We start from the raw sequence: 84581 nt of genomic DNA on the forward strand, positions 1-84581 counted from the left end.
ATAGCCGACGATACGGTGTTGCGCAGATGATCTGTTCAGAATATAGTCTGTACTACAACGTAATTTCTTGAAGGGCAGGACAGATGGTTATCGGCGCACAAGGTCATATGGCATCTCGGGGCACGATCGGCATCCTAGGTGCCGGCCGTGTGGGAACCGCCATTGCCCGCTTGGCGATTGCCGCAGGGTATCGCGTGAAAATCGCGACCTCCAAGCCGGCCGCCGACAATGCCTTGATCATCGAGATCGTGACCCCGGGCGCCGAGGCCGTCGATGTAGCAGAGGCCGCCGACTCGGACCTGGTGCTTCTCGCGGTGCCGCTGCACAAATACAAAACGGTCAACGCCGAGGCGCTGGCAGGAGCAGTTGTCATGGACGCCATGAACTACTGGTCGGTCACCGATGGGGATATCGCCGACTTCGAGATCGACGATCGTTCCTCCTCGGAGGTCGTTGCGGCCCACTTGAACGAATCGCGCGTCGTGAAATCCTTCAACCACATCGGCTACCACGAGATGGAGCCCGATGCCTCGACGCCGGGTTCCACTGGCCGTAGGGCGTTGGCGATTGCCTCGGATGACACTGAAGCGAAAGCGCGGGTCGCAGCCTTCATCGATGCCTTGGGCTTTGACCCGGTGGACGCCGGCGACCTTGCAGCAGGAAGAGCCTTTGAACCGGGAACTGACATTTTCAACGGCCGCTTCAGCGCCGATGAGCTGTCGCTGAAACTGCACGCCAGCCTCGTCACCGCCTAAACCACCCACCAGACCAGCACGAAAGAGCGGGACCCCCATGGAACTTGGCATGTATAGCTTTGGAGACACCCAGCGTAATACCGATGGATCTCTACGCTCCACTGCTGAAGCCATCCAGAACCTGTTCGAGGCGATCAAGCACGCCGATGCCTCCGGTCTTGACTACTTCGGTGTCGGCGAGCACCACACCGCCACGATGCCAGCGTCCTCACCCGGGGCCATGATTGCCGCCGCGGCAGCAGCAACCACACAGATCAAGCTGGGCAGCGCCGCGAGCATCATCGGCACCGACGATCCGGTGCGCATCTTTCAGCAATTCGCCACGGCGGACGCCATCTCCGGTGGAGGCCGCGTGGAAATCACCGCAGGACGTGGTTCTTCGGTGGAGACGTTCCCACTCTTTGGGTACAGCCTCGAGGAATACGACGACCTGTACGCGCAGAAGCTTGACCTGCTCATGGCGATCAACAACGCCGATACCGAGCTTGTCACCTGGTCGGGCACCGTGCGCCCCGCACTTGATGATCTAGCCGTCGTGCCGCGTCCAGCCTCGGGCAAGCTGCCGATCTGGCTGGCCACCGGCGGCAACGCAAGTTCCTCGGCTCGTGCGGGTCAGCTGGGCCTGCCGGTGTCCTACGGCATCATCGGCGGTGCACCGCATCGTTTTGCACCCTTGGCCGAGCTGTACCGTCGTTCCGGCGCCGCCGCCGGACATGCACCGGAATCACTGAGGATCGCGGTGGGAGCTCTAGGGTTTGTGGCTCCGACCAAGAAGGAAGCGCTGGACCGGTTCTACCCGGGATGGCACAACCTCAACGTGGAAATGGGGCGCCTGCGTGGATGGCCCGCTCCTGACAAGCGCGCTTACTTGGAACAAGCCGATGCGCCGGGCGCCTACTACGTGGGATCCCCGGACGAGGTCGCCGAACGCATCGTGCACCTGCATGGATATCTGGGGCACATGCGCCACTTCCTGCAAATGGACCTGGGTGGCACCCCGCAAGACCAGCTGCTGGAATCGATCACTTTGCTCGCCACCGAGGTCAAGCCGCGGGTGCAGCGTCTGATGGCACAAAAGTAGCCACGGGGCTCGTCGTTTTTCGCATCTGCGAAAAGGGACCCGGCTGGGTGCCCCCGACAGGGTTGGCCCAGATGAGTGTAGCTGCAAGATCCCGTCTTTGATTGAATAGAGGTTGTGGTTGCAAGTCTGTGTAGCAACGCAGCCCAACTGTGGACGCGTGATACTTGGGGGAGAGCCGAGTCCATCATGGAACTTGGCTCGCCACGGGCCATCGAACGGGCTGCGGATGCCCCCGGACCTTGCGACCACCGGTGGAATGTCGTCAATGGCGTACGGGACACTGACGGGGCGGGAGCACTGGGTCACTTGGGGGTGGCCGGCGCCCGCCCCACACCATTTTCCGCCACCATCCGTGGGTGTGCTCTTCGGTTTATTAGGCTGCGCGCATCTTGGCCAGATGGGCCTCGGTGGCCTGCTCGATGGACAATCCGTCCCCATGGTCCACAAGGGCCAGAAGTAGCGCCAGCGCAGCGGTGCCCAGCAGAGACGTCTTGTTCTCGTCGTCAATCAGGGGCTCGTTCAGGTCGGAGAGTAGGCGTAGGCCGAGGCCTTCGGCCATCGCTTGCAGCAGGATGTTGAAATCTTCGGCGTTCATACCGGGTCTGAATTTAAAGCCGTAGTGATCCAGGACCCGGGTATAGAGGGACAGCCACACCCGAGAGAGATTCTTGTACATGCGCTTGACTGCCAGTGCCGAAGCCGTATCGGCCTGCGATGTAGCGATCGCCAACAGCTGGAACCTGTAAGCAGGCAGCTCCAAGATGAGTTTGAGATCCTCGTAGGCGACGCGGTGGACGGCACTGGAAAAGTCGTTGTCGCCGGAGATTAGCTTTTCGGCATGCTGGGAGAACGCGGCTTGCAGGCTCCAATGTTTGTCAGCGAGTGCGTAGGCGACGAAGTCCGCCAGAAAATCTCCATGGCTGTTCCAGCGATGGCGCATCATGTTCTCGCTGAGCGGGAAATCTGGGCCGCAGTTGTCCCTTGCCTTCGCTAGGACCTTGCGTCTGGAGAGATAGGACATGACCGGCCGTGCGTCGTCTTCGTCGCTATCCAGCAGGTGCTCGGAAAGTGAGGGAGTGAATAGTTCAGAGGTAAGGTCCAGCGCTGCATCTAGGAACGCACGGGTCTCGCGGCCGTTGGCCAGACGCCTGCGAGTCAGCGCGGTTCGCCCTGAAACGTTGGTGATGACCTTTGCTTCATATAGATCCTCTGTTGGTTCCGATTTCAGACCGAAATTCGAGCTCAGAGGGTCCTTTGGTCGTGCTTTCATCTGCGCCTCCCCAAATAGCGTGGTTGCCTCCCCCAGAAGGCATAAAGTTCAGACTTACGTCTACTCTCAACGTACAACACCGGGAGTGGAATCCTCAGGCGTCGACTTCCGAACGTTACCTCGAAGCATCAGGTGTCCGCGGCAGTGTTCGTCCGCAACCGGCTCACGCCCTCGGTGCTCTGGAGGTGCCGTTGATTACCCACAGGGCCTCGAGGCCAGACGGAACGGGGTCGCTAGATAGCTGCCGACTCAAACAAACGACTGCACCGAGTCGCCCCATCTAATAAACGCCGAGATCGTCGGCGGTTTCGCCGCATTGACGGGGAAGACCGTTCGCGGAGCTTCCGGGTGTGCTGTGGTCCAACGTCGGAGGGGGCCGCGTCCTCGTGGACGCGGCCCCCTCCGGGTCATGCTTGGAAAAGTCTTAGTTCTGCGGTGCGAGGACGAAAGCCGAGTCGATGTTGATGGTGACCTTGTCGCCAACCAGTACGCCACCGGCTTCAAGCGCGGCGTTCCAGGTGATGCCGAATTCCTTGCGGGAGATCTGAGTGGAGGCAGAGAAGCCTGCGCGGGTGGCGCCGAACGGATCAACTGCAACGCCGCCGAATTCGACCTTCAGGGTCACCGGCTTGGTGGTTTCCTTGATGGTCAGGTTGCCCTCGAGCTTGAATTCCTCGGGGGAGCCTGCAACGCCGGTGGATACGAAGGTCATTTCCGGGAATTCCTCGACGTTGAAGAAGTCGGCGCTCTTGACGTGTGCGTCGCGGTTGTCATCGTTCGAGTCAAAGGACCCGGTCTTGACGACGGCCTCGACCTTGGAGGAATCAATCGAATCGCCTACGGTCAGGGTGCCGGTGACGTCAGTGAACGCGCCGCGAACCTTGGAGATGCCAGCGTGGCGAACGGTGAAGCCAACTTCGCTGTGCGAGGTGTCGAGGGTCCAGGTGCCGGGAATGATTTCAACGCTCATGGGGGAAACTCCTTGTTTTGGGAAGCCGGCGGGTCCAGCCGGTTTGCATGCTTATGTATGTAACTATGACACAGATTGATTGACGCGTCAATCATAAGTTTTTGATGCTGTCACATTTCTCAATCTTTCACCCCCAAGCCAAGTGCTCTCCGACTGCGGATGAATAGGCGGTGAATTGAGTCCGGAAAACCGGCCGCTCGATGCTCGGCACTCAACATCTGCCAGGTTGCTCCGCAGACCGATCGAGGGTGTCGAAGTTGAGTTCTCTGCTGACTTTTCAATGTGGGCCCCGGGCCATCTTTAGCGGCGCCCCTCGGGCTCTTCAGTTACATCGGGTTCGGGCAGGTAAATGGGGCGATTATCCGTCGCCGCAGGGTGGACGCTAGGGTGTTGGTAGGATTCAAGTGGTGATTGCCGTCACGAATTGGCGTCACGGTAAGTGCAGTGGAAGGCGGAGTATGAACGATATTATCTCGGAAGCCTTGAACATTCTGGGCACAACCGACGCTGATGATTCGGGGCCAGAAGCCCGCGGACGCCGCGCACATGCGCGAGTCCTGGTGATGGTCGAGCTTGCGCGAGAGGCCGCACGCAGCCGACATGAACAGCGCATCGCCAACCTGCTGTTGTTGGCCCAGCTCAATAAAAAAGACTCGCCCGAAGCCCTTAAAGAAGCACGACGGCTCATGTCTCTCAGTGATGAATTCGCAGACAGAGCATTGCGGGCCGTCTAACCGCACCCTGGTAGGAATCAGCTTTCTGCGTTGTTTTCGGCAAAGGTTCCAAACCGTGGAATCCAGCGGAACTATTGCCGAATGACTTCCTGATGGTTGCCACCGTTCGGGCTTGGCTTCACAAAGACTTGAACACAGCCCCAGAGCAATAGGCTGACACCAAAACCTACAGAATTCGTAGTGAGAAAAGAGAGATCACATGACGCAGATCGTTCCAATTCGCCACCTTTTCGGTCCCGGCCCGTGCAACCCGTACCCGGAAGCCACTGCGGCACTCGCCCTGCCGTTGTTAGGCCATTTGGATCCGGCATTCATCGCCCGCATGGACCGTACCGCTGCTGGACTACGCACGTTGTGGGGGACGGAGAATTCCAGAACCTTGCCGTTGAGCGCCACCGGATCGGCCGGCATGGAAGCGGCCTTCGTCAACACCGTGAAGGCCGGAGACGTTGCGGTCATTGCCGTCAACGGCCTCTTTGGCGAGCGTATGTGCGAGGTTGCCTCACGCGCCGGTGCCGAGGTAGTGCGTGTGGACCACGAGTATGGCACCCCGGTTGATGCCCAGCGCGTGGCCGACGCGCACCCGAACCCGACGGTGATTGCCGCAGTCCACGCGGAAACCAGCACCGGAGTGCTCTCCGATATGGCGGCACTGGGCGCCATTAAGGGCGATGCACTGCTGATTATGGATGCCGTCACCTCCATCGGCGGTATGCCGGTGCTCGCCGACGAATGGGGGGTGGATGTCGCCTACGCCGGTACGCAGAAATGCCTGGGTGTCGCACCGGGCCTGGCGCCCTTCACGATCTCGGACCGCGCCTTCGAGCGCCGCGTGCAGAAGCCGCAGTCCTGGTATTTGGACCTCGGTCTGCTCGGTGGATACACCACCGGCGGATCGGGCGGTGGACGCACCTACCACCACACCGCGCCGGTAGGCATGGTGGCCTCGCTCGAGGCCGGCATCAACCGGATCCTGGCCGAGGGCCTAGACAACGTCACGGCCAGGCACCAAGCTGCGGGCCAGGCGCTGCAAGACGGGCTGGTGGAGATGGGCCTGACGCTCTTCGCCGAAGAAGGATACCGCCTGCCGCAGTTGACCACCGTGAATGTTCCCGAGGGCGTGGACTCGGCCAAGGTTCGTGCCTACCTGCTGGAGCGCTTCAACATCGAAATCGGGGGAGGCGTGGGCAAAAACGCCAACACCGTGTGGCGCATCGGACTGATGGGCCCCAACGCCAACCCGAACTCGGTTGCCCTGATCCTGGCTGGCCTGAAGGAAGCAATCGCCAAGGCCTAGCGCTCCGCATCCACTAACGACACAACACCAGGGTCAATGGCCCACCCCGAGAACTGGGGTGGGCCATTGACCCTGGTCGCCTGTGGAGAAGCGAAACCCCTGGTCCTTGGGCGTGATGCGAGACGGCATCGGATGCAGCTGTGGGGGTTGGTTTTTACGAAGCCAGCCGTGCGGCGGCATGGTCGCCCGGCTCCATCAGGCGCGACAGCGTGAACCCGATGAGAATGCCCCAGAACGCGGCGTGGATATTAAACAGATTCATGTCCGAGATGGTCACGACGAAGGTCACCAGCGATCCGATCGTGAAGCTCGTGGAGAAAGCCGTGACAAAAGCCTGCTGCAGGGCTTTGAACATCGCCAAGCCTCCCAACGCCAAGATAAAAGCCTCGGGTGTGGCCAGCATGTATCGGGTCAAGGTGGGAGCCAGCAGCGCACAGACCAGCGACAATAAGCCGTAGACCACTGCGGCGGTGTATTGGCGATGCTTGGCACCGGAGGACGTCAGTAGCGCGTTGGTCGGGCCTGTGACACAGGCGGAGACCGCACCGAACCCGGCATTGAGCACGGAAAATGCGCCAGAAGCAATGGCAAAGACGTTAACCGGAGGCTTGTGGCCGGCAGCGCGCAGCACCACCACACCCTGACCGTTCTGCACGATCAGCACCGTGATGGCCAACGGCACCACCAGCTCCAACTGCGAGGCCCAAGTGAATTCGGGTGAGGTGAATACGGGGGTGGCGAAGATAGGCCCGGCCCCCGCCTCCAATGAGAACTGCCCGCTGGCAGCCACGGCAATGACACCGACTACCAAAGTGCCCAACACCGGTGGCATGTACCTGCCCAAGAAGGGCACAGCGGTCAGGATGACAAACGCCAGCCCCATGGGGCCGGCGATGATGGGGTTCGCCTGGGAAGAGGCAACGATGTCGGTTCCGAAGCGCAGGAACACCGCAGCGACCATGGCCATGACAATGGGCATGGGGATGGCCGCCATGATCCGCCGTACCAACCCGGTGGATCCCAGAGCCAAGATGAGCAGCCCAGAAACGAAGAAGGTCCCCACTACTTCAGGAAACGACAGGTGCTGCAGGGACGGGCCCAACAGCACCGTGCCGGGAATGGACCACGCGAAACCCAGCGGCTGGCGGTAGAGCAAGGACATCACCACTGTTGCCAGCCCTGCAGAAAGAAAAATTGCGAAAACCCATGAGGCCAACTCGGCCTGGCTCAGCCCACCTGCGGCTCCGACGGCCAAGGTCACCGCGATCGGCCCGGAGGCGGAGAAAATCAGCCCGATCACCCCGTTGCTGACGTATTGCGGGGCAATGTCTCTTAACAGGTCGCGAACCCCGGCCGGACGGCTCTGGGGGCGCTCGAGCATGGGATCGCGCGAGGGCACTTCGATGCCCTGCAGCTCCCGGGTGGACTGCTCAGAGGATTGGCTAGGCATACGTGCTCCTGCTCGCAAAGGAAAAGTGACTATGACCAGTCCACCACTGGAACGGGCGTCACAAGACCACGGGCGGTGCCCAGTTGATCCGGGGTACCGGATACCCCGGATCGGCTGGGCACCGTTGATGCCACCGAAGCAGCACAGAAACTGATGGACTTGACGCATGGCAAAAACAAACGAATCCACCACGTTCCCCCGCGACTTGCGAGCAGTAGTGACCGGTGCGAGCACAGGCATCGGTGCTGCCACGGCCCGCCATCTGGTGGCTGCCGGGTGGTATGTCCTGGCTATCGCGCGCCGCGCCGACCGCCTTGAGGCACTGGCCGCCGAGATCGGCTGCGACCTGCTGGCCGCGGACATCACCTCGGAGGCCGACGTGGCCCGAATCGTTGAGGCCGCGGGCGAAGTCCATGCGCTGATCAACAATGCCGGAGGCGCCCGCGGGACCGAGACCGTCGCCGATGCTGACCTAGAAAAATGGTCCTGGATGTACGACGTCAATGTGCTGGGCACGGTCCGGCTGACCAAGGCACTGCTGCCGTCCCTGCGGACTTCGGGACGCGGGGACATCGTGGTGGTCTCTTCGGTGGCAGGCCAACGCACCTATGCGGGCGGTGGCGGTTACACCGCGGCCAAGCACGCCGAGCGTGTGGTCGCCGAGACCCTGCGTCTGGAACTGAACGGCGAACCAATCCGCGTAATCGAGATTGTCCCGGGACTGGTGCATACCGAGGAGTTCTCCCTGCGCCGACTCGGCGGGGACCAAGCCAGCGCCGATGCCGTATACGCCGGAGTGCCCAACCCGCTGGCGGCCGACGACATCGCCGAGGCCATCAGCTGGACGCTGTCCCGCCCGCACCACGTGAACATCGACCAACTGGTGATCAAGCCGTTGGCTCAGGCCGCGATCCACAAGATGCACCGCACCTCATGAGACAAACGATCAGTAAGGTGGGATCAAGTCCCGTGCTGGAAGGAGCGTCGGAAATGAATCCCGGAACCGAACTCGGTGAGTTCCTCAAGGCCCGCCGTGCCCTGATCCAACCGGCCGGAGACGGCGGTCCCCGCCGGCGCGTGCCGGGCATGCGGCGCGAAGAGGTTGCCGCCCTGGCCCAGGTGAGCACCGACTACTACACCCGGCTGGAGCAAGGCCGGCATAAGCGTCCCTCCGAGACCGTGTTGGGCGCCTTGGCCGAAGCCCTGCAACTGGACGAGCTGGCCACCCGTCATCTGTTTGACCTCGCCCGTGCCGTGGCGGCCCCGCGCAGAGGCGGGCCGGTCAGTCAGATCCAGCACGTGCGCCCGTCACTTTTCCACTTGCTCGCCTCCTTTACCGAGCATCCCGCGTTCGTGCGGGGTCGACGCACCGAGGTGCTGGCCATGAACCCGCTGGCCGCGTTCCTGCTCGCGGACTTTCCTGCCAAACCGGTGCGCGAACGCAGCCTGATCAGCTGGACTTTCCTGGAGGAAGAAGCCCGCCAACGCTACGTGGATTGGGAAAAGACCGCCTCGTCGATGGTCGGTACGCTGCGCCTGGACGCCGGCCGCCACCCCGATGACCCGCTGCTGGCCCAACTCATCGGAGAGCTCTCGGTCCACAGCAAAGAGTTCCGCAGCTGGTGGGCGGACCACCGTGTGGTGGAGCGCCGCGACGGGATCAAACGGCTCGACCATCCGTTGGTGGGCCGCCTCGACATTCGTTACGAGGCACTTGCCGTCACCGGGGAGGCAGACCAGACGCTCTTTATCTACACCACCGAGCCCGGCTCGGAATCCGAGTCCAAGCTGCGCACCCTGGCCGCATGGATCAACGACGAAGCCCCAGACCGGGAACAGCCCGGGGTCAGTGCCGGGACCCCGGTTCCGCCTCCATCCACGCCCAACCCAGATCCGTCGGGACGCTGACCGAGCTTCGCCTCAAAGCGCTGCCCGAGGGCAGATTCGCCAGCGATGAGGTGCCCTGCCAGTCCTAGATCCGGGCCGCGGTGGCGTACAAGAATCGGTGGAAGGACACCGTTTCGTGGCTGCTCGATTCCAATCCATCCCTGCGCTGGCAGGTCATGCGCGACCTGCTCGATGCCCCCGGCGCAGAGGTCGACCAGGAACGGGCACGCGTCGCGGTCGAGGGCCACGGCGCACAGCTGCTCGCCCTTCAAGACGAGCGCGGATATTGGAACAACGAAGAATACGGCGAGGACCACGACCGCCGCTCAGTGTTCTGGTCGCTCGCCGCGCTGCGCCGCTTCGGCGCCGATCCCACAGATCCTCGGGTGCGCGCCGCCGTGGAGCGGGTCCAAGAAGCGGTCAGCTGGAAGTACTGGGACGATCTTCCCTACTTCCACGGAGAGGTGGAGCCTTGCATCAACGGCGGGGTACTGTCCCACGGCGCCTACTTCGGGGTGCAGCGGGAGTGCAGCGCTCGGATCATCGACAGGTTGCTTGCCGAACAGGTGGCCGACGGCGGGTGGAACTGCGAGGCCCCCGAAAATTCGAAGGTCTCCTCCTTCGACACCACACTGTGCGTGCTGGAAGGCCTGCTCGAACACGAACGGGCCATGGGTCAGGTTCCGGTTGCGCTCGCCGAAGCCCGGACGCGCGGCGAGGAATACCTGCTGCAACGCTCGGGATTCAAGCGGCTGAGCACCGGGGAGGTAGCCGACGGACGGTACCTGAACTTTTCCTTCCCGCCCTATTGGTTCTATGACGTGCTGCGCGCCCTGGACTATTTCCGGGAAGCCGGCGACGCTTTCGACGCTCGCCTGGAACCGGCACTTGAGATGATTCTTTCTCAGCGTGGGACGGACGGTCGGTGGGCTGCCGGGGTCACCTGGCCCGGTGCTGTCTACCTAGATGTTGATTCGCCGGAGGGAGAACCGAGCCGCTGGAATACGCTGCGCGCCTTGCGGGTGCTGCGCTGGGCCGGGGTGGATGTCGCACCCCCGTACTAAGCAACCAAACTGTCGCTGCTCCTTGAGATGGTTGATTCGATTCGCCGTCCCGGCCGACAACCGAAAAGGAGCATCTGATGTGGGGAACGCTTGGAGAAGTCATCGAGATCGACGCCGAGGAACTTGCCCCGGAGCTGCTCGACGAGTGGCTTGACCCCGAGCCGGCTTCACGCTTGATGGAGCATCTGTGGTTGACCTATCGGGACGGTCGTGAGCCCTTCGACGACGAATCCGGGAGCGTGGAAGATGCGCTGCGATTCCTTGCCATCGCCAAGTTTGTCGGGGGAGCTTTGGCAGTCGCTTGCGGTCAAGAACCCTTGGATCCCTGGGAATGGGCCGAGATCCCGGAGACACTGATCCACCCATTCGCGCTGGGATACCAGCTGGCCAACCGTGGGATCGGGTCCGACTATGAACTCGGCTTTAACGGGAACCTCAACGCTCTGATCGGGGACTTCGAAGATGAAGTGGTTCGTGAGCTTGGTCGAAGGATGCCGTTCTCCGATTTCTTCGTCTGTGTGTTGGGTGCCAGACGAGGCGTCGAACAGTTCCCAGTCAGCGCTGCGGATATGGAAGAGCACGACATCGAATTGGCCGTGATGAATCCCGAACAAGGCATGCTGCTGGACTACATCACCGAATCTTGGCCCCGAGAGCCAGCCAAAGAACGACTCCGCTGACATCAGGTTAACTCGAGGGGGCGCCGCGGCGATAACGGGCGACGACATAGTCCAAGGACCGCGGCCGGAAACGTGTTCCCTGGTCACGATCGCCGGCGTATCGGAACTCGCGGCGAAAAGGGACCCTAAGATTTGCTTCGTTTTCTTGGGCCAACCAAGTCGGGAGATCACCTTCACGGATGGGCCCTATCCGTGCTGTGGAAGCTGTTGCCAATAGGGCTTTGTAATGCCACGGTGGAGATACCCGCTCGTTTCCGGGAGGCACCACATGGGTAATAACCACCATGAAGATGAACGCTACAAGAAGTACTACGACCGTCCTCCTCACGGGGAAGTGCCGCAAGATCAGCGTGTCAAGGAAGCCAAAGAAGGTGGAGCAGAGCCAACCGTGGAACAATCCGGCGCCCTTCGCCCGCCGGATTCTTCAACGTCCTGAACCGAGCTTCGGCAGCAAGGCGCCCCAAACAGATCGTCCCGGCCCCCACTGAGGGGAGCCGGGACGATCCATTTATCGGAGCAGGAGATTACTTAGTATGAGTGCTTGCGCTACGGTGGCGCCGCCAGAGCAGCAACCCTCCGGCAGCCGCTAACAGTGCGCCTACGCCGGCGATTACGCCAACGGTTGCACCGGTGTTAGCCAGCGAGCCGTTCGGCTGGGGTGCCGCGGCCTCCGGCTCATTGCCGCCGTCGTTGCCCTGTGGTGCCACAGGTGTCTCGGACGGTTCCGGGTCCTGCGGCGCGGGGCTCTGGCTTGGTGCCGGCTCCTCGGACGGTGCCGGGGTTTCGCCCGGGCCGGTGTCGGCGGCCGAAGCAACCTCGACCTGAACGGAGATGTCCTCGTGGCCCGTGGCCGAGACCAGCAGCGTGTGTGCGCCGGTCTCGAAGTCGACAGGGATACCGATCTCGAAGGACGTTTCACCCTCGGCATTGGCTGCGGGGATGTCGCTTGCGGTCACAGGATCCGAGTGTAGGACCGCGGCGATCAATGCGCCCTCCCCGAGTCCGGAGACCTTCGCCTTCAAGGTTTCACCCTGCTTGACGGTGCTGGCCTCGAGATCGACCTTGGCCCAGTCGGTGCCTGACACCACGGCGCGGCCCAGCGGGGCCGGCTCGACGAGGGCGTGCGCCTCGAAGTACTCGACGGCCGCGACCAGATCGATCTGGCCGCTGTCGGCGACGTTGGTGCCGTGCCCGAAGGTGGTGAAGTTGTCCCCGCCCTCGGCCAGGAAGGAGTTTGCCGCGACGCGCAGAACCTGGTCCGCGCTCACTTCCTCGCCCTTGAACAACACGGAAGTGATGTGTTCACCGCGTGCGGCTTCAGGAACGTAGGTGTAGGACAGTTCCGCGGAGATGCCTAGGTGCAGCTTGGGACGCGAAGAGCCCTCCGGCTGCCACTGTTCCTCCAGGATGTCCTTGAGCTGTGCACCGGTCAGGTCCTTGGTGATCAGCGTGTTGCCGAAAGGCTGGACGCTTGCCGCATCCTGGTAGCTGATGGTGCCGTCCTTGCCGAACAGCAGGTCGGCGCGCAGACCGCCGGGGTTCATGATGCCGATGTCGGCCTTTTGACCGCCAAAGGAATCATTGGAGGTTGACCACAGGTGCATGTCCGCCACCAGGTTCCCGAGGCTCGATTCAACGCCCCGGTCCGAGCCTTCGGTGCCGCCGCGGGTGATATCGGCGCCGATCTTTCCGACCTCGACCGCGCCCGCTACTTCCGCCTGCTTCGTGGCTGCCTCAACGATTTTGCTCACGGAGGGAAGTACTGGATAGTTGGCGGTGGTTTCCTCTGCCTCGTTGGTGGTGATCAGCGGGAGCAGCTCTGCTTCCAAGGACACGATGACCTTGGTTTCCGGATCAAGTTTCAGATCCAGTGCCCCGAAGGTGGTGCCGTACTGGTGGGACTGGATGACCGGGCGTTCAAGTCCGGCTGCCCAACCTTCGACGGGGAAGGAGCAATCGTAGGCTTGGTGGGTGTGGCCCGAGATGATCGCGTTGATCTTGGCTGAAGCCTCGCGCACCAGTTTGCCGTAGATGGTCTTCTCGGTGGCGATGGCCTCACACTTATCGACAGCCGACCCGTCGTGGGTCAGCAGCACGATGGCGTCGGCCTCACCGTTTTTCTCGTTGCCGTCGCTCAGCGCGGCCGCCACACGGTTGGCGGCCTCAAGCTGGTCGCCGAACTCGATGTCTTTGATGCCGGTAGGGGAGACCATGGCCGCGGTGGATTCGGTGACGGTGCCGATGAAGCCGACTTTCACCCCGTCGATCTCACGGATTGCGTATTCCTTGAGCGCCGGGGTCTTGGTGCCCTTCTGGTACACGTTGGCCCCCAGAGCCAGCTCGGCCCCGTCGACGCCGGTGGACTTCGCATAGCGCGGGATGACCCGTTCGGTGAGGTCCTTGAAGCCTGCATCAAACTCGTGGTTGCCGACTACCGAGACCTCGACGCCGGAAGCGCCCAGCGCGTCGATGGTCGGCTTGTCCTGCTGGGAGAAGGAAGTGAAGGTGGAAGCGCCGATGTTATCGCCCGCCGAGACCAAGAGCGTATTGGGGTTTTCTTCCTTCAGTTCCTTCACCGCACCGCCGAGCACTGCGGCTCCGGCTTCGGCCCCGTTGGCTTCGATGCGGCCGTGGAAGTCGTTGATCCCCAGGATACGGATGTCGGTGGTGGGGGAGGCATCGGGTGATGTAGCAGGCACCCTGTCTCCGGAAATTGCGAACAAGGTGGTGGTTCCCGAGACCTCGTTGCCGACGGCCAGCATCGGGGCGCCGGTGGGCGATCCTTCCGCCGGGATGAACGTCAGGCCCTCGGGACCCAAATCCCCGGCGGCGGCGGGGTTGCCGCCGCCCTCGACGGATTGGGCGAAGTCGCGGTTGTTCACGTAGGTGACGAACGTGGAGGCGGTGGGCTGGGTGATGTCATAAACCATGACACCGCCCACGCGCTCGAGTCCGATGAAAGCGTAAGTGGACTTGCCAATCGTCCCGATGGCCAGGTTCTCGGGCTCGGGGCCCTTGTCATCACTGCGTCCCTCAAGGTTCGACTCGGAGTGGTTCGAGTTGAAGAATGCCGGGTTGGCCGCTGCGGTGATCGTTTCGAAATCGTCCCCGGAATCGAAGACCTGCTTGCCATCGGTGCCCCAGATGGAGAAGGAACGCGATCCGAAGGCGACAAGCTCCTCATAGCATTCACCGGCCTCGTTGAGTCCCGAGGCGGTGCTGATATTTAGCCGGCCCAGGTCAGAATCCTTGGCGAGGCCCGCGGCGAGGCTGTCCTCGCAGATCGGCGCGAGGCCGTCGGAGACCAGGTCCTTGACGCGGGCGCCCTCCTCGTAGTCTCCGAACTCGCGGGCATCGCCCTCGTTGGCGGTGACCAGGTAGGTGGTGGAGCCGGAGGTGTAGGCGTTGATGCCATCGGGCATGTAGGTGCCCTTGAGCCCCTCAAAGGTGCGGATATCGATCTTGCCGTCCTTATCGGAGGCATCCAGGCCGTTGCCGGCCTGCGAGTGGTCCTTGAATCCCAAAGAGCGGATGGCGGTGACGGTTGCGCTGGGCAGATCGATCTCGGCAACAGCGTTGGCTTCCTGCAGGGCAGCATAGGCGGTGGTGCCGTCGATGGCCACGTATTCGGGTTCCAGGTTCCGTGAGACCGGCTTGTCATCCCCGTGCGGGGTGGGACCGAAGACGCGTACCTCGGCCGGCAGCTTCTTGGAACCGCCCTCCTCGAACTCGTGGAACGTGGCGGTCTTGACCGCCGACTGTGCCGGGGCGGCAAGCGCGGCGGGCAGCGTGACGATGCTGATCGAACCCTCGGGGTCGATCTTGAAGTCGGCCGAGGGTTCTCCCTCGTTGGCCACCACGGCGTAGCTGCCGTCTGCGGAGATCGAGACCATGTCCGGCAGGGCACCAACGGTGAGCGATCCAAGAGGCGTGGCGGTCTCAGAGGTGGCGTCGAAAAAGAGCAGTGATCCCGCATCGGTTTTGGTGGATGATTCCAGGGCGATCGTGCCCAGGCCATCCGCGCGCACCGCCACGGAGTTGGCGATGCCCTTTCCAGAAATCGTGTAGAGCCTAACGGGCTTGGTCGGGTCGGCAATATCCAGGACGTCGACGGCCCCGGCCTGCGCGTTGACCACAAACAGGCGCTGGCTTGCCGCGTGGTAGGTGACGATCTCAGCGGCCGACTCATCGAAGGTGCCGGTCTCGTAGGAGCCGACGGCGGCCAGTTCGAGCCCCGCCCCCTTGGCCGAGTAGGTGATTGGATCGGGCACGATTGACGCCGCTGCGCTCGAGGCATAGAACGCGGAACCTGCAACGGCGAGCGCGGCAATGGCTGCCGATGCCCTGGTCAAGCGGCGCACGGGGCGCCTGGATGTAGACATGGTATTCCCAACAGATAGCGAGTGAGCAGGATGATGTAATTCCAAAAGCTATCGCTGAAAGACATCCGGCAGGTGAACGGAATGCAACCAGTGGGTGCGGGATCCGCCGGCGGATGAACGGAATACGGCAAGGAGAAGCAATGCAGCTATTAACGACGGAACGGGCCGCCGCAGTGGATGGAACGTGGTGTTCACCGCTGCGGCGGCCCGTGGAGGCCGCCCGTTGTGGGTCGGTTGGCTGATCGCCACCCAGCGAGTTTCCTCGCCTCCGCTGGCTACGACTCGTTGATGATCGCTGCTGCCGCGCGTTCGGCGATCATGATCGCCGGTGCGTTGGTGTTGCCCGTGGGAACCAGCGGCATGATCGAGGCATCGGCAATGCGCAGCCCGGCCAAGCCATGGACCCTGAAGGTCGTCGGGTCGACGACCGCCAGCTTGTCTACGCCCATCTTGCAGGTGCCGACCTGGTGGTGGTAGGTCACCACCGAATCACGCACGTATTGTTCGAGGTCTTCATCGGCAACCTCCGGGCCGGGGTAGATCTCGGTGGGTTCCCAGCCGGCCAACGCCTGACTTCTGCCGATTTCGCGGCACTGGCGCACCGAAGCCACCAAGGCGTCGGCGTCCGCCTGTTCCCGCAGTGCACCGAGGTCGATGCGGATCGGGTCACTGTCTGCTGCTCCCGAGAGCGTGATCTGCCCGCGGCTTTGCGGACGTACAAGCCCGCCGAGCAGGGAGAAAGCGTTGTTCGGCCCGGTCATCTCACCCGGGGCGTAGTCCTGGGAATACATGGGTACCGAGAAGAACAACGGCTGGGTGTCGGCCACCGGCAGTTCCGGGCGGCTCTTGGCAAAGAAGTGCACCTCCGCCGGGGCCACCTCGCCCATGGGCACATCCTTGGCACCGGTGGTGAAGATCACCGGGGAGAGCAAGTGGTCCTGCAGGTTCTTGCCGACCCCCGGCAGATCATGCACGGGGGTGATTCCTGCCTCCTGGAGCTCGGCCGCCGGGCCGATGCCCGAACGCAGCAACAGTTCCGGGGAGTTGATGGCGCCGGCGGCCAACACCGTTTCGGTAGCGCGCAGGGAAGTTCGTTCGCCGTTGAGGTCGAATTCAACGCCGGCCACCCGCCCATTTTCGATGATGAGTCGGCGAACGAGCGCACCAGTCAGCAACGTCAGGTTCGGGTTCTCCGCCACGGGCGACAGGTACGCATGCCAGGTGTTGAAGCGTTTGGAATCACGCACGGTCAGTTGCATGCGTGAGACGCCTTCCACGTTCCCGGAGTTGTAGTCAGCATTAAACGGGATGCCGGTTTCCACGGCACCGGCAAGCATGTCCTCCTGGATCGGGTTGCGGGCAAAGCCCTCGACGACATCCAGCAACCCGGTGTCCCCGCGGGTCTCCGAGCCCCCGAGATCGAAGTTTTCGATGCTCTTGTAGACGGGCAAAACGTCATCCCAGCCCCAGCCAGCGCAACCCTCCTTTTCCCAAGTCTCGTAATCCCATTTGTCCCCGCGCACCCAGATGGTGGCGTTCAGGGCGTGGGAGCCGCCCATGACCTTGCCGCGCGGCAGGTGGATGCGACGGTTTGAGGCGCCGGCCTGTTCGGTGCTGTAGTAATCCCAGTCCTGCTCGCTGTGCCACAGCGCGCCGAGGGTATAGAGGTGGGTGATATCGGGGTTGGTGTCGTAGTCCCCTGCCTCCAGGATGGCAACACGCTTCCCTGCATCCAGCAGACGGCGGGCGATGACGTTGCCGGCCGACCCTGCACCGACGATGATGTAGTCGAATTCCATGTCGAGTTCTTCCCGTTCCTTAGTAGCTGATGACCTGGGGCTGGCCCAGGTGCTTGAGGCCGGCGACACCGAACTCCAGCCCGTAGCCGGACTGCTTGGCCCCGCCGAACGGCACACGAGGGTCCACGGCCCCGTGCTTGTTGATCCACACCGTGCCGGCCTGGATGCGAGCGGCGACCTCGCGGGCCGCCTCAAGGTCGCTTGACCAGACCGAAGCACCCAAACCAACCTCCAGGCCGTTGGCCATGGCCACTGCCTCATCAACGCTTGAATACTTGATGATCGGCAACGCCGGGCCGAACTGTTCCTGGGCGACCAGTGGGTTGTCGTTTTCGATGTCGGCGATCAGGGTGGTCGGGTAGAAGAAGCCTGGCTGTCCGGCAACGGGGTTGGCTCCGGTGAGCACCCGTGCGCCGGAATCCGTGGCGGCCTGCACCAGCTCGGCGACGATGTCGTACTGCGCCTTGTTCTGCAGCGGGCCCAGCACGTTGGCCTCATCCAAGCCCACGCCCATGGGCATCTTGGAGGCGACATCGGTCAGCGCCGCGCACACCTCTTCATAGATGTCCTCGTGCACGTAGAGACGCTTCAGTGCAGCGCAAGTCTGGCCGGTGTTGATGAACGCGCCCCAGAACAGGTCTTCGGCGATTGACTGGGCATCGGCGTCGGGCAGCACGATGCCGGCGTCGTTGCCGCCGAGCTCCATGGTCAGACGCTTCACGGTGTCGGCCGAGGAACGGATGATGGCCTTGCCGGTCGCGGTGGATCCGGTGAACATGATCTTGTCGATGTCGGCGTGGCCGGAAAGCGCCTCGCCCACATCGCGTCCGCCCGAGAGTACGTGCAGCACATTTTCTGGGAGTGCGGAGTTGATGACCTTCACCAGCGCCAGGACCGACAGCGGGGTGTATTCCGAGGGCTTGAGCACCACGGTGTTTCCCATGCGCAGGGCCGGGGCCAGCTGCCACACGGAAATCATCATGGGCCAGTTCCACGGGCCGATGGCACCCACCACGCCCAGCGGGCGGTAGTGCATCTCGGCCTTTCCTCCCTCGTCGTCCACCAGGATCTCGGGTTCGAGCTCGAACCCGGCGGTGGTGCGCAGCCAAGCGGAGCAGGCGCCGACCTCGAAGCGGGCGTTTGGCCCATTCAACGGTTTGCCCTGTTCGCGGGAGAGCAACACGGCCAGGGCCTCGGCATTGGCATCGACCGCATCGGCGGCGGCGTTCAGTGCTGCGCTGCGCTCGGCATGGGAGAGCGAGGCCCACCCCGGCTGGGCTTCGCGGGCAGCGATCACCGCCGCCTCAAGATCCGCGGTGGTGTGTTCCGGGGCCCGGCCCACGAGCTCGCCGGTCGCGGGGTCAAAGATTTCCCTGCCACCGGTGGCAGGTGCGATTGCCGTCAGCAATTCGGTATCTGTGGCAAAGGTGGTGGCAGCGTTGCTCATGGTGGGCTCCTGGTGTGTAGGGGATCAACTCTCCCCACCAGTGTGGCCCGGAACACAGGGGCAATGCTTGTCTTTGCCCGTATGATTCTTGTTCCCTAGCGCATCAGGGCCCCGGGGTCCTGCCGGTAATTGCTGGGTGAAGCCCCAAAGGCGGCGCGGAAGATCCGGCTGAAGTGGGCTGCGTCGATGAGTCCCCAGCGCACTCCGATCTGTCCGATCCCCACATGCGCGCAGAGCGGGTCTGCCAGGTCCCGGCGGCAAGCCTCGAGCCGTCGTTCGCGGATCCAGCCGGCAACGGTCAGCGAGGAGGCGGAAAAGATCTTGTGCAGCGTACGCGTGGCCATGTGGTGTGCGGCGGCAATGGCATCGGGGCCCAGCAGCGGGTCGGCCAAGTTCGCCTCGATGTGGTGCTGGACCCGGCGCAGCATCCTGGCGTGGTTATCGGTGCCTGAACCAGGGCGTGAATAAATCTCGTCGGCCAACAGTGTGGAGAGCAGGTCAACGATGTTCATGGCCAACCGGTGTCCAATGGGGCTTTTGAGCTCGGGCAGCTGCCCGGCGATGGAGGCAATGAACGGGGCGGATCGCCCCGGCCCAGCCGGTTCCCCTGGCCCATGGATACGGCGGTGAGCTCGGAGACGTCCTCGGAAGACAGCCCGAGCAGATGTTGCGGGAACATCAGCACCAGAGATTCGAAGGATGAGTCGAAGTTCAGCGTGTAGGGCCGCTGGGTGTCGTAGATGGCCACGTCGCCGGGGGAGAGCACCGCTTCGCGGCCGTCTTGCAGCAGTAGCCCGTGGCCCGCCAATTGCAGGCTCAGTTTGTAGTGGCCGGTGCCGCCGCGGGCGATCAGTGCGGGGGAACGCCGGACCGTCTGCGCATCGGCGTCAAGGCGCATGATCCCGACATCTTGCAGGATGCGTCCACCGATGCGACCGATAAACGGGCCGGAGCGCACCTGTTCGGTCTCGAGCGGCACGAAAGTCGAGGAAATCATGTCCCGCCACTGGGAGAAGGAGTTCGCTTCCTCGATCTGGTACATCCCCGAGTCCCCTTTGGTCTTTGCTCTTGCCCCGTTTCGATGTAGCTTACGCCACGGTGCCTGGCCTTGGACCCGGGCAGAAGACCACAGGACTCCCATGCTCCGGCGTCAGAGGCGCACACGCTTCCCGGCCCGCGCCGCGAATTCATCCAAGGCGGCGATCACTTGGGGTGACACCCACACTTGGTGGCCCTTGATGTGGCTGCTCGGACGAAGCGACCCGTTCGATTCCAATACCTCCAGATTTCGGTAGGCGGAGCTGGGGGACTGGCCCGTGGTTTCGGACAGCATGCGGGCAGTGATGGCAGGCTCGCGCACCATGAGTTCAATGGTTCGTTGCAAGCTGTCACTGGGATTGCGCGGCAGTGTGGCGTAGATTCCGGTCCGGATATCTTTAATGTCTTCAGCAAGTTTGCGCCCGTTGTCGGTGGCAGCGAACGTCGACTCGGCGAACATCTCAGTGATTGGACTGGGATCGCCGCTCTGATACGACCCCAATGCTTCGAAATAGGACTTTGTGTTCGCCAGCAGACCGGCTGAGACCGGGATGGTCACCTTTTCGGTGACCCCCTTGTTTCGGAGCAACGCACCAACCAGAGCGCGTCCGGTTCTGCCGTTTCCGTCGGGGAACGGGTGGATCGTCTCAAATTGGGCGTGGGCAATGGAGACTTGCAGCAGAGCAGGGATATCGTCCCGCTGCATGAATGCAACCAGATCTCCCAAGGCCTCCTCAACTGCTTCATGGCGAGGCGGCACAAAAATTGCGGAGTGCGGCGAACTTCCACCAATCCACACCGCGTCGTTTCGCAACTTGCCTGCGATTTCCGGATGGGAGCCCTGTAAAAGTGTTTGGTGCATGGCCAAGATGTTGTAGAGGTTGACTTCATCGGACAGGTCGAGGGCTGCTCTCATGGCGGCGACGTTTGAGGCGATCAGCGAAGCGTTGGCGCTGGAGCGGTCACCAAGCTGTGCCAAGGCAATACGTTTGGCTCCGGCTGTGAGGTTCTCGATTTCGGAGCTCGCAGCCGACTCACTGCGAAGTAAAAGTGCAGCAAAGGGCGCAGCGTCGTCGCCCAGATCGCGATCGAAGCGGACCATGTCGATCGTGGCTTCCTCAACCAGTGCGGATATACGGCCATCAACCTGCGGAATGGCATCTGCAATCGGTGGGACAACTGCGGCCAGATACGGGCCGCGCGCGCGGAGTCGCTGCCGGCGAGACTGAATGACATCTGGCTCGGCGGTCCAGGCAATTTCCTCGTAGCTGATGCTCGGCCAAACGTTGCCAGGCAATGGCCTTCCTGACCCTGGGCCGAGAACGGAGGCCAGCCGACCACTTTCAGAAGGCCCATCGGTCTTGCGCGGCTTAGCCATCGTGCCTCCTTGGGAATGCGTCTCTTCTATATTCCCAAGATTAGCAGTTTCCGGTGATAGAGCCTCGATAAATCCCGCCGAATTCGTGATTCCGGAGATCCGGCCAACTCCCATCCTCACTATTGCTGCGAATTGGAGGTCGAATCGTCAAGGATTCCGATCTTCGACGAGCCGTCCCGTTCCTCGACGGGCGGGGTGCCTTCGGTTGTTCCTGCCCTGGCAACGCATGATCGATGGTTTTCTCGGTGTAGACAGCCAATGACTCGACCGTGGCTGCTTGTGGCTACCGGCCCACGCCGCTGCCGTAGCCAGGTCCTGCCGCTATTTGTTCGGCGAATGTCCGTCTATTGGGAGAAGGAATGCGCTTCCTCGATCTGGTACATCCCCGAGCCCCCTTGGTCCTTGCCCTTGCCCCGTTTCGATGTAGCTTACGCCACGGCGCTGGTCGATCGGTGGGTGCCGGGAAGCAGGCAGCAACGAGGTCTCAGGAACGGTAACTACCCCAGAAATGGGATTGGGCCAGATCCCGGGCCGCTAAGCTGGCGCCGATCAGTGGCGCATCCTCGCCCAACGCGCTGGCCAACACGTCGAGGTCGGCGTTGAGCAGCAGCGGTTGCAAGGCTTGGTTGAACAGCTGGGTAAAGGCAGGGCTGCGGGCGATCGGTCCACTGAGCACCAGTGCCTGGGGATCGGTGATGGCTGCCATGTTGGCGATTTGCCGGGCCACGGCCTGAACAAAAAGCCGGGCGTTATCCGGTGCCGGGGTGGTGGCAAAAAGCGACAAGCATGCCGAAACGTCCAGCCGGTCGCTGCCGGGGGCAGCCGATCCGTATTCCAGCAGTTGATCGATCAGGCTTCGTCCGCCCGAGCGCAGGTAACTCAGCTCGCCGGCGGCGCCGTGCCGCCCGCGCTGGACGGTGCCGGACATGACCAGTCCGGCGCCGATGCCCGGACCCAGATAAACCAGAATGAGCTCGTCGATTCCGCGGGCGACACCGATGCGCTGTTCGGCCAGGGTCGCCCAGTTGACGTCGTTGTCCAGACGTACCGGGCCGTGGCAGACCTCGCGCAAGAGCGCGCCGATGTCTCCGCGTCCTTCCGGGAAGGCCGAGGCTGGCAAGACCACCGGACGCTGGGAGTGAGGATCCACCGGGTTTCCCTGTGAGGCAGTGGCTGCCAGACAGGGGGAGCCGGTGTCGTGGACCGCGGTGGTGACCAGATCCCGTAGCGTTCGCTCCAATTTGGCCGGCGTCGTGGAATCGGTCAGGTGAAGGGCGGTGTCATGCAGTACGGCGCCGCGCAGGTCGTGGGTTTGCACCTGGGCCTTGCCGGCTGCCGCGGTGAGCGACAGGGTGTGTCCGTACGCGGGATCCAGATCGTAGATCTCCGGGATCCGGCCCCGTTTCTTGACCGGGGGCGTATCGATGGTTCGCAACAATCCGGTTTCCGACAACCGGGTGGCGGCTTCCGATGCGGTGGGGCGCGAAAGTCCGGTGGAGGCCGCGATGGCGGTGCGTGAACTTGGACCATGGGTGAGCAGGTGGGCCAGGAAGAGCCGGTCGGTGGCTGCTGCCAAGGTCTGTGGCAGCGGCCTGGTCGAGGGCCCGGCGGGGGCACCTGTGATCATGGAGACGGTCCTTTGGTTAGGCTGTTTTTCAAATCTTATCGCAGTGCCTTATGCTGGAAATCACTATCTTTAGGCTCCTTTACTAATTGAGTCTTACCCATGAAGTCGAGGAGACCTCCAACGTGAATCAAAGCCGTGGGCTGTCGTATGCTCTGCAGGATGTTCCGGGTGTTTGCGTGACCGGGCTTTCCCCACGAAACCTGATGCCCTGTGCCTAAGGACAGGGAGGTTGCTGCCCCGATCGAGTCAGACGGACGGGTAACGCCCCGGCTGGTGGCCATGGCATCGACTGCCGCACTGGGTGGTTTCCTCTTCGGATTCGACAGCGCGATCATCAACGGGACCGTTGATGCGGTGCGTGAACAGTTCTCCTTGGGCTCCGGCCTGCTGGGGTTCACCGTTTCCTGTGCCCTGCTCGGCGCGGCCTTGGGGGCCTGGTTCGCCGGGGTGTGCTCGCAACGCTTTGGCCGGGTGCGCACGATGCTCATTGCCAGCGTGCTGCTCACCATCAGCGCGTTGGGCTGCGGATTAGCCTTTGGCGTGTGGGACCTGATCTTGTGGCGCTTTATCGGCGGCATCGGCGTGGGCTTTGCCTCGGTGATCGCCCCGGCCTATATTGCCGAGATCGCACCGGCGAAGCAGCGTGGCCGTCTGGGCACGTTGCAGCAGCTTGCGCTGGTCAGCGGCATCTTCTTGGCCTTCCTGCTCTCGGCCATGATCGCGTGGTTGGCTGGGGGCGCATCCGAGATCACCTGGTTCGGGTTGGAAGCCTGGCGCTGGATGTTCCTCACCGGGATAGTGCCATCACTGGTCTACGGGATCCTAGCCTCACGGTTGCCCGAGTCTCCGCGCTACTTGGTGGAGAAGAACGATGACGAAGGCGCCCGGAAGGTGCTGATCGACGTGGTGGGGATGTCGGCAGGAGAAGCAACCGACCAGAAAATCGCCGAGATCAAATCGACGGTGAACCTTGAACGCCGGCAACGCTTCGCCGACCTCTTTGGCGGCAAATTCGGGTTCAAGACCTTGATCTGGGTCGGCATTCTGCTCTCGATCTTCCAGCAGCTCGTGGGCATCAACGTGATCTTCTACTACTCGACCACGATGTGGAAGTCGGTCGGGTTCCAAGAGTCCGACTCGTTCATGATCTCCGTGATCACCTCGGTCACCAACATTGTGGCCACCATTGTGGCGATCTCGTTGGTGGACAAGGTGGGACGTAAGCTGCTGCTCCTGGTCGGTTCCGGGATGATGACCCTGTCACTGGGAACCATGGCCGTGGCCTTCGCCCAAGCCGTGACCGTCAACGGAGAGCTCAGTCTCCCGGGTCACTGGGGCATCGTTGCGCTGGTGGCAGCCAACCTGTTCGTCGTCGGCTTCGGCGCCAGCTGGGGACCTGTGGTGTGGGTGCTGCTGGGGGAAATGTTCCCCAACAACATCCGGGCACTGGCCCTTGGCCTGGGTGCGGCCGCGCAATGGATCGCGAACTTCGTGGTCAGCACGACCTTCCCGGCGCTCGCGGACCTGGGCCTGCAGGTGGCCTATGGCCTCTACGCAGGGTTCGCGTTGCTCTCCTTCCTCTTTGTCTGGCGCATGGTCCGTGAGACCAACGGGCGTCAACTCGAAGATATGACGCTCTGACCTAATAGACACCCCGCGGGGGACTAAAAGTCACCGGATCATCGCTCCGTGCATGTTTGTCCTTTCGAGGGCGGGCAGGCACGGAGCGATTTTTGTTGTCCCGGCGGAATGTTCCGGCCGTGCAGCACTACCCGTGCAGCGCCCGATACGCGGCGGCCGCCGCGGGGTGCAGCGGGATGTCGGCGGTGTTGATCAGCGAATCAGCACTGAGAAACTGCACCCCGACGCTGGAGTGTGGAATCAGTTCGTCGCCGTGCCCCACCAGCAGCTTGACGGTGGCCCCTGCCGTCTCGTCGTCCAGGTCCATGCGGCACAGCAGCAGGTTGGCGACCCCGACGGTCCACACCGCCTCGATGCCCGCGTAGCTTCCCGCCGGGATGAGCACCTTGTCGTAAAAGGCCCCGTACTTCTGGCGCAGCCCGGGCAACAGCTCGGAGAGATCAAGCAGCGCGAAACCGGTTTCCTCGTGGGCCTTCGCGATGGCCGCGGTGGGAACCCCGCCGGACCAGAACAGGGCATCGACCTCCCCGGCAGCCAGTGCCGCGATCCCGTCGTTGAGTCCCAGATCGCGCACCGTGGTCTTGGACCCGCGCTTCGAGGTTCCTTCGATGCGCGTGCGCAGTCCGGCGACCTCGAAAAGTCGCGGGGTGATCAGCGAGGTGCCCGAGCCCGGCATGCCTACCGCCACGGTGCGCCCGGCCAGGTCCGCCAGCGAGGTGATGGAACTGTCCCTGCGCACCACCGCATGGACGTAGTTCTCATAGACCTTGCCCAGGGCCGCGATCTGTCCGGGGTTCTTGCTGCCCGGTCCGCCCTCCAGCGAGGCGGCATCGGCCAGCGCAACGGCCAGGGTCGCCTCGCCGCGCAGCAACGTGCCCACATTCTCCAGGCTGCCACCGGTGGAGAGGATCGAGGTGGTGTCGGCGAGGCGGTGGCGTTGCAGCGAGTCGGCCAGCAACGTCGCGAATTCCAGATAGAAGCCGCCCGGTTCCCCGCCGGCGACCACGATGTCCTTGCGGTCGGTCCCGGTGGTGCACGAGGTCATGGCAGGGGCGAGAATGCCGGTGAGACCTGCGGCCAATCCGGCGCGCAGCAGCGTGCGCCGGGAGAAGGGGGTGTGGATTCCCCAGGACGTGTTCATCGGCGGTGCCCCATTTCCTGGGCCGGGTGGCCGGCGTCGAAGACGATCCGCGCGCGCAACCCCGTGGGTTTGTTGGAACCCAGGACCAAGTGGGCGCCGTTGGCCGTGGCCAGCTTGTCCACGATGGTCATGCCCATCCCGGTGCCGCGGATCGAGGAATGGTCCGGGGAGCGCCAGAAGCGGGTGGTGGCAGCCGCAAGCTGTGCCGGTTCCAACCCGGGGCCGGAATCGGCGATTTCGATGATGATCCGCGGCCCGACCCGCAGCAGCGTCGCGGTGACCTCGGTGCCGGGGGCATATTTCAGGGCGTTGTTCAGCAGCTCGCCGAGCATTTGGGCCAGTTCGACCCTGTTGCAGTCGATCTCCAGGCCCGGATCCGCTTCGGCGCGAAGGATCAGGGTGTTTCCGGAAAGCAGTGCTGCGGGTCTGGCCCGGTCCACTTCCTCGCCGAGCACCAGCAGGGGGTTCACCCCGCCGGCGAGCAGGGCGCGGTGCCCTCCGGGGGCCGAGTCCTCGATCACCCGGTGCTCGGCGACGGCCAGGCGCAGCACCGAATCCAGGATCTCTTCGACGCGCTCGAGCTCGGCCAGCACCCCGGCCCCGGCTTCTGCCTCGTCCTGGTTCTTGAGCTTGAGCAGCAGCAAGTCCACGCGCAGGCGCAACGCGCCGACGGGGTTGCGCAGATGATGGGAGGTGTCGGCGATGAGCTGGCGCTGGGACTCGATGACCTCGCCCAGGGTGGCGGCCATGGCGGTGAAGGAGCGGGAGAGCTCGCGCAGTTCAGGTGGGCCTGCCTCCGGGAGGCTGGAGGTCCGGCCGGTGTCCTTGAGCTCGCGCACCGCGGTGCCCAGATGCTGCACCGGGCGCAGTACCCAGCTGGTGACCCGTCCGGCGCCCAGCAGCAGCAACGCGGCCAGCGCGAGCGTCGCAACCCCGGTGACCAGCCAACGGGTGCGCAGCGTGGCCCGCGCCGCGTCGGGGTTCACTTCCATGATGGCTTCGCCCATCACCTGGCTGGCGGATCCGAAGGATCGGGAGATCAGCTCCCTGCCGGTCCCGAAGGGGGTGACCGGGTCCAGCCCGGTGTCCGAGAGGTTCAGCGAGGCCCGCGCCAAGGCGTCGCGCACGTCCGCGCGTTCGGGATCCAACCCGCCGGAGACCAGGGTGCCGGTCTGCAGGCGTACCACCAGCCCCTCGTCGTAGAGATCTGAATAGGTGTCCATATCTCGTTGCAGCACCGTGGTGTCTGAATCGGTGGCGGCGTCGAAGGCCACCTGCGCGATCCTGTCCAGCGAGGCTGCCCGGTTGATCTGCAGCGTCGAGGTCAGGTCCCGGCCGGCGGAGGAGAGGATGACGTAGGAAAAGATGAGTACCAGCAGCAGCACCAGCACGCTGAGTACACCCAGGACGCGGAGCTTCACCGGGGGTCGGCTTCGATCCGGTATCCGACCCCGCGGACATTGACGATGAATCCGGGCAGCGAGAGCTTGGCGCGCAACCCGGTCAGGTGCACGTCCAATGCGCGGGAGGAAGCCAGGAAGGCATCGCCCCACAGGGCGTCGAGGATCTGTTCCCGAGTCACCACCGACCCGGCATTTTTGGCCAGCAGGGCCAGCAGGTCGAACTCGGTGGGGGTCAAGGATAGTTCCCGGCCCGCGGCTTGCGCCACGCGCCGGTCCAGGTCGATGGACAGTTCCCCGATGCCCAGGTGGGTTCCCTTGCGGCCGCCGGCAATCATCGCCCGCCGGGTGACGGCCTCGATCCGGGCGAGCAGTTCCGCGAGCTTGACCGGTTTGATCAGGTAGTCGTCGGCACCCGAACGCAACCCCAGAACCACGGAGCGTTCGTCGTCGCGTGCGGTGAGGATCAGGATGGGGGCGTCGGTGACCTGGCGCAGTTTGCGCAGCACCTCGAGCCCGTCCATGTCGGGCAGCCCCAGATCCAACAGGATCACATCGGATTCGCGGTGCCGCAGCAGCGCATCGGTACCTCGGGAGACTCGGGTGGCGTGGTGTCCGGTGGAAGACACCGCCGCGGTGAGCGCCGCGGCCATGGAATCATCGTCTTCAACGATGAGTACGTCCATGGCGGTGGTCCTTGAATGTTGGGTGTGGGTCGGGTGAGTCGACGGGAGAGACCGGGGGCGGAGTGCGGAAATGAGCAGGGAACAGACAGCCCACGGGCGCGCCTGGGGGCGTCTTGGACATTATCATTTTTGCGCCGCCGGCGTATGCGGGGCATGATGGAACAGATACATTGCCACGCCATATGCAGACCTTCAGGAAGTAAAAGAAATCGACTCCCGCGCTGGTCGGAGCCCCGATGCACTAGGACGAACGCGCCCATGGTCAATGCTGCCGTGGAGAACATGAAGAAGATGCCGCGACCCGGCGCCCGCACCGAGGCCGCCGGGTCGGCAGAAACCGCCGCGCCGGGAGCAACAGGCGGGGGCTCGGCATTAAACCTCGTGGAGTGGTTCGATCTGCAAGAACGAAGTCGAGAGCGCCCGCCGGTTCGGGGAATCGCGAGTTGGTGAGTGAGCGCTGAGACTTCGGCGACTGATGGTTTGGCATATACCGCCGGACAGTGCCCGCGCTGGGGCCGCCGACGGTTCCGTAATGGTGGGAACGTGACCGGAAGTGCCTGCCCGGCAAGAAACGTTGAACACGTTCGTGGTGGTGTTACGGCGCAGGATACTGCCGGGGTCCCTAGGGAAAGCTGGCCAGACAAATCGGTTCGATGGTGGGATGGACAATTGCCCGCGGGGGAACGTGGTCGTGTTCGCGGTCGGATTCCGTCAACTCGGCCCCGAAGGCCGCTGATACCTTTTCCATGGCCTGATGGTACGTGTTCCGCACCGCTTCGTCGAAGACGCCGCGACGCAGCAGAGCGGGGGACGAACACAGGGTGCCTTCCCCGGGTTCGGGTGCCGTCCTCGGGGTGCGGAAGTTGTCCACAGTCCTGGGCGCGGTCCATGACGGTCGGCCTACACCTGGGGAAAATGGAAGTATGGAATCCGGCAGGAGAAATTACCGTTTCCGAGTGTATCCCACGCCCGGACAGGCCGCTGCCCTGGAGCGCCAGGGGCACGCTGCCCGTGCACTGTGGAACCTACTGCATGCTGCTTGGGAGGCCAACGGCTTCCGCGTGGGATTAGACTGGTACACGCAAGAAATCAAGAACATCCGCAAGGATGCGGAGTATATCTGGTTCGCCGACCTCCCCGCCCAAGCTGCCCAGGCCGTGTGGAAAGACTATTTTCAGGCGTGGAGGAACTGCTGGAACCCCGAACACCCCGCGAAGGCCCCCGTGTTCAAGAAGCGCCATACGCGCATGGGCGTAGACATCCCCCAAGCCAGCCACTTCAAGCCCACCAGGATCAATGACAAGTACATCACCGTCAACGTTCCTTTGGCCGGGAAGATCAGGGTTCGACTGCACCGCAAGGTGGATTTCACCCAGGTCACCGGGGCCCACCTGAACCGTGACGGACTCGGCTGGCACATCACCCTTCGCACCAAGACAGGGCCCATCATCAAGCCCACCGCCCACAAACGCGCGGCGATCGGCATCGACCGTGGGGTCACCGTCCCCCTGGCATTGTCCGACGGAACCAATTTCTGGCACCCGGACTTCACCACCGCCACCGAGCGGACCACCCTGCTACGCCTGGAGCGCCGGCTGGCCCGGCAGGAGACCCGGCGCAAGAAAACCAACGCCCGGACTAGCAACCGGCAACGCCGAACCCGCGAGGCAATCTCCGCCATCAACAGCCGCCAGACCCGCCGGCGCAAGGACTTCCTAGACACGGCCTCCCGCAAGATCACCACCGATTACGCACTGGTTGTCCTAGAAGAGCTGGACATCGGAAATTTGACGGCCAGGGCGAAACCCAAGCCCGATCCTAAAAAGCCCGGCGTCTGGCTGCCCAACAATGCTGCCGCCAAGACCGGGCTCAACAGGTCCATCCTCAACGAGGGCTGGGGTGGATTCCGTCGCATGATCACCTACAAGGCCGCGGAACACGGTGGGCAAATCGTCACCGTTGATGCGCGTTACACGAGCCAGACCTGTGCCAATTGCCGCACCAGGGGAATCCGCGAGAGCCAAGCGAAATTCCGCTGCACCACCAGCACCTGCCACATGTTTGGGATCACGGTGAATGCAGACACCAACGCAGCAGAAGAAATCGAAACCCGGGGCACGGAATTGGCCTCGTCAGACACCACTGTGGCCACCGCCCCACCAGCGCCCACCACCGTGTCGATCCCACCAGCGAAGGTGCCAATTGAATCCCCACCTTCAGTGATTGGTAATTCACACTTACACCAACTTCATCTTGAAGTTCATGAACGATACCTCCGGCATTGACAAGACCCAGACCTCGGTCATCAACTTCTGGGCGCTGTTCATCTTCATGCTGCTGCAGCCGGTCTACGGCATCATCTCCGACAAGGTCGGCCGCAAGCCGCTGCTGCTCTGGTTCGGGATCACCGGTGTGCTGTTCACTTGGCCGCTGCTGTCGCTGCTGGCCAAGACCCAGAACCCGGTGTTGGCCTTCGTGCTGATGATGGGTGGGCTTCTCATCGTCGGTGGCTATACCTCGATCAACGCCCTGGTGAAGTCGGAACTGTTCCCGGCATCCATCCGCGCCCTGGGCGTGGGACTGGGCTATGCGATCGCGAACTCGCTCTTCAGCGGCACCGTCCCGCTGATCGGCGCCGCCTTGCAGAAGGCCGACCGCATCGACCTGTTCTTCACCTATGTCACGGTGGCCATCGGCATCTCGCTGCTGGTATACATCTTCGCGCTGAAGAACAAGACGACCTCGCACCTGGACAAGGAGCAGGGCCATGCCTGGACCGGCAAACCCGCCGAAAGTGCCGGTCAAGACGCCAAGGATTCGGATGACGATAAGAATGACCTCGTCGACGCCTAGTCCCGCCGGTGCGGTTCCTCGCAAACGCCAGGGAACCCCCGGATAAAGCCATCCGCCAATGCGCGTCCCAACGTGTTGACGGATGGCTTTTTCGTGCCCGGGTGTTTCAGCAAAGATCCTGGCGGCGGCCCGTTGGGCAGATCCGGTTGCCCGGCGTGGACGTCGAAGAGTTCCGTGGGGTGGGCGTGGAGCTGTGCCAGGGTCATGCGGCGGGTGAAGGACCGATCCCCGTGGGTCGGGAAGGGCATGGGATGATCCTGCGCGGCAGGGGATTCGGACTCGAGCTTCCGGCCCAGCCCCGACAGCACCCGATGGAGTTTTTGGTCATCTAGGGCGGCAGCCGCGGCGGCGATCGGTGAGGCGGCTACTGGGGCGCGCACCACCCCAGTAGGCGAAGACTCCGTGGAAGAGCAGTTTCTCGGTGCGGGCGTCGCCGGCCACGATGCCGGCCCGCTCCCGGTCCACGGTTGCCTCCTGGTGTTCTCCGTCGCTGCGTGCCGGGGTGCGGCGCGCGGCGCGGATGGTCCGGCGCAGGTCCTCGAGGGCCGGCTGGCCGGCGATCCCGGCTGCCGTTGGATAGACCTGGCAGGCCACGGCAGGTGCCGGCTCGGAGGCAAAGAGGTCGGCGCCTGTTAAGAGACCTTGATGACTGGCGAGACGACTGGGACAACGACATGTGCAGTGCATATATCGGGTCATCCGAAGAAGCCGAAGGCCTCAGTTGTAGTCTCCAATTGTTGAATGCAAAGTTCATTGCAGATCGAACGAAGACCAGTGTTTCTGCCCTAATGGAAGTGGCGTCCCCGATGTACAAAGGTGCACCGCCGGACTCCATCAAACAGAGTGTTGCTGAGGTGCTTACGGACTCGATTCGAATTGGTACGGCGCACGACGAATACTCTGAAATGGACTGCCCCATTGATGATCAGTGCGCATCCTACGTCATGGCATTGCTGCTATTGATTGGCCGTATGACTGACAAGCTTTCAACCGGGGAAGCTTACAACCATTAGTCCGGGTCGCTGGGGCCTTTCGAAGTCTTGGAAGCACTTAGCGTGATCGACATCCATCCGTCTGTATGGCGCGTGGTTTCCCATAAACGTCGTTTGCGACTCTCGTGTCCTCCACTATTTGCCAGCGAACTGTCCATCGTGGGTGATGCCGAGCGAACAACAGTGGCTCAGCAGTGTCCAGTCTCCAAGGTGGGTCTAGGTTGAACATCGCCCGACATGTGTAACGCAGCATTGATACAACTAGAACGCGCGAGAACAAATCAATGACTTCCGATGTCTCTGTGTGTTGCGCCGGTGACGCACGATGACATCTCCCGCGCCATGGAAAGGCCTTTGGATGCCCTCGATGACGCCTCATGACTGTGCACTTCGCTGTGTGAATCGGCAGGTGCACAAGCCCCTCAGAGATTCCTAGGATCAACTCATTGATTCGAAACGAACTCTCGAAGGAGCCACCTCATGAGCACCATCACCCTTGACGCCCGCTCACTGCCACGCACCCCCTGGCACGGACACGCAGAAGAATCCGAACTTGGCCATTGGTCGGCCGTCGCCCGTACCGTAGCCGAGGCCCTGGCCGTCGACGCACTGGCCCGAGACAAAGCCAATGCGGAGCCGTTCTCCGAAGTCGGCTTGCTGCGCGACTCCGGGCTGCTGAATCTGTTGGTGCCGACCGAATTTGGTGGCGGCGGCGGACATTGGGAATCGGCATTCGCCGCAGTGCGCATCATTGCCACGGCCGACGGGTCGATCGCCCAGCTGTTGGCCTACCACTACGCCAACCAGGCAAGCATTGCCTTCTATGCCGACCCTGCCAACCAAGGCGCGTGGTTTGCCCGCAGCGCCGCGGACGGCTGGCTGTGGGGAGACTCGGTCAATCCCGTGGACCCGGACCTGCACTTAGTGGCAGAAGGCGACGGCTACCGACTCAACGGACTCAAGCGCTTCTCTACTGGATCCAGCGTGGGCGACGTGATCGTGATCAACGCAGCGGTTACCGGCGGGAAGAACGACGGCAAGGTGCTGGCTTTCGTGCTGGAACGCACCCGTGAAGGCCTCGAATTGCTCGGCGACTGGGATCACCTGGGCCAGCGTTTATCTGCCTCGGGCTCGGTGAAATACCACGACGTTTTCGTGGCCCCGCAGGACGTACTCGGTGAGGTCACCGCCGAACCCATCGCCACACTGCTGACTCCCGGGTTGCAGCTGGCCTTCGGCAACTTCTACCTCGGCATCGCCGAAGGTGCGCTGAGCGCGGGTCGTGCAATCCTGCTCGAACGAAAGAATTCTTGGTTCCTCTCCTCCGCGGACACCTACGCCCAGGATCCGGTGTTTCAGCGGATTCTCGGGGAGTTGAAGGCTCGCACCGCGGCCGTCGGGGCCCTGGCCGAGAAGCTCAACCGCCGCTTCGATACCGAAGTGGGCCGCGCCGGTGACCTAGATGAGGCCCAGCGCGGAGATATTGCGGTGGCGATTGCCGAGCTCAAGGTCGTCGCCACCGAGGCTGCGCTCGAGGTCGCCAACCGGATCTACGAAGTCACAGGTTCCAGCTCCACCAAGAACGACGTGGGCCTTGACCTGTTCTGGCGCAATGTCCGCACTCACTCGCTGCACGATCCCGTCGATTACAAGAAGATCGAGGTCGGCACCTACTTCTTGCACGGAACCAACGCGCCGCTCTCGCTTTACACCTAAAAATCGGCACCTTTCCCCGAATCCGAGATCCTCCAGGAGGCCCCGTATGAGCACCACCACCTTGAACCAATCCCGACTCACACGTCTGTCCGCCCGCTTCGCACCGGTGTTTGCCACCATCGCCGCCGGGGCAGCTGCCCGCGATGCCGACCGTTCCCTGCCGTACCAAGAAATTCGTGAACTTGCTGCCTCCGGCTTTGGCGCGCTGCGCGTCCCCGAATCCCACGGCGGGGCAGGGGCCACCCTGTCCGAACTTTTCTCCCTGCTCACCGATCTGGCAGCTGCCGATCCAAATCTCACCCAGGCGCTGCGCGCCCACTTTGCCTTCGTCGAGGATCGATTGGTCGCCGCCGAGGGCCCCGAGCGTGAGCGCTGGCTGGAACGCTTTGCCGCAGGAGAACTGGTGGGCAACTCCTGGACCGAGATCGGCACCGTGGCCCTGGGCGAGGTGAACACCAAGGTCAATCCCGATTCTCAGGGCGGATTCACCGTCACCGGAACCAAGTACTACTCCACCGGAAGCATCTTCGCCGATTGGATCGATACCTATGCCGAACGAAGCGACAGCGGCAAACGGGTCATCGCGGTCGTGAACGCCCACCAGCCCGGCGTGCAGCTGGGCGACGACTGGGACGGATTCGGCCAACGCACTACAGGAACCGGCACCTCCACGTTCACGGCCGCGGTGGTGGAAGAAACGAACATCATCGACTTCGATACCCGCTTCCGCTACCAGACTGCGTTCTACCAAGTGGTGTTGCTCGTCGTGCTGGCCGGCAGTGCGCAGGGCGGGGCGCAGGACTTCGCCGCGGAACTCGCCGCCCGCAAGCGGACCTTCAGCCACGGAGCCGCAGCGGTCGCCTCCGAGGATCCGCAATTGCTGCAAGTTATCGGTGAAGTGTCCGCCGCAGCCTTCGTTGCTAAGTCCACGGTGATCGCCGCGGCCCAGGGGCTGGAAGCTGCCTACCAATCCGCACTGGGGCTGCGTCGCGGTGAGATCGATCTTGAGGCGGACATTGCAGCCAACGATGCCGCCGAGCTCGCCTCCGCTCAAGGGCAGGTGGCGTTGACGCCGTTGGTGACCACCGCGCTGTCTCGGGCCTTCGATGCGTTGGCGGCCTCGGCCACCATCACCTCCAAGAACCTTGACCGGCATTGGCGCAATGCCCGCACCGCGGGAAACCACAACCCGTGGGTGTTCAAGGCCCGGCTGGTGGGCGAGCACGCGGTGCACGGACGGGAACTGCCGCGCGTCTGGGCTATTGGCGCTTCCGGCGGAAAATAACGCAGGTACCCCCGCGGCCGCTCAGCCCGAGGCCCCCGCATACCCGGGGTCGATGTCCTTGGGGTCCGCATAGTGGACCGGCTCGCCCGCGCGTTCAATGAATTCGAAGGCGATGATCTTCTGCAGGGCCGGAGGCACCGTGTAGTTCGTACCGATCTCCACGATGCCTTCGGCGGCCAAGGTGTTCAGTGCAGCTAAGGTGTGCACCATGCCCATGTCCTGCGGGGACGGGTCCTCGGGTATCCATGCGGCTAGGTCGGCGACGGGGAACCCGTCCCCGAGGCACGCATGCACCAGGATGTCGGCAGTGATCTCCTCGGCACCGGACAAACGGGCGTTCCCTCCCGCGTATTCGGGGTTGGTGAAGCGGCGGATCATGGCCAGTGCCACGTCCCGCAGCAGGATGACCAGGGCTTGCGCGTCGTCGGGGTTGGTGAAGTAGGACAGCGCGTTTCCACTGGCGGAGGCCTTGGAACCGTGGATCTCGATGGCGCCGATCTCGAGCAGCGACTCCCAGTACAAATCCGCAAGCGGGATATCTTGGGCGCGCATGGCTCGCTGCGCCGCCGTCAGTTCCCGGGAAGATTCGATGGGACTTCCCTCGACGTCGAGGGCCGCAACATCCAGTGCCGCGGCCGCCGCCTCGATGTCCTGGCTCGTCAGCCTTCCGGATTCCGTGACGTCGCGTTGGCTGCCGAACCAGTGCAGGAAGCCATGGGTCCGCCGTGCCAGGGGCATCGCCACCAGGACGGAGAGCAGCTCTTCGCGGGGGATCGCCGGGACCTCGAAGGGGGCTTCGTCTCCAACCGTTTCGGGGCCGACGTTCAACAGTGCCAGCAGCAGCTGCTGGACGGAATCTGATTGCAGCTCGGTGCCGCCCCAATGGTGGGCATCTTCCAGGAACTCCACATAGCGCAGCAGCAGCTGCAGTACGAATGTGCTGTCGTCTGCAGGGACGGTTGGCAGATGGGCCTCGAGGGTAGCCGCGACCTTATGAGTTTCCAGGACCACTGGGGTGGGGCCGGGAGCTCCGTAATGCTTCATGAATTCGGAGAGGACGGGCAGTTCGCGGCCGGTCGGCGGGATCACCATGCGGGTGTGCAGCCACGCCGCGAATTCTGCGGACAGGTCCTGCCCCGCGGCGCGGGAACGGAACGCGTCGATGCTGACGATGTTTTTGGATGCGGAGGCCCGTGCAGGGTGCCCTGGTTTGGAGGCACGGGAGGTCGACGGTTTTTTCTTCTTGGACACGTGGACTCGCATTCACTTCGGACGGGGGAGAACTGAACGTTCCACAACACTACAACGGAACGGCGAGCAACACCGGGGAAGGCATCTGGACGAAGAGTTGACTGACATGGGAGATTTGAGCTGTGGACAAAATGACAGATGAAATTGAACTCAAGACTCTGGACCGCGCCCGGGAACAGCTGGCCACCATGCTCGAGTTGGTCGAGCGCGGCCAAGTGCGCTGCAGTGCCGCCACCAAGAAGCCAACGGCCGCCACCATGAGAATGTTGGCCGAGGCCTTGCCGGGAGGTGACTTTTACGCAGACGAACACCTGTGCGCCTTTGCCTGGCCGTTGCTGCTGCAGGCCGGTGGGCTGGCGTCGGGAACCAAACTCGAACTCACGGCCAAGGGCAGGACGGCACTGAAGAAGGACCCGGATGAGGTCCTGCTGGGTCTCTGGGACCGCTGGGTCAAGGCCGGGGTGATCGATGAGCTCAGCAGGATCGAGGCCGTCAAAGGTCAGCGTCGAACCAATGTGCTCTCCGGGCTGAAAAACCGCCGGTTCATGGCCGCGGAGGTTCTGTCGGTGTTGTCAGTAAACGAGTTCACGATGGTGACCCAAGCCCATAGCGACTCGATCGGTGACGGCGCTCACTTCACGGTGGTGCGCAACGACATGGCGGCGTTCAAGCTGTACATCGAGGATCCGCAATATGGCAGCCTTGGGTACGATCACGTCGACTTCGAAGGAACGGTCGACCGGCGCTATCTCATGGTTCTGCTCTTTGAATACGCTGCGACCTTGGGTCTGGTTGACGTGCGCTACGTAGATTCGAACTTGGCGTTGGACGACTACGAAGATTTCTGGGGGACCGAGCAGCTGACCAGGCTGAGCCGTTACGACGGTTTGCGTGCGGTGCGCCTGACGACCTTGGGACAACGAGCCAAAGGGTAGCCAACCGTGGGGACAGCCTGGCTGTCGGCGCCGATGCCGCGTCCACCTGTCGTTTCAATACCTCCGGGAAGGTTGATACGTTGCCTCAGAAAGGAACCTCCGCGTAGGCACATTGACATGATGGTTGCCTCGGCGCACCATCGGCATACGGACGAAGTACGGAAAAGAACGATCGTCCAAAAATCTTCCGTCTGTTGGCCGAGGGAGACCCCGAAATGAACCGGTCGCAGCTTATGCCCCAGCCGGTCAGCGGTGCCCATGAGGAACTGGCCGCAGTTCGCTTGGTTTCCGTTGCCGAAATGCTTCGGATGATTCCTCGCGCTGAGCAGGGTGGCACCGATCAGGAGCGTGGTCTTGCCGCGGCCAATGCGTTTTATGAGCACGGCGTCGGACGAGCTGCGGCCGAACACGTATCCAGTCTGAGGGATGCGGGGCACACTGCGCAGATGAAGCCAGGCTTCTGGGAACGAATCATGGAGTCACTTGAATCGTCGCCGATGCCCGAACAGGAGTGGGAGCCCCTGCTCGAGATTCTAGGCGACGAGATCCTGGGCAAACTCACAGGGGTTTCGGACTCATCAATGCGCCGCTACCGCAACGGTGAACGCAAGACGCCCGATGAGGTGGCAGGCCGGCTGCATTTCACGGCACTGATAGTTGCCGACCTGTTGGGCAGCTACAACGCGTTCGGCGTACGTCGTTGGTTCGGGCGCCCCCGGGCACAACTGCATGGTTCATCGCCGCTGGAGATGCTCGAGCCGGAATGGGCTCCGGAAGACTCAGGGCCGCAGGCCATCAGGGAATTGGCAGCGGCGCTTCTGGCCCCGCTGGCATCGTGATCGTTTTTAGACATTCGGCCCGGGGCATCCTCTTCTTCTGGGATGCTCCGGAGCAACCGGCGGCACGGTGGCATCGGGACGGCGAAGGCCCTGTGCAGTATCTGGCCAACACTCCCGACGGGACTTGGACCGAATTCCTACGGCATGAAGGAATCATCGGATAGAGATACTTGGACTGAAACAAGCGCACACTTTGAGTATTTCTCACCACAGCGACCGAAGACATCAAGATATAGATATCCCAAAAACAGCCGGCCTTCGCGCATCCCATGCAGCAGAATCCGTGCCATGACAACGGTCATGGCAATACATGACTTTTTGCACTTCTACCGCCGAGACGGACCGGGCAGACTCGAGGGCATGGATACCTCGCTCGGCACGACCAATCAGCAAGCGGCATCGTCACCCCCGGCGAGCGCTGCGGCTCTTCGCCTTCAGGGCGTACACAAGTCATTTCACACCAACCAGGGACCGTTCGAGGCGGTGGCCGGAATCGACCTGGAGGTCGGAACCGGTGAAATCATTGCCTTCCTCGGTCCCAATGGGGCGGGCAAGACCACGACCATCGACATGATGCTCGGACTGACGGCACCGACCTCCGGCACCATCACGGTTTTCGGCAAAAGCCCGCGCGCCGCGGTGGAAGCAGGTGAAGTATCAGCGGTGCTGCAGACCGGAGGGTTGCTGCGCGACCTCACGGTGCGCGAAACTGTCATGGCCATCGCCGCCCTGCACGGTGCCAGGGACCGGGTGGACACGGTTATGGAACGCACCGACATCACCTCCCTGGCCAAACGCAAGGTCTCCAAATGCTCGGGCGGAGAGCAGCAACGGCTCAAGTTCGCCCTGGCCTTGCTGCCAAATCCGCGGCTGTTGATCCTTGATGAGCCCACCGCGGGCATGGACGTCGCGGCACGTCACGCGTTTTGGGAGACCATGCGCCAAGATGCGTTGGAGGGCCGCACGGTCCTGTTTGCCACCCACTACCTCGAAGAGGCCCAGGACTTCGCCGAACGCACGGTGCTCATTGGCCGGGGACAGGTGCTGGCCGATGGCCCGACCTCCCGGCTTCGCGCCATGACCGGAGGCCGGGTGGTCAGTGCCACCCTGCCAACGGATAAGCCCACCGCTGCGGCACTCACGGCCTTGGAATCCCTCGACGAGGTTTCCTCGGTGCGGCTCAAGGGCCACCGGGTCTCGGTAACGGGTCCCGCCTCGGATGATGCCGCGCGGCTGCTGCTCGGTGAGCTTGCCGCAACCGACCTGGAAATCACCGCGCCCAGCCTTGACGCTGCCTTCATGGAACTGACCGGAGAGAAGCCATGAACCCCACCTACGTGCGCATCGAACTCACCCGACAAATCCGTGACGTCGGGAACCTGATGTTCACCATCTTCATGCCGGTTCTCATGTACCTGCTCTTTGGGAACATGTTTGGTGGTGGGGGAGAGGCAGCAGGAAACGGCAACGTGAAGTTCTACATCATGGCGTCCATGGCCGCCTACGGGGCTGCCGTTGCCACCACCTCGATCGCCGGCACCGCAGCCACCGAATCCCTGCTCGGCTGGGGCCGGCAGGTGGCGTTGACCCCGATGAAACCCGCTGGCTTCGTGATGTCCAAGGTCTGTGTAGCGCTGATCGTCGCCGCGGTTTCCGCGGCCGCGGTGTTTGCCCTGGGCTCCGCCACCGGTGCGAAGGCCGATGACTGGCGAATCTGGACCGTCAGCTACGTGGTGGCAGTGTTGGGGTCCTCGATCTTTGCGCTGTACGGCATGGGGGTGGGCATGAGCTTCAAATCCGAGACCGCCATTGGTGTTGCCAGCGGCGGCATGGTGTTCTTTGCCTTCTTCGGTAACGTGTTTCTGCCCTTGAGCGGGACCATGCTGGATATCGCCCGGTTCACCCCGATGTATGGGTACGCGGGGCTGGTGCGCTGGCCGTTGCTGGAGGGCGCAGGTGCCTCCGCCGATGCACCGACAGACTCGATCTGGCTGCTTGTGGCTAACCTTGGTGCATGGGCATTTCTCTTCGCACTTCTCGCGCTGTGGGCGGTCCGTGGCTCGCAGGCCCGCCGGTGAGCCCGGAGCTGGAAGAAACACATTCCTTCTGGTCACGCTACGGGTGCCTGCTGGCGGTTGTCTGGATCGTTTTTCTGATCTTCCCGATCCTGACCATCACAGAATCCTCGCTGCCGGGTCCGGCCCGGGTGGCCGGCTACGGGCTGATAGCCGCCTTCGGGGTGGTCTACGTCTGGGCCTTTTGCGCCAACAGCGCGCTGCTGGGGGTCAGTGCCGAGGGCCACGGCAAGGCCTGGTACCCGTTCGGTGCGCTGCTGCTCATCACGGCGGCCAGCGTTCCGTTCCTGGGCGAGGGGGCTATCAGCTACGGACCGTTCCTGATCAGCTTCGCCGCCTACCTGCTCTCGATCCGCGTCATGTGGATCGTCAACACCGTGGTGTTTGGGGTGAGCCTCGCGGTGGCGATATTCGTGGGGATCGAGGATTTCGTGTTCCTGCTGGGCTTGCTGCTGGTGTTGATGACCGTCAACGCGGTCAATACCAACCTGATTCGCCGCGGCATCGTCGCCGACGGCCTGCGACTCGACAACGCGGTGCTCACCGAGCAAGAACGGATGGCCAGGGATGTGCATGATGCGTTGGGGCACTCGCTGACCGCCGTTGGGCTCAAGGCCCAATTGGCCGAACGCCTGCTGGACTCCGACCCCGAGGCTGCCCGGGCCGAACTGCAACAGATCCGAGCCCTCACCATCGAGGCCATGGACTCGATCCGCGCCACGGTGGGCGGGCTGCGCCGTGCCACCCTGGCCGAGGAGCTCGTCTCGGTGCGCGCAGCCCTCCACGATGCCGGGGTGGACGCGGTGCTTATTGGCAACGCCGCGCATCTTGACCCGGTACGCTCCACCACCCTGTCCTGGATCCTGCGGGAGGCTGCCACCAATGTGTTGCGCCATGCCCACGCCACCACCTGTTGGATCCGTATCGGTGAGAGCAACTTGAGCATCGAGGATGACGGGGATTCGCTGGCCGGAAGCCGGGAAGGTCATGGTATCCGCGGCATGCGCGAGCGCGCCAAGCTGGCCGGGGCACACTGCGAGATCGGTGACTCCGGGCACGGCGGTACCAAGGTGGGTCTTTCGTGGTGAACCAGATGGCCGGATCGATGGCCGCCGAGCCCATCCGGGTGCTCTTGGCCGATGACCAGGCCCTGGTGCGTGGGGCGCTGGCTGCCCTGCTGAACTTGGAAGAAGACATTGAAGTGGTGGCCCAGGCCGGGGACGGTGCGCAGGTGGCGCAGCTCGCCCTAGAACACCGCGTGCAGGTGGCACTGCTCGATATCCAGATGCCCGGCACCAATGGGCTGGCCGCCGCGACCCAATTGCGCCAGCGGCTCCCGGACTGCAAGGTGCTGATGGTGACGACGTTCGACCGGCCGGGGTATCTGCGGGCCGCGTTCGATGCCGGTGCCAGCGGTTTCCTAGTCAAGGACACTCCCTCGGCCGAGCTTGCCGCCGCGGTGCGCAGCGTGCATGCAGGTGGAAGGGTGTTAGACCCTGCCCTGGCCGCGACCTCGCTGCTGAACGGAGCCAACCCGCTTACGGAACGAGAACGTGAGGTCTTGGGTTGCGCGCAGTCAGGAAAACCCGTGGCCCAGATCGCTGCGGGATTGCACCTGTCTGTCGGTACCGTGCGCAACCACTTATCGAGCGCCATCGGCAAAACCGGGGCGTCGAATCGCATCGAGGCCGCGCACCTGGCTCACGACCAGGGCTGGATCTAGGCTGGCGGGCAGAAAACACGGGGGCAGCTGAGCTCGGTGCCTCTGTAGACTCGTAGGCATGTCGGTTTCGGAACTTTCGGTCAGCACGCAGAACTACTTGAAGGTCATCTGGGGCCTGTCCGAATGGTCGGATGAGCCTGTCACCGCAACGGACATCGCCCAAAAATCCGGGCTTAAGGTGTCCTCGGTCTCCGATGCGGTGCGCAAGCTGACCGCCCAGGGGCTGGTGAGCCATGCCCGTTACGGGTCGGTGGAACTCACGGAACTAGGCCGTAAGTACGCCCTGGACATGGTGCGCCGGCACCGGTTGCTGGAAACCTTTCTGGTCCAGGTCCTGGACTACGACTGGGATCAAGTCCACGACGAGGCGGAAAACCTTGAGCACGCCATGAGCGACTTCATGGTCGAGCGCCTCGACAAGTTCCTGGGCCACCCGACCCGCGACCCACACGGTGACCCGATCCCGGGCGCCGACGGGGCGCTCGCCGTGCCCGATGCGGTGCTGCTGAGCAGTGTGGAGCCCGGGACACGGGTCATTGTTGAGCGGATCAATGACGAGGACCCAGCCCTGCTGCAGTACCTCAGCGCCCACGGCGTCATCCCGGGCGTAGGCCTGATGGTCGCTGACCAAGAACCGTTCTCCGACGCGGTGCAGGTGGCGCTCGAGCACGGCTCCGGGAAGCTCGCGCTGGGTCGCAGGGCCGCGGAGGCACTGCACGTCTCGCAGGCCTAAGGAGGTGCGGGAGTTGGGCGCCGGGGCAGGGGGTCCGCTAAGGATTTCGAAGAATGGCTGGCACGGCCTATTATGGCTGAGGCGTGTCCTGCGCCACAACCAGCTTGCGCCTTGTTACGCGCTACGATCCCGTCGACTTGAGGACCCCCATGAAGCTGCTGAAATCGATTCCCCTGCTCGGCTGGATCCTGGTCGCCATTGTGCTGGGCATCCTCACCGGACCGGTGATGCCCGCTTGGCTTGGTGGGGTGTTCCTGACTTATAACTCGATCTTCTCGGGATTCCTCGGCTTCATCGTGCCACTGATTATCCTGGGCCTGGTCATGCCCGCCATCGCCGAACTTGGCAAGGGCGCCGGGAAATGGCTCGGCATCACCGCGCTGATTGCCTACGGCTCCACCATCCTCGCCGGACTGCTGGCTTACTTCGTCAGCCGGTGGCTGTTCACCCCGTCGCTGTCGGGCAGCGGACTGGCCGAACTCGGCGACGACGATGATTCGGGCTTCGAACCGTTCATCAGCGTGGTGGGCTCCGCGGGTGACTCGGCCACCGAGATCGTGCTTGAACCGGTGATCGGCGTGATGAGCGCATTGATCCTGGCCTTCGTGATCGGCATTGGCCTCACCGCATTCCATTCCAAGGTGCTCTTCCGCGGGGCCATCGAGTTCCGCACCATCATCGAGTCGGTGATCCGCCGCATCATCGTGCCGGCGCTGCCACTGTTCATCTTCGGCATCTTCATGGACCTCTCCGCCAGCGGTGCAGCGGTCACGATCGTGACCAAGTTCCTGCTCGTGGCGCTGGTGTCCTTTGCCCTCACCTTTGTCGTGCTGTTGATCCAGTACACCGTGGCAGGAACCATGGCAGGAAAAAACCCGTTCAAGGCGCTGTGGAACATGCGCGATGCCTACTTCACGGCGCTGGGCACCTCCTCCTCGGCCGCTACGATTCCTGTCACCCTTGAATCAACCAAGAAGAACAACGTCTCCAACTCGGTGGCTGGCTTCGTGGTGCCGCTGTGCGCCACGATCCACCTCTCCGGCTCGATGGTCAAGATCACCTGCTTCTCGATCGCTGTCCTGCTGCTCACCGGCGGGGACGTCAGCTTCGGCGCGTACCTGCCCTTCATCTTGATGCTCGGCGTCATGATGATCGCCGCACCGGGTGTTCCCGGCGGGGCGATCGCCGCGGCAGCGGGCCTGCTGGCACAGATGCTCGGCTTCGGAGAGGTCGAGGTCGGACTCATGTTCGCCGCGTACATCGCCCTGGACAGCTTCGGCACCGCAACCAACGTGACCGGCGACGGCGCCATTGCGATGATCATGAACAAGCTCACCCGCGGCAACCTTGGCGCCCAAGCGCAGGATCCTGCGGATGAAGAGGTCCAGACGGCAGTGCCCGACGCCACGACCGAATCCCACACTCTGGCCCAGTAGTCCACGCGGCCCGAAAGTACAGCTGGTGCCGACGCTGCAGGGCAGCGTCGGCACCAGCTTAGTTTTGCGAGTTCTCGGAGACCGGTTTGTCCCCGGCGCGCGCCCGGCGCACCAAGGCGGCGATGCGCCGGCCCAGCAGCCCCTGCGCGGGGGCAAAGAGATAGACCAGCGCGAACACCGCTCCCTGGACCAGCACGATCATGCCGCCGGAGGCGGTGTCCAGGTAGTAGCTGGCATACAGCCCGATGACCGCGCAGGTCACCGAGACCGTCGGGGCGATCACCAGCATCCGCCCGAACCTGTCGGTGAGCAGGTGCGCCGTGGCTCCGGGGATGATCAGCATCGCCACCACCAGGATCACACCCACCGCCTGCAACGCCACCACGGAAGTCAGCGCCAGCAGCCCCAACAAGGCAGCCCCCAGCAGTCGCGGGTTCAATCCGATGGCGTGGGCGTGGGTGGCATCAAAAGCAAAAAGCGTGAAGTCCCTGGCCTTGAGCAGCAACACGCCCAGGGCCAGGGCCCCCAGGATTAGGATCTGCACCAGTTCGGCCCGCGAAACTCCCAGCAGGTTGCCGAAGATGATGTGCCCCAAATCGGTTTCCGAGGGCGTCACGGAGATCAACACCAGCCCCAGGGCGAAGAGCGTGGAGAAGACGATGCCGATGGCGGCATCCTCCTTGATGCGGCTGGTGTCGCGCACCGCCCCGATCAGCCCGACCGCCAGGAATCCGAAGAGCAGTGCCCCAATGGCAAAGGGCACCGAGAACATATAGGCCAGTACGACGCCCGGGAGCACCGCATGGGAGACCGCATCTCCCATCAGCGACCAGCCGATGAGCACCAGCCAGCAGGAGAGCACCGCGCAGACGGCCGCGGCGGTCACCGCGGTGGCCAGTGCGTTGAGCATGAAGCCGTAGCCCAGAGGTTCGAGAACCAGCTCGAGCAGGTTCATGCGGCATCCCCCCTGACCAGGACGTCAAGGCCGAAGGCCAGGGCGAGGTTTTCCGGACGCAGCACGGTGCGCGGGTCCCCGTGCATCAGCACCTTGCGCATCAAGAGCACCGCCTCGTCGGCAAGATCCGGTAGCGCGTGCAGGTCGTGGGTGGAAATCAGGATGGCGGCCCCGGCGGCGGCCTGTTCGCGCAGCAGCCGGGTGATGGTGGCCTCGCTTCTCTTGTCGACCCCGGCGAACGGCTCGTCGAGTAGCAACACCGTGGCGTCTTGGGCAATGCCGCGGGCCACGAAGGCGCGCTTCTTCTGGCCTCCGGAGAGCTGCCCGATCTGCCGGTGCGCGTAACCCGTGAGCTCCACGCGTTCCAGGGCCTGATCCACCGCCAGCTTGTCCGTAGTGGATGGGCGGCGGGTGAAACCCATGTGCCCGTAACGGCCCATCATCACCACGTCGTGCACCGAGACCGGGAAGGACCAATCGACCTCCTCGGACTGCGGAACATACCCGATCGCCGCCGCCTTCCTGGCCTTGGCCGGGCTGCCGCCATTGATAAGCACCGTCCCGGCCTCGGGTTTGAGAAGCCCCATGATGGCCTTGAACAAGGTGGATTTGCCGGACCCGTTCATGCCCACCAGCCCGCAGATACGCGAGGGATTCAGTTGCAGGCTGGCCCCGTCGAGGGCCAAGACCTCGCCGTAGCGCACCGTCAGGTCGACTGCGTCGATGGCCGGTGTGCTCATTCGGTGCCCCCGGTCATCGCTTCAAGGATCACGTCGGAGTCGTGGCGGATCATGTCCAGGTAGGTGGGGACCGGGCCGTCGGCCTCGGAGAGTGAATCGACGTAGAGTGTGCCTCCGAAGACAGCATCGGAGCCCTGTACCACCTGTTGCATGGGGGCATCGGAGACAGTGGATTCGCAGAAGACCGCCGGCACCTTGTTCTCTTGGACGAACTCGATCACCGAGACGATCTGTCGAGGGGAGGCCTGCTGCTCGGCGTTGACGGCCCAGATGTACTTTTCCCGCAGGCCGACGTCGCGGGCCAGATAGGAGAAGGCGCCCTCGCAGGTCACCAACGCCCGCTCGTTCTCCGTCAGCCCGGAGAGCCCGGCGAGCAGGTTTTCTTGCAGCGCCTGCAGCTCGGCAGTGTAGGTGGCGGCATTATTTGTGTAGTGCTCGCGGTTATCCGGGTCCAACTCGATGAACGCGTCACGGATATTGGCAACGTATTTCTGCACGTTCAGCGGGCTCATCCAGGCGTGCGGGTTGGGTTTTCCGGCGTCGGCATCCTCGGTGATGTCCATGACCTCGATTCCGTCGCTGAGCACTACGTGCGGCACCTCGAATTCGGCGACGAACTGCCCGAACCAGGCCTCGAGGTTCAGCCCGTTGTCCAAGATCAACTGCGCCTTCGAGGCCTTGGCGATGTCCTGCGGAGTGGGTTCATATCCGTGGATCTCCGCCCCGACCTTGGTGATCGATTCGACCGCGAGCTTGTCTCCGGCGACGTTCTGCGCGATATCAGCCAGCACGGTGAAGGTTGTCAGCACGACAGGCAGGTCCTCGGAGTTCTGGGTGGCGGGGGCCTCGGGGGAGCCGCATCCGGCTAGGGTCGCGGCCAGGGAGAGGCCGACCAAGGTAGCGGTCAGACGGTGGCCCCACCGATGGAATACCGCTGGGGGCTGGAAAGGATTCGTCATTGAGGTCCTAATCGGTCAGTCGTGTCGATGTGCGGGGAGAGTCGGTGAATAATTCATGTTACGCCATGACGTACACGATTGTACGTCTAGACGTAACCTTATGGCCGGATGTCCGTGAGAGAGGCAACTGTGGCTGGGATCGGCGCCCCGGAAGACTCATGCACGAACCACCGACAGGTATCCGATGGGAACCATTGATGTGATGCGGTCACCGGCATAGAATCGCCCGTGGATCCACATTCGTACACCACTTTTGATTGGTCGGAGTCGTCATGCCCAAGCCCGAGCTGCCCGTCGGATCGCCCTGCTGGATCGATCTGTTGACATCGAACCCGGAGAAATCCAAGGAGTTCTACAACGCGCTCTTTGGCTGGACCTACGAGACCGGGGACCAGGAAAAGTACGGCGGCTACGTCACCGTGTCCAAGGGCGAGGCGATGGTCGCCGGGATTATGAAGAACGACGGAACCTCCGGTTCCCCCGACACCTGGACGACCTACCTGCGCGTGGAGGACATCGACGCTGCGGCGAAGTCCGCGGCCGTGCATGGCGGACAGATCTACATGCCCCCCATGGAGGTTCCCGACCAGGGCAAGATGGCGATGTTCGCGGATGCCTCGGGTGCCGCCGTCGGGATCTGGGAATTCGGCGGGCACACCGGCTACCAGTTGGCTGCCGAGAACGGGGCACCGGCCTGGCACGAGCTCTTCACCCGGGACTTCGAGCCGGCCGTGAAGTTCTACCAGGACGTCTTCGGCTGGAAAACCGCAATGGTCGGCGACACCGACGAATTCCGGTACACCACCCTCGGGGAAGGCGACAACGCGAAGGCCGGCATCATGGACGCCAGTTTGTTCTTGCCCGAGGGGGCCCCGCCCAGCTGGCACGTGTACTTCGCGGTCGACAATGCCGATGACGTGGTTTCCAAGACCCTGACCCTGGGCGGGGCGGTCCTCCAGCCCGCCCAGGACACGCCATTCGGGCGCAACGCCGCGCTGACGGATCCCACCGGTGCGGAGTTCTGGATCACCCAGGACATCGGCTAGGGAAAGTAGCCAAAGGAACCGCCGCAATGGTTCCCCGCTCGGGGGATTCATTGACGCCGGCGCCCGTTACGTGGGGTGCGAGGCGCCGGCGTCAATGGATATTGGGGCCCGTGCTGACGCCCATCGCCGCGGACGCCAGGACCGAAGAAACGTGTAGACGACTGTGGCCGCGTTCGGAAATACTCGGAACGCGGCCACAGCTTAGTGAACTGGTGCGAGGCAACCCCGCCCGGGAGTTACTTCTTCAGGTGGTCGACCAGCTTCGAAGCAATGCCGTTGTAGGAACCCGGGGTCAGCGCCAGCAGGCGTGCCTCGGCCTCGGCGGACAGGCCCAGCGTGGAGACGAACTCCTGCATGCGGGCCGCATCGACGCGCTGGCCGCGGGTCAGGTCCTTGAGTCGCTCGTAGGGGTTCTCCATCCCTTCGACCCCGGCGATGGACTCGGCGCGCATGACCATCTGGATGGCCTCACCGAGCACCTCCCAGTTGTTCTCAAGGTCCTCGGCCAGTACGGCCTCGGCAACGTCCAAGCGGTCAAGGCCCTTGGCAACGTTGGAGATCGCCAGCAGCGAGTGACCAAAGGCGGTGCCGATGTTGCGCTGCGAGGAGGAGTCGGTGAGGTCGCGCTGCCAGCGGCTGGTCACCAGGGTGGCACCCAGGGTGTCGAGCAGGCCGTTGGAGATTTCCAGGTTCGCCTCGGCGTTTTCGAAGCGGATCGGGTTGACCTTGTGTGGCATCGTCGAGGAACCGGTGGCACCTGCCACGGGGACCTGCGCGAAGTAGCCGATGGAGATGTAGCTCCACACGTCGGTGCACAGGTTGTGCAGGATCCGGTTGAAGCGTGCCATATCCGCGTAGAGCTCGGCCTGCCAGTCGTGCGATTCGATCTGGGTGGTCAGCGGGTTCCAAGTCAATCCCAGGCCCTCGACGAAGGTGCGCGAGACTTCCTGCCAGTCAGCGGCGGGGACCGAAGCGTAGTGGGCGGCGTAGGTGCCGGTGGCGCCGTTGATCTTGCCCAGGAACTCGGTCTTTTCGATACGGTCCAGCTGGCGGGTCAGGCGCCAGGCCAACACCGCCATTTCCTTGCCCAGAGTGGTGGGGGTGGCCGGCTGTCCATGGGTGCGCGAGAGCATCGGCACGTCGCGGGAATCCTCGGCCATGGTGGTGATCTGGGCGACCAGCTCGCAGGCGGCCGGCAGCCATACGTTGGTGACAGCGTCCTTGATCCCCAGGGCGTAGGAGAGATTGTTGATGTCTTCGGAGGTGCAGCCGAAGTGCACCAGCGCGGTGAGGTTCTCGACGCCGATGTTGCCCAGGCGGCGGCCAATGTAGTACTCCACAGCCTTCACATCGTGGACCGTCACGGCCTCGATCTCGGCCAGTTCGGCTACGGAAGCCGCATTGAAGTCGGTGACGATCTTGCGCAGTGCACTGCGCTGGGCGGCGGTGAGCGGGGAGGTGCCCGGAAGTACGGAGTTGTCGGTCAGGTGGATCAACCACTCGACTTCCACGTGGACGCGGTCGCGGTTCAATGCCGCTTCGGAGAGGTGGTCGACCAACGGGGCCACTGCGGCACGGTAACGACCGTCCAGGGCGCCAAGGGCGAGGGGTTCGGATGCAAGTGAAATGCGCGCGGAATCAGCCATGGTGCCCATTCTTTCACGATTCAACGCTTCGGTACCCAGTGCGTGACGACGCCCACTTCATCGAAGCCGCCGAATGATCAAGGGTCTAGTTGTCCACAGCTTGTCTGATCCGGCGTCCCGCCGTGGTCGGGCGCTGTCAGCGTAGGTCTCAAGGACGCAGTGCCGGGCCGCCCGGCGTCATCAAGGAAAGGGAACGGTGGAAAGACGATGCTTGAAGCAATCGCCGATGAAATGCTCATGCGGGTGGTCGCCACCCAGGCGGCGGTGTATCGGGCCCGCGCGCAGCTTGAACAGGTGCTGGGCTTGGAATGGGAGTCCCCGGCCGGTCGTGCGTTCAGGGACAGGGCGGGGGAGCTAGCCGCGAAGATCGCAGATCTGGACGCGCGGCTGGAATCGGCGCGCGGTGAAATCTGGGCCGCTCGTGCAGATCTGGCCGAGCTCGAGGCCATCATCCTGTCCACCATGGGTGCACCGGGTCCGATCATGGCACCCGGCGGGCTGCCCCGCGGGTTGCTCGGCGGCTGAATATCGCAGACGGCGTGACCAAGAGGAGCAAGAAGGATGGGCTATGAAGTGCGCGGGGGACCGGGATCCATCAAGTTCTCGGTCACCGAGCTTGAACGAACGACCACGATGCTGGGAAGGGCCGCCTCCGAACTGATGGAGGGGACCTCGACATTGGCCCGCATGCCGGTCTTTCCTGCGGCGATGCTGGCATTGGGACCCTTGACGATGCGTGGACAGGTGTTGGCCGCGGTGCGGGGTGTGGCCGAGGCAGCCGGAATGTGCACGGCACGGGCAGCCGAGACCACGGCGTTGGCAGTCAAGGTCTCCACCGCCCGGTTCCGCTATGAACAAACCGAGGCCCTGGTGGGCAACGGAATCAATGCGGTGCGTGGCACCCTGCTGCCTCTGGCGGTGATGCGGGACCTGGCAGAGAACAAGGGCCGGCCACGGACCGAAACCACCGAGGACATGATCAACCAGTTGCCCGAGTTCCTGGGACTTCCCTTCTCGCTGCTGCGGGATCTCGAACATGGCGGTGCGTTCGAGGCGCCGTTGGCAGATCGGCTGTATCCGCAACTGACCGATTTACTCACCGGCCAGAACCTCCTGCACCTGGGTCCCATCGAAATCCGGGGCAGGGCCCCGGAGCGTGTCATGGAATTCGACGGGACCGTCGAATCACTCATGGAGCTGCAGCAATTGGCGGAGCGCGAACCTCCGGGCAGCTTGCTGGTCACCCGAATCGATGCACCCGAGGGACCTGTCTACGTCGTGACGATTCCCGGGACCCAGTCCGATCCGCTGCGCGAGATGAACGAGGACGTCAAAAAGCTCGGGGGAGCGGGGCCGCAGGATGGGATGGAAAACCCCTGGGACGGGATCGGCATCGTTGAAGGAATGGGAAACGACTCCAAGAACCTGCGTGCACCGGTCGAGGATGCCTTGCGCGATTCCGGGGCCAACGATGGGAACCTTGTATTGGTCACCGGATACAGCCAGGGCGGCATCCACGCGGTGAACATCGTCAACGACGAGCGACTGAATAAGTTGTTCCGCTTCGAATACCTCACGACCTTCGGCTCACCCACCGGACAGCTGCCGGTTCCGCGAGACACCCACGCCCTGCATCTGGAGGACAAGAACGATCCGGTGCCGGGGACCGACGGGAGCAGAAATCCCGATGACCGCAACCGACTAACGGTGATCTTCAATGGTCCTGATGGCTCGCGGGAGTTGGGCAACGATGGGTTCGGTGAGGCCCACAAGTTGGATAACTACGAGTCGCACATCCAGGAACTGCGTGGCTCCCCGGACCCGGGAGTCACCGAATCTCTGGGCTTGCTGGGCCTGATCCTGGGTGGGCGGCGGCAGGGCAAGATCCGCTCATACCAATTGGGGCGGCGCCCCAAACCAAAAATGGTGTTGCCGAAGACGAACAAGAAACACGAGGGGTTCTACAAGTCGACACCCGGGAAGTAAGTGTGTTGTTTCGATACGAACAAACTGGGCCGGGCGGCGACGTGGAGGTTGAAACGATACGCGGTGGGATTTCGCTTCGACGTCTGATCGACCGTTGTCTCTTGTCGCGTGGCGCGGCCGTAGTATCAGGATATGGACATGGAATTCGAGACTGAAGACATTCATTTCGCGGGTGGCTGTCTCTGGGGTGTGCAGGCCTTTATGACGACATTAATGGGCGTGACGTTCACTGAGGCCGGAAGGGTTAACGGCACCAGCCCCTCCATCGACAGTGACTACGATGGGTACGCCGAATGCGTACGGACGCGATTTGATCCGACCGTCGTGAGCGTCGAACAACTGATGGTGTGCTTCTTCGAGATCATTGACCCTTACAGCGTGAATAAACAAGGGCCGGATGCCGGCGAGAAGTATCGCACCGGCGTGTACTCCGACAGGTTGACGCATCTCGAACGGGCGCAAGCCTTCATCGCCGCGAGAGGCGACGCCGATCGCATCGCAGTCGAGGTACTGCCACTCACCAACTATGTGAGAAGTGCCGACGCACACCAGCATCGGCTCGCGCGTTTCCCCGAGGACTCCTGCCACATTCCCGAGGAATTGCTGAACAAGTACCGCAGCTGAACGGCCGCGAGTGCTGAGTGGAATGCATCCGGCCCACCGGTCTTTCACTGAGCTACGGCGCGCGGCAACGTCGAGCGCATAGCTGCATGGGTGGACCAGATCTACTCCCTCGTGCGGACGGCGCTGCGGATTCGCGCGACTGACGAAGGTGCGGGGTGCCGCTTTCGACTTGATGGACGAAGCTGACGGTCAGGGGCCTGCCCCATAACGTTTGCTAACCGTGGAGACGTGGTTGAATTCAGGTTCTCGCTCTAATGTCCGATCGACCGCTCCGGTCGCCGATGTGTAAACTGCTTCATTCCCACGTTGCAGGTCGCTCAAGCAAACTAGCTGCAACTGAGACCAGTTCCGCCTGCCTCGGTAGGTCCAGTGCCGGTCTTCACCGTTGTCGGGCGATGTTTGCAGACGAGGACATCAAGGTCGGACGCTAGGTAAGTGGAGATCCGTGCCTATCGCAGCAGGGTGTGGGAGGCCAGTAGTCCGCTGTCGCGCACTTCAGGGATGTCGTTGACCGCTACGGGTTCGATGCACAGCGTCCTGAGGTTACATCTGCAGCGCTAGCCCTGGCCGGACTCGCCATCTGCGTGCGACTCGGGCATGGAACGGGAGTAACGATGCCCGCGCTCATCCGGACGTATCCCTGATGGGTCTCGCAGTAAGCCGCTGCGGCGCGTATGCAAACTGGAGTCAGCGGCAGAAGTGCGGACTGAGCCAGTCGTTGAGCACCGCCACGAGAAGGGCTCCTCGAAGGGAGTTCCGTTCGGGTTAACGCGGACTGTGCGGCGGCAGCCCCCTTGATCGCTCAAGGTTGCTTAACCACACGTTAAGTGATTTACTCAACTTCATGGAAAGTGACCTTGAAGATCAACGTGACCATACGTCCGCGAGGGATGCGCTCGATGCCATCGGGAACGATCGCGGCCGTGTTGGGGATCGGATGTCGGCTGAAACCTGGTGGGCCGCTCCAGCGCAGGGGTTTGCTGCGGCGCTGCTGGTTGCGGGCCCATTTGCCGGGTTCCAATGGGCGTGGCTGCTCTTTTTGGCGAGCGTGTTGGTCTCCGTTGGCGTTGAAGTGTTGTTCCGCAAACGCAGCGGCCTCAATATTTCCCGTCCTGCAGGACCGCGCGGTCGCGCCCTACTGATCGGCCTGATCCACCTGCACGTAGTCTCGCTTGGGGTCAGTGTGATGTTCACGGTCATGGGCTTAAGCGGTTGGATTCTCGTCGTCGCCGCAATTGTAGGCATGTGCACCGCGCTCGGGGTCGTGGCTTACGACCGTATCTACGCAGCAGAGGTGCGTCGTGAGAGATGAAGGAGATGCCCTTATGACAGCGCGAGAATCCGGCTTGTCCTCGATGTGTCGGGTCTCGGCGTGCAATATCCGCAGCGGTTATGCGCGGATTATCCAAGGGAACCGCTGTGCGCACTGAGCCCCGCTTTGACGAGATGATCCATGCACCAACGCGGCTACGACTGTGTGCGATGCTTCGCCCACTCGCCGGGGCCGAATTTTCGGCGATCGCGGCGATGCTTGAGCTCAGCGAGGCGAACCTCTCGAAGACGGTTCGGAACCTCGTCGAGCTTGGCTACCTCAGCAGCAGTAAGCGGGCCTCGCCCGAGCGGTCGGACGCACGCCAGATCACCACCATCAAACTCACCCCACTGGGTCGCCGCGCCTTCGACGGGCACCTCGCCGCTCTGCGCGCGATGGCGGGGGATCAGTAACCCCAGTCGGGCACCCCGCCCATTACCAGCGCGGTCACGCTGCATCACGAGCGCGCGTACAGCGTTCTGCGGGCAGTCGCGCTCCAGATATCGAACCTCGTCGCCGCGTGGATTTGCCTGCTCCAGATAGCTAGTGCGATCAGTCGAAGCTTCCGCTGATCCGAGGAAGTAGCCCCGGCCAGCTTGGATGCTCGGGCGTGAATATAGCTCCACTCGCGCAGTTGTTCCACAAGTAAAAACGCGGTTGAATTTGGTTTAACGTCTAGCGTTATTGACGCATCGCGTTATACGCTGGTCGTGTGATCAGATCGTTCGGCAGCAAGGACACCGAGCGCATCTGGCATGAGCAGTACGTCAAACGTGTCGACCGGACGGTGCAGCGAACAACATTGCGGAAGCTCGAACTGCTCCATGCGGCGAAGGATATCGAGGATCTCCGGATCCTACCGGGAACCGATTGGAGCGGCTGGTCGGCGACCGCCGTGGGCAGCACAGCATTCGGGTGAACGCGCAGTGGCGTCTTTGCTTCATCTGGAGAGAAGGAGGTGCGGACGATGTCGAACTCGTCGACTACCACTGAGACCGACTCGATTGATCCAATCCATCCGGGAGAGATCCTGATGGAGGACTTCATCGAGGGCTTCGGAATCACGCAGAACAAACTGGCCGTGTCGATCGAAGTTCCTCCACGTCGTATCAACGAGATCGTGCACGGCAAGCGGGGAATCACGGCTAATACGGCCATTCTTCTGGCACGGTACTTCGGGACCTCCGAGGAGTTCTGGATGAACCTGCAGTCGAATTACGAGCTGCGGCTCGAGCGGCGCGCATTGAGGGACAAGGTCGCAGCGATCATCCCGCTGAAGGCCGCGTGAACGCTCAGTTGGAGGCGCGGCTCATTGCGCAGGACCAAGTTGACGCCGTGCAGCGAGTCATGGAATCGAATGCTCAGTATTCGTGGCATGTAAGTGGTGCCCAACCGACTCCAACCGCGGCCTCGGACGTGCTCACGGCTTTGCCGCCGAACGTGAGCATCACGCAGAAAGTGGACCTCGGGCTTTGGGATGGTGGAGACCTGGTTGCCTTCGCCGATGTGCTGATCGGCTGGCCATCTTCTTCAACGGCCCACATCGGTCTGCTCATGACCGAGCGCAGCCGCCACGGAGAGGGGCTAGGTCGGCAGATGCACGATGCCGTACTCGATCTCGTCAGTGGTCGTACCGACGTTCAGACGCTCCGGGTGTCGATCGTTGACGCCAACTCAGATCTGGCCGAGCCGTTCTGGATCCGGCTCGGCTATGAATCAACCGGCGAAGCGGCGCCGTATTTCTCAGGGAGTGTGGAGTCGACGGCTCGCATCTGGGCGCGGCCAGTCGAGACCTCGCGGATGTTCTCTAATTAACGAAACGCCGCGGAATTCCGCTTCAACGTCTGATCGGCGGCGGTCGGCTTGCGATCGTTGTCGTGCATTACCGGGTGTTTGAGCGCTCCCGAGTCTTGCGACTCTTGACGTTGTAGGCCGACCAGTGCCGGCCCGCAGGAACCTTGACTAACAGATCTCGTTGGAGTTCAGTGTCCGTATGCTTGATCGTTTGTCGCTCCGCCCGCTTCGTATCGAGGATGCGGAGGCAATGACCACCGTTCTTGAAGATTCTTCGCTATATGCATTCACCGGAGGAACGCCACCCACCACGGCAGAACTTGCACGCCGGTATGCTGTGCAGATCAGGGGGTACTCGGCCGACCGCTCGGAAGAATGGATCAACTGCATCGTGTTGATCGGCCCGCAGCAGGAGGCTATCGGTTTCGTGCAGGCTACGATTTTCGAGGATGGAAAGTCCGCCGAGATTTCTTGGGTCATCGGAAAACCTTGGCAAGGTCGAGGGTACGGTGGTCACGCTGCCGAGCTGCTCGTCCAAGATCTGGTCCGGCGCCATATTCGTCGTATCGTCGCTCAGATTCACCCGGAGCATGAGGTGTCGCAGCGCATTGCTACTCGTCTGGCGATGGCACCCACGAGCACCGTCGTTGATGGAGAAGTCCGGTGGGAGCGCGCGATCGCAGTTCCGGACGCCGAGTGAAGTCTCGCCCTATACAGGCATGCCGCTGTAACCCATCGGGGTGACCCACACGTGGGCGGTAACAATCTTTCGCCCGCTCGCTTGGGCATTACGCAGGGACGGGACGTTGTCAGGATGGATATGTCCCCACAGCACGTCGTTAGTAGTCGAGGGAACCTCGTGGCACAACCGCTGCAAGGCAGCGACACCGACACGACTTCCTCGGTGTGCTGAATCGAGGACAATCTCCTGCATACAGAATCCAGCAAGTCCGTATGCATCATCACGCTCAGCCGCGACGACGCCTGCCGAGGTGCCGTTGACCCGAATGTCGAAGAGAAGGCCTTCCTCGGCGGCATCCTCGAGCGTGTCGGCGTCGGCTGGTGTGGCCCACTGATCGAGCTGAGGCTGTGCTCGCCTAAGCTCGTCATAAATTGCTGCGACACGTCTTTGCGCTTCCGCAGGACCGCAAGGAACGAGCGACACCTCGTCGTAGCGGCTGTCCAGCGGCTGTTCAAGCATTTCCGCCACCGGACGCCCCACGACCAGCAGATCAGGCGTAGCTCGTCCGGCATCCGCCTCCGAAGCCGCAATCGTTCGAAGTCCCGTCCCTGGATCTGGCAAATTGACTCGAAAGCACAGTGGCGAGAATGCGCTGAAGTGAGACAAGATCTCACCGAGAGCCGCAAGACCGGCGGGCTCCGGAGGGAGCGATGTTGCGAATACGTCGACAAACGGCTTCTCGATGTCTCGACCTCGAAACCTGATACCCGCGATGGCCCAATGTCCATCCGATAGCTCGATCCGCCTGTTCGCCCACGCCAGCGGATCCTGTACGGGAAGCTGCACCATATCTCGGATCTGGCCACCCCATTCCGCGTCTCCGACGAGAGCAAGACTTGGCTCAAGCCAATGCGCCAAGTTATCTCGCCACCTCGGTGACCAGTTCTTGATCTGTGAGGAGGTCCAGCTCTCGGCAGCTTCTAGTGCATCGGAAGTCATCATCAGGGTAAACCTATCAACGCCGGGGACTAATGCGCGGATTGGCTCGATAACCTTGGTGGGGGCTCGTGGGAGCAGGTCGTGGCCGCTCTAGAGGTTCTCAGGGAGCTTGGCCCTCATCTGGATAGACCACTTGTGGATACCGTCACGGCTCTCGCCATCAGAAGATGAACGTACTCCGATCAGGTACATCGGGGAAGAGCGAATCGCATCAATGCGTCAGCGACCCGGGATGAGCACCTGAGTCGAGTTCTTAGTGGTGTAAACGTTGTACCCGTCTTCAACCCGGAATTTGTTAGCCATCGGCCACGAGGCAATCGCTTCACCGTGTACGTCGTAAATTACTGCCGCGCCGCGCGGCCCTGTCGAGATCACGCCGCGCGGCGTTGAACGACGCGATGTCTTCGACAGATTGCTACGGGCGCTGAAAGACCGGGCTGAGGTCCGCGGCGCCGCCGAGGCTCGCAACGAAGAGTGGCTGCTCTCCCACGAGGAGCTCATGCGCGAGTTTGATCTCTGATGCTGCGCGAGGAACCTGGAACGTTCCTGTCTTGAAAGTCCCGCCCGGTATGCTCCGAGGCTTACCGCTTGGACGGGGTCATCCAGCCCATCAGTGCGGAGATGATCGAGATGATCAGGGCGCCGAGGATGGCGTCCCAGAAGAACGTGTCCACGTTCAGGCCCATGGGCAGGTATTGGGTCAGCCAGGAGGTGAGCATCAACATGCCGGCGTTGATCACCAGCGTGAACAATCCGAGGGTCAGGCAGGTGATGGGCATCGACAGCAGGCTCACGATCGGCCGGACCACCGCGTTGACCAGCCCGAAGACCAATCCCACGACCAGATAGGCCAGGACCGTGCCAAGGGTCTGGTCCGAGGACGGTGCGGCGCTGACGGTGATGCCGGGGATGATCCACGCGGCGGCGGCAAGGGCCAGCGCGTTGATCACTACCCTGAAGATAAACGCAATCATGAGTCCCATACTGGCATAAGACTTCGCTTCCGTGCGGGAGAAAAGCCCGCTTCCCAGAAGGTTGGCAGGATTGCCCGAAACACAACGGTATTGTGCCGCCTGTAGCGGCTAAGGTATAGGGCATGACCACCGAAAACCCTGTGCCCCTCAAAGCGGTCCAGCCCCGTGCCATTATTGATCGGATGCCCAAGTACGCGGCAGGAAAACCTCCGCGCCAGATCCCGGGCCTGGATGCGTATAAGCTCTCGTCCAACGAGAACCCCCAGCCGCCGATCCCGGAGGTCATGGACGCGATCCGTGCCCAACTCGAGATCAACCGCTACCCGGATCCGCTGTCCACCAAGCTGCGCCTTGCGCTGGCCGAATTCCTGTCGGTTCCTGCAGAGCACATTGTCACGGGTGCAGGTTCCCTGGGCGCACTGACCCAGATCCTTGCGGCATTCGCCGGCCAGAATGACGACGGAGTACAGGACGAAGTGGTCTTTGCCTGGCGTTCCTTCGAGGCCTATCCGATCGTGGTGGAAACCGCAGGCGCACTGCCCGTGCAGGTTCCGCTACTGGCCGATGGTCGTCACGATCTGGACGCGATGGCCGAAGCGGTCAACGAAAACACCTCGGTGATCCTGCTGTGCACCCCGAACAACCCCACGGGGCCGGCGCTGCGCACCAGCGAGGTCGAAGACTTTATCTCCAAGGTTCCCTCGGACGTTCTGATCGTCATCGACGAGGCCTACCAGGAGTTCGTGCGTGACCCGCAGGCTGTCAACGGGATTGATACCTACCGCAAGCACCCGAACGTGATGGTGCTGCGGACCTTCTCCAAGGCACACAGCCTGGCCAACCTGCGTGTGGGGTATTCGGTCGCACACTTGGCTGTCACCAACCACATCCGGGTTGTCGCCACCCCGTTCGCCGTCTCCTCGGTGGCCGAAGATGCTGCCGTGGCGTCGTTGGCCCATTTCGACAAGGTTGTGGAAAGGGTACAAAAAGTCGTTGATGAGCGGACTCGTGTCGTCGCCGCATTGAAGGGGCTCGGCTGGGAAATTCCCGAGACTGAGGGCAACTTCGTGTGGCTGCCGCTGGGTGCCGACACCGCCGGGTTTGCCGAGCTGGCCGCGGAACAAGCATTGTCGGTGCGGGCCTTCGGCCGCGAGGGCATCCGGGTGAGTATCGGAGAGGTCGAGGCCAATACCCGGTTCATTGAGCTTTGTCGGAACTATCCAAAACCCACGACGCTTTCCTAGGGAACGAAAAGTCGTGCTTTGCTCCGACGCCCCGCTAGGCTAGACGAAGACAATCCCGCTATATGCCTTGTGGGGAATGTATTCCCTGCAAGGCATATTTCATGTATGTAAGGACGCCCTCGGTATGACCGACACCGTGCACGAGCCCTTGGAGCAAGCGCTGATACAGCTACTTACCCCCGAAGGGGAACGTCGCTCACACACCGAGTACGACAGCTACATCCAAGACGTTGATGCGGAGATGTTGCGTGGGTTCTACCGCGACATGGCTCTGACTCGCCGCTTTGACAAGGAAGCCACTGCGCTGCAGCGCCAGGGCCAGCTGGCTCTGTGGGTGCCGTTGCGCGGGCAGGAAGCAGCGCAGATCGGTTCGGGCCGGGCCACCCGACCCACCGACTACATCTTCCCCACCTACCGCGAACACGGTGTGGCGCTGACCCGCAACGTCGATTTCCCGCAGATGTTACGGATCTTCCGTGGCATCTCCAATGGCGGCTGGGACCCGAGGGAAAACAACTTCCACATGTACACCATGGTGCTCGCCGCACAGATGCCCCATGCCACCGGATATGCCATGGCCGTGCAACGCGACCAGGCCGGCTGGGACGCCGAACGCCTGGCCAAGGACGGCGAAGCAGTGGTCGCCTACTTCGGCGACGGCTCCTCGACCGAGGGCGAGGTCCACGAATCCATGGTCTTCGCCGCCAGCTTCAACGCCCCGGTGGTCTTCTTCTGCCAGAACAACCAGTGGGCCATCTCGGTTCCGTTCCACGTGCAGTCCAAGGTCCCGCTGGCAGACCGTGCGGCAGGCTATGGCTTCCCCGGGATCCGTGTGGACGGCAACGATGTGCTTGCGGTGCTGGCCGTGACCCGTTGGGCCCTGGACCGGGCGCGCCGCGGCGAAGGCCCGGTGCTGATCGAGGCCGTAACCTATCGCATGAGCGCTCACACCACCGCGGACGATCCCACCAAATACCGTCTGGGTGCCGAAGAGGAATCCTGGGTCGGTCGCGATCCGCTGACCCGGCTGGAAAAGCACCTGAGGGACAACAACCTGGCCGATGAGGCGTTCTTTGAGCGGGTCGTCACCGACGGCAACGAGATGGCCGCCCGGGTCCGCGAAGAAGCCATGGCCTTCCCCGACCCCTCGCTGGCCCAATCATTTGCCAACGTCTACGCCGAGGCCCACCCGCTGATCCAGGAAGAGCTGAAATGGCACCTGGAATACGAAGCAGGATTCGCCGACACCACCGAGGAAGGGGCCACCCGATGAGCACCACCACGATGACCCTGGCCAAGGCCATCAACGCCGGACTCGACAAGGTCCTGGCCGGCAATCCCAAGTCCCTGCTCATCGGCGAGGACATCGGACGCTTGGGCGGGGTCTACCGGATCACCGACGGGCTGATCGACACCTACGGCGCGGACCGCGTGATCGACTCCCCGCTGGGCGAGGCCGGAATTGTGGGCACGAGCATCGGCATGGCCATGCGCGGCTACGCGCCGATCGCCGAGATCCAGTTCGACGGCTTCGTCTTCCCGGCCTTCAACCAGATCACCACCCAGCTGGCCAAGATGCGGGCGCGCTCCGAGGGCCGCTTCGGTGCCCCGGTGGTCATCCGCATCCCCTACGGCGGAGGCATCGGCTCCATCGAGCACCACTCCGAATCCCCGGAGGCGCTCTTTGCCCACACCGCAGGGCTTCGCATCATGGCGCCGTCCAACGCCCATGACGCCTACTGGATGATCCAGCAGGCGGCGGCCTGCCAAGACCCGGTGATCTTCTTCGAGCCCAAGCGCCGCTACTGGCTCAAGGGCGAGGTCGACACCCAGAACCCCGCCGCCGACGCCTTCAAGGCCCAGGTCATCCGCCCCGGTGAGGACGCCACCATCGTCACCTACGGTCCGCTGGTGCCCGTGGCCCTGGCCGCGGCCGAGGCTGCCCTCGAGGACGGCCGCTCGGTGGAGGTCATCGACCTGCGCTCGGTCTCCCCGATCGACTTCGACACCATCACCGAATCGGTGGAAAAGACCGGTCGGCTGATCGTCACCCACGAGGCCCCGACCTTCGGCGGCATCGGCGGGGAGATCGCCGCCCGCGTCTCCGAGCGTGCCTTCCTCTCGCTGGAGGCCCCGGTGATCCGGCTCGGCGGGTTCCACATGCCCTACCCGGTGGCCAAGGTCGAGGAACAGTACCTGCCGGACATCGACAAGGTCCTTGAAGCCCTTGATCGGTCCTTCGCCTACTAATCCCCACCGGCGCCCACCCGCGCCACAGCACCGCAGCTGCCAATTTTCTTACAAGGAGTGAAGACGATGAGCACCTTCAATCTTCCCGATGTCGGCGAAGGCCTCACCGAGGCCGAAATCGTCAGTTGGAAAGTCAAGCCCGGGGACACCGTGGTGGTGAACCAGGTCTTCGTGGAGATCGAAACCGCGAAATCGGTGGTCGAGCTGCCCAGCCCCTACGCCGGGATGGTCACCGAACTACACGCCGCCGAGGGCCAGACCCTGGCCGTAGGTGCCGCACTGTTTTCCGTTGACGAGGTCGGCTCGCAGCCGGAGCCGATGACCAATGTCCCCGACGTGGCCGACATCGCCGAGGCCGACACCCCCGTGGCCAGCGAGGAACCCGGCCCGCTGGTCGGCTCGGGCCCCAAGGCAGATGCCGTCAAACGTCGCGCCCGGATCAACCGCCCGGCGCCGACCAAACCCGCCAAGGCTCCCGCAGCACCCGGAACCCCGGCGATCCCCGCGGCACTGGCCGACACCATTTCTCGCCGCGCCGCCGAAATTGGACAGGCCGGCACCCGACTGACCGCAGCAGCCAAGCCTGCCGTGGCAGCGTTTGTCGACCGCGTGCTGGCCAAGCCACCGGTGCGCAAGGTCGCCAAGGAACTCGGCGTGGACCTCACCGAGGTCACCGGCACCGGGGGACAGGGCGAGATCACCCGGGACGACGTGCTCTCCTACAACGCGCAGCGCGAGGCCGAACGCGATGCTGCCCCGATGTTCTGGTCCGCCAAGGGCGGCCAGCTCGATGACCGGATCATCCGCACCCCGGTCCGCGGCATCCGCAAGGCCACCGCCAAGGCCATGGTCGAGTCGGCCTTCACCGCACCACACGTCTCGATCTTCGTTGACGTGGATGCCTCGCGAACCATGGAATACGTGGCACGGCTCAAGAAGTCCCGTGACTTCGAAGGCATCAAGGTCTCCCCGCTGTTGGTGCTGGCCAAGGCAGTGATCTGGGCCGCGGCACGCAACCCCTCGGTGAACGCCTCCTGGGTGGAGACCGAAAACGGCGCCGAGATCCAGGTCAAGCACTTCATGAACCTGGGCATCGCCGCGGCAACACCGCGCGGGTTGATCGTCCCGAACCTCAAGGACGCGCAGAACCTGTCCATGCGCGAACTGGCCATCGCCCTGAACGATTTGGCCGCCACGGCGCGGGCGGGCAAGACGTCCCCGGCGGAGATGACCGGTGGCACCCTGACGGTCACCAACATCGGTGTGCTGGGCATCGACACCGGTACCCCGATCATCAACCCCGGTGAGGTGGCCATCGTTGCCTTCGGCACCATCCGGCAGAAGCCGTGGGTCGTGGACGGGGCGGTTGTGCCGCGCTGGATCACCACCCTGGGCGGTTCCTTCGACCACCGTGTGGTCGACGGGGATCTGTCGGCACGCTTCATGGCGGACGTCGCCTCGATCATGCAGGAACCGGCGCTGTTGCTGGACTGATCCGCGGTGTGAAACACCAGCCGGTGCCCGACGGGCAGGGGGCGAAGTTGGCCGCATTCTCGTCGGGGCACCCCTTGGCATGGGGTCCTTGGTCGGGCAGAGTGGGTCATGTATCGACGTCCGACTTGGCACTCGCGCTGAAGGAGACCACCGATGAAAACCGATCCGATACTACGGACCCGGCCCATGTCCCGGGCGGCCGCTCGCGTCCTGGCCTCCGCTTCGCTGCTCGGCATGGTGCTGCTGGCAGGGTGCTCCGGGGCTGCCCCCGAGGGACCGCTCGACACCGGAACCGTCGGTCCGCCAATGGACCCGAGCGGGTACAGCTCCAGCACCGCTCCTGCGGGATCCGCATCCGCAAGTACCTCGGAATCGGCACCCGCAGCTTCCTCTGAAACTGCCTCCGAGAAGTCCTCAGCCTCCCCGACGGCGGCGGATGAGATCGACACCGCCGACTGGAAAACCTTCTCCACCCAAGGAATCAGTTTCAAGCACCCGGCGGACTGGACGATTGAGGCCGATCCGTGTGATGACTGCAACTCGAGCGCTGAACCGCACGATGACCGATACACGAAGTGGGACATCAAGAATTCTTCCGGGACGGAGATCGCCGAGTTCCGGGCGGACTCGGCCATAGACACCGATGGCGACACCGGGGTCTATGACCGCACCGTGCTCGAGTCAACTCCGTCGGAGGCGCAACTGCTGGCCCCGGCAGAGGTCGTCTTCGAACACATGGTTGTGGATGACGCGGATGATGACGATGAACAGGAGCAAAGGGTCCTGTTGATGCTCAACGACGCCGCGGCCACCAAGAAACGCGACGAGAAACCGGCATTAAGCTATTTTTCATCGGCCAAGGATCTGAGCAGCCAAATGTTCAGTACTGACGATTTCGTCGATGATCTCGGATTTGATGAGGACCATGTCAGCAAGGAAGATGCAGCCAAGGTCAAGGCCAGCGAGGACTACCGCCGACTTCGGGCCATGATGCTCAGCGTGCGCCTCGGGACGTAGCATGGAAGCAAGACCAACAACCCAGCAACGCGAAAGATCCCCTTGAGCAACGAGCTGTACATCAAAATCTGTGGGCTCAGCACCCCCGAGACCGTAGAAGCGGCGGTGCTGGCGGGAGCCAATGCCGTGGGCTTCGTTTTTGCCCCCGGCAGCCCGCGAACCGTTGCACCAGAGCTCGCAAAAAACCTCATCGCGCGGGTACCGCGAGATGTTGAAACCGTCGGGGTCTTCCGCAACCAGCCACTGGATACGGTCATCGACATGGCCCGCCGCTCGGGTGTGGGGACCGTCCAATTGCATGGCAGCGAACCCCATTCCGATACCCAGGCGCTGCAGAGGGAGGGGTTTGCGACCTTGCGTGCCCTGTCCTTCGATGACTACCGGGCGCTGGGGAAATCGGATCAAGAACTCTGGGCCGCCGAACGGATCCTACTCGATGCCGTCGAGCCGGGCGCCGGTGTCACCTTCGACGCGACGGCATTACTGAATTCGCCCCCGAAGGGTCCCTGGATCCTGGCCGGTGGCCTGAACCCGCAGAACGTCGCGGGCTTGGTCCGCACCTTGCGCCCCTCGGGTGTGGATGTCTCTTCCGGTGTCGAATCCAGCCGTGGGACCAAGGACGTTGGTTTGATCAAGGCGTTCATCGCCGCGGCCCGTTCCGTGTGATCCGGCTGCTGCCCGAACAGGGGCATGGATCCTGATCGAATTGCCTGCGTCACACGTTCTTTTTCGTTGAACGCGATGGACTTATACGCAAAAGCTCTGAATCGCATCAAAACTTGTATTTCCCATAAGTAATCTTTGCGTCCTAATCTGGCAGTGGTGCACACCTGTGTCCCATGACCGGAGGGTGGATGACGTGGAAGTGCGTCAGATGCGTTACTTCATTGCCGTGGCCGAGGAAAAGCACTTCGGACGGGCAGCCCAACGACTACACATGGCCCAGCCTCCGCTGTCGCAACAGATCAAGGCACTTGAGGAACAGTTGGGAACCCAGCTGCTGGTCCGAACCACGCGCAAGGTTGACCTCACCGCAGCAGGTGCACTGCTCTTGACTCGCGCCCGGCTGCTGCTGGCCGAGGTGGAAAAGCTCGAGCAGGATGTCAAGCTTGTGGGACAGGGAGCCAGCGGAGTCTTGCGAGTCGGGTTCTCCGGCACCGCGACCTACCGCCTGATGCCCATGATCGTCCAAGCCGCCCGGGTCCACATGCCTGGCCTGCGGCTGAACGTGCAAGGGGAGATGCTTACTCCCGAAATGGAGATCGCGTTGGAGGAACAGCGCGTGGACGTGGCCGTTTTACGCCCGCCGATCCGTTCAAACCAGTTGAGCCTGAAGTTCCTGGAAAAGGATGAGTTGGTCGTAGCGCTGCCCGAGGACCATGAGATGGCTTCGCGCGGGATCCTGGACCTCGAAGACCTGGCCGAGGAACCTTTCATCTCCTACCCACTGACTTCAGCGGTCAACACGATCTCCACCGAGGCCTGCCGCCAAGCGGGATTCAGCCCGCACATCGTCCAGGAAGCCCAGGAAACTTCGACTCTGCTTTCCTTTGTCTCCGCCGGAATGGGTGTCGCCCTCGTACCCACCGCCCGGCGCATGTTCGGACTCCAGGGCCTGGTCTTCCGCCAGCTGCGCAACGCGCCGGCCGTCGACCTGGCCGTCGCTTGGAAAACCGACAACGAAACGGCCCTGTTGAAAAAATTCTTGGACCTCTTTAAGGCTCCAGCCCCCACGGAAGGAAACCAGGCATGAAGATCCTGCGCATTGAAGCGATCCCCTATTCGATTCCCTACACCCACCCGCTTAAGTTCGCCAGCGGGGAAGTCACCGACGCCGAGCACGTACTGGTGCGCATCCACACCGACGAGGGACTCATCGGCGAAGCCGATGCCCCGCCGCGGCCCTATACCTACGGTGAAACCCAAGACTCGATCGTGAGCATCATCGAGAAAGTCTTTGCGCCACAACTGATCGGGCTTGACCCCTTCGATCGTGGCAAGGTCCACGAGGTGATGGCCCGGACCATCCACAACCAGGTCGCCAAGGGCGCGGTGGACATTGCCCTGTGGGACCTGCTGGGCAAGTCGCTGGCCACCCCGGTGCACAAGCTGCTGGGCGGATACACCGATTCAATGCGCGTCTCGCACATGCTCGGCTTCCGCCCGGCCCAGGAGCTGCTCGACGAAGCGCTGCGATTCGGCGAGGAATATGGCATCACCACCTTCAAGCTCAAGGTCGGGCGCCGCCCGCTGTCCCTGGATATTGAGGCCTGCCACGTATTGCGCGCCGGGCTCGGCGACGATGTAGAGCTCTACCTGGACGCCAACCGCGGTTGGAGCGCCAACGAGGCCATGGAGGTGCTGCGGCGCACCGAGGGCCTGGGGTTGACCGCCTTGGAGGAACCGTGCGACGCGAAGGAGGCCATGAGCCGGCGTCGGCTCGTGGAGAAGTCCCCGATCCCCATCGTAGGCGACGAGTCGGTGCCCACCGCGGGGGATGTCTCGCGCGAACTGCTCTCTGGTGGTTCGAATGCGATCTGCATCAAGACCGCCCGTAGCGGCTTCACCGAGGCCACCGAGATCCTGGGGCTGTGCACCGGACTCGGCGTGGATGTCACGATGGGCAACCAGATCGACACCCAGGTCGGTTCGCTGGCCACCGTCACCTTCGGCGCCGCCCACGAGGCCACCACCCGCAGGGCCGGGGAGCTGTCCAACTTCCTGGACATGGCAGATGATCTGCTGGCCGAACCCATCCGCATCAACGGAGGCCGGATCTCGGTGCGCAACGTCCCAGGCGTGGGCGCAGCCATCGACGAGGACAAGCTCGCCCGTTACCGCTCCAACTAATTTTCCCCCCATTTTCAGGAGAAGACATGATATTTCTTGCCCGTATGGACGTAACGTTTCCGGCCCATCTGACCGCGGCCCAGATTGCCGATTTCCAGGTCGAGGAGAAGGAGTACTCCGGATCGCTGCAGCGCAGCGGCAAAATGGCCGGTATCTGGCGCATCGTCGGTGAATACGCCAACCACTCGATCTTCGACGTTGAATCCAATGACGAACTGCACCAGATCCTCAGTGGTTTCCCGATGTACCCCTACATGAAGATCAAGGTCACGCCACTGGCCAAGCACCCGAACTCGATCAGCTAGCAGGTTCGATGGCGCCAGCGCCACAGCGTACAACGACGTCGGACAGGCCCTCTGGGGCTCGTCCGACGTCGTTGTCATATGGTGCCGGTGCGCGGCCCACCGGCCGGTTTTCTGAAGTTGTCTCTTCTCTCGGATCGGCTGGGTGTCACCTGCCCGGACCCCGTGACGAGGCAAGATAGGCAAAAACCTTCACTGATATGAAAAACCTCTGAATCAAGCCGAAATAAGTATTTCCCTCTTCTCAATAAGAGGCATACATTGAACGCATAGAAAGTCACTGTGACAGCAGTCACCGCACCTTGTGATTCAGCACCAGTGCAACAACACCACTCCAGCAGGAGATAGAAGGAGCACCCCATGACCACCGAAACAACCGCCAGCGCAGCCGCTTCGGGCAACGCCGCCACTGATCGTTTCCGCGCTTCCGGCAAGATCGGAAGCATCGAAGTAGATGTCGAGCGCGTCAACCTGCTGGCCAGCAAGCTGATCAAGGCCGCCAACGACATCGTGCTCGAAGAGCGCGTGAGCTACGACGAATTCAACGCACTGAAGGCCTGGCTGATCAAGGTCGGCGCGGACGGCGAATGGCCGCTGTTCCTCGACGTGTGGCTCGAGCACTCCGTTGAAGACGTTGCCACCGACCACCGCGAGGGCAACAAGGGTTCCATCGAGGGCCCGTACTACATCCCCGAAGCACCGGAGCAGAAGTCCCCGGCCAAGATCGAGATGCGCGACGACGAGAAGGGCACCCCGTTGCTCTTCCAGGGGCAGGTCCGCAGCACCGATGGCTCGCCGCTGTCCAACGCCAAGGTTGAACTGTGGCACGCCGACGAGGAAGGCTTCTACTCGCAGTTCGCGCCGGGCATCCCGGAGTGGAACCTGCGCGGTACCTTCATCGCCGATGAGGATGGCAACTTCCGCATCGACACCATGCAGCCGGCCCCGTACCAGATTCCGACCGACGGTGCCTGCGGCCAGCTGATCGCGGCTGCCGGCTGGCACGCCTGGCGCCCGGCCCACCTACACCTGAAGGTTTCGGCTCCGGGCCACGAGCTGCTCACCGCCCAGCTGTACTTCCCGGGCGACGAGCACAATGATGACGACATCGCGACCGCCGTGAAGCCGGAACTGCTGCTGGACATCCAACAGGCCACCGAAGGCAACGGCGTTCAGACGACCTACGACTTCGTCCTGGACCCCACCGCCAAGTAGTTTTCAGCACCCCTCGTCATGGCGGGGCTCCCGGAGAGGTTTCCGGGGGACCCCGCCATTGTCGTACCACCAAGACTTCGGTTGCAGCATGCTATGAGGCAACCAACGGCAGCACCATTCTCGCACGCTAGGGAATTCCATGTGAAAGTGAAGCATCAGCAATGACCCAGGAAACCAAGTCCAAAACGGTAGACGCTAGTGATCTCGGCAGACCATTTGGCCAATTCGCCTCGGGCGTCACCGTGGTCACAGCCCGTGGAACCGACGGAAGCCCGTATGGGGCAACGGCTACGGCGTTTGCCGCGGTTTCCCAGGATCCACCGTTGGTGCAGGTAACCCTGACGCGCAGTTCAAAGGCCGCCAGGTATTTGAAAGGCGCGGACTTCACCATCAATATCCTTTCGGCCAACCAACTCGAACTTGCCAAGCACTTCGCCGGCGAAACGATCAACCGCGAACCGGAGTGGGCCTTGGAAGACGGCTTTGCTGTGTTGCTGGGAAACGTGGCAACTCTGCGATGCCGGCAGTGGAACGCCTATGACGGCGGTGACCACATCATCGTGGTCGGGGAAGTGCTCTCACTGACGGTGGATGGCTCGGACCCGTTGCTGAGCCACTCGGGGCTTTTCTACCGCATCGGCGAGCAACTTCAGGATAACCGCCAGGAAAACTGGTTCTCCGGCGCCAAGAGCTTTCAGCCCTTAGCCCCAAAACCACAGTGGACTCAATGATTCAGCGCAGCGCAAATGGTTGCCCGGGGTTCTGGGCGACCTGTCGATCAGTGCGATCAGCGCCGGATTCATTGCCGTGGCAGTGTTTTTTGCCGGATCGATGCTGGTCATCATCCAAGCCGCCGAGCGAGCGAGCCTAGACAAAGCCCAGACAGCCTTCTGGGTATGGGCGGTATCGGGAGGCAGCGGCACCGTGGACCTGCTGCTGAGCAGTTCCGCCCGGGCCTCGATCGTGGTGACCTGATGTTGCTGCATACTAACGGCTACGCGCCGAATGACCGGTTGCTGCTGAGCTACAGTTCGATTGCCAGCATGCTCTTTGTCCCGTTCGGCTCGCAAGCAAGCAACCTCCCGGCGTTCACCGAGGGGACTTGTTGCGGCCTTGGCGCGCATGAAAATCCGGCCAAGCGTGATGCTGCTGCCGCCGCGGGCGGGGGCTTTTCCACCTGTTCGGGCTGTTCAGCTCCACCATGGTGGAGCTGTTTGTTGCGGTTCTCGGTGAGCCGATCATTGCGATATCAGCTGTCGCGTTGCTGGGGGGCTGCTCGCGGGAAAAGCTGCGACCAGACAGCCGCCGTCCAGGCTCCTGCGGATCCCGAGGTTTCGGCGGTAGAAGGTTGCTGAATGCCGGGCTTAGTGACCGGCGGCAATCCCGGGTGCCGCGGCAAGCAGCAGGCGCGTATAGGAATGTTGTGGGTCGGTGAACACCGATTCGGTGCGTCCGGATTCAACAACCTGGCCGCCACGCATCACCAGCACCTCATCGCTCATGTGCCGCACCACGGACAAGTCATGGGTGATGAACAGGTAACTCAATCCGAGCCGTTGCTGCAGGTCATCAAGCAGGTCAAGGACCTGGGCCTGGATAGAAACATCCAAGGCGGAGACCGGCTCATCACAAATCAGTACCCGGGGCTGTGGTGCCAACGCTCGGGCGATGGCCAGACGCTGGCGCTGCCCACCGGAGAGAGTTGCAGGGTTCCGGGATATCAGCCCGGTCTCGAGACCCACCAAGCCCAGCAACTCGGTGATCCGCTCGCGGTGCTGGCGCGGGTTGCGGGTGGCACCGAGGCTCAGGGCATCGGCCAGCAAGGCACCGACGGACATCCGCGGGTCAAAGGAAGAGAGCGGGTCCTGGTAGATCGCACCGAGTCCCGGGCGGCGGGTTCGCCTCTGCGCTTCGGGCACCTGACTCCAGGGTTCGCCAAAGAGTTCAACGCTTCCGGAGTCGGGCTCGAGCAATCCCAGGGCCATGCGCGCGGTGGTGGTCTTGCCTGAGCCTGATTCACCGACCATTCCCAAGGTCTCGCCCTCAAACAAGGTGAAGTCCACATTCTGCACAGCGTGGAAGCCCGCTGCTCCGGGGATCTGGAAGCTGCGCGATAACGACCGTGCACGCAACACCGGCTCTGCTGCCGCCGAAACCGTGGGACGGGCCGACACCATCGGCTCGGCGGGCTGTGTCGCGGGAGACAGCGGGGTAAAGCGTGGTTTTCCGGCGGGTACCGCTGCCAGCAGTGCGCGGGTGTAGGGATGCTGTGGGTTGCCGAGGATCTGTTCGGCCGGGCCAGTTTCTACGATGCGTCCGCCCTGCATCACCGCGATGGAATCGGCGACCTTAGCCACAGCGGCCAGATCGTGGCTGATCAGCAGCATGCCGGAGCCTGTTGCCCGCAAGCCGGCGAGCAGCTCCATGACCTGGGCAGCAATCGTGGCATCTAGCGCGGTGGTCGGTTCGTCGGCAATGACCAGGGCAGGGTCCAGCGCAATGGCCGAGGCAATCAGTGCGCGCTGGCGCATGCCGCCGGAGAGCTCGCCCGAGAGTTGTCCTGCACGGCGTACCGGATCATCAAGACCAACCGATGTCAGTAGGTCGATGACCTTGGCGGCACGAGCGCCGGGGGAGAGGCGGGTATGTAATCGCAGCGCATCGTCTATTTCCTTGCCAATCTTGCGCAACGGGTCCAGTGAGGTCAAGGCGTCTTGGAGGATGAATCCGACCTGTTTGCCGCGGAGCTTGCGCCAGCTCCGTTGTGAGAGGTCCTTGACGTCCCGGCCGGCGAGTTCCAAGGTTTCGGCGTGCACCCGGGACCCGGTCCCGGCCAAACCAATCAGCGATCTGGCGCTCACGGATTTCCCGGATCCAGATTCACCCACCAAGGCGAGGCATTCCCCGGGCTCAATGGTGAAGGACACCTGGGAAACCACCTCGGTGGCGTCGAAGGACACCGAGAGGTTCTTGACCCGTAGTACGGGTGGGGAAGGGGTCATCGTTCGCCTCCGGTTTTCAGGGCGCGGGAGAGCACCGTGGACGCGGCGGCGACCAAGACGATGGCCAGTCCCGGGAAGAAGGTCATCCACCAGCCAATTGCTAGGTAGGTGCGCCCGGCCGAGAGCATGGCACCCCATTCTGGGGTAGGTGGTGGGGCGCCTAGGCCGAGGAAGCTCAGCGATGCGGCCCAGACCACTGCCTGGCCCAGCCCTAGGGTGCCGAGCACAGCGATGGGGGCCAGCGCGTTGGGAAGGATGTGCGTGAAAAGGATCTTGGTGCGGGAACGGCCCAGCACCGTGGCGGCCTCCACCATCGCAGAGGTGCGCAGCGCAATGATCTGGGCGCGGATCATCCGGGCGTAGCCCGGCGCAGTGGTGAGCCCGACGGCAACCACCGTGGTGCCCACGCCTGGTCCGGCCAGTGCGATGAAGACCAAGGCCAGCAGCAGCCCCGGTAGTGCAAAGAGTACTTCCAAGATCCGTCCGACCCCGAAGTCCAGCCAGCGTCCGCCGAACCCTGCGATGGTTCCCAGCAGCAGGGCCAGCCCCAAGCCGATGGCGGTGGCCGCGGCGCCGATCAACAGTGAGGGACGGGCGCCGTGGATGATGCGTGAGTAGATGTCCCGCCCGGATTCATCGGTGCCCAGCAGGTGGGCGGTCCCGGGCCCGGAGAATGCGTCGGTGGGGTTGATGGCCAGCGGATCGTAGGGGGCTAACAGTGTGGGGAAGCAAGCGGCAAGGATGAAAAAGGCGAGCACCGCGGCGGCGAGAAATAAGGGGAGCCGGGCCGTGATCTGGGTTCTATGGCGTACCAGCACTGGATCGCCGGGGCTCAGCTCGGGCTTGGGGGCGCTCACGGTGCCACCATCCGGGGATCGGCCAGACGCTCTGCGAGATCGGAGAGCGCCATGATCAGCACGTAGGCGCCGGCCGAGAGCAGGGCCACGCCGGTGACCAGCGGAATGTCACGGGCGGTGACGGCCGAAAGCAGTGAGCGGCCCAACCCGGGGCGGGCAAAGATGGACTCCACGACCACTGCCCCGGAGAGTAGTGAACCAAACGCCCACCCGGATAGCGCGATGCCCGGCAACGCGGCATGGCGCAGGGAATGGCGCAACAGCACCCCGGTTTCCGATTCACCGCGTGCTCGAGCCGAGAGGGCAAAGGAGGAGCGGTGCGCCTCATCGAAGGTGTCGCGCATGACCTGGCCCAGGAATCCTGCCAACGGCAACGCCAGGGTGGCCACGGGTAGCACCAGCCCGGCGGGGGAGTTGGTGCTGACCGGCGGCAACCACCCCAGGGCGGTGGCAAAGAACATGATCAGCACACTGGCCAACCAGAAGTGTGGGACCGCGGCGGAGACGATTTCCAGGCCGGAGCCCAGGGCCATGCCCAGCTTTCCGCTGCGGGTGGAGGCCACCGCTAGGCCCAGCGCCAGTGCCCAGGCCACTAGCAGCGCCAGTACCGCGAGCACCAGGGTGGCGGGGACCAGTTCGCCCAGCACCTCGGAAACCGGGGACTTCAGCGAATATGAGGTGCCCAGATCCCCGGTGGCCAGCCGCCATAGGGAGGTGAGGTATTGGATCACCAGGGGCTCATCGAGCCCGTAGTCGGCGCGGGCCTGGGCCAGAGCCTCGGCCGAGGCTTGTGAGCCGGGACCGCCCATGATGGCCTCGGCCGGATCTCCCGGGATCATCCGGATGCCGAAGAAGATCGCGGTGGCCACGGCCCAGAGGACGAAGATCCCCCCGACGAGCTTGCCCAGCAGCCAGCGGGCGGCGCCCCAGATGCGGGGGCGCCGCCTGTCAGTGTCCGAGGCGATGGTCATGGGCAACAGGCGAGGACGCCTACTTGGCCAACCACGTATCGAAGAACACCGGGGAGGCCACCGCGGTGGTGGCACCGACGTTCAACAGCTCCGAGGAGTAGAGGAAATGGTTCTGCTGGTCATAGAGCGGCAGCAGGTAGTGGCCCTCGAGCACCAGTTTCTGCGCCTGCGCGTACTTTTCCTGGCGTTCGGCGGTGTCCAGGGTGGATCCGGCGGTGTCCAGCAGTGCATCCAAGGCCGGGTCCTTGACCTGGGAGAGGTTGGCGAAGTAGCCCGAGGGAGCCGGGATGGTGGAATCGGAGTGGAAGAGGACGGACAGGACGCTAGGCCCGACCTTGGTGTAGGGCGCGGAGACCAGGTTGTAGTCGTTTTTCGCCAGTTTCCCGTACCAGCTGGAAAGATCCAGTAGGTTGATCTTGATCTCGATACCCGATTCCTTGGCGGTGGCCTGCAACTGCTCAAAGAGGGATTGCTCGGCGGGGACCGACTGGCTGGTGCTGACCGGGAAGGTCAGCGACAGACGGGTACCGTCCTTGACCCGGTAGCCCTGTCCGTCCCGTTCGTCCCAGCCGGCGGCGTCCAACAGCTCTGCGGCCTTGGTCGGGTCATAGTCGAAGAGTGACGGAGCGGAGAAGCCCAGTGGCTCCACGCTGGAGAGCGGGGAATGCGAACGAGGCGCGGTGCCGAAGAAGAGCGAATCGATGCCCGCGTCCACGTTGACCGCGTGGATAAAGGCCTCGCGGACCTTGGAGTCATTGAACGGTGCCTTGGAGGAGTTCAATTCGATGCGGTTTGAGGCCCCGGGGCGCGGTGCGTCGAGATGCTCGATGGCTTGGTTCTTGGCGGCCGCGGCAATCGTGTCTGGCTGGGCGTTGTCAATGATCTGGACTTCGCCGGCCTGCAGGGCCGCGTAGCGGGTGGCAGCCTCGGGGATGAACCGCCAGGTGATGGCGTCCAGGTAGGCGGTGCCCTCATGGTTGGGGTCTGCTACGGGGCGCACGTAGTCCTCGTTGCGGATGAGGTTCACCGCTTCTTGCTTCTTCCAGGATTCGACCTTGAACGGTCCGGTGCCCACCGGTGCCGCGCAATTCTCTTCCTGGCTGCGCTTGAGTGCGGTAGGGGATTCGATGGCGACCCATGGCATGGAGAATGACTCGAGCAGGGAGTTGTCCGGGGTCTTGAGCTTCAGTTCGAGAGTGTTGGTCTCGGTGGCTTTCATGGAATCGATCTTCCCCAGGGCAAGATATCCAGTGGAGGAAGAGGTCTTCGGATCCAAGAGGTGCTCGAAGTTGGCTTTGACGGCAGCGGCGTCCAGCGCGGTCCCGTCGGTGAAGGAGATTCCGTCACGGAGCGTGAGGGTGTGGGTCAGCCCGTCCTCGGAAACGGTGGAGTCCTCGGCGAGCCAGGGGATCAGTTTGCCCTCGGCATCTTTGGTATACAGGGTTTCGAGGAACTGCGAGGCAACCAGGGCCTGCGGGTAGTTGCCGCCCACATGTGGATCCAAGCAGGTTGGCTCGGCATCGCCCGAGGCATAGACCATGGTGCCGCCGATGACCGGGGTTCCTGCGTCCGTACCGGATTCCGGGGCGCTATCGGCCGGGGACGAACAACCAGCGAGCACCAGTGCCGCTGTGAGGACCGTGAGGGCCGGGAACAGGCGACGAGCCAAAGGGCGAACATTTTTCATGAGCTGCTTCCTGCAAAGTCACTAATGGTGGGTAACTGGCGGGACCCTCTCGCGCAACGGCGTGCGGGTACCGCCATCAACCTTAGTCGGCAGGCGTCGGCGGTACAGGGGCGTGTGGGCGAGGTCACGGCTGGGGAGTCATGGTTGTTGTGGGACCGTGACCACTGTGGCAAAAAGGTGCGGGCGGACCCGGTGGCGCCGGGTCCGCCCGCACCCCTGGGTGCGCGTGTGGGTTATGCACTGGCCACGGTGAAGCGGCGGTGCTGATGGCGGGGTTCTTCGATCTCGTCGAGGGCGGCAACAGCGAAGTCTCCGGTGCTCACGCGCTCGCCGGCCGGGGAATCGTTGCCCAATACGATTGTTCCGGTCGGTTCGCCCGGGGCGATCACGGGGGCAGGTGCCAGCATGGTCCAGTCCAGGCCCGAGGCTGAAGTGTAGAAGTCCAGAACCTCACCCATGGTCAGGGCCTCGGCCTTATAGTCCTCGGGGAATCCGGGGGTGTTGACCAAGCGGACACCATCAACCTCGGTCGCGCCTGCGCCACCGACAACGAACACGCGGGCCGGGACCAAGGTCTCGGAGATTTCCTCGTGGGCGTCGATGAACGATTGGTGGGATTCGCCGGTGCGCGAAGGCGGAATCGAGAAGACGACCACGTCGTTGGCGCCGGCCAGTGCGCGGTAGGCGGCGGAGTCGCCAAGCTCGGCGATGCTCACGGTGGTGGCGCCAGGGACATCGCGGCCGCTGCGCGAAACCGCGGTGATCTCATGGCCGCGCTTGGCCGCCTCGGCAACGATCTGGCTGCCGACCATGCCGGTGGCTCCGTAAACTGCAATCTTCATAGAAAAGTTCCTGTTCTTTGGGGAATCCGACGAGCCTATTCTGCCCGGCGCGGTGTCCTAAACCCAATAGTATCTAATTGATATCGAGTACCTCAACGTCATATGGTTACCTCATGGATACCAAGCCGCCGGCCTTCGACGTCATGAGCCCCGAGTGTCCCTCGCGCCTGATCCTCCAGCGCATGGGAGATAAATGGACACCCCTGGTATTCCTGGCCTTGCAGTCCGGCCCCCGGCGTTTCTCCCAAGTGCGGTCGGACATCGGTGGGGTCACTCCCAAGGTGCTCACCCAAACGCTCCGTGCGCTGGAACGTGACGGTTTGTTAACCCGCACCATCTACCCTGAGGTCCCGCCGAGAGTTGAATACGAACTCACCGACGTTGGGGCAACCCTGCTGGGACCCTTCGACGTCATTCGCGACTGGGCCCAAACACATGCCGCGCAGATCCTAGAATCCCGTGACAGCTTTGACGGGCGCACCGAGCACCGATGAGTTTGTGCGCGGTGTGCACCAGGTTTGATGACGCAGCGCAACGGCGGCGAATCGGCGCCCGAGTACTGTCGGAGGTATTCTCAAGCCCAGTAATGGACCCCCCCAATCCGTTAGGATCCTCAAAACACATGCTGGCATTGGTTGCTGCCTCACCCATCGTGGTGGCCATGGCACTGTTCTTTGCCCGGACCAAGGCAACCACCATGGCCACCGCCTCGCTGGCCACCGGTGTACTCGCGGCCCTGTTCTTCTTCCCCACCCCGCTTGGCGACTTGTTGGCCGCGGGTGCGATGTTCGGCCCGACCATCCTCGAGGTGCTGTTGATCCTCTTTGCAGGGGTACTGCTCTCACGTATCACCACCGAAACCGGTGCCATGGACAGGATCTCGGGGTGGCTGCGCCAGAGCGCATCCAACCAGCAAGCCGGGGCGGTGCTGGTGATCTTCGGGCTGGTTCCGTTTGCCGAATCCGTCACGGGATTCGGCATCGGCGTCACCGTCGGCGTCCCGCTATTGCTGCAATTGGGTCACTCGGTGAAGCACTCCGCGGTGTTGAGCCTGCTGGGGCTGGTCGCCGTCCCTTGGGGGGCCCTTGGCCCCGGATCCCTGGTGGCGGCGGATCTGGCTGGCCTGACGCTCTTTGAAGTGGGTGTGCGCTCGGCACTGATGACGCTACCGGTCGTCTTGGGTGCCGGGGTCGTCTCCTGGCTGGTGCTGCGCGACGATTCGCCGAGACCCGGCCGGTTGCTGGCGCATTTGCTGGGTGCAGCGGTATTGCTCAACGCCGGAATCCTAGGGGCCAACCTGCTCATGGGAACCCCGCCGGCAGGCATTGTCGGCTCCCTGCTGGTGTTGGCCGTGCATCTGTTGGCCTTCAGGGTTGGAGGTTCCTTGGTTCCAGCGGGCCGCAAGGTATGGGTGGCGCTGCTGCCTTACGGGGTGCTCACGTTGGGGCTGCTGGCTGCACGTGCGCTGACCTCGGGAATGGACGCCTCGCTGCTCAAGCGCGCCCTGTCCAGCGGCGGGGTCTGGCTGGTTGTCGCATGCCTTGTCGCACAATACTCGTCCGCGTCGCTCGGCGGCAGAAGCGGGCGACTGCGCAGCCGTGCCCTGCTGGCCTATCGAAGCTGGGTTCCGGTGGGTGTGGCCACCGGCGGATTCACCATCTTGGGTGCGCTGCTTGCGGCGACGGGCATGGGCAGGGAACTGGGTGCCGCGCTCGCCGGGATCGGCACAGGCTACCTCGTCCTGGGTCCCGTCCTGAACGGGTTGGCCGGCTTCATCTCTGGTTCCAACACCGCGGCAAACTCCATGCTCGCTGCCACACAGGCACAGGCCGCGTCGGCCATGGGTTCCTCGGTGCTGCAAATCGTGGCGGTTTCCAACGTCACCGCCTCGATGGCCACAATGCTCTCGCCTTCACGGATGCTGCTGGCCTACGAGATGGCGATCATGCCGGTGTCATCGGCCGCGGGAGCTCTGCCGAGGCCGGCGCCGCCGAGCGAGCGTGAGATCACAGCATGGATTGCCCCGCGGCTTGGCGGGCTGTTGTTGATCGTGTGCACGCTGCTGGGGTTTGTGACATGGGTGATCCACTAGGCGCCGGAATTGGCTTATTCGTCTTCGGAGGAATGCAGGCGCCGGCGGGCGCTGAGCAATTCTATGTCCGGGCGCTCGGCCACCAGGCGTTCGAGGCCATCAAGCACCTTGATCACGTGCGCTGCATCCGCCGCGACGACTCCGGCCGACACCCCGGCACGCCGGTGTACATCCAGGTTGCCGGTCTCCGCGACGGAGACCTCGAAACGGCGTCTGATCTCGGCCATGAGGGGACGCACCACGGAGCGCTTCCGCTTGAGCGAATGTACATCCCCGAGCAACAGGTCAAATTCGATCCAACCAAACCACATACCTACATGATGCTCCATGAGCAACGTTTTCCCCGGAACAGGGTGCTCTTGCGCCAGCTTTAGCGTGCTGAGTTTTCCGCGATGGCCGCTTCGAGCACCGGGGCCAGGCGCTTGACGCCCTCGCGGATCTTGTCCTCGGGGACGGCGCTGAAAGCCAGCCGCAGCCGATGGCTGGGGGCATCGTCGGGACTGAATGCGGCGCCCGGAATGAAGACCACTCCAGCTTCGATGCCCTTGGCTAGCAGCGTGTAGCTGTCGATTCCTTCGGGCAGGGTGACCCAGATGAAGAACCCGCCCTCGGGCCTGGTGTAGTGCACCCCGGCGGGCATGTGCTCATCGAGTGCCTCGAGCATCGCGGCGCAGCGCGCGGCGTACAGCTCGCGGTAGGTGGCGATCTGTCCGCGCCAGTCATGCCCGTCCAGGTACTTGGTGATCAGCATCTGGTTGAAGGTCGCGGGGCAGAGCGTGACGGCCTCGGAAGCAAGGTAGAAGCGGCGGAAGAGATGGGCGGGGACCACTGCCCATCCGATGCGCAGCCCCGGGGCCATGATCTTGGAGAAAGACCCCATGTAGATGACGTTCTCGGGATACTGGGCATACAACGGGGCGATAGGCTCCCCGGAATAGCGCAGCATTCCGTACGGGTTGTCTTCGAGGATGAGGATGTTTTCGGCGATGCAGATCTCGGCGATCTGTGCCCGGCGTTCGGCGGCCAGGGTGATGCCCGAGGGGTTGTTGAAGTTCGGGATCGTATACAGGAACTTGATCCGCGCACCTTCGCCGCGCAGCTCGGTGATGCGTTGGCGCAGCGCTTCGGGGATCAGCCCGTGTTCGTCGGTGGGGATCGGCTCGGCGCGCACCTGATAGGCCTCAAAGGTATTCAGGGCGCCCACATAGGTGGGATCCTCGCAGAGCACGGTGTCTCCGGGGTCGCAGAAGACCTTGCAGGCAACGTCCTGGGCGGCCTGCGATCCGGTAGTAACCACGATGTTGTCGGGGTCGACTCCGGTGATTCCTTCTTCGGCCATGACCTCGCAGATCTGGGTGCGCAGTTCCCTGCGTGCCTTGACCGCTGCCGTACTGCAGTGCTGTCATGCCCTCGGTGGCGATCAGCTCCGCGGACATGGCCCCGAGTTTCTCCAACGGCAAGGACTGTAGATAGGGGTTGCCGCCTGCCAAGGAGACCAGCGAGGGATCCAGTGAAAGCTCGAAGACGTCGCGCACCGCTGATTGCTTGATGTGCGAGGCACGCTCGGAGAAGAGTGATTCGTGCGCCGCGGCGCGTTCGAAGGCGATTTCGGTTTCACTGCCCGTTGAGGGTCCTGTAATTGAGCTCACACCACGCACCTTATCAACACTTGTTGCCTACAAGTCAACATTTGCCTATTTTTGGCTGAGGTATTTGTTGACGTCGACGCCGTTGATCAGGATCACGGCCTCGCCGGTCCCTGCGGCTACCATCGCGGTGTGGGTCAGCTGAGCGATGATGCGCGGGTCATCGCACGTGCCGCCGGAGAGGATCTCCCCGGATAGCTCGACCGTCACGGTGTCACCGGAGACCGAAGCGGATACATATGTCAGCTCCGATGCTGAGAGCGTATTGACCAGTCCTGATTGGCCATGCTCCGCGTCCTTGTCCTCGAGCAGGGTGCTCATCGCGGCTTCGACCTGGCTGGCGTAGATCACCGGCCCGGTCTCGGTGGCCACGATGCTATCGCCACAACCGACCAGGGGGCCGGATTTCCCCTGGTCATCGACTGCCACGTAGAAGATCGTCAACGGAGAGGTTGCGGAGGCGGCATTTGTCCCGGACGAGGGCTGCGCGGGCGGGGATGACCCGGAGGCGCTCGATGCCGACGGCGCCGACGTGGGCTGTGGGGTCTGGGATACTGACGGGGACCCGGTCGACAAGCTTCCCGTGGTGCTTGGAGCCTGGGCGGGTTCACCCACGCATCCTGAAAGTGCGAAGACCAGCCCGAGTCCGGCCAGCCCGGCCAATGACGAGACAATCCATCGATTCCCGGACATCGTTCCCACTTCCCTTCGCATCCGCCTGGTGCGGTGCAGCGGTTACTTCCAACTGTGGAAGACGGCGGGTGGGAGTACCAGCACGGGATAGTTGCGGTTGGGTCTATTCCTGGGTCTGGGCAGGGCTGGTGGCGCGGGAGTCGAGCCAGGCCTGCACCGAGGCCGGGCGTATTCTGCGGTGGGTGCCGCGGTATTCCACCGGGATGGTTCCCGAATCGGTGAGCTTGCGCAGGTAGCTGGCCGAGATCCCTGCCATGGTTGCTGCTTGAGAGGTGTTCAAGAGCGACTCCACGGTGCTGACGCTCACTTCATCGCCGCGTGACATGCGCGTGAGTACCTCGATGAGTGCCGCGTGGGCGACATCTGGCAATTGCAAGGTGGTGCCGTTGACAAAGATGGTGGTGTCGGCGGACTCTTCCAATGCTGCCGCGAGGCGTGCCGCGGCCTTCGACTCGAGGGCGGGGAAGGCACGAACTTTGCTCAATGACGGTGTGGGAGACGACATGCTTCCATCATGCATGATCCGAGACAAAAGTGTCGGCCCGGCACGTGACGACCGGCATGGTTATCGAAAGGGGGGATCCTCGGGATCTTCAAGCAACTTACTCAAGTTGCTTGTGCACTAGTGTCCATGCCCGAAAACAGTATCTCCCTCTCCCTGTTCGAGGCTCTGCGGCCCATCTCCCGCCGACTGAATTCCTCGAGCAATTTCTCACGGGGCAAGTTGGGAATCCTTGGCCATCTGGCGCGTCACGGGCGGGCGACCACTACCGAGCTGGCTGCCATCATCAGGGTCACCGGTGTTGCTGGCGGCACGCGAGCTCGAAGCTCTGGGCCTTCTTACCTAGGGTGCCCGATGCCGACGACCGTCGCCAGACCTGGATCGGAACGACCGATGAAGGGCGCCAGAGGCTGGCCCAAGAGCGGGCCGCCGGCCAGGAATGGCTCGAGACTGCCATCTCGACACGGCTGACGCAGCAAGAGCAGCAGGCCCTAGAGTCGCTCATCCCGCTACTGCGGAAACTTGATCCGGAAGCTCGCGATGCCTAGGACCACCGCGATGGCTCGCTCGAACCTGATGCCCGCGCTGGTCTATGCTGCGCTCTCCACAGCGATCGTCAGCTCGCTGGGCATGCTGCTGGTCCCCTCGATCGCCGTCGGTTTTCAGGTCCCGGTCAGCACGGCCCAATGGATGCTCACCATCAACCTGCTCGTCGGTGCCATTGCGACCCCGGTCATGGGCAGGTTGAGCGACGGTCCCCACAAAAAGCGGCTTCTGGTGTTCTCCTTGGTGCTCATCCTCATCGGGTCCGTGCTGGCGGCGAGGGCACCGAATTTCACCATCTTCCTGATCGGGCGCGCGTTGCAGGGGTTAACCTACGGAATTGTCCCGGTGACGATCGCCTTGGCCCGGCGCTACCTCGAACCGATCAAGGTGCAGTCCTCGATTTCGAGCTTGTCGGTCACGGTGTCGACGGGTATCGGGATCGGCTATCCGTTGACCGGAGTCATCGCGGGCCTCATCGATTTCCGCTCCGCATTTTGGTGTGCGGTTTTGTTTGTCCTCAGCGCGATCTTCGTGGTCGTCCGCGTGGTGCCCAAGGGCCCCGATGACATGGCAGGGCGGATGCCGTTCGACTACTCGGGCACGGCCCTGCTCAGCCTGGGCCTCGGAGCCCTGCTCCTGGGCGTCAGCGAGGGCCCGAACTGGGGATGGGGATCACCGGCGGCCATTGGAACCATCGCTGGTTCGGTGATCTTGCTGGCGATCTGGGCGAAGACGGCACTGCGGACAGAGCACCCGCTGATCAACCTGCGGGTGCTGCGCAATGGCGAAGTGCTCTTGGCAAACCTCACCGCGGTGGGGCTGGGCGCAGCCCTTTACCGGCTTGTCTTGGCTTGTCGATTTCCAGCCTCATTGCCCAGACCCCCGCCTCGACCGGCTACGGGATCGCCCTACCGGTCTTCTGGGCCGGCTTCGTGATGTTCCCGCTCTCGGTGGGCAGCTTCACCGCCAACCGGATCGTTCGTCGCCTGGCGACCCGGATCAGTCTTACTGCGCTGCTGCCGATCGGCGCCGGCGTTGTTGCAGCATCCGGAACGATGCTGTGGTTCGCGCACACCCAATTGTGGGAGATCCTGCTGGGGATGCTGCTCTTCGGTCTGGGCATGGGTGCAAGTTATGCGGCGATGTCGGCACTGATCGCCAGAAGCGTAGCCACCGAGGAATTGGGCAGCTCGGCGAGTTTCAACCAGGTCCTGCGCACCGTGGGCAGCTCGTTCGGCACGGCCATCGCCGGGGCGGTGCTCGCCGCGAATATGGGCCCGGACATGCACTCGACCGATACGGGGATCACCCTAACATTGGCCATCGGGGCGATCCTGTGCCTGGTGGTGTTCGCCGCACGCTCCTCCACACGCTGAAAAACAATGTCGCCGCGGACCTGCGCCATGCCGGCTGAGCACGGAGCGCCGCGAGACTTCTCGACCCCCGGGGGCAGCGCCCCAAACACCGCTGGAGGCACCGGAGAATTGCCTCGAGATGGCTGAGTATTTCGCCCCTGTTGCGCCCAACGGTGGCGCAGATACGCTGAAGTGTCGTATCGTGATGCCTACGGTCTAAAGAAAGTACTGACCAGTGCGTCGTTGCCGCAGCCATCACCCCCGGCCGGCAGACGCACAGCGAGGCAAGGAAACCGGCGGTCACCACATTGATGTGGTTGTGCCGTTTCCTTCGTTGTCCGCGATCGTTGAATCGCCCCTCGCTCCGTCACATTTCAGAACTTTCAAGGAGTCCCTCATGTCCATTGATACCTCGCTCGACGCCGCCGCAACCATCACCGAAGCCGACATCTTCGACGCCCACCTCGGGGGCAAGCTCAGTGTCCAGTCCAAGATGCCACTGACCACCAAGCGCGACCTGTCCATTGCCTACACCCCGGGCGTCGCCCAGGTGTCCCGCGCCATTGCCGCGGACCCGGCCCTGGCCGCCACCCACACCTGGGCCTCGCGCCTGGTCGTTGTGGTCTCCGACGGCACCGCGGTGCTGGGCCTAGGCAACATTGGTGCCGCCGCCTCGTTGCCGGTCATGGAAGGCAAGAGCGCGCTCTTCAAGGAGTTCGGCGGACTGGATTCCATTCCGTTGGTCCTGAACACCACCAACGTCGATGAAATCGTCGAAACCCTCGTCCGCCTGCGCCCCAGCTACGGCGCCGTGAACCTCGAGGACGTCTCGGCACCGCGCTGCTTCGAACTCGAGGCCCGCCTCATCGAGGCGCTGGACTGCCCGGTCATGCACGATGATCAGCACGGCACCGCCGTGGTGGTCCTCGCCGCGCTGCTCAACGCGGCCAAGGTTGCAGGCAAGGAACTGGGCCAGATGCGTGCAGTGATTTCCGGGGCCGGCTCCGCAGGCATCGCGATCTCCGAGATCCTGATCAATGTCGGCCTCGGCGATGTGGTTCTTGTTGATTCCAAGGGCATCATCCACCGCGACCGCGACGACCTGAACGCCATCAAGGCCAAGTACGCCGCGATCACCAACAAGGATGGACTGATCGGTGGCATCCGCGAGGCCTTGGACGGTGCCGACGTGGTCGTCGGGGTTTCCTCCTCCAAGTTCGAGGAAGAAGATCTGGCCGGCATGAACGACGACGCGATCATCTTCGCGCTGTCCAACCCGGACCCGGAGATCATGCCGCATGTCGCACGCAAGTACGCCGCCGTGGTGGCCACGGGCCGCTCGGACTTCCCGAACCAGATCAACAACGTGCTGGCTTTCCCCGGAATCTTCCGTGGTGCCTTGGATGCCGGTGCACGTCGCATCACCTCCGAGATGAAGCTGGCAGCGGCCTACGCGATTGCCGGGTTGGTCCAGGAGAACCTCTCCAGCGAGTTCATCGTTCCCTCACCGCTTGACCCACGCGTGATGCCGGCGGTTTCCGCCGCCGTCCAAGCCGCGGTAGTAGCGGAGTAGAGACACCGAGCACCACACACCACGAGAGAGGGCATTGGATTGGTTCATCCGTTTTACCGGAAACCAGTCCAACGCCCTCTTCTTTGTTCCAGACCCCTCGAGGTCAGGCGGGTACGCCCGCTTCCTGCACCTCGGCGCCACGCAGCGCGGCGGCCTCGTCCCAGCTCGACGGGCCTGAAGCAAAAGCCCCGCGGTAACCGGCCGCGGGGTGCCGCTCGTTGAGCAACGGACCCTCGCCAAATAACTTTTCGCGCAGCGTTCCCTGGGCATATTCGCTCTGGGCCAGGCCGCGTTCGCGCAGCACCGGGAGGACCTTGTCTGCGAACTCCTCAAATGATCCGGGGATCACCCAGTTGATGACGTTGATGCCATCGACCCCCGCAGCCTGCCACCTTTCGATCTTGTCGGCGATTTGTCCGGGGGTGCCCACCACCCGGGTGTTGCGGGCCTGCAGCCAGGCGATGTCCGCGACGACTGGCTCGCGGTCGGTGATGTGCTTGGACACCCATTCGGAGAAGCCCTTGCCGGTGTTGGTGTCCAGATCGGCGATCGGGGTTTCGGGCGGATAGACGCGCCCGGTCTTGTCCACGATGGCCGAATGAGCCAGGTAGCCATCGACACTGACGAACTGGTCGTAGTACGCCTCCTTCTCTTTGGCCTCTTCCTCGGTGGCTCCGATGATGAAGGAGAGCCCCTGGAAGAACTTGATGTCTTCCGGGTTCCGTCCGTATTCCACGGCCAGCCGACGGGTGTCCTTGATGAGCTCGGCCGCGATAGCAGGGGACGGGGCAATGATGAAGGTCGCCTCGGCATTGCGTGCAGCGAAGGCACGCCCGGAGGACGAGGAACCCGCCTGGAACAGCAGCGGGGTGCGCTGCGGTGAGGGGGGGGAAGATGCGGTCCCTCGACCCGGTAGCGCTTGGGCTCGTGATAGATCTTGTGGATCTTGGACGGATCGGAATAGACCCCGTTTTCCTTGTCCTTCTTCAATGCGTCGGCATCCCAGGAACCTTCCCAGAGCTTGTAGGCGACGTCCACGTATTCGTCGGCCCAGGCGTAGCGCTCGGTGTGGTCGGTCAGCTGCGGAAGGCCGTAGTTGCGTGAGGCGTTGTCATTGATGCCCGTGACGATGTTCTAGGCGATCCGCCCGTTGGAAATGTG

81 protein-coding genes and 3 pseudogenes are annotated in these 84581 nt (G+C 63.1%); 52 read left to right on the top strand and 32 right to left on the bottom strand.

All coding sequences use genetic code 11. The features are described from left to right. Positions 1 to 107: 107 nt before the first annotated feature. Both ADIAG_RS02615 and ADIAG_RS02620 read left to right on the top strand, forming a co-directional pair. Positions 108 to 755, top strand: coding sequence for an NADPH-dependent F420 reductase (locus tag ADIAG_RS02615; RefSeq protein WP_043473067.1), 648 nt, complete (start codon positions 108 to 110; stop codon positions 753 to 755). A gap of 49 nt (positions 756 to 804) precedes the next feature. Continuing rightward, a complete protein-coding gene (locus ADIAG_RS02620) occupies positions 805 to 1836 on the top strand; it encodes an LLM class flavin-dependent oxidoreductase (RefSeq protein ID WP_235045805.1) in 1032 nt (343 codons plus the stop codon). Positions 1837 to 2209: 373 nt separating this feature from the next. Here ADIAG_RS02620 and ADIAG_RS02625 read toward each other — a convergent pair whose 3' ends face one another. Then, positions 2210 to 3106, bottom strand: coding sequence for a hypothetical protein (locus ADIAG_RS02625; RefSeq protein WP_007269748.1), 897 nt, complete (start codon positions 3104 to 3106; stop codon positions 2210 to 2212). A 424-nt stretch (positions 3107 to 3530) separates the two neighbouring features. Further along, on the bottom strand, positions 3531 to 4076 hold the full coding sequence (locus ADIAG_RS02630; RefSeq protein ID WP_007269749.1) for a YceI family protein: 546 nt from the start codon (positions 4074 to 4076) through the stop codon (positions 3531 to 3533). 458 nt (positions 4077 to 4534) lie between these two features. Here ADIAG_RS02630 and ADIAG_RS02635 point away from each other — a divergent pair, with 458 nt between their 5' ends. Together ADIAG_RS02635 and ADIAG_RS02640 are read left to right on the top strand one after the other, a co-directional pair. Next, the gene (locus tag ADIAG_RS02635) at positions 4535 to 4810 is read left to right on the top strand and encodes a hypothetical protein (RefSeq protein ID WP_007269750.1); all 276 of its coding nucleotides are present in this window, start codon (positions 4535 to 4537) and stop codon (positions 4808 to 4810) included. Positions 4811 to 5009: 199 nt separating this feature from the next. After that, positions 5010 to 6107, top strand: coding sequence for a pyridoxal-phosphate-dependent aminotransferase family protein (locus ADIAG_RS02640; RefSeq protein ID WP_007269751.1), 1098 nt, complete (start codon positions 5010 to 5012; stop codon positions 6105 to 6107). Positions 6108 to 6261: 154 nt separating this feature from the next. On the opposite strand, the gene ADIAG_RS02645 is transcribed toward ADIAG_RS02640, so the two are convergent. After that, positions 6262 to 7557: a benzoate/H(+) symporter BenE family transporter gene (locus tag ADIAG_RS02645; RefSeq protein ID WP_007269752.1), complete on the bottom strand. Its 1296-nt coding sequence runs from the start codon at positions 7555 to 7557 to the stop codon at positions 6262 to 6264. Between the two features lie 166 nt (positions 7558 to 7723). Between ADIAG_RS02645 and ADIAG_RS02650 the strand changes: the two genes are divergently transcribed. From ADIAG_RS02650 to ADIAG_RS21570, 5 genes are all read left to right on the top strand, one after another. After that, on the top strand, positions 7724 to 8494 hold the full coding sequence (locus tag ADIAG_RS02650) for an SDR family oxidoreductase (protein WP_007269753.1): 771 nt from the start codon (positions 7724 to 7726) through the stop codon (positions 8492 to 8494). Positions 8495 to 8547: 53 nt separating this feature from the next. Further along, a complete protein-coding gene (locus ADIAG_RS02655) occupies positions 8548 to 9465 on the top strand; it encodes a helix-turn-helix transcriptional regulator (RefSeq protein WP_007269754.1) in 918 nt (305 codons plus the stop codon). Positions 9466 to 9545: 80 nt separating this feature from the next. Further along, entirely contained in the window at positions 9546 to 10508 is a 963-nt protein-coding gene (locus ADIAG_RS02660; protein ID WP_007269755.1) for a prenyltransferase/squalene oxidase repeat-containing protein, read from the top strand. 77 nt (positions 10509 to 10585) lie between these two features. Beyond that, positions 10586 to 11188: a hypothetical protein gene (locus tag ADIAG_RS02665; protein ID WP_007269756.1), complete on the top strand. Its 603-nt coding sequence runs from the start codon at positions 10586 to 10588 to the stop codon at positions 11186 to 11188. A gap of 268 nt (positions 11189 to 11456) precedes the next feature. Continuing rightward, positions 11457 to 11624, top strand: coding sequence for a hypothetical protein (locus ADIAG_RS21570; RefSeq protein ID WP_007269757.1), 168 nt, complete (start codon positions 11457 to 11459; stop codon positions 11622 to 11624). 88 nt (positions 11625 to 11712) lie between these two features. Here ADIAG_RS21570 and ADIAG_RS19845 read toward each other — a convergent pair whose 3' ends face one another. The 7 genes from ADIAG_RS19845 to ADIAG_RS02700 form a co-directional block, all read right to left on the bottom strand. Beyond that, entirely contained in the window at positions 11713 to 15570 is a 3858-nt protein-coding gene (locus ADIAG_RS19845; protein WP_007269758.1) for a choice-of-anchor I family protein, read from the bottom strand. A 275-nt stretch (positions 15571 to 15845) separates the two neighbouring features. Next, positions 15846 to 17369, bottom strand: coding sequence for a GMC family oxidoreductase (locus ADIAG_RS02680; protein WP_007269759.1), 1524 nt, complete (start codon positions 17367 to 17369; stop codon positions 15846 to 15848). Positions 17370 to 17388: 19 nt separating this feature from the next. Further along, positions 17389 to 18816 (bottom strand): aldehyde dehydrogenase family protein, encoded by a 1428-nt coding sequence (locus ADIAG_RS02685; RefSeq protein ID WP_007269760.1) that lies wholly within the window; start codon positions 18814 to 18816, stop codon positions 17389 to 17391. A gap of 95 nt (positions 18817 to 18911) precedes the next feature. Beyond that, complete coding sequence (locus ADIAG_RS19850) at positions 18912 to 19328, bottom strand: helix-turn-helix domain-containing protein (RefSeq protein ID WP_007269761.1); 417 nt, start codon at positions 19326 to 19328, stop codon at positions 18912 to 18914. Beyond that, on the bottom strand, positions 19325 to 19858 hold the full coding sequence (locus tag ADIAG_RS19855) for a cupin domain-containing protein (protein ID WP_007269762.1): 534 nt from the start codon (positions 19856 to 19858) through the stop codon (positions 19325 to 19327). The genes ADIAG_RS19850 and ADIAG_RS19855 overlap by 4 nt, the downstream gene beginning before the upstream one ends. Before the next feature lie 108 nt (positions 19859 to 19966). Beyond that, entirely contained in the window at positions 19967 to 21232 is a 1266-nt protein-coding gene (locus ADIAG_RS02695; RefSeq protein WP_007269763.1) for a Fic family protein, read from the bottom strand. A gap of 484 nt (positions 21233 to 21716) precedes the next feature. After that, positions 21717 to 22859 carry an ROK family transcriptional regulator gene (locus tag ADIAG_RS02700; protein ID WP_007269764.1) on the bottom strand — a complete coding sequence of 381 codons (1143 nt, stop codon included), beginning with the start codon at positions 22857 to 22859 and terminating at the stop codon, positions 21717 to 21719. A gap of 210 nt (positions 22860 to 23069) precedes the next feature. On the opposite strand from ADIAG_RS02700, the gene ADIAG_RS02705 reads away from it, so the two are divergent. Beyond that, a complete protein-coding gene (locus ADIAG_RS02705; protein ID WP_007269765.1) occupies positions 23070 to 24500 on the top strand; it encodes a sugar porter family MFS transporter in 1431 nt (476 codons plus the stop codon). 127 nt (positions 24501 to 24627) lie between these two features. On the opposite strand, the gene ADIAG_RS02710 is transcribed toward ADIAG_RS02705, so the two are convergent. The 4 genes from ADIAG_RS02710 to ADIAG_RS02725 all read right to left on the bottom strand — a co-directional run bounded on the left by ADIAG_RS02710 (position 24628) and on the right by ADIAG_RS02725 (position 28598). Continuing rightward, entirely contained in the window at positions 24628 to 25641 is a 1014-nt protein-coding gene (locus ADIAG_RS02710) for a TAXI family TRAP transporter solute-binding subunit (protein WP_007269766.1), read from the bottom strand. Next, a complete protein-coding gene (locus tag ADIAG_RS02715) occupies positions 25638 to 27062 on the bottom strand; it encodes a sensor histidine kinase (RefSeq protein ID WP_007269767.1) in 1425 nt (474 codons plus the stop codon). The genes ADIAG_RS02710 and ADIAG_RS02715 overlap by 4 nt, the downstream gene beginning before the upstream one ends. Beyond that, the gene (locus tag ADIAG_RS02720) at positions 27059 to 27727 is read right to left on the bottom strand and encodes a response regulator transcription factor (protein WP_007269768.1); all 669 of its coding nucleotides are present in this window, start codon (positions 27725 to 27727) and stop codon (positions 27059 to 27061) included. The genes ADIAG_RS02715 and ADIAG_RS02720 overlap by 4 nt, the downstream gene beginning before the upstream one ends. Positions 27728 to 28349: 622 nt before the next feature. Further along, positions 28350 to 28598, bottom strand: coding sequence for a hypothetical protein (locus tag ADIAG_RS02725; protein ID WP_007269770.1), 249 nt, complete (start codon positions 28596 to 28598; stop codon positions 28350 to 28352). Positions 28599 to 28650: 52 nt separating this feature from the next. Here ADIAG_RS02725 and ADIAG_RS02730 point away from each other — a divergent pair, with 52 nt between their 5' ends. Then, positions 28651 to 30012, top strand: a complete 1362-nt coding sequence (locus ADIAG_RS02730) for an RNA-guided endonuclease InsQ/TnpB family protein (protein WP_007269771.1) — start codon at positions 28651 to 28653, stop codon at positions 30010 to 30012. Then, positions 29951 to 30580, top strand: a pseudogene (locus ADIAG_RS02735) (MFS transporter); the annotation flags it as partial. The gene ADIAG_RS02730 and the pseudogene ADIAG_RS02735, both read left to right, overlap by 62 nt. Before the next feature lie 324 nt (positions 30581 to 30904). Here ADIAG_RS02735 and ADIAG_RS02745 read toward each other — a convergent pair. Beyond that, positions 30905 to 31174, bottom strand: coding sequence for a hypothetical protein (locus tag ADIAG_RS02745; protein ID WP_007269774.1), 270 nt, complete (start codon positions 31172 to 31174; stop codon positions 30905 to 30907). Between the two features lie 878 nt (positions 31175 to 32052). Here ADIAG_RS02745 and ADIAG_RS02755 point away from each other — a divergent pair. Further along, positions 32053 to 33288 carry an acyl-CoA dehydrogenase family protein gene (locus tag ADIAG_RS02755; protein ID WP_007269776.1) on the top strand — a complete coding sequence of 412 codons (1236 nt, stop codon included), beginning with the start codon at positions 32053 to 32055 and terminating at the stop codon, positions 33286 to 33288. 46 nt (positions 33289 to 33334) lie between these two features. Beyond that, positions 33335 to 34573, top strand: a complete 1239-nt coding sequence (locus ADIAG_RS02760; protein WP_007269777.1) for an acyl-CoA dehydrogenase family protein — start codon at positions 33335 to 33337, stop codon at positions 34571 to 34573. Positions 34574 to 34594: 21 nt separating this feature from the next. Here ADIAG_RS02760 and ADIAG_RS02765 read toward each other — a convergent pair whose 3' ends face one another. Further along, positions 34595 to 35824, bottom strand: coding sequence for a hypothetical protein (locus ADIAG_RS02765; protein WP_152426011.1), 1230 nt, complete (start codon positions 35822 to 35824; stop codon positions 34595 to 34597). Between the two features lie 131 nt (positions 35825 to 35955). Here ADIAG_RS02765 and ADIAG_RS02770 point away from each other — a divergent pair, with 131 nt between their 5' ends. The 8 genes from ADIAG_RS02770 to ADIAG_RS02805 all read left to right on the top strand — a co-directional run bounded on the left by ADIAG_RS02770 (position 35956) and on the right by ADIAG_RS02805 (position 43565). Then, positions 35956 to 36759: a hypothetical protein gene (locus ADIAG_RS02770; RefSeq protein WP_007269779.1), complete on the top strand. Its 804-nt coding sequence runs from the start codon at positions 35956 to 35958 to the stop codon at positions 36757 to 36759. A gap of 215 nt (positions 36760 to 36974) precedes the next feature. Next, positions 36975 to 37598, top strand: coding sequence for a hypothetical protein (locus tag ADIAG_RS02775; protein WP_007269780.1), 624 nt, complete (start codon positions 36975 to 36977; stop codon positions 37596 to 37598). A 288-nt stretch (positions 37599 to 37886) separates the two neighbouring features. After that, positions 37887 to 38924, top strand: a complete 1038-nt coding sequence (locus ADIAG_RS02780; RefSeq protein ID WP_007269781.1) for an ABC transporter ATP-binding protein — start codon at positions 37887 to 37889, stop codon at positions 38922 to 38924. After that, a complete protein-coding gene (locus ADIAG_RS02785; RefSeq protein ID WP_007269782.1) occupies positions 38921 to 39676 on the top strand; it encodes an ABC transporter permease in 756 nt (251 codons plus the stop codon). Before ADIAG_RS02780 ends, ADIAG_RS02785 begins: the two co-directional genes overlap by 4 nt. Then, positions 39673 to 40761: a sensor histidine kinase gene (locus ADIAG_RS02790; protein ID WP_007269783.1), complete on the top strand. Its 1089-nt coding sequence runs from the start codon at positions 39673 to 39675 to the stop codon at positions 40759 to 40761. Before ADIAG_RS02785 ends, ADIAG_RS02790 begins: the two co-directional genes overlap by 4 nt. A gap of 5 nt (positions 40762 to 40766) precedes the next feature. Next, positions 40767 to 41396: a response regulator transcription factor gene (locus ADIAG_RS02795; protein ID WP_200859357.1), complete on the top strand. Its 630-nt coding sequence runs from the start codon at positions 40767 to 40769 to the stop codon at positions 41394 to 41396. 58 nt (positions 41397 to 41454) lie between these two features. Next, positions 41455 to 42129, top strand: coding sequence for a metal-dependent transcriptional regulator (locus ADIAG_RS02800; RefSeq protein WP_007269785.1), 675 nt, complete (start codon positions 41455 to 41457; stop codon positions 42127 to 42129). A 149-nt stretch (positions 42130 to 42278) separates the two neighbouring features. Continuing rightward, positions 42279 to 43565: a dicarboxylate/amino acid:cation symporter gene (locus ADIAG_RS02805; protein ID WP_007269786.1), complete on the top strand. Its 1287-nt coding sequence runs from the start codon at positions 42279 to 42281 to the stop codon at positions 43563 to 43565. A gap of 58 nt (positions 43566 to 43623) precedes the next feature. On the opposite strand, the gene ADIAG_RS02810 is transcribed toward ADIAG_RS02805, so the two are convergent. The 3 genes from ADIAG_RS02810 to ADIAG_RS02820 are packed head-to-tail and all read right to left on the bottom strand — an operon-like array spanning position 43624 to position 46219. Then, positions 43624 to 44520 (bottom strand): metal ABC transporter permease, encoded by an 897-nt coding sequence (locus tag ADIAG_RS02810; RefSeq protein ID WP_007269787.1) that lies wholly within the window; start codon positions 44518 to 44520, stop codon positions 43624 to 43626. Beyond that, positions 44517 to 45260 carry a metal ABC transporter ATP-binding protein gene (locus tag ADIAG_RS02815; protein ID WP_007269788.1) on the bottom strand — a complete coding sequence of 248 codons (744 nt, stop codon included), beginning with the start codon at positions 45258 to 45260 and terminating at the stop codon, positions 44517 to 44519. Before ADIAG_RS02815 ends, ADIAG_RS02810 begins: the two co-directional genes overlap by 4 nt. After that, entirely contained in the window at positions 45257 to 46219 is a 963-nt protein-coding gene (locus ADIAG_RS02820) for a metal ABC transporter substrate-binding protein (protein WP_007269789.1), read from the bottom strand. The genes ADIAG_RS02815 and ADIAG_RS02820 overlap by 4 nt, the downstream gene beginning before the upstream one ends. Before the next feature lie 272 nt (positions 46220 to 46491). On the opposite strand from ADIAG_RS02820, the gene ADIAG_RS02825 reads away from it, so the two are divergent. Continuing rightward, the gene (locus tag ADIAG_RS02825) at positions 46492 to 47265 is read left to right on the top strand and encodes a VOC family protein (protein WP_007269790.1); all 774 of its coding nucleotides are present in this window, start codon (positions 46492 to 46494) and stop codon (positions 47263 to 47265) included. A gap of 236 nt (positions 47266 to 47501) precedes the next feature. Here the strand turns inward: ADIAG_RS02825 and purB are convergent, their stop codons facing one another. Then, on the bottom strand, positions 47502 to 48911 hold the full coding sequence (purB, locus tag ADIAG_RS02830) for an adenylosuccinate lyase (protein WP_043473113.1): 1410 nt from the start codon (positions 48909 to 48911) through the stop codon (positions 47502 to 47504). Between the two features lie 207 nt (positions 48912 to 49118). Here purB and ADIAG_RS02835 point away from each other — a divergent pair, with 207 nt between their 5' ends. The 10 genes from ADIAG_RS02835 to ADIAG_RS02875 all read left to right on the top strand — a co-directional run bounded on the left by ADIAG_RS02835 (position 49119) and on the right by ADIAG_RS02875 (position 55327). Next, a complete protein-coding gene (locus ADIAG_RS02835) occupies positions 49119 to 49436 on the top strand; it encodes a hypothetical protein (RefSeq protein WP_007269792.1) in 318 nt (105 codons plus the stop codon). A gap of 36 nt (positions 49437 to 49472) precedes the next feature. Then, entirely contained in the window at positions 49473 to 50897 is a 1425-nt protein-coding gene (locus ADIAG_RS19860; protein WP_007269793.1) for a hypothetical protein, read from the top strand. Between the two features lie 138 nt (positions 50898 to 51035). Next, complete coding sequence (locus tag ADIAG_RS02845) at positions 51036 to 51521, top strand: peptide-methionine (S)-S-oxide reductase (protein ID WP_007269794.1); 486 nt, start codon at positions 51036 to 51038, stop codon at positions 51519 to 51521. Positions 51522 to 52329: 808 nt separating this feature from the next. Then, positions 52330 to 52833 carry a hypothetical protein gene (locus ADIAG_RS02850; protein ID WP_235045806.1) on the top strand — a complete coding sequence of 168 codons (504 nt, stop codon included), beginning with the start codon at positions 52330 to 52332 and terminating at the stop codon, positions 52831 to 52833. A 107-nt stretch (positions 52834 to 52940) separates the two neighbouring features. Further along, the gene (locus ADIAG_RS02855) at positions 52941 to 53246 is read left to right on the top strand and encodes a transcriptional regulator (RefSeq protein ID WP_152426012.1); all 306 of its coding nucleotides are present in this window, start codon (positions 52941 to 52943) and stop codon (positions 53244 to 53246) included. A gap of 299 nt (positions 53247 to 53545) precedes the next feature. Then, positions 53546 to 53752, top strand: coding sequence for a type II toxin-antitoxin system RelE/ParE family toxin (locus ADIAG_RS22490; RefSeq protein ID WP_321162805.1), 207 nt, complete (start codon positions 53546 to 53548; stop codon positions 53750 to 53752). Continuing rightward, positions 53749 to 53826: a hypothetical protein gene (locus tag ADIAG_RS22495; protein WP_321162803.1), complete on the top strand. Its 78-nt coding sequence runs from the start codon at positions 53749 to 53751 to the stop codon at positions 53824 to 53826. The genes ADIAG_RS22490 and ADIAG_RS22495 overlap by 4 nt, the downstream gene beginning before the upstream one ends. Beyond that, positions 53801 to 54121 carry a HigA family addiction module antitoxin gene (locus ADIAG_RS02865; RefSeq protein WP_007269797.1) on the top strand — a complete coding sequence of 107 codons (321 nt, stop codon included), beginning with the start codon at positions 53801 to 53803 and terminating at the stop codon, positions 54119 to 54121. The genes ADIAG_RS22495 and ADIAG_RS02865 overlap by 26 nt, the downstream gene beginning before the upstream one ends. Beyond that, positions 54118 to 54648 (top strand): GNAT family N-acetyltransferase, encoded by a 531-nt coding sequence (locus tag ADIAG_RS02870; RefSeq protein ID WP_007269798.1) that lies wholly within the window; start codon positions 54118 to 54120, stop codon positions 54646 to 54648. Before ADIAG_RS02865 ends, ADIAG_RS02870 begins: the two co-directional genes overlap by 4 nt. A 178-nt stretch (positions 54649 to 54826) precedes the next feature. Then, the gene (locus tag ADIAG_RS02875; protein ID WP_043472698.1) at positions 54827 to 55327 is read left to right on the top strand and encodes a GNAT family N-acetyltransferase; all 501 of its coding nucleotides are present in this window, start codon (positions 54827 to 54829) and stop codon (positions 55325 to 55327) included. A gap of 9 nt (positions 55328 to 55336) precedes the next feature. On the opposite strand, the gene ADIAG_RS02880 is transcribed toward ADIAG_RS02875, so the two are convergent. Together ADIAG_RS02880 and ADIAG_RS02890 are read right to left on the bottom strand one after the other, a co-directional pair. Then, the gene (locus ADIAG_RS02880) at positions 55337 to 56311 is read right to left on the bottom strand and encodes a hypothetical protein (RefSeq protein WP_007269800.1); all 975 of its coding nucleotides are present in this window, start codon (positions 56309 to 56311) and stop codon (positions 55337 to 55339) included. Positions 56312 to 56889: 578 nt separating this feature from the next. Further along, positions 56890 to 57291: a phage holin family protein gene (locus tag ADIAG_RS02890; protein WP_007269801.1), complete on the bottom strand. Its 402-nt coding sequence runs from the start codon at positions 57289 to 57291 to the stop codon at positions 56890 to 56892. Positions 57292 to 57404: 113 nt separating this feature from the next. Between ADIAG_RS02890 and ADIAG_RS02895 the strand changes: the two genes are divergently transcribed. From ADIAG_RS02895 to ADIAG_RS22595, 13 genes are all read left to right on the top strand, one after another. After that, positions 57405 to 58526, top strand: a complete 1122-nt coding sequence (locus ADIAG_RS02895) for a histidinol-phosphate transaminase (protein ID WP_007269802.1) — start codon at positions 57405 to 57407, stop codon at positions 58524 to 58526. Positions 58527 to 58650: 124 nt separating this feature from the next. Continuing rightward, positions 58651 to 59799, top strand: coding sequence for a pyruvate dehydrogenase (acetyl-transferring) E1 component subunit alpha (gene pdhA, locus ADIAG_RS02900; protein WP_007269803.1), 1149 nt, complete (start codon positions 58651 to 58653; stop codon positions 59797 to 59799). After that, positions 59796 to 60776, top strand: a complete 981-nt coding sequence (locus ADIAG_RS02905) for an alpha-ketoacid dehydrogenase subunit beta (protein ID WP_007269804.1) — start codon at positions 59796 to 59798, stop codon at positions 60774 to 60776. Before pdhA ends, ADIAG_RS02905 begins: the two co-directional genes overlap by 4 nt. 66 nt (positions 60777 to 60842) lie before the next feature. Then, positions 60843 to 62270 (top strand): dihydrolipoamide acetyltransferase family protein, encoded by a 1428-nt coding sequence (locus tag ADIAG_RS02910; protein ID WP_007269805.1) that lies wholly within the window; start codon positions 60843 to 60845, stop codon positions 62268 to 62270. 153 nt (positions 62271 to 62423) lie between these two features. Next, a complete protein-coding gene (locus ADIAG_RS02915; RefSeq protein ID WP_007269806.1) occupies positions 62424 to 63287 on the top strand; it encodes a hypothetical protein in 864 nt (287 codons plus the stop codon). A gap of 42 nt (positions 63288 to 63329) precedes the next feature. Further along, positions 63330 to 63953 carry a phosphoribosylanthranilate isomerase gene (locus tag ADIAG_RS02920; protein WP_007269807.1) on the top strand — a complete coding sequence of 208 codons (624 nt, stop codon included), beginning with the start codon at positions 63330 to 63332 and terminating at the stop codon, positions 63951 to 63953. Between the two features lie 193 nt (positions 63954 to 64146). Then, positions 64147 to 65040 (top strand): LysR substrate-binding domain-containing protein, encoded by an 894-nt coding sequence (locus tag ADIAG_RS02925; protein WP_043473126.1) that lies wholly within the window; start codon positions 64147 to 64149, stop codon positions 65038 to 65040. After that, complete coding sequence (locus tag ADIAG_RS02930; RefSeq protein ID WP_007269809.1) at positions 65037 to 66137, top strand: enolase C-terminal domain-like protein; 1101 nt, start codon at positions 65037 to 65039, stop codon at positions 66135 to 66137. Before ADIAG_RS02925 ends, ADIAG_RS02930 begins: the two co-directional genes overlap by 4 nt. Before the next feature lie 26 nt (positions 66138 to 66163). Further along, on the top strand, positions 66164 to 66442 hold the full coding sequence (gene catC, locus ADIAG_RS02935; RefSeq protein ID WP_007269810.1) for a muconolactone Delta-isomerase: 279 nt from the start codon (positions 66164 to 66166) through the stop codon (positions 66440 to 66442). Between the two features lie 357 nt (positions 66443 to 66799). After that, positions 66800 to 67654, top strand: a complete 855-nt coding sequence (gene catA / locus ADIAG_RS02940; protein WP_007269811.1) for a catechol 1,2-dioxygenase — start codon at positions 66800 to 66802, stop codon at positions 67652 to 67654. Positions 67655 to 67815: 161 nt separating this feature from the next. Further along, entirely contained in the window at positions 67816 to 68385 is a 570-nt protein-coding gene (locus ADIAG_RS02945) for a flavin reductase family protein (RefSeq protein WP_007269812.1), read from the top strand. 19 nt (positions 68386 to 68404) lie between these two features. Continuing rightward, positions 68405 to 68629 carry a benzoate/H(+) symporter BenE family transporter gene (locus tag ADIAG_RS02950; protein WP_007269813.1) on the top strand — a complete coding sequence of 75 codons (225 nt, stop codon included), beginning with the start codon at positions 68405 to 68407 and terminating at the stop codon, positions 68627 to 68629. Further along, the gene (locus ADIAG_RS22595; protein ID WP_161623923.1) at positions 68629 to 69009 is read left to right on the top strand and encodes a benzoate/H(+) symporter BenE family transporter; all 381 of its coding nucleotides are present in this window, start codon (positions 68629 to 68631) and stop codon (positions 69007 to 69009) included. Before ADIAG_RS02950 ends, ADIAG_RS22595 begins: the two co-directional genes overlap by 1 nt. A gap of 9 nt (positions 69010 to 69018) precedes the next feature. On the opposite strand, the gene ADIAG_RS02955 is transcribed toward ADIAG_RS22595, so the two are convergent. The 5 genes from ADIAG_RS02955 to ADIAG_RS02975 form a co-directional block, all read right to left on the bottom strand. Further along, positions 69019 to 70656: a dipeptide ABC transporter ATP-binding protein gene (locus tag ADIAG_RS02955; RefSeq protein WP_007269814.1), complete on the bottom strand. Its 1638-nt coding sequence runs from the start codon at positions 70654 to 70656 to the stop codon at positions 69019 to 69021. Next, positions 70653 to 71513 carry an ABC transporter permease gene (locus ADIAG_RS02960; RefSeq protein ID WP_007269815.1) on the bottom strand — a complete coding sequence of 287 codons (861 nt, stop codon included), beginning with the start codon at positions 71511 to 71513 and terminating at the stop codon, positions 70653 to 70655. Before ADIAG_RS02960 ends, ADIAG_RS02955 begins: the two co-directional genes overlap by 4 nt. After that, positions 71510 to 72484 carry an ABC transporter permease gene (locus ADIAG_RS02965; protein ID WP_007269816.1) on the bottom strand — a complete coding sequence of 325 codons (975 nt, stop codon included), beginning with the start codon at positions 72482 to 72484 and terminating at the stop codon, positions 71510 to 71512. The genes ADIAG_RS02960 and ADIAG_RS02965 overlap by 4 nt, the downstream gene beginning before the upstream one ends. Before the next feature lie 19 nt (positions 72485 to 72503). After that, positions 72504 to 74171: an ABC transporter substrate-binding protein gene (locus tag ADIAG_RS02970; RefSeq protein ID WP_007269817.1), complete on the bottom strand. Its 1668-nt coding sequence runs from the start codon at positions 74169 to 74171 to the stop codon at positions 72504 to 72506. Positions 74172 to 74404: 233 nt separating this feature from the next. Beyond that, the gene (locus tag ADIAG_RS02975; RefSeq protein WP_007269818.1) at positions 74405 to 75013 is read right to left on the bottom strand and encodes an NAD(P)-dependent oxidoreductase; all 609 of its coding nucleotides are present in this window, start codon (positions 75011 to 75013) and stop codon (positions 74405 to 74407) included. 113 nt (positions 75014 to 75126) lie between these two features. Here ADIAG_RS02975 and ADIAG_RS02980 point away from each other — a divergent pair, with 113 nt between their 5' ends. Both ADIAG_RS02980 and ADIAG_RS02985 read left to right on the top strand, forming a co-directional pair. Then, the gene (locus ADIAG_RS02980; RefSeq protein WP_007269819.1) at positions 75127 to 75507 is read left to right on the top strand and encodes a winged helix-turn-helix transcriptional regulator; all 381 of its coding nucleotides are present in this window, start codon (positions 75127 to 75129) and stop codon (positions 75505 to 75507) included. A gap of 128 nt (positions 75508 to 75635) precedes the next feature. Further along, positions 75636 to 77105, top strand: coding sequence for an L-lactate permease (locus tag ADIAG_RS02985; protein WP_007269820.1), 1470 nt, complete (start codon positions 75636 to 75638; stop codon positions 77103 to 77105). A 14-nt stretch (positions 77106 to 77119) separates the two neighbouring features. On the opposite strand, the gene ADIAG_RS02990 is transcribed toward ADIAG_RS02985, so the two are convergent. The 4 genes and pseudogenes from ADIAG_RS02990 to ADIAG_RS03005 form a co-directional block, all read right to left on the bottom strand. Continuing rightward, a complete protein-coding gene (locus ADIAG_RS02990) occupies positions 77120 to 77416 on the bottom strand; it encodes a DUF503 domain-containing protein (RefSeq protein WP_007269821.1) in 297 nt (98 codons plus the stop codon). A 59-nt stretch (positions 77417 to 77475) separates the two neighbouring features. Beyond that, positions 77476 to 78745, bottom strand: a pseudogene (locus ADIAG_RS02995) (aminotransferase-like domain-containing protein). 54 nt (positions 78746 to 78799) lie between these two features. Further along, the gene (locus ADIAG_RS20680) at positions 78800 to 79444 is read right to left on the bottom strand and encodes a GerMN domain-containing protein (RefSeq protein ID WP_007269823.1); all 645 of its coding nucleotides are present in this window, start codon (positions 79442 to 79444) and stop codon (positions 78800 to 78802) included. A gap of 103 nt (positions 79445 to 79547) precedes the next feature. After that, positions 79548 to 79949, bottom strand: coding sequence for a helix-turn-helix domain-containing protein (locus ADIAG_RS03005; RefSeq protein ID WP_007269824.1), 402 nt, complete (start codon positions 79947 to 79949; stop codon positions 79548 to 79550). Positions 79950 to 80293: 344 nt separating this feature from the next. Here ADIAG_RS03005 and ADIAG_RS21770 point away from each other — a divergent pair, with 344 nt between their 5' ends. From ADIAG_RS21770 to ADIAG_RS03020, 4 genes and pseudogenes are all read left to right on the top strand, one after another. Beyond that, the gene (locus tag ADIAG_RS21770; RefSeq protein WP_051059796.1) at positions 80294 to 80494 is read left to right on the top strand and encodes a hypothetical protein; all 201 of its coding nucleotides are present in this window, start codon (positions 80294 to 80296) and stop codon (positions 80492 to 80494) included. Positions 80495 to 80576: 82 nt separating this feature from the next. Next, a pseudogene (locus ADIAG_RS22325) lies at positions 80577 to 81173 on the top strand (MFS transporter); the annotation flags it as partial. Next, positions 81158 to 81868 carry an MFS transporter gene (locus tag ADIAG_RS22330; protein WP_268744232.1) on the top strand — a complete coding sequence of 237 codons (711 nt, stop codon included), beginning with the start codon at positions 81158 to 81160 and terminating at the stop codon, positions 81866 to 81868. The pseudogene ADIAG_RS22325 and the gene ADIAG_RS22330, both read left to right, overlap by 16 nt. Before the next feature lie 376 nt (positions 81869 to 82244). Continuing rightward, positions 82245 to 83420: an NAD(P)-dependent malic enzyme gene (locus ADIAG_RS03020; protein WP_007269827.1), complete on the top strand. Its 1176-nt coding sequence runs from the start codon at positions 82245 to 82247 to the stop codon at positions 83418 to 83420. A gap of 103 nt (positions 83421 to 83523) precedes the next feature. Here ADIAG_RS03020 and ADIAG_RS03025 read toward each other — a convergent pair whose 3' ends face one another. Beyond that, entirely contained in the window at positions 83524 to 84474 is a 951-nt protein-coding gene (locus tag ADIAG_RS03025) for an LLM class flavin-dependent oxidoreductase (RefSeq protein ID WP_321162804.1), read from the bottom strand. Between the last annotated feature and the right edge of the window lie 107 nt (positions 84475 to 84581).

The sequence above is a fragment of the Paeniglutamicibacter gangotriensis Lz1y genome (genome assembly GCF_000348945.1).
GTDB lineage: Bacteria > Actinomycetota > Actinomycetes > Actinomycetales > Micrococcaceae > Paeniglutamicibacter > Paeniglutamicibacter gangotriensis.

What these genes read in the sequence shown, in the direction of transcription:
- ADIAG_RS02800 (WP_007269785.1), top strand. Translation starts at nt 41,455, where the DNA reads ATGTCGGTTTCGGAACTTTCGGTCAGCACGCAGAACTACTTGAAGGTC.
- ADIAG_RS02775 (WP_007269780.1), top strand. Translation starts at nt 36,975, where the DNA reads ATGAACCGGTCGCAGCTTATGCCCCAGCCGGTCAGCGGTGCCCATGAG.
- ADIAG_RS02795 (WP_200859357.1), top strand. Translation starts at nt 40,767, where the DNA reads ATGGCCGGATCGATGGCCGCCGAGCCCATCCGGGTGCTCTTGGCCGAT.
- ADIAG_RS02755 (WP_007269776.1), top strand. Translation starts at nt 32,053, where the DNA reads ATGAGCACCATCACCCTTGACGCCCGCTCACTGCCACGCACCCCCTGG.
- ADIAG_RS19850 (WP_007269761.1), bottom strand. Translation starts at nt 19,328, where the DNA reads ATGAACATCGTTGACCTGCTCTCCACACTGTTGGCCGACGAGATTTAT.
- ADIAG_RS02630 (WP_007269749.1), bottom strand. Translation starts at nt 4,076, where the DNA reads ATGAGCGTTGAAATCATTCCCGGCACCTGGACCCTCGACACCTCGCAC.
- ADIAG_RS21570 (WP_007269757.1), top strand. Translation starts at nt 11,457, where the DNA reads ATGGGTAATAACCACCATGAAGATGAACGCTACAAGAAGTACTACGAC.
- ADIAG_RS02635 (WP_007269750.1), top strand. Translation starts at nt 4,535, where the DNA reads ATGAACGATATTATCTCGGAAGCCTTGAACATTCTGGGCACAACCGAC.
- ADIAG_RS20680 (WP_007269823.1), bottom strand. Translation starts at nt 79,444, where the DNA reads ATGTCCGGGAATCGATGGATTGTCTCGTCATTGGCCGGGCTGGCCGGA.
- ADIAG_RS02930 (WP_007269809.1), top strand. Translation starts at nt 65,037, where the DNA reads ATGAAGATCCTGCGCATTGAAGCGATCCCCTATTCGATTCCCTACACC.
- ADIAG_RS02780 (WP_007269781.1), top strand. Translation starts at nt 37,887, where the DNA reads ATGACAACGGTCATGGCAATACATGACTTTTTGCACTTCTACCGCCGA.
- ADIAG_RS02895 (WP_007269802.1), top strand. Translation starts at nt 57,405, where the DNA reads ATGACCACCGAAAACCCTGTGCCCCTCAAAGCGGTCCAGCCCCGTGCC.
- ADIAG_RS02945 (WP_007269812.1), top strand. Translation starts at nt 67,816, where the DNA reads ATGACCCAGGAAACCAAGTCCAAAACGGTAGACGCTAGTGATCTCGGC.
- ADIAG_RS02910 (WP_007269805.1), top strand. Translation starts at nt 60,843, where the DNA reads ATGAGCACCTTCAATCTTCCCGATGTCGGCGAAGGCCTCACCGAGGCC.
- ADIAG_RS02720 (WP_007269768.1), bottom strand. Translation starts at nt 27,727, where the DNA reads ATGGACGTACTCATCGTTGAAGACGATGATTCCATGGCCGCGGCGCTC.
- ADIAG_RS02700 (WP_007269764.1), bottom strand. Translation starts at nt 22,859, where the DNA reads ATGATCACAGGTGCCCCCGCCGGGCCCTCGACCAGGCCGCTGCCACAG.
- ADIAG_RS02955 (WP_007269814.1), bottom strand. Translation starts at nt 70,656, where the DNA reads ATGACCCCTTCCCCACCCGTACTACGGGTCAAGAACCTCTCGGTGTCC.
- ADIAG_RS02865 (WP_007269797.1), top strand. Translation starts at nt 53,801, where the DNA reads ATGTCGAACTCGTCGACTACCACTGAGACCGACTCGATTGATCCAATC.
- ADIAG_RS03020 (WP_007269827.1), top strand. Translation starts at nt 82,245, where the DNA reads ATGTCCATTGATACCTCGCTCGACGCCGCCGCAACCATCACCGAAGCC.
- ADIAG_RS02980 (WP_007269819.1), top strand. Translation starts at nt 75,127, where the DNA reads ATGGATACCAAGCCGCCGGCCTTCGACGTCATGAGCCCCGAGTGTCCC.
- pdhA (WP_007269803.1), top strand. Translation starts at nt 58,651, where the DNA reads ATGACCGACACCGTGCACGAGCCCTTGGAGCAAGCGCTGATACAGCTA.
- ADIAG_RS02730 (WP_007269771.1), top strand. Translation starts at nt 28,651, where the DNA reads ATGGAATCCGGCAGGAGAAATTACCGTTTCCGAGTGTATCCCACGCCC.
- ADIAG_RS02820 (WP_007269789.1), bottom strand. Translation starts at nt 46,219, where the DNA reads ATGACGAATCCTTTCCAGCCCCCAGCGGTATTCCATCGGTGGGGCCAC.
- ADIAG_RS02615 (WP_043473067.1), top strand. Translation starts at nt 108, where the DNA reads ATGGCATCTCGGGGCACGATCGGCATCCTAGGTGCCGGCCGTGTGGGA.
- ADIAG_RS02990 (WP_007269821.1), bottom strand. Translation starts at nt 77,416, where the DNA reads ATGTGGTTTGGTTGGATCGAATTTGACCTGTTGCTCGGGGATGTACAT.
- ADIAG_RS02825 (WP_007269790.1), top strand. Translation starts at nt 46,492, where the DNA reads ATGCCCAAGCCCGAGCTGCCCGTCGGATCGCCCTGCTGGATCGATCTG.
- ADIAG_RS02695 (WP_007269763.1), bottom strand. Translation starts at nt 21,232, where the DNA reads ATGGCTAAGCCGCGCAAGACCGATGGGCCTTCTGAAAGTGGTCGGCTG.
- ADIAG_RS02760 (WP_007269777.1), top strand. Translation starts at nt 33,335, where the DNA reads ATGAGCACCACCACCTTGAACCAATCCCGACTCACACGTCTGTCCGCC.
- ADIAG_RS02845 (WP_007269794.1), top strand. Translation starts at nt 51,036, where the DNA reads ATGGAATTCGAGACTGAAGACATTCATTTCGCGGGTGGCTGTCTCTGG.
- ADIAG_RS02805 (WP_007269786.1), top strand. Translation starts at nt 42,279, where the DNA reads ATGAAGCTGCTGAAATCGATTCCCCTGCTCGGCTGGATCCTGGTCGCC.
- ADIAG_RS02890 (WP_007269801.1), bottom strand. Translation starts at nt 57,291, where the DNA reads ATGGGACTCATGATTGCGTTTATCTTCAGGGTAGTGATCAACGCGCTG.
- ADIAG_RS02975 (WP_007269818.1), bottom strand. Translation starts at nt 75,013, where the DNA reads ATGAAGATTGCAGTTTACGGAGCCACCGGCATGGTCGGCAGCCAGATC.
- ADIAG_RS02880 (WP_007269800.1), bottom strand. Translation starts at nt 56,311, where the DNA reads ATGATGACTTCCGATGCACTAGAAGCTGCCGAGAGCTGGACCTCCTCA.
- ADIAG_RS02815 (WP_007269788.1), bottom strand. Translation starts at nt 45,260, where the DNA reads ATGAGCACACCGGCCATCGACGCAGTCGACCTGACGGTGCGCTACGGC.
- ADIAG_RS02970 (WP_007269817.1), bottom strand. Translation starts at nt 74,171, where the DNA reads ATGAAAAATGTTCGCCCTTTGGCTCGTCGCCTGTTCCCGGCCCTCACG.
- ADIAG_RS02810 (WP_007269787.1), bottom strand. Translation starts at nt 44,520, where the DNA reads ATGAACCTGCTCGAGCTGGTTCTCGAACCTCTGGGCTACGGCTTCATG.
- ADIAG_RS02965 (WP_007269816.1), bottom strand. Translation starts at nt 72,484, where the DNA reads ATGACCATCGCCTCGGACACTGACAGGCGGCGCCCCCGCATCTGGGGC.
- ADIAG_RS02625 (WP_007269748.1), bottom strand. Translation starts at nt 3,106, where the DNA reads ATGAAAGCACGACCAAAGGACCCTCTGAGCTCGAATTTCGGTCTGAAA.
- ADIAG_RS02650 (WP_007269753.1), top strand. Translation starts at nt 7,724, where the DNA reads ATGGCAAAAACAAACGAATCCACCACGTTCCCCCGCGACTTGCGAGCA.
- ADIAG_RS19845 (WP_007269758.1), bottom strand. Translation starts at nt 15,570, where the DNA reads ATGTCTACATCCAGGCGCCCCGTGCGCCGCTTGACCAGGGCATCGGCA.
- ADIAG_RS02985 (WP_007269820.1), top strand. Translation starts at nt 75,636, where the DNA reads ATGCTGGCATTGGTTGCTGCCTCACCCATCGTGGTGGCCATGGCACTG.
- ADIAG_RS03005 (WP_007269824.1), bottom strand. Translation starts at nt 79,949, where the DNA reads ATGTCGTCTCCCACACCGTCATTGAGCAAAGTTCGTGCCTTCCCCGCC.
- catA (WP_007269811.1), top strand. Translation starts at nt 66,800, where the DNA reads ATGACCACCGAAACAACCGCCAGCGCAGCCGCTTCGGGCAACGCCGCC.
- ADIAG_RS02835 (WP_007269792.1), top strand. Translation starts at nt 49,119, where the DNA reads ATGCTTGAAGCAATCGCCGATGAAATGCTCATGCGGGTGGTCGCCACC.
- ADIAG_RS02905 (WP_007269804.1), top strand. Translation starts at nt 59,796, where the DNA reads ATGAGCACCACCACGATGACCCTGGCCAAGGCCATCAACGCCGGACTC.
- ADIAG_RS02640 (WP_007269751.1), top strand. Translation starts at nt 5,010, where the DNA reads ATGACGCAGATCGTTCCAATTCGCCACCTTTTCGGTCCCGGCCCGTGC.
- ADIAG_RS02620 (WP_235045805.1), top strand. Translation starts at nt 805, where the DNA reads ATGTATAGCTTTGGAGACACCCAGCGTAATACCGATGGATCTCTACGC.
- ADIAG_RS22595 (WP_161623923.1), top strand. Translation starts at nt 68,629, where the DNA reads ATGTTGCTGCATACTAACGGCTACGCGCCGAATGACCGGTTGCTGCTG.
- purB (WP_043473113.1), bottom strand. Translation starts at nt 48,911, where the DNA reads ATGGCTGATTCCGCGCGCATTTCACTTGCATCCGAACCCCTCGCCCTT.
- ADIAG_RS02645 (WP_007269752.1), bottom strand. Translation starts at nt 7,557, where the DNA reads ATGCCTAGCCAATCCTCTGAGCAGTCCACCCGGGAGCTGCAGGGCATC.
- ADIAG_RS02655 (WP_007269754.1), top strand. Translation starts at nt 8,548, where the DNA reads ATGAATCCCGGAACCGAACTCGGTGAGTTCCTCAAGGCCCGCCGTGCC.
- ADIAG_RS19855 (WP_007269762.1), bottom strand. Translation starts at nt 19,858, where the DNA reads ATGTACCAGATCGAGGAAGCGAACTCCTTCTCCCAGTGGCGGGACATG.
- ADIAG_RS02770 (WP_007269779.1), top strand. Translation starts at nt 35,956, where the DNA reads ATGACAGATGAAATTGAACTCAAGACTCTGGACCGCGCCCGGGAACAG.
- ADIAG_RS02875 (WP_043472698.1), top strand. Translation starts at nt 54,827, where the DNA reads ATGCTTGATCGTTTGTCGCTCCGCCCGCTTCGTATCGAGGATGCGGAG.
- ADIAG_RS19860 (WP_007269793.1), top strand. Translation starts at nt 49,473, where the DNA reads ATGGGCTATGAAGTGCGCGGGGGACCGGGATCCATCAAGTTCTCGGTC.
- ADIAG_RS22330 (WP_268744232.1), top strand. Translation starts at nt 81,158, where the DNA reads ATGGGGATCACCGGCGGCCATTGGAACCATCGCTGGTTCGGTGATCTT.
- ADIAG_RS02785 (WP_007269782.1), top strand. Translation starts at nt 38,921, where the DNA reads ATGAACCCCACCTACGTGCGCATCGAACTCACCCGACAAATCCGTGAC.
- ADIAG_RS02685 (WP_007269760.1), bottom strand. Translation starts at nt 18,816, where the DNA reads ATGAGCAACGCTGCCACCACCTTTGCCACAGATACCGAATTGCTGACG.
- ADIAG_RS02710 (WP_007269766.1), bottom strand. Translation starts at nt 25,641, where the DNA reads ATGAACACGTCCTGGGGAATCCACACCCCCTTCTCCCGGCGCACGCTG.
- ADIAG_RS02915 (WP_007269806.1), top strand. Translation starts at nt 62,424, where the DNA reads ATGAAAACCGATCCGATACTACGGACCCGGCCCATGTCCCGGGCGGCC.
- ADIAG_RS02680 (WP_007269759.1), bottom strand. Translation starts at nt 17,369, where the DNA reads ATGGAATTCGACTACATCATCGTCGGTGCAGGGTCGGCCGGCAACGTC.
- ADIAG_RS02665 (WP_007269756.1), top strand. Translation starts at nt 10,586, where the DNA reads ATGTGGGGAACGCTTGGAGAAGTCATCGAGATCGACGCCGAGGAACTT.
- catC (WP_007269810.1), top strand. Translation starts at nt 66,164, where the DNA reads ATGATATTTCTTGCCCGTATGGACGTAACGTTTCCGGCCCATCTGACC.